Here is a 115343-nt window from a genome sequence, read left to right on the forward strand (position 1 = left end):
GAAACCTCTGGAAACCCAATGAGACCCGTGGTGTTTTCCGTTCCACTGATGGAGGAAAAAATTGGGAAAAGATTCTTTATATAAGTGATAAGGCAGGTGCAGGCGACTTGATTATGGACCCCAACAATAGCAGAATTCTTTATGCTGCTACGTGGCAGATGAAACGTAACGGGTACCGTATGGATAGCGGAGGACCTGACAGCAAAATGTTCAAAAGCACCGACGGAGGTGATACATGGACCGACATATCGGAACATTCTGGATTACCTGGCTTTCCATGGGGAATAGTCGGCATTACCGTATCTCCTTTGGACTCCGATAGGGTATTCGCTATTATCGAAGCTGAAAATGGTGGTGTTTTCCGTTCTGATGATGCAGGAGAAACCTGGAAAAAAGTGAATGAAAACCGAGGACTAAGACAAAGGGCTTGGTACTACAGCAGAATATATGCCGACACCCAAAATATAGACAAGGTCTGGGTTATGAACGTAAGCTATGGCGTTTCCACAGATGGTGGAAATACCTTTACATTAAAGAATGCCCCACATGGTGATCACCACGATCTTTGGATAGATCCGAACAACAATCAAAGAATGATCATTGCCGATGATGGTGGAGCACAAATCTCCAATGACGGAGGAAATAACTGGACCACCTATTATAACCAACCTACTGCACAGTTTTACCGAGTTGCAACAGATAGCATTTTCCCATATAGAATTTATGGAGCGCAGCAAGACAACACAGCACTTCGAATCTCTCACCGTTCTTCAGGTTCTGCCATCACTCAAGATGATTGGGAACCTACCGCAGGGGGAGAAAGTGCGCACTTGGCGCCAGACCCTAAAAACAACCAACTGGTATACGGAGGAACTTACAAAGGTTATATGAACCGTTTGGACCATACCACAGGGCAGACCATTTCAACCAACATCTGGCCCGACAATCCCGCAGGTTCTGGAGCAGAGGTAATGAAATACCGTTTTAATTGGAACTATCCATTGACGTTTAGCAGGCACGACTCCAACGTGCTTTTTGCAGGATCCAACTATTTGCATGCCACTACCGATGGAGGACAATCCTGGAAAACCATTTCCCCAGAATTGGCAAGAGGTATCCCTGAGACCATAGAATCATCGGGCGGGCCCATTACGCAGGACAACACCGGGGCAGAATTCTATTCCAATGTTTTTGTCATCACGGAATCCAGCTTGGAAAAAGGAGTGATTTGGACCGGTAGCGATGATGGATTGATCCATGTAACCCGCGACAATGGCACAACATGGGAAAATGTAACACCACCAGCTTCAATGTCACCAAAACTGAACATGATCAACTCAATTGATGCTAGTCCATTTGAACCAGGAACGGTATACGTTGCCGCCACTTCCTATAAGTTCGGTGATTACACTCCCTATTTGTACAAAACGGAGGATTACGGAAAAACATGGAAATTGATCACAGATGGCATCAAAGAAAATTATTACACACGTGTTATCCGTTCCGATAAGGTTCGTGAAGGCTTATTGTATGCAGGAACAGAATGGGGCATGTATATTTCTTTTGATGATGGGGAGCATTGGACTCCCTTCCAGTTGAACTTACCCATTACCGCAATCCGTGACCTTCATGTAAGGGACAATGATTTGATCGTAGCCACCCATGGAAGAAGTTTTTGGATGATAGACGATCTAACTCCGCTCCATCAACTATCCGAAGAAGTGGCCAACAGTGATTTTTATCTGTACAAACCGGATATGGCCTATAGAATGCACCAAGACCGATCTTGGCAAGAACCCAACACCAAATTGGTTGGTGAAAACCATCCTAATGGGGCCATCATCAACTATTACCTGAAAACTTTAAAGGAAACCGATACCGTCACCATGGAAATTTTGGAAACGGATGGCAGCGTGATCCAAACCTTTTCCAATCATGCAAAACCCGATAGATTGGACCCTACCTCAACACAAAAATTGGAAGTAACCGAAGGAGGAAACCGATTTATCTGGAACATGAGGTATCCTGGCTACCAAGAATTCGAAGGAATGGTGTTTTACTCATCACCGAACATTGGTCCTAAGGCCGTGCCTGGTAATTATAAAGCAAGACTTACGGTGAACGGAAACTCCATGGAGCAAATGTTCACCATTGTAAAAGACCCAAGGATTTCCCTAACCCAAAAAGATTTTCAGGATCAGTTTGACTTTGTCATGAAAGTACGCGACCAAGTATCCCGTGCCAACAATGCCATCATCAACATTAGGAACATTAAAAAGGATTTGGCCTATTTAAAGGAGAAAACAAAGGACAATCCTGAAATCCAAAAAATGGCCAAGGATTTTGAAGAACAACTTTCCGTTATCGAAAACAACATCCACATGACCAAAAACCAAAGCAGACAAGATCCTTTGAACTATGGTATTCGAATCAATAACAGAATGGCATTTTTGATGGTCGACTCGCAACGTGGTGACCAAAAACCTACCCAACAAGCCCAGGAGTTTTTTGTAGAGATCACCAAAGAATTGGACAAAGAAATCAATGATCTTAATACTTTAGTGGAAAAGCAAGCCACCTTGATCAACCAAAAGGTGGAACAAAACCAAATCAAATTGATTTCCACTCCATAATAAAATATCCATTTTTTAAAAAGCGCCCTCCAAAAAGGGCGCTTTTTGTTTTATCAAAATCATACATCCATGGAAATGCCCACGGCATCCTTGTAAATAAAATATATTGGGATTTTACTGAACATGGCCGTGAACAAAACTCCTATCAAACATAGGATGACACCCAGTTGTGATACCAATCCTGCAACCAATACCAACAAAAATATCATTAACCAGTTTTTATTGCCCAAAGCAAAACCCGCTTTAACAATTTCCAAGGCCGAGAGTTCCTTATCAAAGGCAAAAAATGCCGGAAACAGGGACATGGGAACCATCAAATAGATAATTCCAAGACCACATGCCAGTAGCCCCAACAATGATAGTCCTATCATTATCAACGAAAGAATCAATGCCTTGATCAAATATGCTTTGGTAAAAAAATAGAAGTAATCGTCTTTTCCGGATTCATTAAGATCATATTTTCTGCAAATCCTTAAAAAAGCTGCGTTCAAACAAATTCCAATGGTCATAACACCAATAGAAGATATGGGCGCAATCAAGCTCATTATACCTGCAAAAGCAGGCGGCAACTCGTGTTGGTCAAACGTATTGGGGTCGCTTATGCCCATGGCTATCATGGGCAAGTAAATCAACAGGTAAAAAGGCAAAATGCTTACAAAAGTCAATACAAGCGTAATAAATCCCTGTAACCATACTTTTTTAAAAAGCTCCACGGAATTATTGAACACAGTTCCGAACTCTACTGGTGGACTTTGGTTGATTCTATCCGAAATATTGGTGAAATTCATCTTTCAAATTGGTTATGTTTTAAGCTTGAAGGTAACACTAACAGGGGATATCGCAATATATTATTAAAAAATACTGCCATATTGTCACTAAAATGTAATAAGCACTATCTTTGCATCCCATTGAAACATTTATGATAGAGGAAAAGAGCGTGGAAAAAATAATAGACGAAAGCCAACAGGGAAGTACCTTGTCGCTAGAAAATAAGGAAAACAACGGCAGAAAACTGTACATAGAAAGTTATGGCTGCCAAATGAATTTTTCCGATAGCGAAATTGTAGCATCCATTTTGGCCAAGGAAGGTTTCAATACCACCCAAAACCTGGAAGATGCCGATTTGGTTTTGGTAAATACCTGTTCCATTCGGGAAAAGGCCGAACAAACCGTTCGCAAGCGTTTGGAAAAGTTCAATGCGGTAAAAAGAACCAAGCCCGATATGAAAGTTGGAGTTTTGGGCTGTATGGCCGAACGCCTGAAGAGCAAGTTCTTGGAAGAGGAAAAAATCGTGGACATGGTAGTAGGACCAGACGCCTACAAAGACCTGCCCAATCTTATCCAAGAAATCGATGAAGGTAGAAATGCCGTTAATGTTATCCTCTCCAAGGATGAGACCTATGGTGATGTTGCACCGGTCCGATTGAACACCAACGGAGTTTCCGCTTTTGTGTCCATTACACGTGGATGCGACAACATGTGCACTTTCTGCGTAGTCCCTTTTACCAGAGGAAGAGAACGAAGCCGTGACCCACGATCCATTTTGGAAGAAGTGAACGACCTTTGGGAAAAAGGATTCAAGGAAATCACCCTTTTGGGTCAAAATGTGGACAGCTACCTTTGGTATGGCGGTGGGTTGAAGAAGGATTTTGACAAGGCCACAGATATGCAAAAAGCCACTTCGGTGAACTTTGCCGGACTATTGGAGCTTGTGGCACAGGCACAACCAAAGATGCGTATCCGTTTTTCCACATCCAACCCTCAAGACATGACTTTGGATGTAATCGAGGCCATGGCCAAATACCAAAACATTTGCAAATATATCCACCTTCCCGTGCAAAGCGGGAGCAATCGGATTTTAAAAGCGATGAACCGCTTGCATACGCGCGAGGAATATTTTGAGTTAATCGATAACATCAAAAAAATAATTCCCGATTGTGCCATCAGTCAGGATATGATAACAGGATTCCCCACGGAAACGGAAGAAGACCATCAGGACACCTTAAGTTTGATGGAATACGTGAAATATGATTTCGGTTTTATGTTCGCCTATTCCGAAAGACCCGGAACATTGGCCGAGCGCAAAATGGAGGACGACATTCCTGAAGCCATCAAGAAAAGACGTCTTACTGAAATCATTGAGCTACAGCAAGAGCATAGCCATTATCGCACCCAACAGCATTTGGGGAAAATCGAAGAAGTCCTAATCGAGGGAACTTCCAAAAAATCAGATGCCCACTGGATGGGCCGAAATTCGCAGAATACTGTTGTGGTTTTTCCAAAGGAAAATTACAAAGTGGGCGATTTTGTGAACGTAAAAATCAACGAATGCACCTCGGCCACTCTTATTGGAGAAGCCATTGAATATTCAAAGAACAATTAATATATGGAGAGTGTTCAATCCATAAAACAACGGTTCGAGCTCATTGGAAACGATGTAAAGCTCAATCGCGCCATAGAAAAAGCCATACAAGTAGCACCCACCGATATTTCGGTATTGGTAACGGGTGAAAGTGGTGTGGGCAAGGAATCCATTCCTAAGATCATACACTCACTCTCCCACCGAAAGCATGCCAAATACATTGCGGTAAACTGCGGGGCCATCCCCGAGGGAACCATTGATAGTGAGCTGTTCGGACACGAAAAAGGAGCCTTTACAGGAGCCACCCAAACCCGCAGCGGCTATTTCGAAGTAGCGGATGGTGGTACCATTTTCTTGGATGAGGTAGGTGAACTTCCATTGACCACTCAAGTTCGATTGCTGCGTGTATTGGAAAATGGGGAGTTCCTTAAAGTAGGGTCTTCACAGGTACAAAAAACAGATGTGAGGATTGTGGCCGCAACCAACATCAACATGTTTGAGGCCATCAAAAAGGAAAAGTTCAGGGAAGATCTGTACTATCGGTTGAGTACGGTAGAGATCCATTTACCCCCTCTTAGAGATAGAAGGGAAGACATTCACCTATTGTTCAGAAAATTCGCTTCGGATTTTGGACAGAAATATAAGATGCCCACTATCCGTTTAGAGGATGATGCGGTCAATTTACTTTTAAAATACCGTTGGCCAGGGAATATTAGACAGCTCCGAAACATAGCGGAACAAATTTCGGTGTTGGAAGAAAATAGAAGTATTTCGGCTGCAACCCTGAGCAGTTATTTACCGGATGCAAGCAGCTCCAATCTACCTGCTGTGATTGAGCAATCTAGGAAAGAAGGCGACTTCAGCAACGAACGGGAAATTTTATACAAGGTTCTTTTTGATATGAAAGGCGACTTGAACGACCTTAAAAAATTGACCTTGGAACTTTTAAAGGACAACGACTCCAATAAAGTCCAACGCGAAAATGAAGGTTTGATCCGTAAAATCTACGGAAACCAACAACAAGAGGAAGATATAGAGCATGAGGAAACCCCTGCTGAGTTACTGCATCTCCCGGAACCTGTCGTAGAAGCATCAGCGCCTACACCATCACAACAACCTCCGGAAGACAGGTATCATTTCGCAGAGGAAATTGAAGAGGAAGAAACCCTATCTTTACAAGAAAAGGAAATCGAGTTGATCAAAAAATCGTTGGAGCGCAACAAGGGAAAACGAAAAGCGGCCGCCGCCGAACTCGGCATTTCGGAAAGAACGCTCTACAGAAAAATAAAGCAGTACGATCTTTGATCAAAATCAAAAGTTTGAATTGAAAACAATGATGAAAAAAAGCGGAATAAAGATTGGATTGCTCGGACTCGTGCTGTTCCTACAAAGTTGTGGGGCCTATAACTTTTCTGGTGCGGATATTGGGACCGCCGAGAGTTTCCAGGTCAACTTTTTCCAGAATTATGCGGACCAAACTCCAGGATCCACCATTGTTCCAGGATTGGGAAGGGATTTCACCTTGGCGTTGCAGGATATGATCAACAACCTTACCAGTTTATCCCTTACAGGAAGTAACGGTGATTTGATCTATGAAGGAGAAATAGTGGAATACAAAGTAGTACCCATGACGGCAACGGCCGATCAGCGTACTGCTCAAAACCGACTTACCATGAGCGTGAATGTTCGGTTTTACAATACCACAAAGGAAGATGCAGATTTTGAAAAACGGTTTTCTTTCTTTTATGATTTTGATGCGGCAGCGTCGTTGCCATCCATTCAGGCCGCCGCACACGAGGAAATATTTGAACGACTCACCCAGGACATTTTCAATGCTTCTCTGGGAAATTGGTAGTAGTATTATGAACGTTTCAGATTTCATACATATTCTTCAAAACTCAAATACCATCCTATCTCCCAATCAAACCAGGGAATTGGAAGGCATTATTGAGGAATACCCCTATTTTCAGGCCGCTCGTGCCCTGCATTTAAAAGGACTTAAAAATCTGGACAGCTATAAGTACAACAGTGCTTTAAAGATAACCGCTGCCCACACGGCGGATAGGGACGTTCTTTTTGATTACATTACCTCAAAAGAATTTATCCAGAACAATATTGCGGATACCATTGCAGGCAGGGGATCTAAACTGGAAGACCAAGAAGCCGTTTCCGAAGAAATTCAGCCGAACCCGAATGCAGCAAGTATGCTTTCGGAATCCAACGAACCTGCACTACCTCAGAATTTAAACGATGCCGAACAAATTCTCAATCCAGAACTTTTCGAATCGCGAACACCGGAAAAGGAAACAGAGAAAGAAACGGAAGACATAAAAGAATCGGAAACCGATCTAAACCTTGGCAAGCCGCTTCCGTTCACCAAAAAGGAAAAGCATTCCTTTACCGAATGGCTCCAATTGACCTCCCATAACGAAGAACCCGAGAACAACCAAGAATCGGAAGCCTTAGAGGAGCTGGAGCGGAAGAAAAAATTCGAACTTTTGGACAAGTTCATCGAGAACAACCCCAAGATAGTTCCAAAGGAAACCAACCCAAAAGTCAATATAAAAGAGTCTACCAAAATCGACAAAAACGAGTTGATGACCGAGACTTTGGCCAAGGTTTATTTGGAGCAGAAAAAGTATAAAAAAGCCATTCAAGCGTTTAAAATATTGAGTTTGAAATATCCAGAAAAAAGTGGTTTCTTTGCAGACCAAATTCAGGCGGTGAAGAAGCTGCAGAAAGAAAAAGATAAGAAATGAGCACGTTTACAATTTTTTTGGTACTGATAATTATCGTGTGCCTTTTGTTGGTCTTGGTCATTATGGTCCAAAATCCAAAAGGAGGTGGTTTATCCTCATCCTTCGGGGGAAGTGGAAACCAAGTTGTTGGTGGCGTAAAGAAGACGGGGGACTTTTTGGACAAGAGTACTTGGACCCTTGCAACCCTTTTGATTGTTTTGATATTGCTTTCCAATGTTTCCCTAAAAGGAAACTATAGCCAAGCAGATTCCAAACTACTTCAAGGTGACGATACAGAAGTACCTGAAACGGTTCCAGAGGAAGTACCGGAACAACTTCCACCAGCCGACACTACAAGTCCAGTAGATACTATTGGATAATAAAAAGTGACAAAGCATAGAAAAATGCCAGCTTGAAATGACAAGCTGGCATTTTTGTTTTCCAGAATGTCAGTTTTTGTCCATTGGCACAATTTCTGTCTCTTAGATTCAAGAATTTTTAAAACAAACACCTAAAAATTAAAAATATGGCTAAAGTAAATATCAAACCATTGGCAGACAGGGTTTTGATCGAGCCGCTACAGGCCGAGACCAAAACTGCCTCCGGTATCATCATTCCGGACAACGCAAAAGAAAAACCACAAAAGGGAACTGTTGTGGCCGTTGGACCTGGAACCAAGGACGAAAAAATCACCGTAAAAGTTGGTGATACCGTTCTTTATGGAAAATATGCCGGTACCGAACTTAAATTCGATGGTACCGACTATTTGATGATGCGCGAAAGCGATATTTTGGCAATAGTGTAACCAATATGTCATTCCCGCAAAAGCGGGAATCCATCAAAAACTTAAAAGTATAACCAAAAGATTCCTGCCTCCGCAGGAATGACAAAACGAGAAAACAAAATGGCAAAAGATATTAAGTTTGATATAGATGCACGTGACGGTCTGAAAAGAGGCGTTGATAAATTGGCCGAGGCCGTTAAGGTAACCTTGGGCCCAAAAGGTAGAAACGTAATCATCAGCAAGTCCTTTGGAGCACCACAAGTAACCAAAGATGGTGTATCTGTTGCAAAAGAAATTGAATTGGAAGACGCCCTTGAAGATATGGGTGCACAAATGGTGAAGGAAGTTGCTTCAAAAACCAACGACCAAGCAGGTGACGGTACCACTACCGCAACTGTTTTGGCCCAAGCCATCGTAAAAGAAGGTCTTAAAAACGTTGCCGCAGGGGCAAATCCCATGGATTTGAAACGCGGAATCGACAAAGCCGTAGAAGCTTTGGTGGCAGACTTGGAAAAACAGACCAAGGAAGTTGGTAACGACTCTGACAAAATCAAGCAAGTAGCTTCCATATCCGCGAACAACGATCAAACCATTGGCGATCTTATCGCAAAAGCATTTGATAAAGTTGGAAAAGAGGGGGTTATCACCGTAGAAGAAGCAAAAGGTACGGATACTTACGTTGACGTGGTTGAAGGTATGCAATTTGACAGAGGGTACCTTTCTCCTTACTTCGTGACCGACACCGATAAAATGATCGCTGATTTGGAGAACCCTTACATTCTTCTTTTTGACAAGAAAATCTCCAATCTACAGGAAATCCTTCCTATCCTTGAGCCAGTAGCACAATCAGGAAGACCTCTTTTGATCATTGCCGAAGACGTGGAAGGACAAGCCCTTGCCACATTGGTAGTGAACAAATTGAGAGGTGGCCTTAAGATTGCCGCTGTAAAAGCTCCAGGTTTTGGCGATAGAAGAAAAGCCATGTTGGAAGACATCGCAATCCTTACAGGTGGTACCGTAATCTCCGAAGAAAGAGGATTCTCATTGGAAAATGCTTCTTTGGATATGTTGGGTACTGCTGAGACCGTGACAATTGACAAGGATAATACTACCATTGTCAACGGTAACGGAAATGCAGATGACATTAAAGCTAGAGTAAGCCAGATCAAAGCTCAAATCGAGACCACAACATCTGATTACGATAAAGAAAAACTTCAGGAACGTTTGGCCAAATTGGCCGGTGGTGTTGCCGTACTCTACGTAGGTGCTGCTTCCGAAGTGGAAATGAAAGAGAAGAAAGACCGTGTGGATGATGCCTTGCACGCAACCCGTGCTGCTGTTGAAGAAGGTATTGTTGCAGGTGGAGGTGTTGCCTTGGTAAGAGCCAAAAAAGTTCTTGAGAAATTGGCAACCGACTCATTGGATGAAACTACAGGTGTACAAATCGTGGCCAAAGCCATTGAAGCTCCTTTGCGTACTATCGTAGAGAATGCAGGTGGCGAAGGTTCCGTAGTGATTGCCAAAGTACTTGAAGGTAAAAAAGACTTCGGTTACGATGCCAAGTCCGATCAATATGTGGACATGCTTAAAACTGGAATCATCGATCCTAAAAAAGTGACCCGTATTGCTTTGGAAAACGCTGCTTCTGTATCAGGAATGATCTTGACCACAGAGTGTGCATTGACCGATATCAAGGAAGATGCCCCAGCTATGCCTCCAATGGGAGGTGGCGGTGGAATGCCAGGCATGATGTAATAAAAAATCTTATTCGGATTTAAATAGGAACGCCCCGATGCAAATCGGGGCGTTTTCTTTTCTTATCAGTTGCATGGTTCCGCTCAGAGAACCGATGTCCAAGTTACTTCTTCTTTCCAGTAGCTTGGGCAGTCTTCTTGGCAACAGGCTTTACAGCTTTTGCAGGAGATGACTTTCCGTTTGACTTTGCTTGTTTCATCAGTCAACAATTTAAAAACTGAAGTAAATGTATTTCAGATTTGAATCCGTAGATTTTATTTGGCTAAATATTAACTAAAATAAAAATCAATCAATAGTACCGACCACACTTCCACAGGTGAGCATGGCATCTCCATAATACGGATTTCGTATTTCTTCTTCGAGGCTGAGCCAATTGGCCCCCTTATCATTATTTGCCATAGGGCAGTGCTGCACATAAAGTTTTGTATTCAAACTTTGCATTTGTTGCCCTATTTGAATCATATTCTGGGAAAGGAGAACAAATCCATCGCGTTGGCCATCCAGATCCTCTTTTGAAGCCATATCCGTGAGTTGTTCCGCTAATTTGGACATATGGGTCTTTCCCATATCATCCATTTGCATATCAATTATTTCTGAAGCCATTCCAGCTCCTTTTTTTGCCAATGTTTGCGTTTGCTCCCGATTTGATGTCACCAAAGCATCCTTCAAGTCCAAATATACTTCCAACAAATCAGCAAACTCGTCCTGTACTTCTTGAGAGAACTCCATTTTCATGGTACCGCCCATGCTTGAATGACCTTCATGACCCATTTGCATTTCTTCTCCCTCTTGGTTCATCATGGATTTCTTTCCTTGCAATTGGGCTGCCGCATCTACCGTAAAAGTACCTTTCGCAACTACTAAATCTCCAGATTTCAACCCGGAATTGACCACATAACTTCCATTTCTTAAGTTACCAAGCTGCACTTCACGCATTTCAAAAATGGAGTTGTTGGCATCTGGTTGCACATAGACCAAGGAGCGTTTTCCAGTCCATAAAACAGCACTTTCGGGAATGGTCAACGATTCATCCTGAGCATTTGAAACCTCAACTTCCGCTTGCACGAACATGCCAGGTTTAAGCAAACCTTTTTTATTGTCAAGCTCTGCACGCACCTCCAAAGTTCTTGTATCCTTATTCAGTGTAGGAGCAACAAAGGAAACCTGTGCTGAAAATGTTTCATTGGGATACGATGTTGTCGTTACGTTCAGCATCTGCCCTTCGTTAAACAAGCTTAATTGGTTTTCATAAGCATCAAAAATGGCCCAAACGGAATTTAAATTGGCAACTTTCACCAATGGTGAACCGGTTTTTATATAATCGCCTTCCTCCACCATAATCTCGGAAACCACCCCTCCGACATTAGCGTATATTGGAAAGTTTTCCTGTACCTTTCCCGAACTCTCGATTTGGTCGATCTGGGCATCGGTCAACTTCCACAATTTTAATTTGTTGCGGACTGCTTTGTACAATTGGGGCTGGGACTGCCTTAAATTGGCTGCCGTTAGCAATTCTTGTTGTGCAGAAACCAAGGATGGTGCATAAATAGTGGCCAACTTTTGACCTTTTTTGACCTCTTCTCCTTCAAAATTGACAAAAATGTTTTCTATTCTACCATCAAAATAGGCTGATTGTACCGCATCCGATTTCTGATTGACCGTAACTTTACCAGAAAGCTTGATACTTTCTTCACCGCCAGCAGCAGCACCTACCTGAACTGTCTCTACCCCTGCCAACACCATGGCATTCTCGGACATTTTAATTTGATTGGCCATGAGTCCTTCCTCTGCACTATCCGCTGGAATCAGGTCCATTCCACAAATTGGGCAAGAGCCTGGCTCTGGTTGCATGATCTGTGGGTGCATGGAACAGGTCCACATTTCGCCCGAAGCTATTTCTGCGCTGTGATCATGCTCTGTTTCATTGGTGGCATTGGAGCTGCCCCCAAATATGAGATAACCGATCAATAATCCGACCACTACGGCAATTCCAATGTATATGATGTTTTCCTTTTTCATAACGCTATTTTTTTCGTTTAACAACTTTCCTCACCGTTGGCGACGAGGTAAACCAAAGTAAAAATCCGCTCAACACGGTGATCAGCCCCAAAAGCGAAAAGGCCCGGAGCACGGTGGTATTAAAATCATCCCTACTTTCATAATCCATTGTATGGGTCATCCAAAGAAAATCGAACCACCGCCAGTCACGGTGCCTTACGGTTTGAAACGAACCATCGGCGACCGATACGTAGGCCTTGATATTTTCAGGAGAATCGTAGGTGATCACATAGGCGGGCAATTTCCTTTCCCGATACTCGTGATGCTTATCGGTCTCATCAATAACCTCTACTCCCTTTACCTTTAATTCAGGTGACATTTCTCGCTCTGCCACGGCCAATGCCTCTTCTTCGGAAATCCCCTCTTTATGGCCTCCTGTTTTGGCATCCACCAAATATTCGTTGTTGATCCAGTAATAAGGCTTCCCCGCAATTTCCTTTAAGCTCAACGAACTGATCTTAACGGGCAAATTAATTTGGGAAAACCCGATAAGCCCATCAAAAGCAGCGGGTTCATGATCCATGTTTCTAAAATGATCTCCATGGATCTCATCAATATCGGTCCAGCTAAAATATAATCCACTGGCTGTCCACATGATGAATTGTATGCCCAAAAATATTCCCAAATACCTATGGGCCTTTCTAATTTTAACCGCTGTTGTCCGTTTTACCATGTTTTTTTAGTCGATTGATTTAGTTCGTAATCTTAATGCATTGGCTATTACCGATACCGAGCTAAAGCTCATGGCCAAGGCAGCGATCATAGGTGAGAGCAAAATCCCAAAGAAGGGATAAAGCACTCCAGCTGCAACTGGAACACCGATGGTATTGTATATCAATGCAAAAAATAGGTTTTGTTTTATGTTTTTCATGACGGCCTCACTGAGGTTACGTGCTTTTACAATTCCATGAAGGTCTCCTTTTACCAAAGTGATCATGGCGCTTTCAATGGCCACATCGGTTCCAGTTCCCATGGCAATACCCAGGTCGCTTTTGGCCAATGCGGGAGCATCGTTTATTCCATCCCCTGCCATGGCAACTACTTTGCCTTCACCTTGCAAGCGCTCTACCTCTTTCATTTTGTCCTCAGGCAGGGTCTCCGCTTTAAAATCGTCCAGATGCAGTTCGCTGGCAACAGCTCGTGCCGTGGTCGAATTATCTCCCGTGAGCATGATTACCGCGATACCTTTATCCTGTATCGCTTTGATCGCCTTACCACTGGTCTCCTTGATTTTATCTCCAATGGCCACAAAACCATGACAGTTGCCATCAATGGCCAGGTAAGAAACCGTTTTTCCCTCTTTTTGCGCCTTGTTCACCTTTTCCTTCATCTGATCGGAAACCTCCACTTTGGCCCTTTCCATCAACTTGATGTTCCCCAAGAGAATTTTAGAATCCTTGACCTTGCCTTCAACACCCATACCTGTAACGGCATTGAAAGCCTCTGTTTTTAGGATTTGAATATTTTTTTCCTTACCATACTTTACAGTGGCCTGAGCCAAGGGATGTTCGCTATTGGCATTTACCGATACCAGGTATTGCAGTAAATCTTCTTTTGAATACTCATCAGAAAAGGTTTCCAAATGGTCAAAAGTGGGCTTACCTTCGGTAATAGTACCTGTTTTATCAATGATCAAGGTATCCACATCGGCCATTTTCTCCAGAGCTTCCGCGTTTTTGATCAGCACACCATTTTGGGCACCTTTTCCAACCCCTACCATCACGGACATGGGTGTCGCCAAACCAAGTGCACAGGGACAGGCTATGATCAGAACCGCGATGGCATTGATCAAGGCGTAAACATAGGTTGGCTGAGGACCCCAAATGGCCCAAACAGCAAAGGTCAAGATGGAAACGATGACCACCGTTGGCACAAAATAGGCCGATACCTTATCCGCCAAATTCTGAATAGGTGCTCGGCTTCGACTGGCTTCGTTTACCATAGTGATGATTTGCGAGAGCAGGGTATCGCTACCTACTTTTTCGGCCTTCATCAAAAATGTTTGATTCCCATTAATGGTACCGCTACTTACTGTATCTTCAACCCCTTTTTCAACAGGAATGGGCTCTCCCGTAATCATGGATTCATCCACGGAGGTTTCTCCCTCGGTAATGACTCCATCCACAGGGATTTTTTCCCCAGGTTTTACACGGAGGATATCATTCTTTTCAATATCATCAATACTTATCTCTACTTCTTCACCATCTACCACCTTAATAGCTTTATTGGGAGCCAATTTCAACAATTCCTTTACGGCATTATTGGTTTTGCTGTGCGCCCTTGCTTCCAGCAATTGTCCCAAAAGCACCAAGGTCAGGATTACGGTCGCCGCCTCAAAATAGACATGTACCGCCCCGGATTCACCTTTAAATTGATCAGGGAAGAATCCTGGAAACAATAATCCCAACACACTGAACACAAATGCAACCCCGGCTCCAATACCAATCAATGTAAACATGTTCAAATTCCATGTTTTGATGCTTCGGTAAGCTCTTTCAAAAAACATCCAAGTAGCATAAAAAACCACAGGGATCGATAACCCAAACTGCACCCAATTCCAATATTTTGGAGCCATTACATCATGCAATGGATTGTTGGTCAACATATCGCTCATGGCAATAAGAAAGATGGGCAACGTAAAAGCTACCGCCAACCAAAATTTCTTGAGCAGTTTTTTATATGTTTTTTCCTCCGCACTGGCTTCTGGTTCTTTGGGCACCAAATCCATTCCACAAATAGGGCATGAACCTGGGCCATCCTCCACAACTTCCGGGTGCATGGGGCATGTCCATTGCTGTTTGGAGCTTGCAGCGGTATTTTGTTCCTCTATCAAATCCATTCCACAAACCGGACAGTCGCCAGGCTTGTCATATGTTTTATCCCCCTCGCATTGCATAGGGCAATAAAAGGTGCCGTTCCCGTTGGAAACGGGCTTTTTCTCTTTCTTCTTCGGTTTATGATGGTGTCCTCCGTTCTCATGAATAGTGTATCCGCCCCCATCACTTTCCAGAGCTTCTTCAAACCTTTTGATAGGAATATGTTCCTCCATTTGGATCACGGCCTCGGCTTTTTCCAGGCTTACCTCGACAGCATTGACCCCTTCCACTTTGGAAAGCGTTTCCTCTACATGATTTCTACAGCCATTACAGCTCATTCCGTGTATGTGATAGGTATGTTTCATCTTGTTTATTTTTTACTCAAAACTAGCTGAAAACCAGTTGGAAGCTTTTTACAATTCTGGATGTCCTTTATACAATTTCATCCAAAGGCTTCCGATTCCAATCTTGTACTTTTCGATATTCGCTCATGGACATTCCCGTTATCGATTTAAATTGTTTGGCCAAATGGCTGCTGCTTTTATAATTCAAATCGTAAGCGATTTCCGAAAATGTTTTGTTATCCATCTGGATTTCTTCTTTTACCCTTTCAATTTTTAAAAGGATGAAATACTTTTCGATGGTAAGTCCTTCTTTAGCACTGAACATCTTACTGAGTGCCGAATAATCTTTGTTTATTTTTCCTGATAGGTATGTCGAGAGATTCTGGCGCAAATCATCGGTCAAAGCATTGATCAAGTGTTTTTTAATATCAGTTATATAACTATCATTTACATCCTCGATCAATTCAAAACCATTTTTGACCAAAATCTCCCGAATACGCTCGATTTGTTCTTGGGCCCCATCAGAAAATTGGACTTCTCCCAAGTCCATATGTACCACCTCAATGCCAGCATTCCGAAACTCTTGTTTCAAAACACCTTTACACCTGTCGCAAACCATATTTTTTACTTTGATGCGCATCGCCGGTACAATTCTTACTTTAATTAATTGTGGGTATGTCCGTCTGCCATATGTTCCTCGTTCAATACATAGGTCATCCCGCAAACTGGGCATTTACCCTCTTCATCGCTTCCACTACCCTCACAATGCATTGGGCAAACATATTTAGAGGCATACTCCTTACCTTCCATTTTGGCAGTTTCCATGCCCTCCATATCATGATCTTCATGATCCATGCTATCCATGTCGTGGTCCATGTTTTCCATGTCATGGCCTTCGTGTTCCATGGTCGCTTCGGTAGATGTTTCCTTTGCTTCCTCGGTTTTTCCCTTGCACGATACGGTAAGTACCAATACTGAAGCAACTGCGATTCCGATAATTGTTCTAATGTTTGTTCTCATTTTTGATAAATTAAATTTACTTGTTAATTAAATAATTGATGATGGCAGATTGCAAATAATACAACTGCACTGATTGTATTTGATTCGTCTGAAACTTTAACTGTAACTCCTGAATGTCCAGCACATCGTTAAAATCGATGGTTCCCGTTTCATAGTTTTTGATCAGGATTTCTTCGGCATCCTTGGCCTGTTTCAGGTTTTTAATTTGGGTTTGATGGGCAATACGTGCCTGGTTTCTTTTCGAAACCGCATCGGCATAGGCATTTTCCAACACATTCAACCGCTCCTCTTTCTGGAGCTCTATTTCCTTGTGGCGAAGCTCGTTCTGCTTGGTTATAGACTTGAATTTGTTATTGAAAATAGGGATGGAAAAAGTCACCATCGGCATTACGATATCCTTTCCATTATCGCTAAAAACCATATCGTCGCGTTCCGAAACAGGGATATAATCGAGCTCGATTCCAAAACTTGGGGCATTCTCCTTTTGGTTGAGCAATTCCGATTGTGTTACCGATTCGTACAATTGGTCGTACTTGAGCAGCTCTGGATTAAGACTCAAATCTTCCCTGTTAAGCATAGGGTCGCTCTCGGGAACCTCCATATCGTTGACTACCTCAACTCCAATACTTTCATCACGATTCAACAAATTGTTGAAAATAGCCTGCTCGGCCAAATAGGATTGTTCCAACACTTCTTTCTGTTGCTGCAGTTCGTTTTGGCGAATTTGGAGTCTCAAAACATCCACTGCCGATGCCTTTCCAACTTCCACAGAGGTCAGGGCCAAAGTCTCATAGGTTTTGAGCAGTGCGATATTTTCCCCTAGCACTTTTTGTTTGGCCCGAATCCCGTACAATTTATAGTAGGACTGTGCTACGGAAAGGGCCAACTTTCGTTTGGCTATCACAATTTCCGCGAATTCAGTGTCCGCCATGGAGCTGGCATAATTTTCACGGGTTGTAATGGTTCCGAACCAGGGCAACATCTGCGATACTGAAAACTTGGCTCGCTGCGCCCCTGTTCTGGTCTCAGGTTCACTGATAAAGTATCCAGCTCCAATAGTGGTATTGGGCAAGGTGTTTACCTCGTTCACCTTTTCTTTTGCAATATTGTAGCGCAATTCCAAGGCCTGGATCATGGGACTGTTCAATTCCGCTTCCTCAAGATAACTCTCCAAGGACTGGGCATTCCCTCCAATAGTCGCCAAAACGAATACTATATAAATGAAGCTTTTTCTCATCGGTTTTGCATTTTAAGTTGCAATTCACTTTTCCAACTGTACAGCACGGGTACCACAAACAATGTGACCAATGCAATCAACATACCCCCAAAGCTTGGAATGGCCATGGGTATCATAATGTCGCTTCCCCTGCCTGTACTGGTAAGCACGGGCAATAGCGCTAAAATTGTAGTTGCCGTGGTCATCAAACAAGGTCTGATTCGTTTTTGACCTGCCTCCAAAACCGAAGCACGAATACCTTTCAAGCTTTCGGGTCTGTTCTTATCAAAAGTTTGGGTAAGATATGTGGCCATCACTACCCCGTCATCCGTAGCAATACCGAAAAGAGCGATAAACCCTACCCATACCGCCACACTCAGGTTGATGGTGTGCATTTGAAAAAGGTCCCTCAGGTTTTCACCCATAAAACTAAAGTTGAGGAACCAATCCTGGCCATAAAACCATATCATTAAAAATCCGCCGGCAAATGCCACCATAATCCCAGAAAACACCATCAAGGATGTGGCAACCGACCTAAACTGGAAGTAGAGAATCAAGAATATGATCAACAATGCCAATGGAACCACCACGGACAAGGTTTTCTTGGCCCGCAACTGGTTTTCATACGAGCCGGTAAACTGATAACTGATGCCTTTGGGCACCGTCAATTGGCCGCTTTCAATCTTTTCCAGAATCTTGGCCTGTGCATTTTCGACCACATCAACTTCGGCATAGCCGTCTTGTTTATCGAACAGCACGTAGCCCACTAAAAAGGTATCCTCACTTTTAATGGCTTGCGGTCCTTGCTCGTATCGGATGGTTACCAATTCGCTCAACGGCACCGGACTGCCTTTTTGCACTGGAACATAAATGTTTCCGATATCGGTGGGATTCTCACGAAGCTCCCTTGGGTAGCGCACGCGAACACTGTAACGTTCCCTTCCTTCAACGGTTTGGGTCAGCGTCATCCCACCAAGGGCAACCTCCAGAATTTGCTGAACATCTTCTATCACTAGACCGTAGCGAACAAGTTTTTCGCGATCAATATCGATAAGGAGATAGGGCTTGCCAACGATTCGGTCGGCAAAAACCGCTTCATCTTTAACCCCGGCAGCTTCTTTTAAAATAGGTTCCAATTGAAGTCCAAAGTTTTCGATTTCCTTTAAATCCTGACCTTTCACTTTAATGCCCATGGGAGCTCGCATCCCGGTTTGAAGCATTACCAAACGTGTTTCAATAGGTTGTAATTTGGGAGCTGAAGTAACTCCGGGCAACTTAGTAACTTTCACGATTTCGTTCCAAATATCATCTGGACGCTCTATTTCTGGGCGCCAGTTTCTAAAGTATTCACCGTCATCATCCGGAATCAAAAGGTCTCTATCTATTCGTAATGGTTCGCTCACATGGTTTTCGGCATAGTTCTGCTCGTTGCTTACTTCTAAATTTGGATTGGCGAGCACTTTTCCGTTACTCAACTCAAAATAACCATCCGCATTCACTTTGAATCGCTGTGGACTTCCGGCTTCATTTTTTTGATACTCCGACCTGTATTGTATAATGTTCTCGTACATGGATAGGGGTGCTGGATCTAAAGCGGATTCCGTTCTACCCGCTTTCCCTACAACGGTCTGAATCTCGGGAATTGTGGCTACAGCCATATCCAGCTGCTGCAATACCCGTTTGTTTTCTTCTACCCCTGCATGTGGCAGTGAAGTGGGCATCAGTAAGAAGGAACCTTCATTTAAGGAAGGCATAAACTCTTGACCCGTGTTCCGCATGATCATAAATCCGAAGACCACGATTACAGTAGGGATGGAAAGGAACAGTAATTTGTTTTCAAGTGCCCAGGTCAAAATACGACTGTAATATTGTCTGAAGAGGTAAAATACTCCCAATAGACCGCCACATATCAACCCAACAAAAAGCAGATTGATACCAATACTCCGATCAAAGCCCAACGGTCTCCAATAAGCGGCCAACAAGAAAATAATCGTAGCAACACAAATACCCACATTGAGCATTCCTGCTTGTTTTTCATCAATAACATCCCTCCATTTGAGAATTCCTGAAACACCAAAGGCGATCAAGGCCAAGCCCAACCAATATCCGAAAGCGATGGCCGCCAATCCCAAGGTTATCAAAAGACCGTTCCAAATGTATTTGAAAATTTGATTTACATTTTTCTTTCTAAAAATTGCGGCTGCAAAAGGTGGGATCAAAAAGAGGGCAACGATTATGGATGCCGTCAATGCCATGGTTTTAGTAAAGGCCAGGGGTCGGAAGAGCTTTCCTTCGGCCCCCACCATGGTAAACACAGGAATAAAACTGATAATGGTCGTCAGCACCGCGGTCAAAATAGCACCTGACACCTCGGAAGTCGCATTATAGACCACTTCATTGGTCGACAAGCTTGCATCGTTCTCATCCATGTGACGAATAATGTTCTCCGAGAGAATCACCCCAACATCTACCATGGTTCCAATTGCAATGGCGATACCTGATAGCGCTACAATATTGGCGTCTACCCCGAACATTTTCATAGCGATGAACACCATGAGCACTGCAACGGGCAGCAGTCCAGAAATCAAAACGGAGGCCCTAAGATTGAACACCATGACCACAATCACCAAAATGGTGATCAGAATTTCAAGGGTCAAGGCTTCATTGAGTGTTCCCAGTGTTTCTTGGATAAGTTCGGTTCTGTCGTAAAAAGGAACAATGGTAAGCTGTGAAGTGGTTCCATCTTTCAATTCTTTGGAGGGAAGACCCGCACTCAACTCCTTTATTTGATCTTTTACGTTATTGATGACCTCCAACGGATTGGCGCCATAACGGGCTACAACCACACCGCCCACCACTTCGGCACCTTCCTTGTCCAGAATCCCACGGCGAACAGCTGGTCCCAAAGAAACCCGGGCCACATCCTGAATGCGAATGGAAGTATAGTCTGTTGCGGTAACTACTGCATTTTTTATATCGTCCAAAGATCTAATGTAGCCAAGCCCACGCACCAAATATTCGGCTTTATTGATTTCCAAGGTCTGTGCACCAATATCCCTATTGCTCTGTTTAACGGCTTTCACCACTTGATCCAAACCAACATTGTACTGTTTCATCAGTTCGGGGTCCACATCCACTTGGTATTCCTGAACAAAACCTCCGATGGATGCTACCTCGGATACGCCGGATGCGGAAGACAGAGCGTATTTTACATAGTAATCCTGTACGCTACGGAGTTCCTGCAAATCCCATCCTCCAGTCACATTGCCTTCTTCATCCCGACCTTCCAGGGTATACCAGAAAATTTGTCCCAAGGCCGTGGCATCGGGTCCCAAAGCAGGGTTTACACCATTTGGCAACAAGTTATTGGGAAGCGAATTGAGTTTTTCCAAAATACGGCTTCGGCTCCAGTAGAATTCAACATCCTCCTCAAAAATGATGTATATGCTGGAAAACCCGAACATAGAAGAACTTCGAATGGTCTTGACCCCTGGAATGCCCAATAACGAAGTGGTCAACGGATAGGTGATTTGATCTTCTATATCTTGTGGAGAACGACCTGGCCACTTGGTAAAAACAATTTGTTGGTTTTCGCCAATATCGGGAATTGCATCCACGGCAACGGGGTTACTCGGCAAAATGCCACCAGTATCCCAATTAAAAGGAGTGCTAACAATACCCCATGCCATAAAAAATAGCAGGAGCAGCACAGCTACCAATTTGTTCTCTATTAAAAATTTGATGCTTTTGTTCAGCATAAAGGTTTGATTTAAACATTAGATCAATACAAAACGCGCATAAATGCAGACGCCCGACCAAATAAGTCGGGTAATTCAATCCAAGTTTAAATCAAATAAGGAAAGTCTGGTCAAGAACCTGTACGTCCCGTATCAATGGGGGCGGGTTATATTCACCGAAAGTAACGGGTTCTTGAGAATCAATTTCGAAAAGCTGAAAATAAGTTTGGACAAAGCTTACCAAGAAGACTTGTTGATCCAAATCAAAGTTCTCAAAGGAAATTTTTAGGTCATGCTGACCTTGAAGGGTAAAAGATTCATCATCACAACAGGATTTTTCCATTTCCATGTCCATACCGCAGTCATCGGCATGGGCAAATAAGGAAATATCCATCACTTTACCCATACAAATATGCTTGTCGACCGTCCACGAAACCGTGGAAGCCAAGACCAAAAGGGCCATTAATGAGGATACTATTTGATGAAAAATCTGTTTCATTCGATTACAAAACTACAAAATATCAACAATTATTGTTTTGCTTAACAGAACTTTATCTGTTTTCAACATGTAAGCTCTCTTTAATTTGTCGTACAAATCCACTATTCAATACATTTGCAAAAAAAATCATCTCATGCTAAAATCATTGGAACCCAAGGTACTCGACATCGTTAAGGATGCGAACAAATCCGTGGATACCCGTTTGGGTGAAATCTGTGAACTTTTACAAAGCAACGTTGATCATTACGATTGGGTCGGGTTTTATTTTAAAAATGGGGACAAAGAGGAATTGAAACTGGGACCTTATGCAGGTGCGCCCACCGACCACACCATTATACCTTTTGGCAAAGGCATCTGCGGACAAGTAGCCGTGAGCAATGAGAACTTTGTGGTACCCGATGTGGCCGCTCAAGACAACTACATTGCCTGTAGCATAACCGTAAAAGCGGAGATTGTGGTTCCCTTGTTCGTAAACGGTAAAAATGTGGGGCAAATCGATATCGATTCCAATACTCCGGACCCATTTACAGAGGAAGATGAGCGCTTTTTGGAATTCATCAACCAGAAAGTGGCCGAGATTCTGTAAAACTTCTCCCAATTTGTTGATAAACCGTGCTGCTTTTTAGCTTCAAAAAAAGTACTTTTGTGCGCTTAATAAATTGATTCTAAGACACAGAAGATGACTGCAAAAAAAGCCGCTGCCGCATTAATTTCAGTATTTCATAAAGATGGGCTCGAACCCATCGTTAAAAAATTGGACGAACTTGGTGTAACCCTTTATTCTACCGGGGGAACCGAAAAATTTATCCGAGATCTTGGTATCGATGTGGTACCTGTTGAAGATGTAACCAGCTACCCATCCATTTTGGGTGGCCGTGTAAAAACATTGCACCCAAAGGTTTTTGGAGGGATTTTGAACAGGCAGGACAATGAGAGTGATGTGGCCCAAATGGAGGAATTCAATATTCCTCAGTTGGACATTGTGATCGTTGACCTTTATCCTTTTGAAAAAACCGTTGCCAGCGGCGCATCGGAACAAGATATTATCGAAAAAATCGATATCGGTGGCATTTCCCTGATCAGGGCTGCTGCCAAAAACTTCAAGGATGTACTCTGTGTATCTTCCATGGAGGATTACGAAGACTTTTTGAACGTGATTTCCGAAGGCAACGGAACCACCACTTTGGAAGACCGTAAACGTTTTGCCACCAAGGCCTTCAATATTTCGTCACATTACGATACCGCCATCTTCAACTATTTCAATCAGAACCATGAAGAAGCCGTACTGAAAATAAGCGAGACCAAGGGTCAGGTATTGCGCTACGGTGAAAACCCACACCAAAAAGGATTCTTCTTTGGTGATTTTGATGCCATGTTCTCCAAACTTCATGGCAAAGAGCTATCCTACAACAATCTATTGGATGTGGATGCTGCCGTAAATTTGATGGGCGAATTTAAAAATGACGACCCGACCTTTGCCATTCTAAAACACAACAATGCCTGTGGACTGGCCACCCGAAATAACATCCACCAAGCGTATGTGGATGCTTTGGCCGGCGACCCTGTTTCAGCATTTGGCGGTATTCTGATCTCGAATGTTGAAATTGACAAGCCAACGGCCGAGGAAATCCATAAATTGTTCTGCGAAGTGGTCATTGCCCCAAGTTATTCCGATGAAGCGTTGGAAATCCTAAAGGGCAAAAAGAACAGAATCATACTTATCCAAAATGAAATTGACTTACCCGATACATTGGTCCGAACTTGTTTGAACGGTGTTTTGGTTCAGGATAAGGATTCGAAAACCGATTCCGAAGAGGATCTTAATCCTGTAACGGACAAAAAACCGACTCCGGAAGAAATCGAGGATCTGATTTTTGCCTCCAAGTTGTGCAAGCACACCAAAAGCAACACCATTGTTTTGGCAAAGAACAAACAATTGTGTGCAAGCGGTACCGGGCAAACCTCACGTGTTGATGCCCTGAACCAAGCCATCCATAAAGCAAAGTCTTTTGAATTTGACTTGGAAGGTGCCGTAATGGCCAGTGATGCCTTCTTCCCATTCCCTGATTGTGTGGAGATTGCGGACAAAGCAGGCATTAAAAGTGTGATACAACCGGGAGGCTCCATCAAGGACCAATTGAGCATTGATTACTGCAATGAAAATGGATTGGCGATGGTGATGACAGGTACTAGGCATTTTAAACATTAATTTTAGTACTTTAGCCGATAAATTTTACCGTTAATCCGAAATAGACGCTTTTTTTATGGGATTTTTTGATTTCATGACCGAGGAAATAGCTATTGACCTTGGTACTGCAAATACCCTGATCATCCATTTGGACAAAGTGGTTGTTGACAGTCCTTCCATTGTGGCTAGGGACCGCGTATCAGGAAAAATTATCGCGGTGGGCCGCGAAGCTAATATGATGCAGGGTAAGACCCATGAAAACATCAAGACCATACGACCATTGAAAGATGGGGTTATCGCCGATTTTGATGCATCGGAAAAGATGATCAGCATGTTCATCAAAAATATTCCAGCGCTCAAGAAAAAGTGGTTCCCGCCTGCATTGCGGATGGTCATTTGTATTCCTTCGGGTATTACAGAAGTGGAAATGCGAGCGGTACGTGAGTCTGCGGAACGCGTCAACGGTAAAGAGGTATACCTGATTCATGAGCCCATGGCCGCTGCCATCGGTATTGGTCTTGATATTATGCAGCCGAAAGGAAACATGATCGTGGATATAGGTGGTGGTACAACTGAGATTGCCGTGATCGCACTAGGAGGTATCGTTTGTGACAAGTCCGTGAAAATTGCGGGGGATGTGTTTACCAACGACATCATTTATTACATGCGCACCCAACACAACCTGTATGTGGGCGAAAGCACGGCGGAAGCCATCAAAATTGAGATTGGTTCGGCCACGGAAGATCTAAAATCCCCACCGGAGGATAAATCCATTCAAGGACGTGATCTTTTGACAGGTAAACCAAAACAGGTGCAGGTTTCCTACAGGGAAATTGCCAAGGCTCTGGACAAGAGTATTTTAAGAGTGGAGGATGCGGTTATGGAAACGTTGTCCCAAACACCACCCGAACTTGCCGCCGATATCTACAATACAGGTATTTATCTGGCAGGTGGCGGATCTATGCTTCGAGGATTGGACAGAAGGCTTTCCCTTAAAACCGATTTGCCCGTTTACATTGCCGAAGATCCTTTGAGAGCGGTTGTTCGAGGTACAGGTATTGCGCTTAAAAACTTGGAACGCTACAAAAGTATTTTAATAAAATAGACCTGTAATCCTTACAGTTCTATTACCTTCAAGGAGTGGAAAAACCTTCTTAACGATACGATTGCATGCAACGCATCATCAATTTTATTTTACGCTATCGAAATGCATTTTTGTATGCGTTTTTTGCGTTTATAGCATTGGTGATGACCATTCGGTCACACTCTTACCATCAATCCAAATTTTTTAATTCATCACGATGGGTCACGGGCAGTATTTATGGCGCCGGTTCCGATGTGTCTTCTTATTTCAACTTACAAGAAGAGAACAAAAGATTGGTGGAGGAAAACAAACGGTTGCGGAAAATGCTCTTCAACACCCAATATGATAGTATTGAACCCTTGGATTCCACTTTGTCCATCTACCAAGTTCTAGACGCGAAGCTTATCAAAAATAGCTTTACATCCCCCCGAAACTATGTTCTAATAGACAAAGGAGAAGAAGACGGAGTGCAGCAGGATATGGGCGTGATTACTACGGAAGGGATTTTAGGAATCGTGGAAAATGTATCCAACAGTTTTGCCACAGTGCAAAGTGTGCTCAACACTAAATCCAACATCAATGCCAAAATAAAAGGCACCGAATACTTTGGCTCTTTGATTTGGGACACAAAAGACTATACTGTTGTCCAACTCGTTGATATTCCCCGATTGGTTCCCTTGGTAGTGGGCGATACCATCGTTACGGGGGGCATGTCCAGTATTTTTCCAGAAAACGTACCTATCGGAACGATAAAAAAGTATGACCTTAACGATGCCAAGAGTTTTTACAATATTGATGTGCAATTGTTTTCCGACATGGCCAACATCAAAAATGTATACTTGATACAGAACAAGGACAAAGAGGAAATCGAGGAACTAGAATCCAGAACCATAGAATGAACAACACCCTGATCATAAATATTTTGCGTTTTGTGTTGTTGGTCATCACACAGGTACTGATTTTCAACAACCTGAACTTTCTGGGCTTTATAAATCCTTTTGTGTACGTAGTTTTCTTTTATTGGTACCCCATCAAAGGGAACAGGGCCATTTTTATGCTCACCGCTTTTCTATTGGGACTGGTCATAGATATTTTCTCGGATACACTTGCCCTAAATGCTTTGGCTTCGGTAACCATTGCCTATGCCAGACCGGCGATTATGCGATTTTGCTTCGGGGTAAATTATGATTTCCAGAGTTTCAGTTTTAAGAATACGACCAAGGTGCAGCGTATCACGTTTTTGGCCTTACTTGTGCTTCTACATCATCTGATATTCTTTTCGTTTGAAATTTTAAGTATTGCCCATATCCTATTAATTTTGAAAAAAGTTTTTGCCACTGGTATTGTAACTTTAATACTTTGTGTATTATTCAGTTCACTTTTTAGTCCAAAAAGCGAATAAAAACTTAGTTTTTATCGTTGGGGTATATATGAGCCCTAAGAATTCAGGTTCGTCATGAAAAAATTATTGCTTTCATCGGTTGTTGTACTTATAGGTTTCACCTTTATAGGCAGGCTATCCTATTTACAATTGTTTCGATTTTCACCTGATCAAATATTGGATGACCCTGCCATAAAAAAAGTATACGACTATCCCGAAAGAGGTTACATCTACGATCGGGACGGCAAGCTCTTGGTGGGCAATCAACCAGCATATGACGTAATGGTAATCCCAAGAGAAGTAAAACCCTTGGATACCTTGGAATTCTGTAGCCTGTTAGGGATAGATAAACCTGAATTCCTGACCAAAATGGAAAAAGCAAGAAGGTATTCCCCAAGACTACCTTCGGTTTTAGTGCCTCAACTTTCCAAAGAAGATTATGCAAAGCTTCAGGAAAAAATGCGCCATTTTACGGGCTTTTATATTCAGAAACGATCACTGCGTTACTACAACACCCAAAGTGCGGCGAATGTACTTGGGTATATCAGTGAGGTAAACGAATGGGACCTAAAAAACAACCCCTACTACGTTGCTGGGGAATTAAAAGGACGAACAGGTATTGAACAGCAATATGAAGAAATCCTAAGAGGTCAAAAAGGAGTGAAACATATTCAAAAAGACCGTTTCAACAGGGATATTGGTCCTTACAAAGGCGGTAAACTAGATACACTGCCACAACAGGGCAAAGAAATACACATTACCATTGATAAAACCCTCCAAGAATACGGAGAAAAATTGATGCACGGCAAACGCGGGGGCATTGTGGCCATTGAACCCAAAACCGGTGAGATATTGACTATGATCTCGGGCCCAACCTACGACCCAGCTTTGTTGGTGGGTAGACAACGGTCAAAAAATTATAGTAAACTTCATTACGATACCATATCCAAACCTACTTGGGACCGTTCTATTTTGGCACAGCCATCTCCAGGTTCTCCTTTTAAAACTTTAAATGCCTTGGTAGGCCTGCAAGAAGGTGTTATAGATACAAATACCAAGTTTAGGTGCTATCATGGGTTTTATGTTGGGAATACGCTTCGAGGGTGCCATTGTGGTGGAGGTGTCAGAGATTTGAACTCCGGAATCTATCAATCCTGCAATGCCTATTTCGCAGGGGTTTTTCGTAGGATTTTTGACAAATATGAGACTACGGACGAGGGCATGGATATCTGGGAAAAACACATGAAAAGTTTTGGTCTCGGGGATTATTTGGGCACGGACCTTCCTACCGGTGCACCTGGAAGAATTCCGGATGTTGCTTACTACGATAAATGGTATGGAGATGGCAGATGGGCCGCATCCACCATCATATCCAACGCTATTGGTCAAGGAGAAATAGCGGCCACCCCTTTGCAGCTGGCCAATATGACTGCTGCAATTGCCAATCGTGGGTATTTTTATACACCCCATGTGATCAAGAGCATTGGTAGCAATGGTGAAATAGATCCTAAATACACGGAGGCTAGGTATACCACTATCGATAGAAAATATTTTGAGCCGGTAATTGAGGGCATGACCAATGTATACAACTATGGAACTGCAAGATGGGTTAAAATTCCAGGTATTGAAATCGCAGGAAAAACAGGTACGGTAGAAAACTATATTCGTGTTGATGGAGAACGTATGCAATTGACAGACCATTCCGTTTTTGTCGCCTTCGCCCCTGTTGAAAATCCTCAGATAGCCTTGGCCGTATATATTGAAAACGGGTACTACGGCTCACGTTATGCAGGCCATATTGCCTCACTTTTAATCGAAAAATACATTAAAGGAGAGATTACCAGGAAAGATCTGGAAAAGCGCATGTTGGAAAAAACATTGGAGCACGAGTATGCCAAACCTTATAGTGGCGAACCTTTCGAAATAAACGAGTATGTCTGGTAGAGGGCCTTTTGGAAGGTTGGATTGGATAACCGTAATCCTTTATGCCCTTTTGGTATTTATTGGCTGGATCAATATTTATTCCACTTCGGTGGGCGAGGTCAGTACTTCTATTTTTGACTTTTCCACGTTGTACGGCAAACAGCTGTTTTTTATAGGATTAGCCGCCTTGGGAATTATCTTTGTACTGTTTGTGGAATCTCAATTTTTTGAGCGCTTTTCCTCCATATTTTATATTGTTTCCATTGTGTTGTTATTGGGCCTGTTTGTTTTTGGAAAGACCATTGCAGGGGCAACTTCGTGGTACGATCTTGGTTTTTTCAACCTTCAACCTTCAGAGTTGGCCAAAGTGGCTACTTCCTTGGCGCTCGCTAAATTTTTAAGTGACATACAAACCGATATCCGTACGGGGAAACACCAATTGTATGCATTGGTAATAATTCTGCTTCCTGCTATATTGATCTTACCACAACCGGATCCTGGAAGCTCGCTTATCTATTTTTCCTTGTTCTTTGTATTGTTCAGAGAAGGATTCCCCATCTACTATTTGGGTATTCTCATATTTGCTGTGGTATTGTTCGCCACAACCTTAATGTTCGGTACAGTCTGGGTTGCCATTGGATTGGTCATACTCACCTTATTGATCTATACCTTTAAAAAAGCATCCGTAAAAATTCCAATACTTCCAGTTCTTGGGGTTATTGCAGTTTCGATACTCTTTTCCCTATCCGTAAACTTTGTGTTCGAAAATGTTTTTGAGCAACGCCACAGAGACCGGTTTGCCTTATGGCTGAGCTTGGAAAAGGATGAGGAAAAGCTTGATGAAATTCGAAAGACCATTGGTTACAACACCTATCAGTCCGAAAAAGCAATTGAATCGGGAGGATTTGCCGGAAAGGGATTTTTGGAGGGAACACGGACCAAAGGGGATTTTGTTCCAGAGCAACACACCGATTATATTTTTAGTTCGGTGGGTGAAGAATGGGGCTTTTTAGGCACTTCGGCCGTTATACTGTTATTCTCGTTGTTCTTTTTACGGTTGATATACATCGCCGAGCGGCAAAAAAGTGATTTTAGCCGAATGTACGGCTATGGCGTTATTTCGATATTGGTATTCCACTACTTTATCAATATTGGCATGGTGATCGGATTGTTGCCAACCATTGGCGTGCCCTTACCATTCTTTAGTTACGGTGGTTCAGGACTGATTTTCTTCACGATGTTGTTGTTTATCTTTCTAAAACTCGACTCCAACCGATTAAAGGACGGTATTTAGAATTTCCATCCCCGCGCATCCACTTTGGATTCCATTTTTGCTTGCCAAGTTCCAGGCTGTTTCACAAAAAAATCAATGCCCGTTTTTTTCTCGATCACATCAATGGAAACCAAAAAATTTTCAAGGGGTTTATCGGTTTCCGTAGCTGGAATCAAAAATGCTAGCACCTTGGCACCCTCGCCATTGCCTCTTAGCACGATTTTATAAAAAGTACGGGGTACATCCACACCCTCTTCCCCTATTTCAGAAAGCCCAAACTCTAATACACCACCGGTTACCACCATCAAATCACCATATTTTTTACACCAAGTGCGTATCTTTTGCTCCAAACGGTTCCAAATACCAGCATTAAAATAGTTGTCCTGCGGACTGATGTTGCTCGTATAAAATGTTTCATTATAGGCCTGTTCCGAAAAGCGTCTGTCACCAGCAGGCACTAAATGTCCTCTATCGTATCCTGAACCCCTATAATTTCTCCAATCTGCTGATTTGGTCCTTACCTTGGGATCCTCGATAAAATAGGGCCGCTCTCTATCGTCGTAGGTCAAATGCTCTTTTTTGAGGATATAGGCCACCCATTCCGCCTGTTCGTACGGTTCACTATATGAAAGGGTATAGTAGCTGTGCTCAACTACTTCACCGGTTGTGGAATTGGGCAAGTAGTCAGACTCCATCACATCAACTTTCGAACTATCGGTATCGGAATAGGTTGCGGGCGTATAAAAGTTTTCGAACAGCCAAAAACCAACAATACAAATAAACATCAGTATTGCGTAAATGTTCCTATTCCTCATCCTAGGTTTTTAATTGGTTTGATAGTTCAATTTTGCAAATAAATACATCCTAAAAAAATAAAACTCCTAGTGAATATTTTTATCTTGAAACGATCGAGCCAAAAAAGTAACCTTTAAAAAGACAATTTACATGATTATAAAACCTGTATTACCGATAAAATATGTTTTCAACGAGATTAAAGTTTCTTTATTGGTGGTACTGCTCATCGTACTGGTTACCGATATTCCCGTCATCTTTTTTTCGCATCATTACACGGAGATTCCACTGACCATCCCAACAACCTTGGGAATTGCGATATCCATTCTGATATCATTTAAAGTAAACCAGTCCTACGATAGGTGGTGGGAAGCCCGAAAAATTTGGGGCGCCATCGTAAACGATTCGCGTACTCTTGTGATGCAATTAAAAATGTACACCGAAACGGACTGCCCGATGATAAAAACCATGGCTCACCGACAAATTGCCTGGTGCTATTCGCTTGGACAATCTTTACGGGGCCAAGATCCATACGACAATTTAAAGGGGCTTATCTCTGAGGAAGAGCTTAAAAAATTACAATCACAAAACAATGTGCCTTTGGGAATATTGGATTTGCAGACCGATTCGTTGAAAGAGCTGTACGATGAAGGCAAATTAGATAAGTTTTCGAGGCTTCAATTGGAGGAAACCATGGAACGGTTAACGGCATCCATGGGCAAATGTGAGCGTATCAAAAATACGGTTTTCCCAACAACGTATAGAAAAGGGCTACACTTGGCGATATACCTTTTCGTCATCTTTCTCTCGCTCACAGAACCCTTGAACTTGAGCATTTTTATCGAGGTTCCCGTACTGGTGATTCTATCCATGGTCTTCTTTTTTCTTGAAAAAGCGGCTTTTAGATTACAGGACCCATTTGAAAACCGTCCTACGGACACGCCCGTAACCTCCATATCACGTACCATTGATATTAATATAAAGCAACTTATCGGCGAGACAAATCTTCCCAAACCCATTGAACCAGAAGATTTTTATATCATGTAGTATTCTGATCAAACAAAAAAGCCAGCTCCTTTTGAGCTGGCTTTTTGTTAAAGTTAATAAGGTAATTGACTATCCTTTTACGCTAGCCAATTCGTCGTTTTCCTTTTTCTTAATATTGTTCTTATGTAGATCTTTTAGCACGTTCACTGCTTCTTCCACATAAATATCACGTGCCAGATCTTTGTGCCATCTGTTCCTTTTTTCTCTGAGCACGGAATCTTGAGTAAACAACTCAGTCTCATATTGTAAAGAACCAAAAGATAATTTGGAATCATAATCCTTCAGGCTCTTGAACCTTTCAGATCTTTTTTTAGCTTCCTGCTCTTTGCTTACATAGGAATCATATTTAAGGGAAATCAAATTCTCGTCCTGTTGTTCCTTCAACCATTTCGCATTTTCCTCTATAAGTTTGATTTGCTCATTTTTAGACATACGTTCTTTACTGTTTTTAACAGCTTCGTCCAAATCAATATAACCATCCCATGCTTTGTAATCTGCTGGAGTAATTTTATCCCAACCCAAAGGATTTTGTTGATCACGCTCACCTAAATCAATGTAGCTGTACCTGTCCGGAACCACTATATCACTTTTAACCCCCTCCAACTGGGTCGATCCTCCATTGATTCGATAGAATTTTTGAGTTGTCAATTTAATGGCGCCCAGATCTCCATGCTGATTTCCACGTACAATACCATCCAAAGGAATTACATTTTGGACCGTTCCTTTTCCGAAAGTTTGCTTACTTCCAATAATAACGGCTCTTTTATAATCCTGCATGGCAGCGGCTAAAATTTCAGATGCAGATGCGGACAGCTCGTTCACTAAAATAACCAACGGACCATCCCATTGAATACGTTCGTCCTTATCCTCGTGCACCTCTTTTCTTTGACCAGAGGAACGTACTTGAACAATAGGGCCATCTTTAATAAACAACCCTGCCATTTCCACAACGGTTTTCAATGATCCTCCTCCATTATCTCTCAAATCCAAAATAATGCCTTCTGCTCCGGCCTCTTTAAGACGCTCCAACTCCTTGGCAACATCTGTAGCCGCATTTCTTTCTGAATAATCTTCAAAATCCACGTAGAATTTTGGCAGATCTATTAATCCATATTTTTGGTTGCCCGCTTCTATTGTAGCTGATTTTGCGTAGGATTCTTCCAATTCAACTACATCTCTGGTAATTGAGACAGTTTCTATGGTTCCATCTACTTTTCTAACGGTCAATTCAACCACGGTGCCCTTTGGGCCTTTGATCAATTTAATGGCATCGTCCAATCGCATACCAACGATATCGATAGGCTCTTCACCTTTCTGTCCTACTTTGAGAATTTCATCCCCAACTTCGAGAGACTGATCTCTCCAAACAGGTCCTCCTGAAATAATCTCTACGATTTTAGCCCCTTCGGGTTTTTTCTGCAATCTGGCACCGATACCTTCAAACTTACCGGACATACCTATATCAAACTTTTCTTTTTCCTCTGGGGCAAAGTAAAACGTATGTGGATCAAATTCTTCGACAATAGTGTTCAAGTACTGTACAAACCAATCTTTGCGTTCCAAATCGTCCACAAAATCAAAGAATTCATCCAAAGTGTTCCTTGTCACTTTCCTTGCCTCTTCTTCGGTGGCCGCTTTGTCCACAGTACTTGGAATTTGATCAAAGGCCAGAACTGTTTCTGTTTTTGCGCTCGAAGCTTGGTCTAGCTCTGAAATCCGGTTATCGATCTTGTTATCAAAAACATTCAGCGTATTGTATTTCAATTGTTTTCTCCAACGTTCTTTAAGTTCCTTTTTGTTGGAGGCAAAATCCTGTTCCGAATAATCGATTTCGATGGTTTCATCAACGGTGTAATCGAAAGGTTCGGAAAGCACTTCTTTGTAAATTTCCTTGGCCTCGTCCATTCGTAACATCAAGCGTTGGTATACTGTATTGAAAAATTCAATGTCGGTGTTTCTGATCTCATCATCGATCATGAACCTATATTTTTCAAATTCCCGTATATCGCTTTTTAAAAAATATCTTTTGGTAGGATCAACTATGTCAATGAAATCATCAAAAACATTGGAACTGAATTTATCGTTTACTTCCTTGGGCTCATAATGCCCTCTTTCCAAAACATAAGTGATTAAATCAAGTAGAAGCTTATCCTTGTCGTCATTTCCAAAAGACTTATTGGTAAAACTGCAGGAGGCAACTGCAACAAGAATAACCAAAAGTGCCAAAATAAAGTTCTTTTTCATAATGTGATTTTTCTGGAGCGAAATAATCTGACCTCATACTGTCAAATCTTCATTACGTCATCCGTCGTTTCTAATTGTATGAATTCCCTAATATACAGAAAAAACCGTGCCAGTCCTGAATGCTGGATTTAATTTTTTGTTAAACGCCAAAGGTTTCATATCCTTATGAAAAACGTATTTTTATGCCATTAATTATCCGACATGGAAAAACCGTTGATACTTGTTACCAATGATGACGGCATAACCGCTCCCGGACTTAGGGCACTTATACGCACCATGAAAGAGCTTGGAGATGTAATTGTAGTGGCTCCCGACAGTCCACAAAGCGGCATGGGACATGCCATTACGGTGGATAGCACTTTGTTTTCCAAAAAGGTGGTAGTAGACCATAAAGAAGGGGCTCCGAGCGAGTACAGTTGTAGTGGAACCCCTGCCGATTGTGTAAAATTGGCACTTCGGGTAATTTTGGACCGCAGACCTGATATTTGTGTAAGCGGCATCAACCATGGGTCAAATTCATCCATTAATGTGATTTATTCGGGTACGATGAGTGCTGCAATCGAAGCTGGCATTGAAGGTATTCCTGCCATTGGTTTCTCATTGTGCGACTATTCTTGGGATGCCAATTTTGAACCGGCATTGGGACCGATCAAAAATATTGTTTCCGAAGCATTGATCAACGGAATTCCAAAGGGTACGGTTTTGAATGTGAACATTCCCAAAACCAAAACCGCACCAAAAGGTGTTAAAATATGCAGGCAGGCCCGAGGCAACTGGAAAGAAGAGTTTGATAAACGAACAAGCCCTTCAGGAAAGGATTATTATTGGCTAACGGGGGAATTTGAACTTTTGGACAAAGGTGAAGACACCGACGAATGGGCACTGGCAGAAGGCTATATTTCCGTAGTACCTACTCAATTTGACCTTACGGCACACCATGCCATACCACAAATAAACAACTGGAACTTAAATGAACAATAAGAAAGAAATCATCATAGGATTTATCGTAGGAATCATTGCAAATACCTTTGGTACCTTGCTTTATATTCTGCTATTTTCCGATTTGGGCATTGTTGAAACGTTTAATGCCGCTATAGATCAAGGGCACATTGGCAGCTTGTTGGCATTGGGCGCCATATTAAACTTGGTCGCGTTTTTTGGATTTTTACGGATCAAGAGAGACCAACGGGCCAAAGGCGTTATGCTAGCGACTTTGGTAACAGCTCTGGTCATTCTATTGTATAAAGTGATGTCTTAAAAGCTCAAGAGCAAACCAAAAAACAAATGCAATATATGTCCCAAATTCAAGCAAAAAAGTTCGATTTAGAAGACAGAATAGTGGAATTTGCGGCTAAAACAGCTTTATTTTTTAAAGACTTACCGAAAGATCCTATTGGAAACTATCACGGAAACCAGTTGTTGCGCTCTGGCGGAAGTGCAGCATTGAATTTTGGTGAAGTACAGGGTGCTAATTCGGATAAAGACTACATAAACAAAGCTAGTTTAAGTTTGAAAGAACTAAAGGAATCTAGGGTTAACTTAAAAATTTTAAAAAAATTAAGTTATGGGGATAGGGGGAAAGAAATTCTCTTTTAGATGAAGTTGAACAATTGATTAAAATAATTGTAACAATAATCAAAAACAAAAAAGAATCCTCATCGATATCTTAATGAATGTTTTCTGCTATTGAAATTATTTTTGAACTTGACACTTTACAATGAAATATTACATCATAGCTGGTGAAGCATCGGGGGACCTACACGGATCCAATTTGATAAAGGCTCTCAAAAAAGAGGATGCCTCAGCAGAGATTCGTTGTTGGGGTGGTGATTTAATGCAGCAAGCTGGCGGTGAACTGGCCAAACACTACAAGGATATGGCCTTTATGGGTTTTTTGGAAGTACTGATGAACATTCCCACCATCTTCAAAAACATTTCGTATTGCAAAGAGGATATCCAAAAGTTCAATCCCGACCAGATTATTTTTATAGATTTCTCCGGTTTTAACCTAAGAATCGCAAAGTGGGCCAAAGCAAACGGTTTCAAAACCAATTATTACATTTCTCCACAGATTTGGGCATCAAGGGAAGGTAGAATCAAAAAAATAAAGCGGGACATAGATAACATGTACGTCATCCTTCCTTTCGAAAAGGATTTTTACGAAAACAAACATGGCTATCCAGTTGAGTTTGTTGGGCATCCACTAATCGATGCCATTGAGAACACTCCACTGCAGGATAATGAAATATTTCGAAAAGAAAACGGCCTAGATCCCGAAAAGCCCATTATCGCCTTATTGCCCGGTAGCAGGAAGCAGGAAGTACAAAAAATGTTGGATGTGATGCTTTCCGTGAAAAAGGATTTCCCCAATTACCAATTTGTAATTGCCGGAGCTCCCAGTCTACCTGATGAGTTTTACACACCATTCCTTAAAGGAGACAAAGTGGAGTATGTTTCCAACAAAACCTACACACTTTTAAAGCATTCCCATGCCGCTTTGGTCACGAGTGGAACGGCCACTTTGGAAACCGCTCTTTTTGGCATCCCTCAAGTGGTCTGCTATAAAGGAAATTGGATTTCCTATCAAATTGCGAAGCGAATCATCACGCTGGATTATATCTCCTTGGTAAATTTGATCATGAAGAGGGAAGTCGTCAAGGAATTGATTCAGAATGATTTGACTACAAAAAACCTTAAAGCTGAGCTTTCTAAAATAGTAGGCGGAACCGAAAGAGAACGCATTTTATCCGATTATAAATTGCTCAAAGAAAAATTGGGAGGAAAAGGTGCCAGTGAAAAGGCCGCCCAATTAATTGTGAAAAATGCGTAGTTTTATCTTCCAAGAAAGTAAATCTATTCTTGGATGTTACGAAAAACCATAATCTTACTGTTGCTTTTTACCCTTGCCGCTTGCGGCCCAGGTAAAAAACGACGCACCTACAGCAAGACCCGAACCGTTACGGTAGAGGGGTCCACCACCGATACTTCCCCTAAACGAAAATCCAAAAAGGAGGGGCGTAAAAATGCTAAGGCCAACGAAATTATTTCCACCGCGTTGACTTTTTCAGGAACCCGTTACAAATACGGGGGAACCACAAAAAGGGGCATGGACTGCTCCGGATTGGTCTATGTTTCCTTAAAGGAAAACGATATTATGTTCCCCAGAACATCCTACCAAATGGCCTTGGAAGGTGAAAAAATCAGGGTAACCCATATCGAAAAAGGAGACTTGCTGTTTTTTAAAACAAGTAAGACGGGGAGACGCATCAATCATGTGGGTTTGGTGGTCGATGTGGATGGAAACGATATTAAATTTATCCATGCCACAACCTCACGCGGTGTACTGGTATCCTCGTTACGGGAAGGGTATTGGAACAGCGCTTTTGTAAAGGCCATGCGAATCCTGTAAGGTGCGCCAACTTAACTTTGTGTCCATTAAACTCACCTTGTGGGTTGCTTTGGGCATTATCATCGGCTTTTATTTTGATGTAGCGCCACTTTTGCCTCTGCTATCCATGCTTTTTTTGATGCCAGCCCTTTTTTGGATCGGCAAAAAGCAGCACAGAACAGGGTTCCCGTATTTTGAAGTGGTTGCTTCGATTATCACCATATATTTGGGTGTTTTTGTTGTGGGTATTTCCATGGGTAGTGGTATGCCCGATCACTACTCAAAATCAGACCTTAAACAGGAAAAAGTTTGGCAATTAAAAGTAAGTGAAGTACTCAAACCCAACAAATTCTTCCATCGATATGTCACCCAGATCATTACTTCGGACAATGAACAAGCATCGGGAAAATTACTTTTTAGTCTTTCAGCGGATTCAACAGTAAAACAATTACAGGTAGATGATGAGTTCTTGATCTATACCAAACCTGAAGGTATTCGTCCACCATTAAACCCACACCAATTTGATTACAAGGATTACCTTTTAAAACAAGGGATTCAACACCAGATCAACACCAACTATGGCAATATTGTAAAAAAGGAACATGCCCCAAAAACCTTGTTCGGTATGGCAAGCGACTTCCGGGAGCATATCATTTCCAAATTAGAGAAAAAGAACTTTGGAACGGAAGAACTAAGTGTTGTCCAAGCTTTGCTTTTGGGAAAACGGGAGGATATTTCCGAAACCACCTATAACAATTATAAAAATGCGGGAGCTGTCCATATTTTGGCCGTGTCCGGGCTTCATGTTGGGATCATCCTTTTTTTGTTGGAGTTTCTTTTGTCCCCATTGGAGGGTTTACCTAAAGGTAAAACCACTAAGCTCATCCTGGTTGTTTTGTTACTTTGGGGCTACGCATTTTTGGCTGGACTCTCCCCTTCCATTGTTCGTGCAGTGACCATGTTCTCTTTTGTGGCCTACGCACTTTACCTCAACCGGCCGACGAACTCATTCAACATTTTGGCACTTTCCATGTTGTTCATTTTACTTATTAAGCCCTTGTTTTTGTTCCAAGTAGGCTTCCAGATGAGTTATTCGGCGGTACTTGCCATTGTTTGGATCTATCCCAAGTTGCAAAAGTTTTGGTTTCCTGAGCATATTATCGTTCGTAAAATTTGGCAATTGTTATCCATGAGTGTTGCCGCCCAATTAGGCGTTCTTCCCATTAGTCTGTTCTATTTTCATCAGTTTCCGGCATTGTTTTTTATTTCCAACCTGCTCATAGTTCCCTTTCTGGGATTTATTTTGGGCTTCGGAATCTTGATCATCCTGTTGACTTTGATTGATTACTTGCCCCAATTTATGGTTGATAGTTTCAATTGGATCATTAACCTAATGAATTCCATTGTCAGGTGGGTGGCCCAGCAAGAAGGTTTCATCATCAAAAACATTCCATTTGATTCGGCACAACTGCTATTGGGCTATCTTATTATCATTGCCATGGTCATATTTCTATCCCGACCCCGGTGGAAATCAGCTCTGGTATTTTTCGGAGGTATGATCCTTTATCAAAGTTGGGTTATCTGGGGGCAATTTCAGGTGCATCAAAAGGAAAGCATTGTACTGGCACACCGAACAAAAAATACAGTTCTTTTGCATCAAATGGGGAATTCACTTTCCATTCTTACTTCGGACAGCTCCAACATCAGAAACATTGCGGACAACTATGCCGTGGCCGAACGGATTCAAAACGTAGATACAACCACATTACAAAACAGTTATCGCATTGGGGATAAAAAACTGTTTATTGTGGATAGTTTGGGCATCCTTCCTTTGGAAGAACATATGGATTACCTGTTGCTCACACAATCTCCAAAAATAAATCTGGAACGGGTTCTGGATTCCATCAAACCCAAAAAAGTAATCGCCGATGGCAGCAATTACCCAACTATGGTCAACAAATGGAAAACAACCTGTGCCCAAAAAGAAATCCCTTTCCACTACACCGGTGAAAAGGGATATTATACTTTTAAATTTTGAATCTTTTCTTAGTGTACGTTGCCCATCAATCTTTTGATCAAAGGTGAAGCTATGATAACCAAAACCCCAGCTCCTAGCGCATATTGTGCAATGAGCATGAATCCATCGGTATAAATATTGAGGGTGCTAAAACCACTTATATCGGCATCTGTGCTTTCGATGGCCAATTGCTTACCAATAAAACCAACCACTTGGAATGCAAATGCCGATGATAGGAACCAAACCCCCATCATAAAGGCTACGATACGCTTTGGTGAAAGGTCTGTAATTTTTGACAGCCCTACGGGTGACATGAACAGTTCCCCTACCGATAACAAGAAATACATCAACAGCAAGTATGTGAACGGAACAAATCCATTTTCGTTGGCACTAGCTCCACTAATGGCCAGTGCGTAAAAACTGATACCTGCAAACAAAAGTCCCATCCCAAACTTGTACGGAGTTCGTGGATTCAGCTTCTTTTTGGACAACCATTGCCACATTAAGGAAATAGGAATAGCCAAAATAATGATCCACATGGAGTTCAAAGAATTCGTCTGGGAAGCTGACATAATTCCCTCCAAGTCCACGTTTCGAGCTGCAAAAAGCGTAATTACACTACCTGAAAGCTCATGGAACCCCCAGAAAATGGTCATAAAAAAGGTGATCAGTACCGCTACAAAGAGTTTTTTACGCTCTTCTACTGTAGCTTTAAACATGATGTAGCCCAGGTACAACAAAATGGAAATACCAATCAATTTAAAAATAACGTTTACAATGTTTTGATCTCCAAAAAAGGTTCCCTCTGCCCCAAGTGCCTTGTATGCAGAAAGCAAATAAGCTATAATCGGAACTGAAGCAAATGCCAAAACCGGCACCAATATGCCTTGTTTTAGTCCCAATACCTTCTTTTCAATATTTCCGTTTTCTGGAGGAAGCCCTTTGTCTCCGAAAACCCCTTTTTTGATACCGCTCCAAAAAACAATCAGTCCCGTAAGCATCCCAATGCCAGCAAGTCCGAATCCATAGTGCCATCCATATTTGGCCGCCAAAAAGCCACAAAGCAAAGGTGCCACCCATCCACCAATATTGATTCCCATGTAAAAAATGGTGAATCCCGAGTCCTTTTTTGGGTCCCCATCCTTATAAAGCGAACCAACAAATGTTGAAATGTTCGGTTTAAAGAACCCGTTGCCCGCTATTATAAGTGAAAGGGCAATAAAAAAAGTAACATGGTTTTCTATAGCCAGAACAAAATGTCCTAAAGACATCAATATCCCTCCAAGAAAAATAGATCGACGCATTCCCAAGATACTATCGGAAATACGACCTCCAATAACTGTTGAAGCGTAAACCAACGAACCATATGAAGAATAAACCGCTGCGGTTGCATAATCTCGTTCCATTAAAGCTGCGAATATTACATCCACCATATAAAGGGTGAGCAACGCTCGCATTCCATAAAAACTGAAACGCTCCCATAACTCTGCAAAAAAGAGGTAAAACAATCCCCTTGGGTGTCCAAATAACTGCTTTTCACTCTCTGGTTTGGATACTTCTGACATAACTGTATTGGTTTAAGTTCTAAAGATTTTCTTTAACGAAATTGGTCATTTTGGTATAAAGGTGCAATCTGGTATTGCCCCCATAGATCCCATGGTTTTTATCCGGGTAAATCGCCCAATCGAACTGTTTGTTGGCCTGCACCAAGGCCTCTATCATTCTCATGGTATTCTGTACGTGCACATTGTCATCTCCCGAACCATGAACCAACAGATACTTCCCTTTCAACAATTCTGGGTAGTTGAATGGAGAGTTATCATCGTACCCGGTCGGATTTTCCTGTGGTGTCTGCATATAACGTTCCGTGTAAATGGTATCGTAAAAACGCCAAGAGGTCACAGGCGCTACGGCGATGGCCATTTCAAAAGTGTCGTTGCCCTTAAGCAAACAGTTAGTGGACATAAAACCTCCATAGCTCCATCCCCAGATTCCGGTTCTGTTTTCATCGATATAAGAACGTTCGCTCAATTTTTGAGCTGCCGCAATCTGGTCCTCCACTTCGTATTTACCCAACTCTTTTTGAGTCAATTTTTTAAAGTCACGCCCTTTTAATCCCGTTCCCCTACCATCTACACAAGCTACAATGTAACCTTGCGATGCCAAGTGTTGGTGCCAGTAATCGTTACTTCCCATCCATCGGTTGGCTACTTGTTGCGAACCTGGACCACTGTATTGGAACATAAAGAGTGGATATTTTTTATTTGGATCAAAATCGGCCGGTTTGATCATATACATATTAAGGTCGTACCCATTTACATTGATGGTGGAGAACTCTTTGGGCGCAATCTCGTATCCATTCAATTTGTTCAGCAAGGCTGAATTATCCTTGATTTCCTTGACCAATTTACCATTGGAAGCATCGTGCAACGTAAACCTGTATGGGGTAGTCGCGCTTGAATATGTATTGATGTAATACGTAAAGTCCGTGCTAAAAGCTGCAGAGTTGGTTCCTTCTTGGGTCGATAATTCCTTTTTACGTTTTCCTTTGGTGGAAATACTGTAACCCCCCCTGTTGATGGAACCATTTTCTACCGACTGATAAAAAATACGGTCATGTTTCTCGTCATAGCCATAGTAGCGGGTCACTTCCCAAGGTCCTTCGGTAATCTGGTTTTTTAGTTTCCCATTGCTGTCATACAAATACAAGTGGTTGTAGCCATCGGCCTCGCTTGTCCATATAAAGCTATCATCATCCAAAAATGTAAGGTCGTCATCAATGTCCACATAAGCCGCATCGGTTTCTTCCAACAAAACGGTCGCTAAATTATCTTCTGCATTTACCGCATATAGTTTTAAATCGTTTTGATGTCTGTTCAAAGTCTGGACACTTAGCTTGTTTGCATCGTGCATCCATTTGATTCTTGGAATGTAGTATGGATCATTTAGGTCAACATCCGAGATAGCTCCGGAAGCGACATCATACATATGTAGGGTAACTATGGAATTCTTCTCCCCAGCTTTGGGGTACTTAAATTCGTATTGATATGGATATAATCCCGTGCCGTAAAAATCCATGGAAAAATGTGGCACTTCCGTCTCATCAAATCTGAGGAAAGCAATTTTTGTTCCGTCACTGTTCCATTCAAAAGCACGTACAAAGGCAAATTCCTCTTCGTACACCCAATCAGTAACCCCGTTAATAATGGTACCCTTGTTACCATCGGTTGTAACTTGTTTGGTGGTTCGTTCGGCCAAGTCCATCACATACAAATTATTGTCCAGAACATAGGCCACTTTGCTTCCATCAGGAGAAAGGGTCGGTTCTTGGATCTTTGTCTCGGAAATTTTCACCAATTCTTTGGAGGCGATATCATACACATAGTAAATGCCCAAGCGGGAACGTCTAAATATGGGCTCTACTTCAGTAGCCAAAAGTACCTGTGATTCATCATCACTAAAGGTATAGGACGAAAAATAGGGCACGGCATCGGACGATGCCACAATGGTTTCCGCCTTTTGCAAGGTTTCGTAATCATACTTGTCCAAACTACTGGAACGTGGGGAACGTGTGGTATTTAAAACAGTGTATTGTGTACCATTGTTCATGGATCTTAGGACATCCATGCTTTCTGTCCTAAACTCTCCTCCCCAAATCTCTTCAAGGGTTATTTTTTTCTTTTGCGCTGTGGAAAAAGTAACAACTCCCAAAAGGAACAGGAATAGAAAAGATTGTTTGTTCATGAAGTGAATAAATTGATTAAAAGTTCTCTTAAATATCAAAAACGTTTTTGTCATCTTGAGCGCAGTCGAAAGGTCAAACAAAAAATGTCTCGACTGCGCTCGACATGACATTTTGTTTCAAATTACACATAGCTACATACTACCTATGCGCTAGGTTTATTTGATTAAAAACTCCCAAGTTTACTAATATTTATCGGAAAAATAAATTTTGATGTTGCGTTTGCAACAAAATTTAACCTTTAAAACACCTCTTCGAATTCAAAATAAATACGAGGCTCGCCTAAATGGTCAATATCCGTATATTTGAATGCTTTAACCCAGCTTTATGAACACTCCCGTTGAAGGATTTTCCAAACTTACCAAAACCCAAAAAATTGATTGGATAGCCACCAATTGCACCAAGGACCCGAAGGCCACCAAACAACTGTTGGAACAGTATTGGAACACGGACCCCAGAGTGCAAAAGTTGCATGATGAGTTTATAGAGAATACCGTATCCAACTACTATTTGCCATTTGCCATAGCACCAAATTTCAGGATCAACGACGAACTCTATGCCATACCCATGGCCATAGAGGAAAGCTCGGTGGTAGCGGCAGCAAGCAAGGCAGCGAAGTTTTGGTTGGAACGTGGTGGTTTTAAAGCCGAGATCATCGGTACTGAAAAAGTTGGGCAGGTACATTTTATATATAAAGGAGATAAAGAAAAGTTTTCCAATTTCTTTGATTCGGCCAAACCAGAATTGTTTAAAAGCGTTGCTGCCATTACACAGAACATGGAAAAGCGGGGCGGAGGTATCAATGCCATTGAATTAAGGGATTTAACGGATAAGATCGAAGGCTACCACCAGCTCCATTGCACTTTTGAGACCTTGGATGCCATGGGAGCGAATTTCATCAATTCCTGCTTGGAACAATTTGCCAAAACATTAAAGGAGCTCGCACTTACTTTTGATGGTTTTACCGAGGAAGAAAAAAACATTGAGGTGGTGATGAGCATCTTGTCCAACTATGTGCCCGATTGTTTGGTAAAGGCCGAGGTAAGTTGCCCCATTTCGGAATTGGGCAATGCGGACATGCCTGCCGAGGAATTCGCCGAAAAGTTTGTGCAGGCAGTGAACATAGCCAATGTGGAGCCATATAGGGCCGTAACACACAACAAGGGCATTATGAACGGGATCGATGCGGTCGTACTTGCCACGGGAAATGATTTTAGGGCCGTGGAAGCAGGCGTGCACGCCTATGCCGCAAAAGCCGGTCAATATTCCAGCCTCACCCATGCAAAAATAGAAGACGGCATTTTCAAGTTTTGGATCGAGGTGCCCCTTGCTCTCGGAACCGTAGGCGGATTGACCACCTTGCACCCGTTGGTAAAACTGGCTTTGGAGATCCTTCAAAATCCATCTGCAAAACAACTGATGCAAATTGTGGCCGTAGCCGGATTGGCCCAGAATTTTGCGGCAGTCCGTAGTTTGGTCACAACGGGGATTCAAAAGGGGCACATGAAAATGCACTTATTGAACATGTTGAACCAGTTGGGGGCCACAGAAGCCGAAAAGCAACAATTGGTCACCTATTTTAAAGATCAGACCGTAACCAATGCCTCGGTAAAAGAGGCTTTTGAAAGAATTAAATCAAACTAATGGAGAAGGAGTTTTACAGCAACGGCAAGTTATTGTTAACGGGCGAGTATGCTATTTTAGACGGCGCATTGGGCTTGGCCATCCCCACCAGCTATGGGCAATCGCTCCATGTAACTCCGACAAAATCGGGCTTTTTGGAGTGGACCAGTTTTGATGAAAAAAATAAAATCTGGTTCTCTGCGAAGTTTGACCTTAAAAATCTACATGTGGTTTCCACCTCGGATGAAACCATGGCCAAGACATTGGTGTCCTTACTTTTGGAAGCCAACGCCCAAAACCCATTATTATTGACAGATAGTCATGGTTTCCAGATCGAGACCCATCTTACTTTTCCAAAATCCTGGGGCCTTGGAACATCTTCCACCCTAATAAACAATTTGGCTCAATGGGCGCGTGTTGATGCCTATGAACTTTTATGGAATGCTTTTGGCGGCAGTGGTTACGATATTGCCTGTGCTCAATATAACGCTCCAATTACCTATCAACTCATTGATGGAGAGCCAAAAATTGAACAGGTCGATTTCGATCCAAGCTTCAAGAACTCCCTATTTTTTGTCCACCTCAACAAAAAACAGAGCAGTAAAGAAGCCATAGCCAACTATAGAGACCAACAATTCGACAAGTCAAAGTTGGTGAAACAGGTTTCGGACATTACAAGAAAAATGATTTCAGCTTCCACATTATCCGGTTTTGAATCACTAATGGAAGAGCACGAAAGCTTACTTTCCCATATTCTAAAAATTGATCCCGTAAAGCAGCAACTTTTTCCGGATTATTTTGGGATGATAAAAAGTCTTGGAGCCTGGGGAGGGGATTTTGTTCTGGCCACGGGTGATGAACAATCCATTTCCTATTTTAAATCCAAAGGGTACAACACTGTGATTCCTTATTCAAAAATGGTTTTATAGTCACTTTTAAGGGTGTAAGTAGTCTATCATCCAATTCATAAATATATAGGGTATAAGAATTCAAAGCCTAGTTCTGTCCAACCAAACACCCCATCCATCAATTAGCACCCAAAAAATCAATGGTTTGCGCATAAGTTTGATAGATATTCATCAAACTATTGTGTAAAATGGATTGTATCTTTAAAAATACAATTGGCAATTCCCTAACATGGGCAATGCTTCTTTCCATTACTTGTGCATTTTGCCAAGACCATCCAGAGGCCACGTATCGCCTCGATAACTTTATCAACAAAAGCTGCGAGACCGATTACAACAAGATCACTTCCGAGGCGGTAAATAACATTTTAAAATACGATGTGTTCCACATAACCCAAAAGACCAAAAACATCTATGGGGAAAAGGATACGGAGATCCATCAATTCATTGTCGTGGACAATGGCCAAAACGTAAAGCGGTTTGAGCATATCGATACCAATACCAGCTTACCGGAACTGACCAGTTATATTCAGGAGGATTTCCGCCTAAACCAAGAAACCGCATTCGTTTTCCAATCCATGTTGGATGATATCTACCCTATTGCCAACTGGAAACCGGATAAAAGAGAATTCTTTTTTAAAAATGGCAAATGGTATTTTTTACGAGATGCTTATTTCCGATCGAAACAGGGTTTCGAAATCACGGTGGATTCCACAGGGAAAATAACCAACATTTGCTATAAGATGAAATGGGATGAACAGGAAAGCAAATAATTCAGACTTAATCCAATAAAAAAAGCCTCCGTAAAAAACGGAGGCTTTTTTGTTTCCTTTGCTAAATCCTGTTAATAAAACGTAGCCCTTTTATCTTCTATCTCAGCTTTGTCTTTTAAAGCATTGTAAACTGCTCCATTTACACGTGCAGCCGTACCACCCTGTAAGTTTTGGGCATAGGTACTGTAGTTTTCCACATCCGGTGCTTCGGTTTTGTTGGTCACTTGTATCATGAACACGCCACTATTACCTTCGATCAAATCTGAGGTTTGCCCTTGTTCCATGGAAAAGGCCTTTCCAACAACAAAAGGTTCCCTGCCAGCTCCGGGTATGGTTGGTGAGGACAAGGTAACCGCTGAAGCGGTATTTTGGGTAACATTGTTATCCGATGCGATGGCTTCCATGGTTTTCCCTTCGTTGGCCGCAATGATTTGCGCTGCCTTACGCTCTTTTCTAATGGCTGGCAATGCACTCGCAGAAGCATCCTCGGGAGCCATAAGTCCTTTTTTATACTTCTTGGTCAACTGTACTACGGCATAACCGTTGTTTACGTTGAAACGTTTGATGTCGCCAACACTGGTGTCATCGTTAAACGCCCACTGAACAATACTACGCTGAGAGCCAAGACCAGGAAGGTTCTCCTCCATCTCCTTTATTTTGTTTACAGGTCTAACAGTGTAGTTGCTTTCTTTTGCAATGTCACCAAAATTTTCTGGCTCCGCGTCCATCACGGCCATTTCGTATTTGGTAGCATCCGTAAACAAGGTGTTGATGGTTTCTTCGGATGGTTCTATTTCCCTTGCCAAAGTGGCAATTTGAACCACATCTTGCTTATCGTCTATTTTAATCACATGATACCCAAACTGGGTTTCTACCAAACCAACTGTTCCCGTTGGGTTACCGAAGCAAAAATCGTTGAACTCGTCCGCCATAACACCTTCTTGAAAATAACCAAGATCCCCTCCACGAGGAGCGGAAGGCCCATCGGAATTTTCTCTTGCCAAAGCTGTAAAGACGGCATCTTCTTTTCTGGCTTCGGCCAACAATCTTTCTGCCTCGGCCTCTGCCTCTTCTTTGGTTCTGGTTATAGATGGGTTGGCACGTTCTGCCCCTTCCCAAGTAATTAGGATATGACTTGCTTTTACCGTTCCATTGGCCTTCTTGTCCATAATCTTGGAAACTTTATAAAAATCCCCATCCTTGTATGGTCCAAATACTTCACCAACATTCATGGCCATTAATGTGTCCGCCACTACTGAAGGCAAGTCTCTTTTGGCTTTGTATATGGTATCAAATTTAGTATCTGAGTATCGATCAAGGAAAGCTGCCATATCGTTGGTATTTCTAAAACCAAGAATAGTATCGTTGGCATCCTTTGCTTCTGAATATTCAACAGAATCGTCCATCAATGCAGTAATCCCATCTTTTACATTGCTCTCATCCTCAGCAGATGGCTTTTCTTCAAAATACACAAAGCGAATGTCACGTGCTTTATCTTGCTGGAACATTGCCTTGTGGTCGTTTATGTAAGATTGAATCTCGCTTTTGGAAACTTCAATTTCACTATCTTCAATAGAGGTGTAAGGTATACGTACATACTGAAGGTCAATTTTGTCATTGGCCATATTGTAATCCAATTCGCCTTCTGTAAGGGTAGCAGTCACCCCTCCTTTTACCAAGTTGAAATACATACGTTCTTTGGCCGCTTGGATAATGGATGCCTCATCTTGCAACCAAGCATCGTAACGCAAAGGGTCGTTGGCTCTCCAGTCCGCAATGGTACTTTTAAATACTTCCGCGTTAAAAACTCCATTTTCATCTTGAAAGTCTGGAATTTGGGCATATCCGGATGTTCTTACGAAATCAACGATCTGATCGCTTTCCACATCAATTCCCAAATCTTCGAACTGTTGGTTCAAAATGGTTTTTCTTACCTCTTGCTCGTAAACCATGTTTACCAACTGTGTGGATGTAACTGTGGGTCCATATCTTCTGGAAGCTGTTTCTACTTGCGCTCGAAACTCGTCAATCGGAATATTTTCTCCATTTACCTCTGCAACCGAGGAGCCCACTTTTCCACCAGCAAAATTGTTACTGCTGAATACTCCTGATATTACGAATGCGAACAACGCCAAACCAATAATTAGAATCAGAACTGTTGTTCGTTTTCTAATATTCTCTAATATTGCCATTTTACTGCTTGTTTTCTTTAAATTCAGTGGGCGAAAATACCACTTTCTTTTCAAATAGGAAAGCTAAAAAAGGGTCGGAAATTATTAATCTTCAGCATGAACGCGCACACTTACCAAATCTATTTTGGTATTGGACACCTCCAAAATCTTGAAAGTAAAATTATCTACCGTGACTTCTGAATCCTGCTCCGGTATTTCCCCTGTTTGGTTGACGATCAATCCTCCCAACGTCTCGTATTCTTCCCCTTCCGGAAGTTCAAGTTTATAGTTTTCGTTAACGTAATCGACCTCCATTCGAGCTGAAAACTTATACTCGTTCTCACTTATTTGCTCTTCATATAAATCTGTGGAATCGTGTTCATCTTCAATTTCCCCAAAAAGCTCCTCTATAATGTCCTCGACCGTTAAAATTCCGGATGTGCCTCCATATTCATCGAGAACAACCGCCATACTTTTTCGTTTTTTGGTCAACACATTCAAAATATCCTGGATGAGCATGGTTTCTGGAACAAACTCAACGGGCAGCAGTATGCTTTTAATGGTCTTTGGTTTTTTGAAGAGCTCATAGGAATGTACATACCCGATAATCTCGTCGATGCTTTCCTTAAAAATCAAGATTTTGGAATAGCCCGTTTCCGTAAAGAGCTTGGTCAGGTTTTTGGGTGTCTCGTTCTGTTCCACGGCGGTGATTTCGGTACGGGGAACCATCACCTCCCGTGCTTTTACCGTTGAAAATTGCAATGCATTCTGAAAAATCTGGATCTCGGAATCCACATCATCCTCTTCTTCCACGGTTTCCATTTGTTCGGTGATATAATCTCCAAGTTCCAGTTTTGTAAAGGACAATTGTACTTCATCCCCTTTGTCCTTGAAAAATATTTTTAAAATAAAATCCGAAACTTTAATCACGAACCATGAAATGCCCGAAAACAAGAGATAAAAAAAATAGGCGGGTACCGCAAATACCTTTAGCAGTGCATTGGCATAAATTTGGAAGAACACTTTTGGCAGAAACTCCGCGGTCAACAAGATCAAGAGTGTAGATATAATGGTTTGTGACAGCAAGCTGAAATCGGTCAGCAATACATTAAGAAACGGATAATCGGTAGGAAGCATTCCCTGAAACCATTCCATTAACAGATCACCCATAAAAAGACCGTATATGACCAATGCTATATTGTTGCCAATGAGCATGGTGGCAATAAATTTTGATGGTTTATCCGTAAGCCACGTAAGCACCTTGGCCAGGAAACCCTCTTGTTTTTTCTCTATTTCAATATGGATCCTGTTGGCCGAAACGAAGGCGATCTCCATTCCGGAAAAAAATGCTGAAAACAGCAGGGAAAGAACGATGATGATAATGGAAGAATCCAATGCTATTGTTGATTATCCTTTTTTCGCTGTTCAAAACGTTTCCTATATCTTCTTCTAAAAACGAACATGGCGATAGATACAACTGCAAAGAAGATAAATATGTAGGTATCCTTTGGATTTATGCTCCAAAGTGTGGCAATCTTATATATGGAAATGGCGGCTACCGCCAAATAAAGGTATTCTGTGTATCTTAAAATCTTGATCATGCTATTCTTCTTCTTTAATCGTCATCAGGCCGTAAGTTTTATGGGCCTTGAAAAAGGTAAAGTCCTTATTAAAATCCATTCCTTCACCATCCATTACGGTACCATCTTCGGGGTTGGTATATGTAAAAGCGGCTTCGGTAAAAACCCAATTGTTCTTTCTATCAAAATATAATTGGTCGGTCTCCAGCTTTTTACCGTCATGCGTTTCCACAACAACATTCCCTTGCAAATCTATCAAATTGGTCTGTGAATATACAATACCGTAATCCGCAACAATCACACTTTTCTGATTTTTTTCATCATAAAAATCAACTTGAAGCCCTTTAGGAAAAGTACGGAATTTAAATCTTTGATTATCAAAATCCTCGGATATCGGACTGGTAAGAACCGCTATTACCCTGGTATTTGCAGAGTCCTGGGTTCCCATGGCCTCCATGGTCTCGGTATAAGTCAAGGTAAAGTTTTGGGCCATACCCTGCGGAAATAAGGGTTTTACCGCTTCTTCCCCAACCCTCTCGTAGTCATCACCACAGGATATAAAAAGGATTGCCACGGTAAAAACCGTGGCAAAGCTCTTTAAAATATGTTTTGATGTGTATTTCACTACAAGTTAGGTACTGTAACACTACCGCCTACCCAACAGCTGAAGGAAATGGATTGACCAGCTTTTCCTGAGCTGAAAATCATTTCTTTGGATGGAGCCTTGGCAGCATAACTTGCTGCAGTTTGACTTGCTCTACTACTCAAAGCAGGATCTACTCTACCGGCTTTTCTTGCCATGTCGGCAGCTCTCCAGTAAATCGCTCTCTTTTCGAACGGTGTACTACCACAGGCATTGGCGCTGGTCGCATACAGGTTGGCGATCAACAAATATGCCTTACCGTTTGCAGGGTTGGCATCAATAGCTTTAAGTGCGTAACTTCTTGCCTGTGACTTGCTGCTATTTCTAACAGTAGTGGCAATTTTATAAAGGATGTCGGATTTCTTATAGGAATCAGTTTCCAACTCTACCGCTTTGTTGAAGTCAGCAAGTGCACCGTTCATATCTCCAGACTTTTGTTTAAGCACACCTCCGTACATATATGCATCGGCAGATGGGTCTAGCGCCAACTGGGCCTCGAACAATTTTCTGAACATTGGATCATCGGTACATTCTTTGGAGAACATTCTTCCTACGGCACGCTTAACCCACTTTACATCACCTTTCTTTTCCTCGAAACTCTTTTCGTACAATGGAATAAGATTGTCGCAATCTGCAAGTGCACCCAATTTGGAATCTACACTGCTTGCCACTTTACCAAAAGACTCAGAGTTTACCGTAGCAACCCTAAGGGCTCTTTTCTCTTTTGAAGTCAAGGTGCCCAAAGAATCCTTTGGAAGAAGTTTAGTTACTATATCCGTAAGTTTTTTGTTTTCTTCTTCGATTCTTCCGGTAACATCATCGTATGTTGTAAATACGTCTTGAAGGTCTTTTTTACCGGCATCGTGCAAATCCACCAAGCTAGAGAAATAAAGATATAAGGCTCTTGGGTTCTTAAAGTTGGACTGATCTTCTTGAAAAGCTGTATCCAGCAAATTGAACAACTCCTCATCAGAAGCCATTTTGTTCTCGTACATCAACAAAGCTTTGTCGATGGCAACACCTGCCTTGGTGTAATTTGTTGGGAAATACTTAAGACTGTTATCGTACAAGTCCAACAAATCTTGGATGTATGCATCCTTTTCAGCTCCTGTTGAACTTTCAACCTTCGCTTTCAAGATTCGCTCCCCATAAGAGAAATTCGCCTTGTTAATGTCCGGGCAACTTTCGTAAACCATTTTCCATGGTTCATAAGCTGCATCATAATTTTTCACCTTTACGTGTTCTGCATAAATCGACAGATTGGTCATACACTCGGGGTTCTGCGCTTGGGCCATACTTAATCCCGCCAACATGGTGACCATTATCATTGTTAAGTAGTGTCTCTTTTTCATCTTACTAATTTTAAAGCTGTTAAAGTACAAATTTTCATTAAAAAATCCTCTTGCAGGACCTTCTATGGGTGGTTATTTATCAAATTTTTAAAAAATAGGGCTATCAATTTATTTTTCTTTGTCTAAACCATCTATCATTTAACGATAAGCCTATGTTGACTTTAAAATAACTTTCCTCTATTAGGTTTGCATCGGTTGTTCCACGTCTTCCCAGTTCAAAACCTAGGTTTAGATTGGAGAAGTTCCCGCCAATCGGTAAACCTAATCCAAAAGTTATGCCAAAGTTGTTAATTTCTTTATTGTTGACCGTTAAACCGCTTACATCGTACCTAAGCCCGGCACGGTATGTAACCCGTTTAAAGTAGCTTGAAAGGGGTCGATAGTCAGGAATCCAGTACCCTCCAAAAGCATACGTGCTCGCATCGTTATAGGTCACATTCTCCAAGCCGAGGAACGTATTTTCAAAATCGCTCATTTTTTGAAAACTGTACTCTCCCCCAAGAAACCATTTTTTGTTTTCTCCAAAACCAAGACCAACCGTTGTTCTGGTCGGTATTTTCAGCTCGGTGTTCCTTAAGTTGGATGCGTCCAGGTTTACATCGACCACTTCTACATTGGCACCTGTATCCAACGAAAACGATCCCAAGCGCTGGTTGTTCTTGGAGACCAAATTACCCTGGGTATTTACCAAAACAGAGGTATAGAGCGTGTATTTATCCTTAATAATAGGATTATAGTTTAAGGCATATTTAAAATCGTATCCGTTTACCTTGGACTCCCGATTGTCCAAAGTCCCAAACTGCACCCCTTCCACACTTTGCACCCTTTCATATTCCAGCGTACCAAAATTAAAATTGGCCGTTATCCCTAGACTCAGGTATTTGATAGGTTCGAACCCTACGGAGGCATACAATCTATTGAGGCCACCTGATCCCGTATACACGTTGGTGACTTCGGAACCCTGACCATTTATAGAAGTTGCATTCAAGTTATACCCTACAGAGGAATAGGGCATAATGCCAAAACCGAAGCCTGCATTCTTTGCGATCGGGAAACCAATGGAAAGGTAATCCAAGTTGGTTTTGGAAACATTTTGCTCCTCTGTCCAGTCCTTTAATCTGTACTCTTTATGGGAAAGCCCTGCCGTATATGCTGTTAATCTAAGCTTGGAGTATGCCGCTGGATTGGTCAAATTGATATGGATACTGTCTCCATACATACTTATACCGCCCATCATTTGATTGTCCACCGAACCGTTGTCCCTGTGGTCACCTATTCCGAAGTAAGAATAGGGCGAAATGGTTCCATTTTGTGCGAACAAACCATGGGCAGTAACGCAAAAAAAAGCGATCAGAATTTTTTTAATCATTCAGTTTGTGTTGTATTCCAGTAGGCAATTAAGTCCCTCCAAGAGAAATTTGGAGTTCGCAAATATGGTGTTTTTTAGCCTTTTGGCAAAAAAATGGGAGTCTCCGCCTGTTAAAATAACTGTTAAATCTTGAAAACGGGATTGATATTGATCGATCACCCCATCCACTTCTTGGGCCACCCCGTTGATCACACCACTGTGCATGCAGGATTCCGTTGAGTTCCCGATAAAATCGAGCAGCTCCTCGGGTTCCAACAAAGGAAGCCCCGCGGTTTGGTTGTGCATGGCGTTGTACCGCATCCGAATACCGGGCGAAATGGCCCCTCCGACATACTCGCCATAATTGTTCACCATATCGTAGGTAATGCAGGTTCCGGCATCAATGACCAAGGTATTGCCCCTGGTGTTTTGGTAATAGGCCGCAGTGGCCAGGGCAATCCTATCCACCCCCAAAGTTGTAGGAGTGGCATAACTGTTTTTAAAGGGAACTTTGGATTGGCTGGTGAGCACGTGCACTTTGCAGAAAAGAGCCACTACATCCCTTTCTTTACGGTCCAGTTTACCGACCGATGATATAATGGCATGGTTGATCCGTGGATATTTCTCGAACAGTTCCTTTATCTTGGAAAGGAACAGTCCCGACTCAAAGCTGTGGTCGTAGATGATCCTTCTGTTCTCAAAAACAGCGTATTTGATCAGCGTATTCCCTATATCGATAACCAGATTCATGGTACAAAGGTCGGGAATTGGAAAAAATCAGAACCTTTTTTTCGGGTTTTTGTTTGTATATCCTAATTTTGAAATTATATTTGCACCCGCTTAATAAAGCTTGGTACCTTAGCTCAGTTGGTAGAGCAACGGACTGAAAATCCGTGTGTCCCTGGTTCGATTCCTGGAGGTACCACAAAAAAACCCGCAAACTTGGTTTGTGGGTTTTTTGTTTTACGTAAAATCAAATTAGCAGCCGGCATATTTTTATTCCGTTGTTAGCTGTTGTCCTTTTAATCTTTTGAAGATTAGAATGCCATAGTAACAATTAAACGCATAAAGCAATAAAATTACAGGCATTGCAATGGACAAAAGCTGCGTTTGTTCGCTTAAACCAAAATAAACTGTTCCTATCAAAAGTGTGGCCAAGGCAGAGAGAACGACACCAACAATTTTTACGAATTTAGATTCTTGCCAGAAGACCCCAAGCATACCAACAACCCAAATAAGATTGGAGGCAATAAAAGCCCAATTGGCCATTTCATTCAAGACTTGAAACATTTCTTCGGAGGTTACGTGTTTGTACCCACCTAGCATAAAAATGTATTCTGTGAGCATTAAAATATGTCCCACTGCAACCAGATTCCACCACTTGGATAATGATGATAAATTGAAGGACGCCCAAGCAATCCCACAAACAACCAAAGCCTCAAGACGCCATATAGTGCTGAATGAGTTGAAGTCATTCCAACTTTGATTTAACAATTCAATATTTTCACTCCATTCAGTTCCAGGTTTACCAATACCAATAAACCATACGAGCAGTATAATGAAAGCAAAAGATAATGTTGAAAAAACTAGAGGTGATTTTGTCTTCATAATGGATGGTATTAGTTTCCCAAAAGGATCTCGGCTATAATTTCGTTATTGGTTTTCTTAAAAGTAGGGAATTTAGTTCAAGGCAGAAGGGAGCAATGGATTATGGCCGGTGTTGGTATCAGTTATTAATAAAAAAATCTACCTCTTTTAAATTTATTGTTTGATTCCAAATCGATATCGCTGACCTCTGGATTTGATTTAGAATAGATTACCTTAAATTTTTTTCCGACACATCCAGAATTATTTCCATCACACTCAAAGTAAGAACTGGCTTTATTTGTCCTATATTTTTTTCCTTTGACGTAATAGATATAATAGTAAGTATAGGCGGATTTTTGATTGTGTTTAAAATCAACAACTTGTCCTGTAGTAATTATACCATCCTTTTCCAGCATATTTTTACTCCAAAAATTGTTTCCAAGCCAATAGACAATGAAAAGCCCTAAACCAATTCCGATTAGTAAGTATAATTTATTTTTTGTGCTCAATTATCTGGTTTTAATTCCCACCAACGGGGCCGTATAACCGTCAGTTTAATTACGGTTATACATTTTTGACAAACGCTTTTTCATTTAGTTGTCCGTTTATAATTCTCTTTAAGTCATTTATAGACTTGTCTTTTTGGGCATTAAATCCGTAATGGACCAGCCCAATTCCAAATCCAATCATTATTAATGGGAAAATCAATAAAATAGGATTGGCACCTTGACTTATAACTCCTATAATTCCCATGATAAGGGCAAATCCAATGAAAGTCAGCCAGAACAGCATAAATGCTATTACAAAAGTGTGAACTTTTAAATCCGCAACTAATTTAGTTCCATTTATGTTGGGTTGAATTTGTCCTTTGATTTGAGGGAGAAAAGAATTCCTTCCAGTTATTATTCGCTGTATTTCAAACCTGTCTTGTTCAAAATTTCCTTCAAATAATTCCTTTCCTTGATATTTGTTAAATCCAATTTTCAACCCTTTTTTCGGTCGGATATTTTCCGCTAATATTTTTCTTACTTCTTGATTTGAAAGAGTACTTAATATTTCAATTTTATCAGACGGAATTATCTTCATTTAATTTTTTCAAATGCAATAGAACTGTCTCGGTTATGATCTCGTTATTAGCTTTCTTAAAAGTAGGGAATTTAGTTCAAGGCAGAAGGGAACAACGAATTACAACCCAGTATTGTCAGTAGTTTTTTATTTAAGTCGAATTGACTTTACTGTTTTCTTATACTTTTCTAATAAGTCTTGCTTTCCATCTCCAAATGCTCGGCCAGTAAAAGCCAGACTCCATTCTTCTCCGTCAAGTATTACGAAATACATAATTCCCTCAACATTGTCAAAGACATATGGTGTGTCCAAAATATTAGCATTATAATTTCCGATAACCGTATTTTGGATTTGTGTAGATTTTATTTCCTCATAAGTATCATCTCCTGTTGGGTATAGGCTTATTATGAATTCTGTTCTTTCCTGCTCCGTCATTTTAGGAAGTCTTCCAATTTCTATCGTATTTGAAAGATTGTTTACTGATTCAAAATCTCCATCTTCATTAAAAGTTATTGTCCCAAATTGTGTTTTAGCATGATTGAAATCAGTAAACGACAAATCGAACTCAAAAAAATCCGATTCAAATACTTTAGGCTCTTTTTTAGTAGTTGTTTTTTCCAGTTCCGCTCCTTTATCTTCTAGTTTAGAGCGATTTTTTGAATTACATCCGAGAATAAAGAGCGTGAGTAGAAGAATTTTGAAAATAAAGGTTTTTTTCATTTAGGGTCAAAATTACTGTAACGGTTCAGTATGTGAAATGTAGGCGATTTCGAAGCACTTCAATTTCGGTTAAGTCTAAAGTTTGATACGAGCCAAAAGCCTTGATTTTATTACTCCTCCGCCTATTTTTTATATACATTGTTACCTGCTGGCTTTATTCATTCATAAAATATTTATCCAATTTGTCCAAGAATCTTTCGTCTGACATTCCTGTTCGATTAAAGAATAGTACACTACCTTTTTTCAAGTCTGGATAAACTCTTATCTCGCAATAATATCCGCCACCACCACCTGCGTGTGCAACATACTTTTTGCCGTCAAGGTCTCCTGAAAACCACGACAAACACATTCCTGTATTTTTTCCTTTATGAGTCATGTTTTCTCGAAAGAGCATTTGTTTATACTCATCTGAAAGCAAGTCGCTATTGGTTTTCAGCATTTCCTGAAGGTAGGCGATAAAAGATGTGGGAGTTCCGATAAGTCCGCCATATGATGGTCCATTTATATAAAAGCTTTTAAATGAACGCCATTTACCCTCGCTTTCTCCCATATATTTCGACTTGTTCATCAAAAAGCCAAGTATGAGATTAGAAAAAGACAGTTTTTTGTGATAGCCCTTAGCATGTCTCTTTTTGTTGACAATCTCAAAAGTCAAATCATTTGAATCGATTGGCAGCTTATTAATTATATGCTTGGTGATATAGTCTTCATATGTTTCTCCTGATACATCTTCAATTAGTTCTCCCAAAACAACATAGCCCAAATTCGAATAAGAAAATTTTGCGTTGGGTTCAGACCTTGTCTTATTATTCTTTTCCAAAATAGATTTGAAGAAAGTGTGCCTGTCAAATGTTTTGTGCTCTGTGTCTAAATGGATCCAATTGAGTGGTATCGGATTTGGTAATCCACCTGTGTGATTTAGAAGTTGTTTTACGGTAATTTCTTCTCCATAAATAAAATCGGAAAGGTATTGGCTAACGGCCGAATTTATGTCAATTTCACCATTTTCAGCTAACTGCAAAACTGCCAAGGCTGTAAAAGTTTTAGTAACGGAAAAAGCGTTGTATGTTGTTGATGAATCGACTTTAATTTCTTTAGAAATGTCAGATAAACCAACTTGAAATGATTTTATGACACTGTCTTTGTCAAAAAAGTAGTATTGGGCAGAAGGCGTCTTGCCACTTTCTACTTGGTCGGTTAATATCTTATCAATTTCATTTAAATCCATCGGTATCTGGGAATGGCAAGAATTTAATACTGTTCTTATTGTTAATAATGTCGCTATCGTTTTGATAGCTTGCAGGTAACGGTCTCGGTTATGATCTCGTTTTTTGTTTTCTTAAAAGTCTTAAAAGTAGGGAATTTAGTTCAAGGCAGGAGGAACAATGAATTATAGCTCTTCCTGTGCAACGTTTTTAGTTTCTTTTTGTTTGCTAGTTAGCCTAAATTTATTTGACTCAATATTAAATGCTCCATGAAGGCTATCGTTCATTCTCTTATTGTAAAAAAAGTAAAATAGAATTTCCTTTCTCCCATCGTCCCATTTAAAGCTTTTCACTTCACGGTCTGTAATTTTTGTTAAGTTCTCCCCGTCTATGTCCGAAATATAAAAAAAGTGTTTTTCGAGATTATATATTTTCCCAAGTACATTCGGTTCATCCGGTGTTAAGCTATATATGATTTTTTTGGCTTTCGATTCTTCATTTCTGGGAATAACATTCATATACTTAATGGAGCCATTTTTGGATAGTAGCTTATTGATAATTTTACAGTCCTTGTCCAGAAATAAAATATTACTGGTATACTTAACAACCATGTTTGAGCTGGGTATTTGATAGGTTCGCTCTAAATCAACATAGTCCAAGTTTCCAACCATCGGAATATAAAAGAGGTCCGAATTTGGAATTCTAATAGGCTCATATAATTTTCCAGTCCATATTGTCGGTGGAGTTCTTTTGTACCTATAACTCGATTTACTCACTTTAGTTTTCCTTGGACTGTCTTTTTTAGAAATTATTGAGGAAATCAAAAAGGCGATTATTATTATTCCAAAAAATGTTGATAAAACCACCAATTCCATGCGTTTTTCAGACTTTGATTTCTTTTTGAATTTATCAATGGCATTTCTTACTTGAAACTCCGAAAACTCTTTGAATTTTGGTTTGTCCTTTGGGCTTAATTCTGTGTATAGCGTTTCTCTATTATTTCCCTTGAATTTTGGGCGTTTTGAAGGTCGCAAATTCCGATTTTGCTTCATGCGATTATTCATGTCCTGAATACTGCTCATTGGAATTTGTTTATGGTTTTAGAGAAGCTTTAATGAGTTTTAATTATTGCACAACTTGTTTATATAGATGTAAAATACATCTCTACACACCCAAAATAGGAATAAAACCGATAATTGGTGTTGTTTTTTACTTCACTAAATTAGATAAGATGATGGCATGCTATTCATCAAAACCTTCAGCAAAAAATTCTGTGATAGTTAAATTAAAATATGCGGAGATTCTTTTGATGGTACTGAATTTCGGGTCCCATTTACCAGTTTCTATTCGTCCAAAATGGATTCCCGTGTCATTGTATGCATCTTCTTGGGTAAGATTTCGGGTTTCTCTCAACCCCTTAATCCGGCGGGCTAAGTCCTTCAAAAAATCAACATTTTGGTCGTCTTTGTCCATCATACGATAGCAATGTCAAAATTTTGAATGTCGAAATTAATGACGTAAACGTCATTTTATGTAATTTTGAAGAATCCCGTTCATTAAAATCACGTACTATGCCACCCATTCCCGTATTATCCACTTTTACCGACTTTCTAAACCAAAGCTCCCCTGCACCCCTGCAGATCACCTTTGCAAACCTTAGCATCCGTAACCACCAAAACGGGCAGTTCCTTAACCAAGTGCAGCGGCAGCATGGCCGTATCGCCCTCCATAAAACCCTACACCAAGGCGTAGCGGAACTCACGGTGTTGGACCATCTGGTGTTCAGTTTTTCCTTTCAATTCCGAATGCCCCATGTTGGGGAGTGCCAACATATTAGCATGCGGTCCCTGCCCCGGCCCTTGAGCCATGGCAAACTGTACGTGGATGGGGAGCAATTGCAGCTATCCTTTACCATAGATGCCCCGGACCCCTTACATTGTGTAGCGGTAACCCATGTGTACCAGGAAATTTGTAAACTGGAACAGTGTTGAACGCCCTTTGGTGGGGAATTTGTTGGGCAGATAGGTAATTGTTACCCTACAACCTCAGCGCTTTTTTTGCTGTTCTTGAATTCACTCGGGCTCAAGCCGTATTTCTCCTTAAAGATCTTGGAAAAGTAGCTCCTACTGGTAAAACCAATGGAATAGACCACTTCGGAAATGTTCATTTCGGTAGTGGCAATGTAATCGCGGGCAAGTTCCAACCTTGCATGGCGTATGTACTCGGTAACCGTTTTGTTGTAAAGCAGTTTAAACCCTTCTTGCAGCTTTGCTTGGGTAAGGCCGGTTTCGGCAGAAATGTCTTCCAAAGAAAAGTCCTTTGCAATGTTCTTCTCTATTTTTTTGGCATAGCTACGGATCTTCTTCAATTCCCTTTTCAGCAAACTGGTCTGGGGCCTTTTGTTCTGCACCTCCTTGTTATGCTGGATCATGTGCATGGACAGGATCTGGTACACATACCCCTCGATCATCATAATACGGACCATTCCCTTTGCCTTGATCTTTTTTATTTCTCCCATTACCTCGGCAATCTTAAGGTTGTACGATCCATAATAGGCAAATACCTTTTCGTGATCGGTATCCAAAAACACCTTGTAGAGCTGTTTGTTGAGTTCCTCCCCTTGGTTCAACCTTTTGCGCAAAAAGGGTTTCCTGCGCACCTGTATCACCGTCTGACTTATTTTTATGTCCTTGGGAAAGTATCTGTCCGTTATCCCGCCATCGCGATTGGTCAGGATCACCGATTGGAACTGCTCCATGATCTTAATATCGTCTTCCGGCTGGTACCCGAACTTATGTCCGCAATACCCTTCCAAACAGTAATAAAAGCTAATGGGGTTAAAGTCCGAAGTATCCACCTCAATCAGTACCTCATCAAAAAAAGTGATGTCGAGTTCCAATAAACTCACACCCCAGTCAAAAGTGATAAAACGGATACTTCCGTTTGCCTTATCGTTGGAAACATTTAAGGAATGCTGTCCCCATCTTTCAGTTATTTCGCCTCCAATGGCATTCTTGATCTGCTCAACCGATTCTGCGGTATCGTGGGCGTCTACTTTAATTTTTATCATTAAAAAGTCTTCCTACTTTTTGTTCAATCATTGGTCTTAACCCATAAAGATAGGCTTTGTTGGCAAGTGCACAACCATAGGGACGCACCTTTATCATAGTTTTAATAAAAAAATGAATAGCAACACAATTAAATTGGTTTGAGTCAATGTTTTTTGATGGTTTACCCTTACTTGTCTCTTAGATGCAAGAAGATTATGATTTACAAACTTTCAAATGAGGCAGGGAAAGAAGCGATAGAAAAAGAGTTTGGAATTCCCTTCAGATATCCGAATTTATACCGGCCAAACCCTATCATCAATGGTTTCCACGAAATCAACCTAAGTGTGGTGCCCATGGAAAAACCCAATGAGATAACTTTTGCCATTTGGGGGCTCATGCCACAGGATTTTAAAGAGGATTGGCATAATTTCCAGGATAATGCAAACACCTTGAACGTGCAGTTGGAGGAACTGGAAAACGTAGCCTGGATGCAGGAATCCTTCAAAAAACGACGTTGTTTGATTATTGTGACCGGTTTTTACACGCATCTGCTGGAAAACGGCAATACCTACAGCTACCATATTTACCGACCCTCCGAAAAACCATTTTATTTGGCAGGCACCTACAATATGTTACATGATGGTTTTTTGTGCACCGCGGTAATGGTGACCAAAACCGACCCATTTGTTTCCAGTTACCACAACATTAGCAATTTGGCCCCGGTCATAGTTTCCAAAGAACAGGCTGCAACATGGTTGAACCAGAACGCCACTACGGATGAGCTGAAACAAATTGTCCGAGACCCGCATAAAATCGCTTTGGAAGCCGAGCGTTTGGACAACCGATTCTTTCTGAAAAATTTGGCCCCGAGCCAGCAAATTGAATCCTTGCTAATGGAGTCTCAACAGTAAAAAACAGGCAGCCAAACAGTCTAATCTGAGAACTTTACACCCTTTTAATCACACATATCCGCTATTGAGTCAACATAAAACGGAATAGCGGCAAGCTAACATAGACCTATAAAATATATTTGTAATGTACTGATTAAGAGATATTCAGGCATTAACACTAAACACTATCATTATGTTACGTTGGACAGTCATCTTTATTATTTTGGCCATTATCGCCGGTATTTTCGGCTTTGGTGGAATTGCTGCAGGAGCGGCAAGCATAGCCAAAATCCTATTCTTCATTTTTATTGTATTGTTTATCATTTCGTTGATAACAGGAAGAAAAAAATTATAGAACACACACACTAAAAAAAATCATTAACCTTAAATCAGAAACTACATGAAAAAGTCGATACGAATATTTACATTGCTCTTGGCAACGGTACTTACCTTAAGTATTGCCAGTTGCAGGGAAACCAAAGAAGATAAGGCCGAAGAGGCCATAGAAGACGTAAAAGATGGGGTCGAGGATGCCGCCGACGACCTTGAAGATGCCGCAGAAGATGTTGGGGACGAAATGGAAGATGCTGCTGAAGACGTGGAAGACGAAATCGAGGATGCTACCGATTCCTAACCAATTTCTCAACTGACAAATCATAACTCTGGCCAATTGTTGCCAGAGTTTTTTTGTTTGCGTTCATCGCTATTTTTACTAAAGGACGGATATACCGATATTCGTTCATACCTTAGAGAACAGAAACACAACCATTTTTTTGAAGACCTTTTTAACCATCCTGTACATTGCAACTTCCGTTTGGGCGATCGGAGCCATTATTTATCACGGAAGACGGCCCTCGCGTTCCATTAGTTGGGCTTTGGCCATCATTATCCTGCCGTTTTTAGGGGCCATACTCTACTATCTTTTTGGCATGAACCGCAGAAAGTTCAAGTTCTATAACACCAAGGAATTTGAAAAAAGGAACAAATTCGCCCAGCCTAACATTTCCGAGCAAGAAGGGTTTTTAGCGCATTTTGATGATGATATCCGAAAGGAGAGGCTCAACCGATTAATACAGGCCAGTTCCGATACCACTGCAAAATCCAGCAATAATGTATCGGTCTTACAAGATGGCGGGGAAACCTTCAACGTCTTGTTCAAGGCCATGGAGGAGGCCCAAAAATTTATCCATGTGCAATACTATATTTTGGAGAGGGGCACGCTCTTGGATAAAATGCTGGACCTTTTTGAAAGAAAAATCAAAGAGGGTGTGGAAATCAGAATTATTTACGACTCGCTCGGCAGCTATAAATTACGGGGCCGCCCCAGAAAACAATTTCAGGATATCGGGGTGAAAATATATCCCATTATGCCCATTCGGTTAAGGAACCTGTTGTTCTCCCTTAATTTTAGAAACCACCGAAAAATTGTGATCATTGACAATACCGTGGCTTTTACCGGAGGGGTCAATGTTTCCGACAAATACATAAAACGGGAAAACGGACTGGGCAAATGGAAAGACGTCCATTTAAAATTGGAAGGCCCCATTGTAAACGATCTGCACCTTGTTTTTTTAAAGGATTACTTTTTTGCGAGCAACAAAGCTGATTTTCATATCTCCAACTATGTTGCTGCACAACAAGCAGCTGGCCATGTCAATGCCCAAGTGGTCGCTGGCGGACCGGATTCCAAGTACCCAACCATTATGCAACAATACATAAGCATGATGAACCAAGCGAAACGTTCCATATGCATAGCCAACCCCTATTTTGTTCCCGGTGAAGCGTTTTTACAGAACTTAAAAATCATCGCGCTCGAAGGTGTGGAAATCACCCTTCTGGTTCCCAAAAAATCGGATTCCCAGGCAGCCAAATTTGCCATGTTTTCCCATTTTGAAGAATTGCTGAAGGTAGGGGTGAAAATTTATTTACGGAACGACTTCTCCCACAGCAAAATAATGATCGTGGATGATGACTTGGTCTCCATTGGCTCCGGCAACTTCGACATTCGCAGCTTTGAACTCAACTATGAGACCAATATTCTACTGTACAACAAAGAAATCAATCGGGAAATGACGGAAGAGTTCAAAAAAATCTGTGAAAAAGCCAGCCCAGTTACCTTGGAACGGTTCCTGAACAGAACCCTTTGGCAAAAATTCCTTGAAGGGCTCTTCAAATTTTTCAAGCCCCTGATATAGTTTCCCCAATAACGGTCTGCATCAATCATTAACTGATTTGAGGCAAGTCAATATCGGGTCCCGATTAACTTTGTACCAAAATAAAACAATCATGAAAAATCTATTTTTAATTCTATTTTTAATCGGAGCAACCACCATGAGTGCCCAGAGCATATCTAAAAATGCATTGGGTATCAGAGTGGGCGATAATGACGGATTTGGAGGTGAAATCTCTTATCAACGTTATCTGCACGAAAACAATAGACTGGAATTCGACCTTGGTTGGAGGGATTCCAACAATGTGGAAGCCTTTAAACTAGTGGGTCTGTACCAATGGGTAATGCCAATTGACGAAGGATTTAACTGGTATGTCGGTGCCGGTGGTGGATTGGGATCTTTTGACGCCGGAGAAGTTGATGGCACCTTTGCTCTAGTAGCAGGTGACATAGGTATTGAGTACGATTTTGATTTTCCATTATTGGTTTCGCTTGATATGAGGCCCGAGATCGGTTTTAACGACACTTACTCGGACGACCTGGATTTGGATATCGCTCTTGGACTACGGTACCAGTTCTAAACATAGTATAATCATATTAAAAAGGGCAAATTATGATTTGCCCTTTTCTAACCCTTAAATTTTGAGAAGAAAACTAAAACTACTTTTTCCGGCCATCATAGCTGTATTTTTAGTTGTCCATATTTTGAAAGAACCCAAAACTACAATACCAAAAAGCATAAAAGAAGAGGTGGAGATTGCCCTCGGGCATTTTTCCGAACTCGAGGGGATTCCCATAGCATTCAAGTTCAAAAAGAACATCAAAAAATCGGTGATGCAGGCACAGCCAACCTGGAGCGGACTTCTAAAGCCCAGGAGCAAAAGAAGCTACGTGATTTTGATCAGTGAAAAGTTCAAGATTTCCGGAGCGGAATTTAAAACAGTGGATGTGCCGCGGGATGTGCTGATCGGTTGGATAGGACATGAGCTTGGCCATGTGATGGATTATCAAGAACGTGGCAATCTCAACCTCATAGGTTTTGGCATCCGATATTTACTCTTAAAGGAATTCGTAAAAAAAGCCGAACGGGCGGCCGACTCTTTTGCGGTATCGCGTGGCATGTCCGAATATATCCTAAAAACAAAACGGTTTATCCTAAACCATTCCGAAATCGACGATGTTTACAAAGCCCGTATAAAACAGTATTACCTCTCCCCAGACGAAATTATGGAAATGGTGGAGCAACAGGATTCCATCAGGGACAATAATTTATTATGATTTTTGGGCAACAAATGCTTCCCATTCCTCGAAGCGTTCTTCACCCATAACCCGTTCCATTTTAACCTGCCCGCCTTTTTTCTTGTTGGCCCCGTTCCAATCGGCAAACACCTGTTGGGGCACAAAATTAACCTTTACCCCTTCCAAAGCTTTGCTTCGGGCCACTTTGTAGTTTTTATTGGCTTCTTTTAAATAATCGTCCAGAACATTTGCGGTTTTTTCTTCATCCAATGGGTTGTCGGAACCCAAATACCAAGTGTGGTAGAACCCATCGTCAAAGCGCTTGGCGCAAAGAGTGTATTCCGGTACTTTTATGTTCAATTCTTCCTCCAAATGCTTTACGGCATCGTTCAGCTTGTTTACCGAAAGCTGGGAACCAACGGTATTCAAGAAAAACTTGGTGCGTCCCGTAATTTTGATTTCAGCCCGTTCCACATCGGTAAAGGCAATGGTATCCCCGATAATGTATCTCCAAGCTCCGGACACTGTTGAAATGATCAGCACGTAATCCACGTCTTTTTCGACCTCATCCAAGGTTATGGAGGGTGCATCATCCGTCAACGAACCGTCTTGGTTGACGTATTGTGGTTCAAACGGCACAAACTCAAAGTAAATACCATTGTCCGTAATCAGTTTCATTGCGGTGGTCTCCGGCCTGTTTTGGCAGGCAAAGAACCCTTCTGATGCCAAATAGGTATCAATAATCTGAATGGGATGGTCCAACAGTGCATTGAAACTTTTCTCGTACGGGTCAAATGCAACCCCGCCGGAAGTATAGGCTTGCAAATTGGGCCATATCTCATGGATGTTGTCCACATCATGATAGTCTATCACCTTTTTAAGCATGAGTTCCATCCACGATGGAATGCCACTCAAAGCCCCAATATCCCAGTTTTTGGCATTTTTTGCGATGGACAGTACACGCTCGTCCCAATCATCGATTTTAGCTATTTGATCTCCGGGCTTATAATACTTTTTAAACCAAAATGGAATATTGCTGGCACTGATCCCACTAATCTCGCCTTCCTTTTTCCCATCACGTTCCTGAAGATTTGTGGAACTGCCCAGCATCATAATCTCTTTTTCAAAAAAATCGGCAGGCATATCAAAATTACCCATGGCAAATACCTGCTGTCTACCGGCCCTTGTGATGGAATCAAGCATATCCTTGGTCACGGGAATCCTTTTGGATTTTTTCCCCGTAGTTCCCGAAGAGAGTGCAAAAAAATCGGGGCTACCGGGCCAGGCAACGTCGGGTTCGCCCTCTATGGTCTTACTCCACCATTCTTCGGTGATTTTTTTATAATCGTGATAGGGTATACCCTCGGAAAATGCCTCTTGAAGATTGTCGGATTTTAGGATGGAAGCAAAATCGTAGTGTTCTCCAAACTTTGTATCCTTGGCCTTTTCCAACAGTTCCTTCAGGACTTTTTTTTGCTCTTCAACAGGGCTTGTATCTTTGCTCAAGGCCTCTCTGGCCTCAATCACCCCTTTTATGATATTTCCAATAATTGCCATACTGAGTAACTTATTTTTATAAAATTACTCATATCCTACCTGTAGAATTTACTCAATCCATTTTTAGATTGACTTATATGATCTTAAACGTTGACGGTGGTCAACAACCGCGAGGTCTGTTCGGGAACTTCCTTGCTTTTGGGCTGTTCCAAGTTGTTGGAGATCTTGGAAAACAGGGGCTCTGGTGTTTCTTCATTGACGGATACATGGCCGTTTAAGGAGTTTATCTCCATGACCACCAAAGAAAGATAATCCATGAGGTGTTCTGCCTCATCAATCAGGATTCTGACCACTTGAAGCCGTAGACCATACTCCAAATCAATGCTGTGCTCATGATTCAAGGGGCTTTTCCTCCCTAAATTTTTCCAGATTATTTCCAAGTCCGATTTTTAAGCAAAAATAGCTTAAATAATATTCAGCTTACAATTAGGTTACGTTATTTTAACATAGCTGGGAATCAAAAATAAGCTTTGTCCGAAAAACTTCGTAAGATCATCAATCGGAGAATGGCAAGATTTACTTTTTTTTGGGTTTTTTTAGATTTCTCTAGGACTTACCGGATTCGACTTCTTAATGTTTTCATAAATATGAAAATCAAATGGTTCCATAGGCAAATAATATCAAACTAACTCTTATATTTAGCCGATTTCGAATAATTTTAAAAACAAAAAATGACCCACGAATTACTAGAAAAGGCGGAAGAGTTTGAAAAAAGGCCAATGAGCCACATGTCCACCAGCGATAGGGTTAAGGCCTCAAGGGAAGCAAAAAGCTTGATTCTTTCCATTAACGAGATCTACAAAAAAACCAAGGATTCCAAATTAATGGAGACCATGAAGAACATTACGGCTAAAAAGCGTAAGATAGAAAAGCGCCTAAAGGGTTCTCCCTTGGTTTAATTTCTACCACACATACTTTTTAAGGGAGGGTGTTGTTGGTTCTTCCTAACAAACATCCTTCCAAAGGTTTTAGTTCCCCTCTCCCACTCCAGAAACAATTCAGTAAATTCAAGCGACTTATCTATTTTTCGCTTGGCATGTTATTATCAAAAAATAGGTTTTCCCATTTACATAACTTTTCTTACCAGTTATGTCCCATTTACTGCAACAAATAAAAATATAGCTTGTTTGGTCCATCTTTTGGATAATTTAGAGGAGCAGTTTAACTCAACTAAATAGCAAACACTCAAAAAATGAACACTATAGATACAAAACTGGGATATCTATTCTGGTATATTGTTATTGCACTATCCATTTACTTTCTATTTAGCAGTATCTACCTGTATATGAATTAAGCTATACTAAACACTAGGTCATCAACCAAATACGAAGATAGTTAGTAAAGTGTCTCAATTGGGCTCCTTTTTTAGGCGCCCTTTTTATTTCCATTCCATTTTAGGCAACATCACTTCTTTTTTATCGTGGGAACTTTCCACGTTGTACAAAACTTCATCCAAAAAAGAAATGGCCTCGTTAATATGAGGGCCTTTGTTCAACATAACACATTCGGCCTGTACAGATGATGTGATATCGGTTATTTCGGACCTGGATGGCATTCCTTTTTTTGCCAGACCTTCCAAGACTTGGGTTGCCCATACCACTGGAATATGGGCTGCACTGCAAAAGGACAAAATACCTTCCTGTACCATTGCCATATTTTTCCAACCCACTTCCAAGGCCAAATCTCCTCTTGCGATCATCACACCTAAGTGTTTTCGTTGCATCGCAGTAATTAGGATATTGATCAAATTTTTGTACGCCAAATTGGTCTCGATTTTTAGTATAACGCCCAAATCTTCATCTGCACCCAATCGTTTTAGCACCATAAGAAGGTCTTTTACATCCTTTTCATCGTTCACATAGGAATAGTTTACAATGTCGGCATGTTTTACCACAAATTTCAGGTCTTCCCTATCCTTTTCCGTCAAACCCGAAATACCCAAATCCAAGGTTGGCAGGTTAATTCCCTTTTTTCCTTTCAGTTTGGTGCCACCAAAATCGGCACGTGTAATTTTCACTTCGAAGTGATCTGTGGCCGTTTCCATAACCTCCCCTTCGATTCTGCCATCATCAAATAAAATTGGTGCCCCTTTCTCCACACGTTCAATTATTTGAGAAGGCACACAACCAATGGTTGCCGGTTTCAATAAATTTCCTTCATCATCATACTTGGCGGAGGTCGCTTCATCTTCCTTGCCCGACACAATTAGTTTATCTCCTTCATGCAAAAGAATAAAAGGTTTCCGCTTCTTTTTTGAACCGTTTTTGCTTTTACCCTCTTCACCGAAATCAATTGTTCCTGTTCTGACCTTAGATCCTGCAAGGTCCATGGCTACCTTAACTGTAGTGGAGCATTCGTTGGCCGCCCTTTTCACATTGGCTATAATGGCTTTCCAAACTTCCAGGTTGTCGTGAGCGCAATTGATCCTGGCACAATCCATTCCATTTTCAACCATTTCCAAAACCATATTATAATCTGTTGCTGCTTCGGATGGCATGGTTACCATAATACGAACCCGTCTCTTTTTATCACTTTTTCCAAAAAGTTGGCCGGTATGTTTTTTTAGAAGTTTATTCCCATCGCCGATGGATAAAAACTCGTTATCGGATAAGTTGGGGTTGCTGCCCAACAAACTATGGGTAATGATCTTTAAATTGATTAGGCTGCCTAGAATATTTCCTTCGGAATTGGCCAAACGCGTCAAACCCAACTCTTTTAGACCCCTTTGCATATTTCTGGCATCAAAACTCCTAAAGGTTGCATAATGCATGAGGTTTTTGGCACTCTTTTTATAAATGGGACATACCTGCTTTAAAACAGGGCTGCTGTCCGCATCTTGTCGTTGAACCAAATCAAGGACCTCGTCTATTTGCAATGCCATTTTGTGAAGCTGCTCCCGTGTAATGCCCATACCTCATTGTTTATGGCAAATTTCAAAAGGAAACCCTTCAAAAAAACTGATATTGGTCAGTGCATTTAAACTTTACCAGACGGATTTCATTGGGCTGACAGTACTTATTAGAATGGGGGCCTCGTCATCCTCGTTAACAATAATCAGTGTATCATAAGGAGAGGTAGGAAATACTTGCTCGGTCATGGAGACCAAACCTTGATCAATAAATAATTCCATGGACGACCAGTCCATAAAAATCCTCAATTCATGTGCTTTTTTTTGAGCACCGATTAGTGGAGCTATATGCTTTCTTGCGCCAAAATCTTCCTGAAAATCGATTTTCCCAGATAAGGTTCTATCGACCTCAAATTTCCTGTTCTCTACGTCCATGTGCAGCTCGAGCACCTCATTGGATGCATTTTTAAACAATAGTTTAAACTTTCTTGAAGCTGTTGTCAGCCATATTTCGGATTGATTCAGCCCATTGGTCTCCACACTGAAAGTCTCGCCAGATGGAACCTCAGTTTGTTCAAGTAAAGGAGGATTGGACAATTTATCCACTGTTTCAATCGGGTAATTGGCCAGAAAATAGTCGTCATCCCATTCATAAAGTGATAGCTTGCGTGGCAGCGTCATAGCACTTCGCCATTTTTTGGTAGGCGTGTCCCGGGCATAATCCCAATTGCTCATCCACCCTATAAAAATACGCTCGCCATTAGGTACGTTGTTATAGGTTACCCCCGCATAATTATCGGTTCCATAATCCAACCACTTGGGTTCCGTTTGATCGGTGGAAAAGGTTTTGCCGTCAAAATCACCTACAAAATATTGGGTTCCGCTACCACCATTGGGCGCCCCGGGATTAATACTGATGATCAACACCCATTTTTCTTCATCCGAACCCTTGATCTTTAATGGAAAAAGGTCGGGACACTCCCACACCCCTCCATGAGCGCCTTTTGTTCTTCCAAAATCACTCAGGTGTTCCCAATCCTTTAAGTTTTTGGAAGTATAAAATTTAGCATGGTCGCCTGCAACCAACGTCAATATCCAAGATTTTGACGGTTCGTGCCAAAACACCTTTGGATCCCTGAAGTCCTTGATTCCCTCATTACCGATTACAGGATTATCGGCATACTTTGTCCAGGTGTCACCATTATCCAAACTATAGGCGATACCTTGTGTTTGAAAATCTTTTCTTCCAGCCCTTTCTCCATCCATGGAATGGTATGTGAAAATGGCGACCAAAGGTATTTTCCCATTTTCCCCAAAACCAGAGGTGTTTTTTGTGTCCACCACAGCACTTCCAGAAAAAATAAGTCCGTTTTGATCAGGATACAGTGCTATGGGCTTGTGCTCCCAATGCACCAAATCCGTACTTACCGCATGTCCCCAGTGCATAGGCCCCCATACAATATCATCCGGGTAATATTGATAAAATAGATGATAAAAACCATCATTATAGACCAATCCATTGGGGTCGTTCATCCATTTTTCCTCGGGCGAGAAATGAAATTGTGGTCGATATTGCTCTTTATAGCTCGATTCTACTTGATTTTGCACCGATTCCTGCTTGTGCTCGTTTTTACAAGAAACCAACATAATTAACATTAAGCAACTGATGAAGAAGTATCTGTACATTACCTTTTTATAAAATGAGCTAATCAAGATAAACAAATTTTATCTCTTCCTGTAACGGAAATAAGCGTTGCTTTATCCTAGAAAAAACCCATAAATGGATAGATATAACTTTTGGAACGAACGAAAATATGAGGGAGCCGTGCATTTTTCTCTTAAAGAGGGCATTGCATACAATTTTTCTTCAAAAATGATGTTTACATGGATGATGAATGTTGTATTTTCTTACGGATCTCAAAACTATGGGAAGAAGTAACATATGCATTGATCTTGAACTGATGAGTTGAAAAAAGTATTAATAAACAGCCACGATTTAGGTACTTAATATGTTGTTGAAGCCCTCTAAGAGAGACCTTATATTTACGCTTGCGGTTTTTGCACTATTCATAGCCATAGTCTTTATCCTATGGAACAACTCCCTCAACACCCAAAAATCGAATTACGTTAGGGAAATTCAAAATACAGGAAGCCTTAGGGCAAAGGAGTTTTTCTCTTTGGTCAAATACGACATAAAATCCTTGGAGAACCTAAAAAAGCGTATTGAAATGACCAATGGGTCATATTTTAACTATTGGGAAAAAGATGCCGGCCTTATTCTGGAACAAAACCCATCCTTCAGTTTTGTGGAATGGCTGGACAGCTCCATGATCATCAAAAAAATAACACCTTTGGATGGAAACCGTGCAGCTGTTGGTTTAGACCTAACCAAACACCCGAGATATCCCGAATGGAGAAATCATGTATTGGACTCCTCCACCAACATTTCTTCATGGACAGAGCTGCACCAAGGGGGCACTGCTTTTTTGGTGGATGCGCCTGTTTATTTTGATGGTGCCTTTAGGGGTTCGGTCACCGCAGGTATGGATTTCACGGCACCTTTTGATGAGTTGGTTGCCGATTTGGACAAATTCGCAATTCAAGTACAGGACGAAAAAGGAACCGTATTTTACTCCAAAAACAATCCAAGAACAGATGAGATCGGCAAGGAATTTATTTTTACTGCAACTTTTGAGGTAGATGCACTTGATGGCCAAAAATGGACGTTCTCGTTAATGCCTTCCCATCTTAACTTCTTGGCCGAAAGAAAAGAGTCGACCTACATGTACTTGGCTTTTGGGCTACTGCTCTCTTTACTTACCAGCTCGCTGGTATATTTTTATAGGTCTTCTAGAAAAAAGAACAAGTATTTGCGCGATGCCAATGTAAAACTAAAAGACCTCAACACATCATTGAAAAAGGAGCAATTAAGAGCCGAAAAGGCATCCAGGTCAAAAACAGAGTTCATATCCAATATGAGCCACGAAATAAGAACTCCCTTAAATGCGATCATCGGGTTTATTGAGGTTTTAAAGCTGTCCGAAATTCAAAGTTCGCTGCAAGAATACCTGTCCTTGATGGATATTTCTTCCAAAAAATTGCTCCTTTTGGTGAACGATATTCTTGAAATAGACAAAATAGAATCAGGTAAAACTACTTTTAGGAAAGATATATTTTCTCCCATGGGAGAGTTAAGGAACATCATAAGGATATATCAGCGAACCGCAGAAGAAAAAGGACTTTACATAGATCTGAATGAAACAGTGCAAAGTCAGATTGAAGTCGTTGGCGATATTGGGAAATACGGTCAAATCATAACCAATATTTTAAGAAACTCCCTAAAATTTACCGAAAAAGGTGGTATAACCATCTCCTATGAAGAAAATATTTTGGACAATGATCTTTCCATTGCCATTACCATAAAAGACTCTGGAATAGGAATTCCAAACGATAAACTTAAAACCATCTTCGACCGATTTACCCAAGTAGAGGTAGGAAAAGCAAAACGCCATGAAGGCAGTGGCCTTGGACTGTACATCACCTACAAGCTGGTAGAGCTCCTTGGAGGAAAAATTGATGTCACAAGTAAAGAAAGTGTAGGTACTGAATTTCACTTATCGCTCAAGTTTCCGATTTCGGAGACCGGCAATACCCCCACAAGCACAGCCAAAGAATTGATTGACCTAAGTGGTTGCAGGGTTCTCATCGTAGACGACAATAGAGTGAATGTGATGGTACTAAAAAAGACCCTCGAAAATTTGGGGGTAGATTCCGATTCGGCTACTAACGGACTTGAGGCGATTGAAGCCGTTAAAAAAAATGACTACCATTTGGTCTTCATGGATATCCACATGCCAAAAATGGATGGTTTAAGGGCTACCCAAGAAATCAGAAAATTCAACGACACCATCGGAATCATAGGACTTTCCGCAGATGTAACAAAAGAGGCCATTGACGAGGCAAAGGGAGTTGGCATGAACGACTACTTTACAAAACCCATATCTTTTGAGAAACTTCAAAAACACTTGCCCAGTTACCTGATCAAAATTTCCTGAAATTAAAAAGTCGGGGTTTGCCCATGTAGAAAATCATTATGGTAGTATATTTGGGTAGATGAACAAAGGATGACCCAGTCTTAACAACAAACAAAAAAGTAAGTATTGGATTGTCTTGTTGACCAACACCGTAAAAGTGTACGTTACCAAAACAAAGCAATTGAGCAAAAACCTACTTTTAATCCTTACCCGTAACCCAGAACTAGGTAAATGTAAGACCCGATTGGCCGCTAAAGTGGGAGACCCAACGGCTTTGGAAATCTATAAATTTCTGTTGGACAAAACCGTGTCGTTTACCAAAGGTTTAAAGGTGGAAAAATGGGTTTACTATTCAGAAGAAATTTGGAGAAACGATATTTGGGACAATAAGGTGTACACAAAAAAACTTCAGGTAGGCAACGATCTGGGCGAACGAATGATGAACGCCTTCAAAGAGGGATTCCAGGCAGGTTTTGAGCATATCATCATTATTGGGAGCGATATGTACCACCTGAACCAATCCGATCTGGAAGAAGCTTTTTCAAAATTTAAAAACCACGACTTTGTTGTGGGGCCCGCAGAAGATGGCGGATACTATCTTTTAGGAATGAAATCTTTAAAGGTGGAATTGTTCCAAAACAAGGATTGGGGTACAAACACGGTGTTGTCGGACACACTTTCCGATTTAACAGACGAAAAAGCAGCCCTTTTGAAAGAAAAAAACGATGTCGATTATTACGAGGACATTATAGATATTGAGGCCTTTGCGCCATTTATAAAACATCTAAAAGAATGACACAGAAACAGATTGACGAATCCGTTCAATACTTAAAAAAACGGGGTTTTGAAACCCCGGAAATAGGTATTGTGCTCGGTACGGGACTAGGACAGCTTGTGGACGATATAGAAAATCCTATCGAAGCACATTACAATCATATTCCCTATTTCCCATTGGCCACAGTGGAGTTCCATACGGGCAAATTGATCTATGGTACCATTGAGGGCAAAAAAGCAGTTGTGATGCAGGGCCGCTTTCATTTGTACGAAGGATATGACTTTACCGACATTACCTATCCCATACGGGTGATGCATCAACTCGGCATCCGAAAATTGTTTGTGTCCAATGCCGCAGGAGCCATCAACCTTGACTTTAAAAAAGGGGATATTATGCTGATTGAAGATCATATCAATCTGCAAGGTGGGTCACCATTGGCCTTTAAAAATGTTGCAGAATTTGGGGATCGATTTGTGGATATGAGCGAACCTTACGACCCAGAAATGTGCAAAAAAGTAGAAGCTATAGCCGCTAGAGAGCATATTTCTTTGAAAAAAGGAGTATATGCTTCCGTGGTTGGCCCCCAACTCGAAACCAAGGCCGAATATCGAATGTTAAAGATAATGGGGGCCGATGCCGTTGGAATGAGCACTGTTCCCGAAGTAATTGTTGCCAATCATTTACGACTACCTATTGTAGCGGTATCCGTATTGACCGATGAATGCGACCCTGACAACCTAGAACCTGTTGAAGTTCAGGAAATTTTGAAGATTGCCGGGCAAACAGAACCTAAAATGATTAAATTATTCAAAGAACTGATCAAAGAACTATGAGCTATTTAGACGCCACCCAAGACCTATATAAAGATGCTGCCCTGACCCCCGATGTTGGGCTTTGCTGCACCACCAATCCCATTTGGCAATTCCCGGGCCTGTCCATTCCCAAGATCATGCAAGAAATGAACTATGGTTGCGGAAGCACGGTTTCCGCACAGGATCTGGTAAACAATCCCAAGATTCTGTACGTAGGAGTCGGCGGTGGAATGGAGCTACTTCAATTCTCCTATTTTTCCAGACAAAAAGGCGGAGTTGTCGGCGTGGATTCCGTGGATGAAATGTTGCAAGCTTCCCGAAAGAACTTCAAGATTGCCGAAGAGGAAAACGATTGGTTCAAAAGTGAGTATGTCAACTTAGTCAAAGGGGATGCCTTACATCTTCCTGTTGAAGACGAAAGTATTGATGTAGCTGCCCAAAACTGCCTCTTCAATATTTTTAAAATAGAAGATCTTAAGAAAGCTGTTTCCGAAATGTACCGCGTTTTGAAGCCTTACGGAAGATTGGTGATGAGCGACCCGATCTGTGAACAACCCATGAGCGATGAACTCCGTAACGATGATAGGTTAAGGGCACAATGCCTTAGCGGTAGCATTCCTTTAAAGGATTACATAAAGGTTTTGACCGATGCTGGCTTCGGAACCATTGAAATTAGAGGAAAACGATCGTACAGGGTGTTATCGCCGAACCATTACCCCACTGAAGAGCTCATTCATATTGAATCCATTGAAATAGCGGCCATAAAAGACCCCATGCCCGAAGATGGACCCTGTGTTTTTACGGGTAAAACGGCCATTTATTTTGGTAACGAGGACTATTTTGATGACAAAAAGGGGCACGTGCTACAACAAAACCAACCCTTAGCGGTGTGTGATAAAACAGCGGCCGCTTTGGCAAACGCTTCGGATGAAATCTATATAAGCGAAAGTACCTACCATTACAATGGTGGCGGGTGTTGCTAAATTATATTTCGTTGCTTGAAAGATCAGGGTGCTTTTGAGTATCTAAATTATTTTTTGTTTTTATTTTTTTACACACCCATTGCATTGGAAAAATAATCTAGTTTTGTTTTTAGATTATCAATAAATCATACCTCAAAAACTCTTTTAAAGAACCTTTTTTAAAAAAGATTGAGACGTATGGTACCTCCCGCTCACATAAGGGAATTAAACTTAGATGAACTACCCGTTCACTTTAAAGATTTACCCCTCAAACCATTACCACTGGATGTTGTTTTTGCAAAAAAATGTCTAAAGCTATCACCAAGAGGCGCCATAGCCCTAGCCGCAGCTATGTCTGAATGGGTAATCTGGCGTAATGACAAACATCATGATTTGGAAAGTGGGTTGTTGGTAGAAGCTATGTGGGCATCTGCTGTACATCCATCTTATTTGGCCCCATTTGAAATAAATAATTGGCCCGAACCATCCGACCCCTTATGGGATTCGCTACCAAGCAAAGCTTTTTTGAGCATCCAGTATCACTTTCGTAAGTTGATTGAGAACATGATGGGGTACCCGCATCTCAATGACTTGGCGAATTGGTGTTACAATGTCCTGGAAACAGGAATGTTCAAAAACAAGAAAAGTAAATTGGAATCAACAAAGGGAAAAGAACTAGCAACCACATTTCATAGTTGGTTGCATAAGACCACCGACAAAATATTGAATATCTCCCCTGTTGATGAAATCACCTTTAAATGCCTAATTGAAGAGGCACCATCTGCAGAGATGCAACATAAATTTACTTGGGGAAATCCAGTTAGTCGGTTTGATATTGATCAAGAGTTTTCAAACCATCAGGAAAGAATAAAGGCAATAGATTCTTTTCTACGAAAAATTAAAAACAACCCGTATCTGTGCGAAGCAGATAAAGTTTCCATAAATAAATGTTGGGCTTTCCATAAGCAGAACATACCAATGCTCAAAGGGAATACCTATACATTTAACGAAGAAAACCTTTAAATTAGGTACCACCCCACTATCTAGAATTCTTTCATGTATTCCATTAAAACAACGACTGCACTAATAGACTTACGTCAGTGAAAGTATCTATACAATAATAGTGGATGTTGTAAGCTCTTTATTTGGCAACGGCCTCTTTGGAGGATTCATAATCCAATAAAATTCCCTCCGAAATCCATTTGGCCAGTGCCTGCCGGTTATCGGGGTCCAAGATTCTACGTTGGTCCTTTTTGTTTCTGATATTGCCAATTTCAATATAGGCCATGGCAGGAAGCGTGTTTTTTACCACATACAAACTGCTACGTTCCATAAAGGTGCCGTTGTACAATCGGTTGGGCTGGAATTTTTTGTATTTCCTGAAAAAGGTTTGGTGAATACTTTCTGCCAACCTTTTTCCATTGGAGCTTTTTTCATGGTGATAGAAGAACACATCAATATTGGTGCCCTCGCCCCTACTATCAACATGTGTGACCAATAGTCGTTGATATTTCCCTGAATTCTTTTTGTACAGGTCATTCACCACTTTGGTGCGTTGCTTCAAACGTTCCAGTTGATCGAGCGGTATGCTTTCCGAGCCAACGGTTTCATCAGTATCCAACTCAAGGACCCTGTTATCTCGAATGCCATCGTTGGGATCTTGTACAATAATATGCACCTCTGCTCCGTGCGATATGAGCTCTCGAGCCAGTCTTAGGGTCACATCGTAAGCGTATTCATCCTCAGCGATCATTTTCCCATGGTACTTTTCCACGGCCCCTGGATCGGGCCCACCGTGACCAGAAATCAAATAATAGACCGTGTTCTTCAAACGATCACTGGCGGCATCCACTTTTTTAAAATCATCACCAAAAATGGAATAGGTAATGTCCTCTTCCATCACTTCAACATTTTTGGCCAACGTATCGGGCAACAAATAGTGTCTTCCTAAAATCAGGGATTCATCTTCTCCCAGTTCCTCACTGTTCATGTCCACAAAGTCGTTGTAGTATTTTGTTGGACTTACGCCATGTCTTCTCAACAAGGAATAAATGCCATCCCCTTCTTGGGCCAGTACTTTAGGATATGCTTCTTGGGCACACATCGTGACCTGAGTAAAAGACAAAGTGATTAAAAATGTAATGAACCGATAAGATTTCATTTAATTCTCAAATTCTATATCAACATAATCATTAATAATGCCATTACTGATCAGATTGGCAAATTCTTTTCTGTTTGATCTAAGTGAGATTTTGTTACTGGATCTAGAAGTGTTTTCCAAGGTTATCAAGCTTATGGCCGGAAGAATATTTCGAGCTAAATAAAGGCTGTTTTTGTCCTCAAAGATCAAGCTGGCTTCGTCAAAAGTTGTATTGGAAACACTGTTCTCCTTGAATACATTTTGAATATTCTCTGCAAAACGCTGGCCTTGTGTGCTCTTGTTATAATGGTAAACTGCTACATCCAAATTACCGGACCCGGTTATATTCTCAGCACGGATCAACAACACACGTTGGTATTTGCCCGTATTTTGTATGTAACGCTTATTGATTGCTTTGGTATAATCCCCCATAGGGTTCTCAACGGATAAGCTGTCTCTAACCATATTATTGGAAACTTCGTCTCCCATTACATATACCTTAGCTCCGTGTACCATGAGCTCCGCGGCCAAACGTTGTGTAATATCGGCAACGAAGTTTTTGTCCTGCTCTGTGGTATTATCGGTGATCAGGTAATACACCGCATCTTTAAGCTTGTCACTTTTCAGATACATTTGTGCAAGTTCCTTATCAAAAATTGGCTCCTCAACATCTGCTATGGCTTCTATCAATACACCTGTTTTTTTAAAGGAATCATCGGTGTAGGGCACTTTGTAGTTTTCCCCTAACTTTAAAAGAGTGCCTTCCTTTATCTTTTCGGCATTCAGCTCTAAAAATGTTCCGTAATGTTTGACGGGGTCCAATCCTTGTTTGCGAAGCAGGGAAAAAATACCATCTCCTTGCTCAGCAACCACATTGTAATAAGGGTTTTCCTGCCCAAAGAGGAATGTACAGGCCCATACCCAAAATAGAAGGGTCAATCTTGATTTCATTGCTGAAAGTTTTTGGGAGGGGTGTATTACAAATATCACAAAAAATAAAACACGAAGACATGTTTTAGCAGAAAAAATCCCACAATCTTTTAACAATTTCAAAGACGTGATTCCTTCACTTGGGCATATTGCTTTCTAATTATGGATTCTGCAGGTTTATTTTGGGGAGTAAAACGGTTATCCTCATGACCACCAACTTTGTCGTGTTGCATAAACCATTTCCAAACAAATCCTCCCGCAAACCAATCCTCATTCCAAAATTCATCAAAAAGTACCTGCGTGGCCCTAGCCTGCGCCTCGAGGTTTACTTCCTCCTGATTTCGGTCTACCAACCAAGGTTTTTTACCTGTAAAATCCATGCTTCGATACCCAAATTCAGTGAACAAAATGGGCTTATCAACTTCTTTTACAAGATTGTACATTTTGGTTTTCCAAGGCTGCCAGCCCTGGGTAAGGGTTTCAATAGTAGGATTTTGCTTTTCACACAATGGAAAATAGGCGTTTACACCAATATAATCCAGTTCCGACCAAAAAGGCGTTTTTGCATATTCATCCCAATTGGCTGCATAGGTGAGCTTTCCATGATACACTACTCGTACTTTTTGAATTAGCTCTTTCCAGAATTCAGGTCGCTCTTTCACAAAAGTCTTTAGTTCGGTTCCAATACAAAAAATATCACTTTGGGTCTCTTCGGCCAGTTCCGCGAATAGTAGAATAAATTTTTCGTAGGATTCCTCCAGTTTGTTCCATTCTGCTTCAGAAGGCATCTTCATATTGCCGGTAAACTCTCCTCTATGAATCCAGATTTGGGGTTTCACCATGACCATCACTCCATTTTGATGTAGTTTTTCAATATACTGTTTAGCCCCTTCTCTTCGTTCTCCAAACCATTGCCGATCCATATTGAAAAACAATTCAGATGAGTTTTTTTCATTAATGAAACCAAAGGGCATTATAGCCGCATAATTTGCCTGAACATCAAGAACAGGGTCGATATGCTGTTGCGATAATTCTTCCCCGGAAGCAACAAAACTGACACCATTGACTTTGTCAAACTTGCTGGTAGCGCAAGAGACAAAAGCAAGAACCCATAAAAAAATTAGCTTCTTCATAATAATTGTGGACCCTTCTAAAATAATAATTTTAAAACAGCTATTAGCTGCTAAATTCTTATTAATTTTCATTTTACTGTTAAGTTCTTCCCATAAAACTCGACACATAAAGCAATCAAACCCAATCCATGGAACACATTGTAATTATCGGAAATGGTATTGCAGGAGTTACTGCTGCAAGGCATATCCGTAAACTTTCGGACAAAAAAATTACCATTGTTTCGGCCGAATCCGACTATTTTTTTTCCAGAACAGCCTTGATGTATGTGTACATGGGCCATATGAAGTTTGAGCACACCCAACCCTATGAAAACCACTTCTGGAAAAAGAACCGAATAGATTTGATAAGGGGGTACGTTACCAAGGTAAACACAAAAGAAAAATCACTTCATATTGATGGATCCCCAGACCTCAACTACGATAAACTTATTATTGCAACAGGGTCAAAACCCAACAAATTTGGATGGCCTGGACAAGATCTAGATGGTGTTCAAGGACTGTACTCCAAGCAAGATCTGGAACTGCTGGAAGAAAACGCACCGAACAACAAATTATGTAAACGAGCAATAATCGTGGGTGGTGGGCTTATTGGTATTGAATTGGCCGAAATGCTTCGTACACGCGATATCCCAGTTACTTTTTTGGTGAGAGAAACCAGTTTTTGGAACAACATATTACCCGATGGAGATTCAGCAATGATCAATGAGCACATTCGGGAACATCATATTGATTTGCGTTTGGGTACTTCGTTAAAAGAAATCAATTCGGACGAAAATGGAAGAGTAAAATCCGTGACCCTTGCCGAAACAGGAGAAGAAATTGAATGTAATCTGGTCGGGTTAACTGCGGGAGTTACACCAAATATTGATTTCCTAGAGGATTCGGGCATTGAATTAGGTCGAGGTGTAAAGGTGAATCGGTTTTTGGAGACCAACCTTGAAGATGTGTACGCCATTGGCGATTGCGCAGAGCAACACGAGGCCATTGGGAATAGACGGCCGATCGAAGCTGTTTGGTACACAGGCCGGATGATGGGCGAAACCCTTGCCCAGACCATCTGTGGGAACCGAATGGAATACAAGCCAGGGCATTGGTTCAACTCTGCCAAGTTTCTGGATATTGAGTACCAAACCTATGGTTGGGTTTTTCCGGAACCAAGAAAAAAAGAAAACGAAGTCCATTTCCATTGGAGGCATCCCAAAGAAAAACGCTGTATCACTATCGCGTTTGATAAGGATTCCGAAACCGTTTTGGGCATCAACACTTTTGGGATTCGTTTGCGGCACGAAGTTTTTGACCGATGGCTCAGTGAAAAAAGAACTGTTGATTTTGTGATGGAGCATCTCAGAGATGCCAATTTTGACCCTGAATTTTATAAAAATCTTGAATTTGAGATTGTGTCAAAATACAATTCCGATTTCGGAAAATCCATCAACCTGAAAAAGAAAAACCTAAAACGCATCTTCAAGATTGCTTAAGCTATAATTATGAGCACCTATAATAAAAGTATGGCCTTAACGGGCGAACCACCAAAAAGTTTGAGCCTTGGTCAAAAACTTGCCGTCCTTTTGGGATTATCGGGACTCGGCATTTTGCTTTTGGCTGTTTTTAATACAAGTTTTCCGAACAAGACCTTATGGTTGACCTTGTCCTTATCCGCCATTGGCATTGGAACCATTTGGTTTTCTTGGGATGCCTATTCCCAAAAAATTCCAGGCATTAAAAACGACGGGGTTTGGTTCAAATCCATTTCCAATAGAGGGTTATGGGGATGGGTGGCAGGTTTGTCGCTCACAGGGTTTTACATTGTGCTCTATTTTTATCCAGAATACCTTGGCTTGGTCAGCGATGGGGAAAACAAAGGTGTTATTGCCCTTTTTGACCCCCTCAGCAAATTTTTGAACGGCAATCCCGCAAGCCAGTGGTTTGTCTATGGGACTCTTTACACCGTTGCCATTTTAGCCTTTGGTATCAAGTTCCTCTGGAAATACCGACATAACCGTTACGAAAGATTGCGGACTTGGAGCGTGATGTTCTTTCAAACCGCTTTTGCTTTCATTATCCCAGAGTTGATGGCACGCTTGAACGGCCACAAAATTTTAGACGGGGGAAGTTTACCTTACTACGATCTCAAAAATATTTGGCCGCTCAATTATTACAATTTTGAGGGCTATCGTATTAAAATGTTTTTAAGTTCGGGAGAAATTGGTTTTGCCTTGTTGATTTTTGGCATCCTTTCCATTTTTGTGATCACACCTATCCTAACCTATAAATATGGCAAAAGATGGTACTGTTCTTGGGTCTGCGGCTGTGGAGGATTGGCAGAAACTGCCGGTGATTCCTTTAGGCAATTAAGCGATAAATCCACATTTGCATGGAAGGTCGAGCGCTGGGTAGTGCACAGCGTAGTGGTTTTCGTGACTTTGATGACCACCGCCGTGATCTATTCCTATTTGGGAACGGACACCAGTAAATATTGGTTGACCAAAAGTTCCTTTTTAATCGGCGTGGCCGTTTTACTGACGCTAGTGTTCGGTTGGGCAATGATCTTTAAACGAGGTCAGCTACAAAAAGATGCGCAGTACGGAGCCATAGGTTACTTTGTGATCATCATGGCCCTTATCGGATTTCATTTTTTCAGTGGGGAAGGTGAAGTTTTCCTTTTCAAATCGGGAACACTGCGTAAATCCTATTCCTTTTTGATCGGCAGTATATTTTCAGGAGTTATCGGAACGGGCTTCTACCCTATCTTCGGAAGTAGGGTATGGTGCCGTTTTGGCTGTCCAATGGCTGCCATCCTGGGTTTCCAGCAAAAACTGTTCTCTCGATTCAGGATCACTACAAACGGGGGGCAGTGTATCTCTTGCGGCAATTGTTCTACCTATTGCGAAATGGGCATCGATGTGCGTGCCTATGCCCAAAAAGGGGAGAACATAGTTCGAGCAAGTTGTGTAGGATGCGGTATTTGTTCCGCTGTTTGTCCTCGTGGCGTGCTTAAATTGGAGAATGGTCCTTTGGAAGGTAGGATAGATAGCAACCAAGTATTATTGGGGAACGATGTAGACCTCATGAACCTTGTCAACAAAAAATAAACAGACTTCCTTTTTTGAACAATCACGGTCAGATATCAATGGAAAATTTTAGTTTTGGCAACCACTAACACGAACTAAAATTGATTCCCAGCCAATGGCGGACATCAAAGTCATTATCCCAGCAATCAACGAAGGAGATTCCATTGGTTTGGTAGTCTCGGAAATTCCTGGTCATGTATCCGAAATAATTGTTGTGGACAACGGTTCTGAAGACGATACCTTGGTAAATGCAAAAAAAGCAGGAGCAACGGTAGTAACCGAAAACCGCAAGGGATATGGGTTTGCTTGCCTAAAGGGATTAAATTACATCTCCGAAAGATCCAAAACACCCGACATTATCGTATTTATCGACGGAGATTATTCAGATTATCCAGAGGAATTGGATAAGATTATCGCCCCAATTTTGGAAAATGACGTCGATTTTGTGGTTGGAGCGCGAAAAAAATCACTTCGTGAACCAGGATCAATGACCCCACAACAGGTTTTTGGCAACCAATTGGCCACATTTTTAATGCGATTGTTTTTTAGGTCAAAATTTACGGATTTAGGACCTTTTAGGGCGATAAAATATGAAAAGCTCAAAGAATTGAAAATGCAGGACACAACTTATGGATGGACTGTGGAAATGCAATTGAAAATTTTGAGAAAAAAAATGTCATATATCGAAGTACCAGTACGTTACAAACGAAGAATTGGCGTATCAAAAGTATCAGGTACGGTAAAAGGTACTATATTTGCGGGCATAAAAATATTGGGTTGGATCTTTAAATACAGTTTAAAATAATGGGACTTGCTATTACTTACATCATCATTGCTATTTATAGTATCGCCTTAGTTTTGATTTTCTTCTACAGCCTTGCGCAGTTGAATCTATTGATCAATTACCTTGGGTATAAAAGAAGAAACGAAGAAGCCCCAAAATTCAACCTTCTAGACCCCAAAGAAATTCCATTCGTGACCATTCAGCTTCCCATCTATAATGAGGAATACGTAATGGAGCGTTTGTTGGACAACATCGCCAAAATAGAATACCCAAAAAGCAAGTTGGAAATTCAGGTGTTGGATGACTCTACCGATGATTCCGTTGCCGAAACCGCCAGAAGGGTACAAGAGCTTCAGGAAACTGGATTGGACATACAACACATTCGCCGCGAAAATCGAAAAGGCTTTAAAGCCGGTGCCCTAAAAGAAGGGCTCGAAATCGCCAAAGGAGATTTTATAGCCATTTTTGATGCCGATTTTTTGCCAGAAACCGATTGGCTCAAGAAAACTGTTCCCTACTTTAAAGATGAAGAAATCGGTGTGGTCCAGACCCGCTGGGGACACATCAATAGGGATTATTCTACCCTAACACGTATCCAAGCCTTTGCTTTGGATGCCCACTTTACCTTGGAGCAAGTAGGAAGAAACTCAAAAGGACACTTTATCAACTTTAACGGTACAGCAGGTATCTGGAGAAAACAATGCATTTTTGATGCAGGGAACTGGGAAGGTGATACCCTTACCGAAGATTTGGATTTGAGCTACCGTGCCCAATTGAAAAACTGGAAGTTCAAGTATTTGGAAGATGTTGAAACACCTGCAGAGCTTCCCGTTGTAATCAGTGCAGCGCGCTCACAGCAATTCCGTTGGAATAAAGGTGGGGCCGAAAACTTTAGAAAAACAGTTTGGAGTGTCATCACGGCCAAAAACATACCTTTTAAAACCAAGTTTCACGGGGTTATGCACTTATTGAACAGCTCTATGTTCCTTTGTGTTTTTACCGTGGCCTTGTTGAGCATTCCAATGCTCTACATCAAAAATACGTATGGGCATTTGAGCTGGGTATTTGAGGTGACCAGCTTCTTCATCCTAAGTACAATAATCCTGTTCGTTTGTTATTGGTTCACCTACAAGAGTATACAGGGCAGTAGTTTCGATAATTTTGTGGATTACATCAAATTGTTCTTCACCTTTTTCTCTGTGGCATTGGGCTTTTCATTGCACAATACCGTAGCTGTTTTGGAAGGACATTTAGGCAAACGAAGTGAGTTTGTAAGAACCCCAAAGTTCAACATCAATAACCTTACGGATTCCTGGAAGGGCAACAAGTACCTCACCAAGAAACTTTCGCCCAACATGATATTGGAGTTTGCACTTATGCTTTATTTCCTTTTCGGAATGTACAGCGCCATACCATTGAACGACTACGGATTGTTCCCTTTCCACTTGATGTTGTTCCTAGGTTTTGGATTTGTATTCTTTAAATCCTTAACTTCCAAGGCATAACACACCATTATGCAATCTTACTGGCGACTGCACAGATACCCGATATTGTTTGCTGTCGCTTGTATTTTGTTCTACTGGAGCTTCGCTTACAATTTGGTGCGAACCGATTTTGTAAAGCTTTTTATGCTCTTTGGGGCGCTATTTTACCTCACTTTCAAAATTATCCAGTTCGAAAAGTGGAATTTTAAGTTCCTCTTGGTCATCGGGATACTTTTTCGATTGGTTTTCCTGATTGCAGAGCCTAACCTCTCACAAGATTTTTACCGTTTTATATGGGATGGCAAACTCATCAAAAATGGCCTCAATCCCTATTTGTACACCCCAGACCAAATTATGGAACAAGCTACGGTATCGTTTGACGGCATGAAGGAGCTGCACGAAGGGATGAGCACCCTTAACGCCAGACATTACAGTAATTACCCCCCAGTTAACCAAATACTTTTTGCACTTGCAACCCTTTTAGGCGGAGGAAGCATACTGGGCTCTACAATTGCGATGCGATTGATCGTGATCCTTGCAGACTTGGGCGTACTTTATTTTGGCAGGAAACTGTTGCAACACCTGAACAAAGCCAATCACTTGGCATTTTGGTACTTTTTAAATCCTTTGGTCGTCATCGAACTAACAGGCAACCTTCATTTTGAAGGGGTAATGCTCCTCTTCTTTGTTTGGGCCCTGCATCTTATCTCAAAAAACAAAGAATTCTGGGCAACACCCATATATGCCACTTCCATTATGGTGAAGCTAATGCCCCTGATGTTTTTGCCTCTGTTCATTAAATACCTGGGACTAAAAAAGAGTGCCATTTTTTACCTACTTATAGGTTTAGGTTGCGCCGCATTGCTCTTTCCTTTTTACGCCCCTGTGTTTATTGACAATTACTCGGAGAGCGTTGGACTATGGTTTTCAAATTTTGAATTCAATGCCAGCATATACAATGTGGTCAAGAAGATTGCGGTCACCTATTTTGAAGCCAAGCCTTGGGAATTAATTGATTCGTACGGCTCTTTAATTCAAAAAGTGGTCATTGTTATCGTATTACTGCTTGCTTTCCTTCGGAAAAACCAAAAACTGGAAAGCATGATCACATCAATGGTATTTGCCTTGGCTTGTTATTACTTTCTCTCCAGTACCGTACATCCGTGGTATGTGGTATTCCTCTTGGGATTTGCCATCTTTACCGACTACCGGTTTCCCTTGGTCTGGTCTTGCACCATTATACTCAGTTACTACGCCTACTCCAATCCTGATTACAAAGAGAATCTATGGTTGTTGGCCATTGAATACATTTTGGTTATTGGCTTCTTTATTTATGAAATGATAGGAAGCAGGCCAAAAAAGTTATATTTCTTCAAAAAGTAATCCCAACTTTAGTACAATTCGAATTAATTTGTACATTAGCCCCAGAATGAAAGGACAACAATACATATTATCCACTTTGAGCATCACTGCTCCTATCAGTCCGTTTACTCCCCGCCGTCGTCGCCCGTAAGGGTGCATCATATCTATTGGAAATAGGTGAGTCCATTTCCGCAAAACTTCCAAATACATTTTTTTCAATTTTTACAGAATAATCGCTTGCAATGGAAATTATTGTTGCTAACGAATCACATTTTAAATACGCACAGATCATTAGTGATACCATTACCGAATCGGCCAAAGTTCGAGGTACGGGTATCGCCAGACGTACGCCCGAATATATCATAAAGCGCCTACAAAACGGAAACGCCATCATTGCTTTGGATGGAGATAAGTTTGCTGGCTTCTGCTATATCGAGGTATGGGGAAACAAGGACTTTGTGGCCAACTCTGGTTTGATCGTTCATCCCGATTACAGAAATCAAGGTCTCGCCAAGAAAATCAAAAAAGCGGTTTTTGATCTATCCAGGAAAAAATTCCCCGATGCCAAGATTTTTGGGATCACTACAGGCCTGGCCGTAATGAAAATGAACTACGAGCTGGGGTACAAACCCGTTACCTTTTCCGAACTTACCGATGACCCAGAGTTCTGGAAAGGTTGTCAGACCTGTAAGAACTTTGATATTCTAACACGTACCGACAGAAAAATGTGTCTCTGCACAGGAATGCTGCACGACCCAAAGGCACAAAAACAAGAACCCGAAAAAATCAACAAAAAGGCATTTCAACGATTGAAAAGCATTAAGGAAAGCCTTTTTTTAAAAAAGAAAGACAAATAAACTGTCAGTTCGAGCGCAGTCGAGAACGCTTAGTACGACAACAACAATATTTAAAGAATCAAAAAATGGAAAAATTAGTTATAGCCTACAGTGGCGGATTGGATACTTCATACTGTGCCAAATACCTATCGCAGGAAGAAGGTTTTGAAGTGCACGCTGTAAGTGTGAACACAGGAGGATTCAGCAAAGCTGAAATTGAAGAGATCAAAGAAAAAGCCCTAGCCTTGGGTGCGACCACTTACACCTCCATCGATGCTGTAGCCACATTTTATGACAAGGTGGTAAAATACCTCATTTTTGGAAATGTGCTCCGAAACAATACCTATCCCCTTTCCGTAAGTGCGGAACGAATTGTTCAGGCAATCGAGATAGTGAACCACGCCAAAAAAATAGGTGCGAAATACATAGCACACGGTAGTACCGGAGCAGGAAATGATCAGGTTAGATTTGATATGATCTTTCAAATCCTGGCCCCTGAAATCAAGATCATCACTCCGATCAGGGACAAAAAATTGGCCAGGGAAGAAGAAATCAATTACCTACAACAAAACGGTATCGCTTACTCTTGGGAAAAAGCAAAATATTCAGTCAACCGAGGCTTGTGGGGAACATCCGTAGGGGGTGACGAAACCCTCACCTCCCACCTGTCACTGCCCGAGAGTGCCTACCCGAGCCAATTGGAAAAAGAGTTGCCAAAGGAATTGAAATTGACCTTTAAAAATGGTGAATTGGTCGCGTTGGACGGCGAGCAGGATACACCGGCGGCCAATATCGAGAAATTATCCACGATTGCATCCAAATATGCCATTGGCAGGGATATCCACGTGGGCGACACCATAATCGGAATCAAGGGAAGGGTCGGTTTTGAAGCCGCGGCCCCATTGATCATTATAAAAGCACACCATTTGCTGGAAAAACACACCTTGAGCAAATGGCAGCAATACCAAAAAGAGCAAATGGGCAATTTTTATGGTATGCTCTTGCACGAAGGAAACTATCTGGACGAGGTAATGCGAAATATTGAAGCCTTTTTGACCGACACCCAGAAACACGTTTCGGGTGATGTTTTTGTCACCTTGCATCCCTATCGATTTGAACTGAACGGAATTTCTTCCAAGCACGATTTAATGAACGCTTCCTTTGGAAGTTATGGAGAAATGAACAAAGGCTGGACTGCTGACGATGCTAAGGGCTTTATCAAAATTTTGTCCAATTCAGGGAAAATTGCAAACCACGTAAATCAAGATTTATGATTAAGGTAGGAATCATAGGAGGCTCGGGATACACGGGCGGAGAGCTGATCAGGCTTCTGCTCAATCATCCCAAAACCGAGATCGACTTTGTGTACAGCACTACTCGAGCGGGGAAAGCCATCACTTCTTCCCATCAAGATTTGCTGGGACAGACGAAATTGAAGTTTTCTGGTGAGGTAAATCCAGATGTGGATGTGGTCTTTCTTTGTTTGGGCCATGGTAATTCGACATCATTTTTGAACGAGAACCAGTTTTCGGCATCAACAAAAATCATAGACCTCAGTAACGATTTCAGATTACAAGCAGACTCTATTTTTAACGGCCAACGATTTATTTATGGGCTTCCCGAATTGAACAAGTCTGGCATACAAGCTGCAGAGGCCATTGCCAATCCCGGTTGTTTTGCAACTACCATTCAATTGGCATTGTTGCCTTTGGCAAAAGCGGGTCTGCTGGGCAATGATGTCCATATCAATGCTGTTACTGGAAGTACCGGGGCAGGCGTTGGATTATCCGCAACATCCCATTTTAGCTGGAGGAACAACAACGTATCTTGGTACAAGCCTTTTACACATCAACATTTGGGTGAAATCGGGGAAAGTTTAAATTCCTTCGGGAAATCCGTAGGCAAATTGATGTTCTTGCCCAACCGTGGGAACTTTACGAGAGGAATTTTGGCCACTGCCTACACCAAATACAACGGCAGCTTGGAAGAAGCAAAAGAGCTGTACAACGATTTTTATAAAGATGCTGCCTTTACTCATATGTCTGAGGAAGAATTACACCTAAAGCAAGTAGTGAACACGAATCAATGCCATATCCATTTACACAAACATGACGACCTCCTTTTGGTGACTTCGGCCATTGATAATTTATTGAAAGGTGCATCGGGGCAGGCAGTACAAAATATGAATTTGATGTTCGGTTTCCCTGAGACCGAAGGTCTTTTGTTAAAAGCAGGAGTATTTTAAAATATCGACCATGAAAATAGCGATCATAGGAGCAGGGAATTTAGGATTGGCGATTGCCAAGGGCATTTTGCACAGCAATGGTGCCACTACCATGTATCTCACTAAACGAAACACCAAATCCATTCAAGAGTTTGAAAAATACGGGAATGTAACCGTTACTTCGGACAACCAAGAGGCCGTCAAAAATTCGGATATCCTCATTTTTGCGGTACAGCCAGGTCATTTCACCTCCATATTGGAGGAGACCAAGGACCTTTTGACCGAAAAACATGTAGTCATCAGTACCATCACGGGTTTCCGCATTTCTAAAATCGAGGAAATCATCGGGTCGGATAAATTTATCATCCGAAGTATGCCAAACACGGCCATTTCAGTTGGCAAATCCATGACCTGTATTTGTAGCAACGAACTCGGCAAAAAACGTGTGGATCTGGCCAAAGCGATTTTCAATCGAATGGGCCATACCATGGAAATTCCGGAAGACCAGATGCAAGCTGCCACGGTAATTTGTGCCAGTGGAATTGCATTTTGGATGCGATTGATACGCGCTACTACACAAGGGGCCATTCAACTAGGGTTTGATGCAAAAGAAGCACAGGAATTGGCCATGCATACCTGTAACGGTGCCGCCAGTCTTTTAATTGAGTCAGGGAGCCACCCAGAAGAAGAAATTGACCGCGTGACCACGCCAAAAGGATGCACCATTGAAGGTTTGAATGAAATGGAACACCAAGGCTTGAGCTCATCATTGATCAGGGGAATTGTATCCTCATTTGAAAAAATCAGTCAAATCAGAAAGGGATAAATATGAAATTATTCGACGTATACCCGCTATATGATGTTACTCCCGTAAAGGCAAAGGGCATTGAAGTCTGGGACGATAAAGGGGAAAAATATTTGGATTTTTATGGCGGCCACGCCGTAATTTCCATTGGCCATACGCATCCGCATTATGTAAAGCGAATCAAGGAGCAACTGGACAACATGGCGTTTTACAGTAACTCTGTCCAAAATCCACTACAACAAGAACTCGCGCAAAAACTGGGCGAGCTTTCCGGTTGTGAAGATTATGACCTTTTTATGTGCAATTCAGGGGCGGAAGCCAATGAAAATGCACTAAAAATGGCCTCTTTTCACACTGGCAAGTCAAAAGTGATCGCCTTTACCAATAGTTTTCACGGAAGAACATCGGCTGCAGTGGCCGCTACGGACAATCCGAGCATCAATGCTCCCATCAACAAACAACAAGAAGTCACTTTCTTGGCGCTGAACGATTTTGATACATTTGAAAAAGCCATAGAAAATGATGCCTATTGTGCCGTGATCATAGAAGCCATTCAAGGTGTAGGAGGTTTGGATGAGCCCACCACGGAATTCTTCCAGTTTATTGCAAAAAAATGTAAAGAACACAACATAGTCCTTATTGCCGATGAAGTGCAATCCGGTTATGGTCGAAGCGGTAAATTCTTTGCCTTTCAGCACCATGGCATTGATCCCGACATTATTTCCATAGCCAAGGGCATGGGCAACGGCTTCCCTGTGGGAGGCATTTTGATTCACGAGTCGTTTAAACCATCGTACGGACTTTTGGGAACCACCTTTGGTGGCAACCATTTGGCTTGTGCTGCGAGTTTGGCCGTTTTGGAGGTTTTGGAAGAAGAAAACCTGATAGAAAACGCTGCCGAACTTGGAGCCTATTTTAGGAAAAAAGCTGCAGAGATACCTGAAATCAAAAAAGTAAAGGGTAAAGGACTTATGATTGGTCTGGAGTTCGATTTTGAAATCGCCTCACTACGCAAAAAAATGATTGTGGAACAGCATATGTTCACGGGCAGTGCCAAAAACAAAAACCTATTGCGCTTTTTGCCCGCATTGAACATTACCAAAAACGATATTGACCTATTTTTTGAAGCGCTGAAAAAAGCATTACAATGAAGCACTATTTATCTGTCAACGATATAGAATCCTTGCCCGATTGGGTGAACGAAGCATTAACCCTAAAAAAAGACCCTTATCAGTTTGAAGATTTGGGCAAGCGGAAAACAATTTGTCTATTGTTTTTCAATAATAGCCTCAGAACCCGTTTAAGTACGCAAAAGGCGGCCATGAATCTTGGAATGGAAGTAATGATCATGAACTTTGGGAACGAAGGCTGGGCGTTGGAATATGGTGATGGAACCATTATGGACCAAGGCACCTCGGAACACATAAAAGAAGCTGCCCAAGTGGTTTCCCAATACTCCGATATTGTTGCCATAAGGGCCTTTGCAGGTTTGGTGGACAGGGAAAAGGACGAAGCGGAAGAAGTCATCAATGGATTTGCCAAGTATGCCACGATCCCAGTGGTAAACATGGAAAGTTCAGTGGGGCACCCCCTTCAGGCATTGGCAGACGCCATTACTTTGAAGGAGAATGAAACGAAAAAGAAACCTAAAGTGGTTTTATCCTGGGCTCCTCACCCCAAAGCATTGCCGCATGCTGTAGCCAATTCATTTATACAGATGATGAAATTACAGGATGTCGATTTTGTGATTACGCACCCCGAGGGTTATGAACTCAACGCGGAATTGACCGAAGGATGTCAAATAGAGTATGACCAAGATAAAGCATTGGAAGGTGCCGATTTCGTCTACGTGAAAAACTGGAGCAGCTATTCGGACTACGGAAAGGTACTGAGCAAAGACACCAATTGGACGATTACAAAAGAAAAAATGGGACAGGCCAGGTTCATGCATTGCCTCCCCGTTAGAAGAAACATGATAGTGGAGGATGCCGTATTGGACAGTGAACAATCATTGGTGGTGGAACAAGCCAAAAACAGGGTCTTTTCGGCTCAGATTGTATTGAAAAAAATATTGGAGAACAAATGAAACTAAAGGATAAGGTATGTATCGTGACCGGGGCAACGAGCGGAATGGGGAAAGCCATTGCCGAAGGGCTTTCTTCCGAAGGGGCCAAAGTAGTACTTTCGGGCAGGAACCAAGAAAGCGGCAAAGCGTTAGAAACGAGTCTTGACCATGCCGTTTTTGTGCCAGGGGATGTCACGGACCCATCTTACAACAAAAAATTGGTCGATACAGCTCTGGAAACTTATGGTAAGCTGGACATCTTGTCTTTGAATGCTGGCGTTCTTGGATTGGGCAATGTTCAAGAGCTACCTGTTGATTCCTGGCAAAACACCATAGATACCAATTTGAGTGCCATCTTTTACCTTTGCAAATATGCGCTCCCCCATTTACAGGAACAGCCACAATGCAATATCTTGATCAATGCATCGATTGCAGCCTTTAAGAGCTTCCCAAATCACCCAGCTTATTGTGCTTCCAAGGCTGCATCCGTAGCCTTAATGAAGCAAATGGCAGTAGATTATGGTCCAAAAATCAGAGTGAACGCTATTTGTCCTGGCCCTGTGGACACTCCTTTATTATGGGAATCCGCAAAGGCTTTCGAGAATCCTGATACGGCTGTTGAAAATGCGAAAAGGACTACATTGTTAAAAAGGTTGGGCACGCCTGAAGATATTGCTAAACTTGTGCTTTTTTTGGTTTCTGATGATAGCTCTTGGATTACAGGAACCGCAGTTACCATAGATGGAGGGATTATAAATACATAAAATGAAACAAAAATTATCCGTAGTAAAAATAGGCGGCAACCTCATTGAAGATGCCGAAGGATGCAAGAAGGTATTGGACCTGTTCGCTAAAATGGACGGCAACAAAATTTTGGTTCACGGTGGTGGAAAAAAAGCCACCGAATTGGCCAACCAAATGGGAGTGGAATCCAAAATGGTCAATGGTAGACGAATTACCAATGCCGATACCTTGGATATTGCCCTTATGGTCTACGGAGGATTGTACAGTAAAAAAATAGTGGCACAGCTACAAGCGCTAGGTACCGATGCCATTGGAATGAGCGGTGCCGATGCGAATGCCATTAGAGCGCACAAAAGACCAAAAAAAAATATTGATTTTGGCTTTGTCGGCGATGTGGATATAGTAAATACCTACGGTGTTTTCAAACTACTCCAGGCTGGGTTCACCCCAATTTTTTGCGCCCTTACCCACGATGGGAAAGGACAAATGTTGAACACCAATGCCGATACTATTGCTGCGGAACTGGCCATAGCCATGTCAGACCAATTTGAGACCACATTATATTATTGCTTCGAGAAAAAAGGAGTTCTTGAAGATGTGGAGGACGAAAATTCCGTAATTCAGCATATCGATTCCAAAGGATATGACGAACTTTTGGCCTATGGTATTATAGCCGATGGCATGTTGCCAAAAATGCACAATTGTTTTTACGCACTCCGTAACAAAGTATCCAAGGTTTGCGTAGGAAACACCAATATGCTCGAAGCAGATAATTCGGATTATACGACATTGACTTTATGAAAATAACACAGGACATATTAACGGAAAGAGCCCTTGAACTGCTAAAAGAACTCATTAGCATACCTTCCTTCTCTGGTGAGGAGGACAAAACAGGTGATGCCATAGAGCAATTTCTTCAGGGTTTTGGTGTAGCGACCAAAAGGCAGCACAACAACATTTACGCCTTCAACAAACATTTTGATGAAAGCAAACCAACATTACTGCTCAATTCCCACCACGATACCGTAAAACCGAACAGTGCCTATACCAAAGATCCGTTTGATGCCCATATCGAGGATGGAAAGCTTTACGGACTCGGAAGTAATGATGCGGGCGGTTGTTTGGTTTCACTATTGGCCACTTTTGTTCATTTTTATGAGAAAAAAGACCTTAGCCATAACATCATTATGGCTGCCACGGGCGAGGAAGAAGATGCCGGAGAAAAAAGCATTAGAGCTTTGCTTCCCATTCTTCCAAATATTGATGTGGCCATCGTGGGAGAACCCACTTTAATGGACTTGGCCATTGCCGAAAAAGGATTGGTTGTGTTTGATGCAGTGGTCGATGGAACGCCCTCGCACGCGGCACATCCCAACGGCAACAATGCCATCTACAACACCATTGAGGTTTTACAATGGCTAAAAGATTATTCCTTCGATAAAGTTTCGGATGCCCTCGGTGAAGTAAAACTGACCACGACCCAAATCAATGCAGGTAACCAGCATAATGTGGTGCCCGGCCACGTGGGTCTGGTCATTGATGTTCGAGTGAACGATTGTTACAGCAATCAGGAAATTGCAGATATTCTACAAAAGGAAGCACCATGCAAAATGACGCCTCGCTCCTTGCGTTTGAACTCATCATGCATTGATCCTGATCATGATTTGGTCAAAAGCGGATTGGCCCTTGGCCGAAAAACATATGGCTCACCAACTTTGTCCGATCAGGCCGCTCTAAGCTGTCAATCAGTAAAATTGGGACCAGGTGACAGTACAAGATCGCACTCGGCCAACGAATTTATCTTTGTAAACGAAATTGAAGAGGGAATAGATATTTACATCAAAACCCTAACGGGATTTTTACAATAAACCGTCAGTTCGAGCGCAGTCGAGAACGAATTAATACGATTCCCCTTTGTATGGGAATGACAAAACAAAAACTATGAAACTCTGGGACAAAGGATTCAGTACCGATAAAAAAATAGACCACTTTACCGTAGGCAACGACCGCGAATTGGATTTGGTGTTGGCAAAATATGACGTTATCGCCTCCAAGGCACACGCCAAAATGCTGGGCAAAGTCGGACTGATTTCCGAAGATGAGGCCAAAGACCTTGTAAAAGCTTTGGATGCCATCGCCAAGGACCTTGAAAAAGGGAAATTTACGATTGAGGACGATTTTGAGGACATGCACTCCAAGATCGAGTTTATGCTGACCGAAAAATTGGGCGATACAGGCAAGAAAATCCATTCTGCCCGTTCCAGAAACGATCAGGTTTTGGTGGCGATGCAATTGTACCTTAAAGATGAGTTGACAGAGATCAAAAGTCAGGTCAAGGTACTTTTTGATTTGCTGATCAAACTTGCGGACAAACACAAGAGCGTTTTGTTGCCTGGCTACACCCACCTTCAAATTGCAATGCCCTCCTCGTTCGGACTTTGGTTTTCTGCTTATGCCGAGAGTTTGGTGGACGATCTGTACTTTGTACAAGCTGCCCATAAAGTTGCAGACCAAAACCCATTGGGTAGTGCAGCGGGTTACGGAAGTTCTTTCCCCATCGATAGAAGTTTTACCACTGCTGAAATGGAATTCGCCACGCAAAAATATAATGTGGTGGCCGCCCAAATGGGCCGTGGAAAAGTGGAAAAAGCAACCGCTTTCGGTATTTCGAGTGTTGCCGCTACCCTATCCAAAATGGCCATGGACATTTGTCTGTACATGAGCCAGAATTTTGATTTTATTTCCTTCCCGAACGAATTGACCACGGGGAGCAGCATTATGCCACATAAGAAAAATCCCGATGTATTTGAATTGATCAGGGCAAAGTGCAATAAGATTCAAGCAGTACCCAACCAATTGATCATGATCATGAACAACTTGCCCAGTGGTTATCACAGGGATCTTCAACTGGTTAAGGAAGTAATCGTTCCCGCATTGCAGGACATGCATGCCTGTTTGGAAATGATGACCTTCAGCCTAAAGGAAATCAAAGTGAACAAATCCATTTTGGAAGACCCTAAATATGATTATCTCTTTAGTGTGGATACCTTGAACGAATTGGTGAAAAGTGGTATGCCCTTCCGTGATGCCTATAAGACCATGGGCAAAGCGATAGAAAATGGCAACTTTAAACCAAAACGGGACATTGACCACACCCACGAAGGCAGTTTAGGTAATCTGTGTTTGGAGCAGATAAAAGAAAAAATGGAAAAGGTTTTGGCCTAAAATGGATAAATTGGGTTGAAATTTAAGCCCCCGGCTTTCAACTTGATTTTATGTCCAAAAAAATTATACTCAACTTAGCTCTTTTTTTAGGGTTATTCCATTTTTCCGTAGCACAGGATGTTTATGCCAAAAATGAATCGGTAGATGTCCAAAACTATGTTTTTGGCCTTCATTTAAATGACGCATCGAACCAAATAAAAGGGGAAACCCAGGTAACGGTTAAGTTTAAGGATGGAGCGATCCCTTTTTCTTTGGACCTTATCCAAAAATCCGGTGAGTTTGGTATGGAAATCACAAAGGTGATGGAAAACGATTCCCCGGCCAACTATACTTACGCCGACGACAAGGTTAACATTGTTCCGAAGAATTCCAACGATTCGATACAAACCTTTACCATTACATACCAAGGGGTTCCCGAAAGAGGCTTGGTTATAGCATCCACCAAATTTGGCAAGCGCTCCTTTTTTGGCGACAATTGGCCCAACTTGGCCAGGCATTGGCTTCCCTCAGTAGACCATCCGTACGATAAGGCTAGTGTGGAATTCCAGATTACCGCTCCAGACCATTACGATGTAGTGGCAACGGGTAAAAAAGTGGAGGAAAGCAATTTGGAAAACGGCTATAAGCTCACCATTTATAACGAACCTGCCCCTGTAGCCACCAAAGTGATGACCATTGGCGTTACAGAATTTGCTTCGCGATTGGTCGACAATGTGGACGGTATCGAAGTATCGGCATGGGTGTATCCACAAAACCGTTTGGAAGGTTTTGGTGATTACGAGGTTGCCGGAAACGTGCTTGAATATTTTATTGATCATATCGGGCCGTATTCTTACGCCAAATTGGCCAATATGCAGGCCAAAACACAATGGGGAGGACTGGAAAATGCGGGAACCATTGCCTATTTTGAAAATTCGGTCACAGGCAACAAAACAGTGGAACCATTGATCGCCCACGAAATTGCCCACCAATGGTTCGGTAATTCAGCCACAGAGAAAAGCTGGAACCATGTTTGGCTCAGTGAAGGTTTTGCCACTTATTTTTCCATTCTTTATCTCGAGAGCGTATATGGCGACGACCGTAGAAAAAAAGAACTGACGATAGACAAAAAAGAGATTTTTGATTATTACCGAAAAAATCCTGCTCCCATCGTTGACCTCAGCATAAAAGATCCCATGAAGGTTTTGAGTACCAACACTTACCAAAAAGGTGGTTGGGTATTGAACATGCTACGACATAAACTGGGCGATGGTGTATTCTGGGAAGGTATTCGAGCATACTACAACAAATACCAAAACAGCAATGTACTCAGTGAGGATTTCCAAAAATCCATGGAAGAAGTTTCGGGCCAGGATTTAAAACCCTTTTTTGAGCAATGGTTGTTTGTAAAGGGACATCCGCAGATCAAATGGAATTGGGATTACAGTAACGGAAAAGTACATCTAAATATAGAACAAATACAAGACCATCACGTATTTGGATTTCCTTTGGAAGTAGGAATGGTAAAAGATGGCAAACTCACCATCAAAACCATAGAAATAAACCAACGCAGCCAAAATATCCAATTGGAAAGCACGGACCAACCTGATTCCATACTATTGGACCCCAATGAATGGACCTTGTTCGAGGATATGGGAAAATTGTAAAATCCGTCAATTCGTATGCGGTATTGGTCAATTTCCAATGGTACTTTGAATAATAAAATACTAAGTTAAATTGTCGGTGGATATAATAAATCGTTAATGGGAATCATATCCTTTACGATAAGTTCAGCCAACCAGAACTTTACACATAGACAAGGTTATTTCATTTACACTGTAACAATACGCGCGCTCCATCATCCTTAAAAGAAAACCATAACCATGCGCCTGTTTTCTGTTCTTTTCGTTTTAGTATCCACCTTTTCCTTTGGTCAAGACCAACTAAAGGCCCCTTCCGAATTTTATCCCACTCAAAAAACCAAAGTACTGCTTGTGGGTACTTTTCATTTTGATTTTCCTGGATTGGACGAGGTTAAAACAGCGGATGAGAACAAAATCGATGTATTGAAAGAGCCCAAAAAGTCAGAATTGGAAGAACTGGTGGGCTACATTAAAAAATTCAAACCCACCAAAATAGTTATTGAGGCCAGGCCCTCTTGGAATACCATGGAAAAATTCGAAGCTTACAAGAATGGTGAACACAGAAACAGTAGGGACGAACGTTACCAACTGGGTATGCGCATCGCTTCTGATCTGGGATTGGATTCCGTTTATGGAATAGATGCCACTTCGTTGAGCAATGACCTTTACAAACAGGATTCCATGTATTTGAAGCAATTAACGAGCAAGATAAATTGGAAAACCGAAGACCCCTTTTGGGATTATGCTGAGGAGTACTTTGACTATCGGGATAAAAGAATGAAGGATGTACATCTATTGGATTTTATTAAGGCCATGAATACTCGCGAAGGACACAATTTTAATTTTGGACTATACCTAACAGGTTCTATAGCTACAGGTGATGGCCAGGGGGCAGACCATCTTTCCATTTGGTGGTACAACCGTAATGTCCGAATCTTTTCCAAGCTCATCAATATTACCAAAAGTCCCGAAGAACGTATTTTGGTAATATTCGGCAATGGGCACGCTGCTATTTTACGCCAATTATTGGAGGCTTCACCGCAATACGAGTTTGTGGAGTTCAGCAGTCTGGAGAATTAAATCAAACCAATACAAACTCAAAAAATATAAGTCCGGTAGTTTAGGAGCTCTCGTGTTTTATTGTTAAAAATGAAAGTAAATTATTACTTTTGCAGCACTAAACAAACAATGAACAACCGAGCCTTTTTTCCCCCCGTTTTCATGGCACTTGCCATGTTCTTTTGCGTGTTCTCATACGCCCAAAAGAAAAATGCCGATTATAAAATACATTTGTTCAAAACCAACGAAACCTTCACCATCGATGGTGTCGGTGACGAGGATACTTGGCAAAAAGCAGAAGCCGCCGACGACTTTTTTATGGTGTTGCCCATGGACGACCGTAAGGCCACACAACCCTCTGAAGTAAAGATGGCCTATGATGACAAGCAACTATATCTTTTGGCCACTTTTTACAAAACTCCGGGCAATACCTATGTGGTGGAATCACTGCGCAGGGACTTCTCCTTTGGAGGAAACGATAATTTTTTATTGTTCATGGACCCCTTCAACAATCAGACCACAGGATTTAGTTTTGGCGCAAACGCTTATGGCGCACAATGGGACGGCACCATGTTCAATGGAGGCCGTGTAGATCTTAATTGGGACAGTAAATGGGTCTCGGAAGTACAGAATTACGAGGATAAATGGGTAGTGGAAATGGCCATTCCCTTTAAATCCATCCGATACGAAAAAGATGTGACCGAATGGGGCGTCAATTTTTCAAGATTGGATTTGAGCACCAACGAAAAATCGAGCTGGACGCCAATTCCAAGGCAGTTTCCTACAGCCTCTTTGGCCTACACAGGTACAATGGTCTGGGACAATCCTCCCCCAAAACAGGGACTCAATTATTCCATTATTCCCTATGTATTGGGAACCGTGGGCAATTCGAGCATTGAAGATATTACGTATGATGATGAATTTAAGGTAGGGGGTGATATAAAACTCGGTCTAACCTCCTCATTAAACTTGGACCTCACCATCAACCCTGATTTTTCGCAAGTTGAAGCGGACCGCCAAGTTGCAAATTTGACCCGTTTTGAACTCTTTTTTCCAGAAAGACGGCAATTTTTCCTTGAAAATGCCGATTTATTCGCCAGTTTTGGGTACGATGCCATTCGTCCGTTTTTTTCACGTAGAATTGGTTTGGGCGTACCTATTATTGCCGGGGCAAGGGTAAGTGGCAACCTGAACAGGAACCTTCGTTTGGGGTTGATGGATATGCAGACCGACAAAGTGGACGAAACAGGGCTGCCCAGTCAGAACTTCGCAGTGCTTTCGTTACAGCAAAAGGTTTTCTCCCGATCTAACATTGGATTAATGTTCGTGAACAAGGAGTCCTTGGACTACAATGCCCTGGCCGATAGCCTGAAAACGGAATACACCCAGTTCAACAGAAACCTTGGTCTGGAATATAACTTGGCCTCTGCCGACAACAAATACAACGGGAAGGTTTTTATGCTGAAATCGTTCGGACCGGATTCCTCGTACAACGGGTTTGCGCAAGGTGCACATTTAGCCTATAGTAGCCGAAAGTGGAACTGGCGGGTCCAGCAGGAATACATTTCGGAAAACTTTACTTCCGAAGTGGGGTTTGTGCCACGAAACAACTACATCAAAATGGAAGGTTCTGTAGGGTATCTGTTTTTGCCCGCCAGTGAAAAAGTAGTGAGCCATGGCCCTCAATACACCGGTTTTTATTATTTCGACCCGAACATGAATTCCACGGATTATGTTTCCATTGTGGGCTATGCCGTAAACTTTATGGACCGCAGCTCATTGGGTGTCGATGTTTTTAACGAATATGTGCAGCTTTTGGCTCCTTTTGACCCCACCAATACGGGAAAAGAAGAATTGGCGGCAGGTACACAACATCATTGGAATGGGGTGTATTTGCAATACAATTCGCGCCCAAAAAGTTTGTTCACCTATAATATGACCACCCGATTGGGCCGATATTTTTCAGGTGGGTACCGTACCAATATCAATGCGCAATTGGGCTACCGATTTCAACCCTACGTAAGTTTGGGTGCCACACTCAGTTATAACAACTTGGATTTGCCAGACCCTTGGTATACAACCGATTTTTGGCTCGTGGGTACCGAAGCGGATATCACCTTTACCAATAAACTATTTTGGAACACGCTATTCCAATACAACGAACAGAGCAATAATTTCGGAATCAATTCAAGATTACAGTGGCGCTATGCCCCTGCCTCCGATTTATTTTTGGTCTTTAACAATAATGAACAGTTAGCTCCGCTCGAAGGCAATTTATGGTCGTTGACGCTTAAGTTTACGTATTGGTTCAATCGGTAACTGATCAAATCCACCTCCAAGCTTAAATCCATCAATCCAAAAGATGTATTCATCAATTATCAACAGAACCAACCAAATAAATTATCGAACTTAACTGGACGAATCTCTGGAAACAGAACCAAGTAACCACGATAATGAACAATATCAAAACTGTATTCAAAACAATACTTATAATTCTTCTGGTATGTACCATTGCCCCACTTTTGCTAGGTGGGTTTATGCCAATTTTCAGTATTCCGTTTGGTTTCCTGTTTCTTTATTATGTTCTTATTTACTTCCTCATTAACTTTTTAAAAAGGACTAGGCTAGGTAACATTATGATTTACTTACTATTTGTTTTTCCCATTCTCTGGGCAATCATAGACTGGAAAAGCTTGCTTGATTTCCTCCTACAAGGAATTCATCTGGATCTGAGATAGTGTTTGTTAGATAAAATCTCCTAAAAGCATCATTTAATCATCTTCAAATTGATGACTTCCTGCTCCGTCAAGTGCCTCCAATGCCCACGTGGCAGATCTTTTTTGGTCAATCCGGCAAAGATTACGCGATCCAATTTAGTGACATTGTAGTCCAAGTGTTCAAAAATGCGGCGTACAATACGGTTTCTTCCACTATGGATTTCAACGCCTACCTCTCGTTTGGGTGCACCAGGAATATAACTAATGCTGTCCACGGAAATAGGGCCATCTTCCAATTCGAGACCCTCTTCAATTTTATGCAGATCACGTAGGCTTAAATTATTGTCCAAATGAACATGGTAGATCTTGCGCACATTGTGCTTGGGATGTGTAAGTTTCTTGGTAAGGTCACCATCGTTGGTAAAAAGTAGCAATCCGGTAGTATTTCTATCCAAACGGCCAACGGGCAACAAACGGTTGTTGGAGGCACTGGAAATCAGTTCCATTACAGTACGACGACCCTTTTCGTCACTTGTAGTGGTGATAAAGTTCTTGGGTTTGTTGAGCAAAATATACTCTTTCTTTTCCAAGTTGAGCCGTTTTCCATCAAAACGGACATCATCGGAACGTTTAACCTTATACCCCATTTCGGTAATTGTTTTACCGTTTACGGTAACATTGCCCGCAGCGATATAAGTGTCGGCTTCCCTTCGGGAACATATGCCCGCATTGGCAATGTAACGGTTCAATCGAATTTCATCGGGATTTGATGTTTTCCGCGGCGGATTCTGCTTAGGTTTTGAAGAAAAATTTTTGTTGAACGGCTTTTTTCTATCACCGCCCTTGAAGTTTTTAGAAGGCCTTTTGCCCCTACTATTGTCTGATTTCGCCATCAGTCGATTTTTTTGCAAATGTAGTCTTTTTAAGTTCCAAAAAACCTAAAGAACAAAGAATTACAAAATTCGGTTCAACACCACATCCACATCAATCAACAGAATACTAAAAACCCCGGCCACGATAATAAATTTAATGATGTTGTGCAGCCAAACGTAGTGCTTTTTGGTATTTGCTTTCCACAATAAAACCAAGAAGAAAATCAAAAGCGCAATACATGCTATAAAATATAAGTGCATATAACCCACATCGAAAGTCCTGATAAGCAAAAGAGCGGGAATCAATGTCAATGCTATCAATAAGGTAATCATGGATTTTGATACGTTGGGACCGTAAATAATAGGGATGGTTTTATAGTCCTGAGCCATATCCCCGGGCATACTCTCCAAATCTTTGATCATTTCGCGGGCCAAAATCAATAAGAACAAGAAAATCGCGTGCACAAAAATTACGGTCTGGAAATTTTTATAGTAGACAAAGACCACGAAAAAAGGGCTGATGGCCAAAGTGGAAGACACCAAGTTACCCAAAAATGGGATTCGCTTAAGCTTATGGGAGTATATCCATATTCCAAATATATAGGCAGAAAAAAACAGAACCGCCCTAAAAGAAATATAGCTGGCGGCAAACACAGCTAAAAAGTTGAGTATAAAATAGGTGGTAAGCTTAAATCGTTGGCTCACCAAACGATCCAACATACTCTTGGTGGGTTTGTTGATCAGGTCTTTTTCAGCGTCATAAAAATTATTGATGATATAACCACTTGCAATAGTCAGTGCCGAAGCTGTAACAATAAGAAAAAGATTTAGGTCCAAAACCACATCCCTTAAAGGAGTATTGGGTGCCAAAATGTAAATGGAGGCCAGATATTGCGCCAAGGTGATTACAAGAATATTGTAGCCCCGAACCACGGAAAACAGACTCAACAGCTTAAAAAGCAAGAGTTTGTTTTTTCTACTAAGCATGGGATTGCTTTTAGAAGTTGTACACTACTTCCAAAGTATGGCCTTCAAGTGCTTTTTTGGCCTTTTCCAAATCTTGGGTAAAGCCTAAAATATATCCTCCTCCACCTGAACCACAAAGTTTAAGGTAATAATCGTTGGTCTCGATTCCTTTTTGCCAAAGTTGATGGAATTTTGATGGAATCATAGGTTTGAAGTGATCGAAAACCACATGGGAAAGTTGCTTCAAATTTCCAAACAACGACTTTACATTGCCGTTAAGAAAATCCTCAACGCATGCATCTGTATGTTTTATAAATTGGTCCTTGATCATATTTCGGAAACCTTCCTGCTTCATGTTCTCCATAAAGAGTTGTACCATTGGTGCAGTTTCGCCTGTCATTCCACTGTCCAATAAGAAAACGGCTCCTTTTCCCTCGGTGTTTTGAGATGGAATACTAGTGGACTCTATATTATCTTTTGAGTTGATAAGGATCGGCAAGCTCAGATAACTGTTCAACGGATCCAATCCAGATGATTTTCCGTGAAAAAAAGATTCCATTTTCCCAAAAATCTGCTTCAACTGAAGCAATTTTTCTCGGGTCAAGTTTTCCAGAACAGTGATTTTGTCCGTAGCATAACGGTCATAAATGGCAGCGACCAATGCACCACTACTCCCAATTCCGTAACCTTGGGGAATGGAACTGTCAAAGTACATTCCATTAGCTACATCTTTTTCCAAAGCTTCTATATCAAAAGAAACCAAACCTTCTTCCTTAATTTCCAGCACTTTAAGGTACTCAGCATAGGCCTTGAGGCTTTTGTTGGAATCTTGCGCCATTTTGGAATCGTTCTTGTCCCGCTTAAGCGCTCCTTTAAAAAAATTATAGGGAATTGATAGTCCTTTGGAGTCTTTGATTATGCCGTACTCCCCGAACAATAAAATCTTGGAATAAAATAATGGACCTTTCATATAACACTACTAAGATACAAACAAATTTTGTTTAATCTTTTATAAAATTAGATAAACAAATAAATTTTATCCTTAAAAACCTGTTTTCTTTGGTCTAAAATCATGGCAAATAACGTAAAAAAACAGCTTAGCTGTTCATTTTTAGTTATTTATTTTAGTTGCTCCTTGTCCTACCCTGTCATTAATGTAATGCCCATTTTCGCAATGTATGGCCAATTTATCTTTGATAAAATCCTGCACTTTTTCCTTTTCAGATGCTGGATAAAGCAAATGCACATTGGCACCTGCGTCCAGCGTAAAGCATACTGGAGTTTTAGTTTCTTCACGGTATTGCCAAATTTTATTTATGATTTCCAAGGTGTCGGGTTTCATCAACATAAAATAGGGCATGCTGGTCATCATCATGGCGTGCAAAGTAAGCGCCTCACTTTCAACCAACTTAATGAACTCTTCCAAATCACCACTTTCCAATATAGGCCTTAGCTTTTCCAAATTGGAAAATGCCTGTTTAAATCGGTTTTCGGCATAAGGGTGGCCGTGCATCAATTGGTGGCCTACCGTGCTGCTCACTTGTTTTTGTCCTTTATGCACTAAAAGAATGGTGTCGCAATAACTCTTAAAAACGGGGTTCACCCCGAACGGATATACAATGCCGTACAAATCGGAACTCTCGGGTATGTTGGCGTGTTCTCCCCATTGGACTAAATTGCCCTTTATGCTACGACAAGCACTTCCAGAACCCAAGCGGGCCAAAAATGATGCCTTTGCATTGAAAACTTTTTCTTCCATTGTGGGGTTCAATTGTCTTTCAATACCCATTAAACACAACGATAGCGCAGCCATTCCACTTGCCGATGAAGCAATACCGCTGCTGTGCGGAAAGGAATTTGAGGTTTCAATGGTAAAATGATACTCCTTCAAAAAGGGAAGATACATCTCAATCCGCTCCAAAAATGTCCGGATTTTAGGTTTAAAGCCTTCCTTTGGTTTTCCCTCAAAAAACAAATCAAAAGAAAAATCATCCTTACTGTCCTTTTTCTCAAAAGTAACGGAAGTGGTTGTCGCGCAAGCATCCAGCGTAAAACTAATGGATGGGTTGGTTGGAATCTGAACGGGGCGTTTTCCCCAATATTTCACAAGTGCAATATTGCTGGGTGCCTTCCAAGTGACTTTACCTTTTTCGGGCAAATTCTGGTAGTCACCAGTCAAAAAATCATTTTCCGTCATTGAGCGTGGAAGTTTGAACAAATATAAGCAGCAGCAAACTTACTGGAAATCGGATTCAAATAAATTCTTATTTTAGTCAAAGTTGCACCAACCATGAAAAAAAGAATCGTTTACATAACCATAAGTGTTTTGGTCTGCCTTGCTATTGGCTTTCTTGCTAGTATTGCGACCCAGAGCTCCGTTAATGATTGGTACGTTACCTTGAACAAGCCGTCGTTTACCCCTCCGAATTATCTTTTTGCCCCCGTTTGGACGGCATTGTACATTATGATGGGAATTGCAGCGGGCATTGTTTGGTCCAAGGGTTATCACCATATTTGGGTAAAAACGGCATTGTACCATTTTGTGTTCCAGTTGTTGCTCAATGCCTTATGGAGCATAGTTTTCTTTGGGCTTAAAAATCCACTGGGCGGAATGATCGTAATACTCGCCTTGTTGACCATGATCATACTCACCATAAAATGGTTCAAAGTCATAAGCAAACCCGCTGCACTTTTAATGATCCCTTATGTGCTATGGGTGGCCTTTGCCTCTGCCCTGAATTACAAAATTTGGGAACTCAATAGTTAAGAGGATGCCATTTCCAATAGTTTGAGCATTGTTTTATGATTTCGGGTCGTAGCTTCTACTTTTAGCTTTTTTTCAACAAAATTGTTGTTGAGCTTTGCCCTACCATAGCCGTTTTTACAGAAGAGATATACGCAAGTATCGGTAATCCAAAACCTTTCAGTCTCAACCTGAAGCTGATTGAACTGTTCTACCAACTCCTCCTTGGGGACATTTTTCAGCAAAACATAATACAATTTATCTTCTTCAGCCTCACTTAAAAAAGCGTTGGCTTTTAGGATTTGTTCCACATCACCTTTCTGAAGGATCAGGGCAGGAACATGAAATCCAAAATGCTCAAGGATGGAGGATGACATAATTTCCTCAAGTTTATTCCTATCCACCAGATCGCTGTCAAAAATAATATTACCACTTTGGATATAGGTTTTCACGTTTTTTAGACCGTTTTCTTTCAAAACCAGCCTCAAATCGGCCATTTTTATCTTTTTTTGACCGCTTACGTTGATTCCACGTAGCAAAGCTATATATGTATTCTCCATAAAGATGGATTCCAAACCCGAATTAATTTTAGTAAATTCAAACGCACTTAAATTAACAAAATGAATCAATATATCCTTGCCTTGGACCAAGGTACGACCAGTTCCCGTGCCGTGGTCTTTGATCAAAAGGGAACAATTATCTCCGTAGCACAAAAAGAATTCACGCAAATATTCCCCAAACCGGGCTGGGTGGAACATGACCCTGATGAAATCTGGTCGACCCAGGCAGGAATGGCCGCAGAAGCCGTTAGCAAAAAAGGCCTAAAGGCATCTCAAATGGCTGCCATTGGCATTACCAATCAGAGGGAAACGGTCGTAGTTTGGGACAGAAACACAAGCGAACCCATTTACAACGCCATTGTTTGGCAAGATAAACGCACCTCGTATTATTGCGATGAATTAAAAAAAGAAGGCAGATCCACTATGATCAGGGAAAAAACAGGATTGGTCATAGATTCTTATTTCTCGGGCACCAAGGTAAAATGGATTTTGGACAATGTGGAGGGTGCAAGAGAGAAAGCGGAAGCTGGTGATTTGGTTATGGGAACCATCGATTCGTGGCTTATTTGGAAAATGACGGATGGAGGGCTTCACATAACAGATGTGACCAATGCATGCCGCTCCATGCTGTTCAACATCAATACCATGGATTGGGATAATGAGCTTTTGGAATTGTTGACGATTCCCAAAAGCATGCTTCCCGAAGTAAAGCAGTCCAGTGAAGTTTATGGCCATACCACGCCCAATTTATTCGCCACTCCCATACCGATTGCAGGAATCGCGGGGGATCAACAAGCTGCCTTGTTCGGGCAAATGTGCACAAAAAAAGGAATGGTTAAAAATACATACGGTACAGGTTGTTTTATGTTGATGAACATAGGAGAAAAACCGATTGTTTCCGACAACAACCTGCTTACCACTGTGGCTTGGAAAATCAATGGAAAAACGCAATATGCCCTTGAGGGAAGCATTTTTATAGCAGGTGCCGTGGTGCAATGGCTTCGGGATAGCTTAAACATCATAAAAACCTCGGCTGAGGTAGAAAAACTTGCGAGTACGGTGGACAGTACAGAAGGTGTTGTTTTTGTTCCGGCATTTGCAGGGTTGGGTGCTCCCCATTGGAACCAAAAGGCACAAGGAACCATATTTGGGCTTACTCGAGGCAGCACCGATGCCCATATTGCCCGTGCCGCTCTGGAGTCCATTGCCTACCAGACCATGGATATCCTTAAAGCCATGGAAGCAGATTCCGGTATTTCCATAAAAGAACTACGTGTTGATGGCGGTGCCACCGTAAACGATATGCTAATGCAATTCCAAGCCGATGTATTGAACACCGTTACCGTACGACCAAAGATTGTGGAAACCACCGTAATGGGAGCCGCATATTTGGCTGGCTTGGCCGTTGGCTATTGGAAAAGTCAAGAAGAAATACAGGATATTTGGCAAACGGATGTACATTTTAAGCCGACAGAAGAGCGTAAGGCCATTGATCAAGGCATCAAGAGTTGGTACAAAGCCATAAAAGCGTTGGAATTCTGGACAGAGAACCCTTAATTTTCAAATAACATAAACACTAACATTTCCTTTATATGACTCCTTTTGTATCTGAAATTGTAGGTACTTTTTTGCTGATGGTACTCGGATGTGGCGTAAATGCCAACGTATCCCTACAAAAAACCTACGGTAACAGCTCCGGCTGGATAGTAATCACTACGGGTTGGGCTTTTGCTGTTTATACCGGTGTTGTGGTTGCCGGACCTCATAGTGGTGCACATATCAATCCCGCGGTTAGTATTGGATTGGCAGTAGCGGGTGAATTTCCTTGGAGCGAGGTTCCAAGTTATATTTTAGCGCAATTTATCGGAGCTATGTTCGCGGCATTTTGTGTGTGGCTGGTCAACAAAGATCATTTTAACGCGACCGAAGACGGGGGCACTAAACGAGGTGTTTTTTGTACGGCCCCTGCAATCCCGAACACCTTTACCAATCTCTTCTCCGAGGTTTTGGGAACGTTTGTTCTGGTATTTTCCGTGCTTTACTTTACGGATGCGGTCCTATCCACCGAGGATGCAATTATTGGATTGGGCTCGTTGGGTGCTTTGCCGGTTTCCCTTATAGTTTGGGGCATAGGTTTGTCCTTGGGCGGAACCACGGGCTACGCTATTAACCCTGCCAGGGATTTGGGACCACGAATCGTTCATGCGTTATTACCTTTAAAAAACAAAGGCTCCAATGGATGGGGGTATGCATGGATACCTGTAGTTGGGCCTATATTAGGGGCCTCGATAGCGGCATGGATCGCTTTAGCACTACAATAATTTTTTAAGAGGCAATGGCCTGTGCGGCAATATATGCCCCTGTCCATGCATTTTGAAAGTTGAATCCTCCCGTGATGGCATCCACATTGATGATTTCACCAGCAAAATAAAGGTTGGGGTGCAATTTGCTCTCGAAGGTCTTAAAGTTGATTTCTTTTAAGTCCACGCCCCCGGCAGTAACGAACTCTTCTTTAAAGGTGCTCTTACCTTCCACCTTGAACGATGAAGCCGTCAATTGTTCGGCCAATGCTTGTAGTTGTCCTTTGTTAATATCCCCCCAGCGTTCATCGGGCGTTATATTTACAGCTTCCACCAAACGCTTCCACAAGCGTTTGGGAAGTTCTGTCACATTGGTGCGTACAACGGTTTTCTTGGCTTCCAATTCTTTAACCTTCTTGAGGTAGGCCTCCATGGATTCAGTGCTATAATCTGGTAACCAGTTCACTTTTATTCTAAACGAATAATTGAAATCGTGCAGCATATTTGCTCCCCAAGCGGACAACTTTAAAATAGCTGGGCCGCTCAGGCCCCAATGGGTTATCAAAAGCGGACCATCTGAATAAAGGATCGCCTCATCTTTTAATTTACTCTTAAGGTTCAGGCTTTTTTTATCGGTATGGAAAGTTTTTTTTGGCAAGACCTCAACAGCTGCATAGGTACTTATCCCTTGGATGCCTTGAATTCTTTTGTCATTGATATTGAAAGTAAACAGGGAGGGTACTGGCGGTACAATTCGATGGCCCAGATTTTCCAATTGTTTCCAGATTTTGGGATTGCTGCCCGTGGCCACCAATAGCTTTTTGCACTGGTAATGTTTGTTCATAGTAGTGACCTGCCAGCCATCATTTAATTTCTCGATGGCCTTTACGGAACTATTTTTAAGCACTTGAACCCCTAATCGGTCTGCTTCCCCAACCAAACAATCTATTATGCTCTGTGAAGAATCACTTTGAGGAAACACACGGCCATCCTCTTCAATTTTAAGAGGGACGCCCCGTTCTTCAAAAAAGGCCATGACATCTGTGGGAGCATATTTGTGGAATGGACCCAGCAACTCCTTTTCACCTCTTGGATAGTTTGTTGCCAATTCCCTGGGTAAGAACTCACCATGTGTAACATTGCATCGTCCTCCTCCAGACACCTTTACTTTGGAAAGGACGGTTTTTCCCCGTTCAAAAACAGCCACCTTCATATCGGGTGAAAGCTCTGCTATTTGAATGGCTGCATAAAATCCTGCTGCACCACCTCCAACTATGATGACGTCGAACATTATTTCACACGTTCCGGATAATTGGTGATAATACCATCGACCCCAAACTCAATCATTTTTTGAATGTCTTCGGGTTCGTTTACCGTCCATGTGTATACTTTTAATCCTTCTTTTTGGATTATTGCAGTGTTTTCTTTGGTAAGTGTTTTATAATTGGGATTTATGGCAACAGCATTTAGTTCCTTGGCTATAGGTAATGCTTCCAGTGGATCATCGGAGGTCAGCACTGCTATCTTTATATTCTGGTTATATTCCCTCATTTTTTTTAGCTCGTCCCATTTAAAACTGGAGATTACAAAATTTTCTGGGCTCCAACCTCGGTTTTCGATGTAATAATTTATGATGTGATTGACCTTGTCCGCAGTTCCAGCTCCTTTTAGCTCAATATTTAAAGCGACTTGATTATTTATGTGTTTGAGTACACTCTGCAGTACAGGTATTTTATGCCCTCCATCCAACGTAAGCTGTCCAATTTGTGCAATATTGTATTCTTCTATATTGCCACCAGAATTGGAGAGTCTATCTACCGTTTCATCGTGAAAAACAACGATTTCCCCGCTATCTATTTTGAACACGTCGATTTCAATCATATCCACCCCAAGCTCCATGGCTTTCTCTATGGAAGCCAAAGTATTCTCAGTCTCGTGACCCATGGCACCGCGGTGCCCTATTACCAATGGTTTTGATTTGGTCATTTCGCAACTAGTTAAAAGTAGAACGGCTCCAAGAGCTATGAGTAAGTTTTTATTCATTTTGGATTGGTTTTGAACGTTAAAAATACAATTTGACATAGAAACAATTAAAATTAATTTACTCCTTAATGTTAAAAATATAGGATTGCAAAGGCTCTAACTCCACCTGTATCTGCCCTTGGCCATTGATAATGTTAAGTGTTTTTTTTACCTCCCCGTACAATGCTTCATCCAAATTGTATTCTCCATCAGACAATTGCCATTTGGAAACAACATCTTCAGGCACTTTTAGATTGAAGTTGTATTGGTTATGGACATCAAAATTTGAAACAACAATGAGCTTCTCATGGTCAGACCATCTCACATATGATAACACTCTGTGATCGTAACCTTCGGTATTATCCTTATTATAAAAGTGAATCTCTTGGTATTCGCCCATGAGAGCTTCACTATTAATTGTGAAATTCAACAATCGTTTATAGAAGTCCCTCAAGTTTATTTCTTCTTCGGACAATTGACCGCCGTCGAACTTTTTATTGTTCACCCACCTTTGGTGGTGTGGCACTCCGATATAATCAAAAATAGAAGTGCGTGTTGGTTTTCCAAACCCGGCATTTTCCGCTCCGGGCTCACCAACTTCTTGTCCAAAGTAAATCATGGTGGGCGAGGTACTAATTGTAGCGAAAACGACCATGGCAGGTTTCCCTAATTGGGCATTCCCCACAAAATCAGGGCTGGCAATACGCTGCTCGTCGTGGTTTTCCAAAAAGTGCAGCATATGGTGTTCTATATCGGCCATTCCTTTTTGCACTACGGGAATGTGATCCGTCCAACCATACCCTTTCATAATATGTTTGATGCTATCGTAAAGTTCTACCTTATCATATAGGTAGTCCATTTTTCCTTTATGGATATAGTCCCTGTACAAACTTGGATTATATACTTCGGCCAACAAGAAAGCATCGGGATTTATCATTTTGATATTGGAGTTGAGATAGCTCCAAAACTCTACCGGCACCATTTCGGCCATGTCAAAACGGAATCCATCCACTCCAAAACCCAGCCAGTATGCGGTGATATCCTTAAACTTGTGCCAAGAGTCAGGAAGCGTTTTATGTTTCCAAAACTCGTAGTGGTCCTTATAATCTTTTAGCCGATATGCTTCGGGCAATTCGTCAAAGTCATTTGTACCATCTGGGCGAACCCCATAATTGATTTTCACGGTTTCGTACCAATCGTTAAAATGAGGTTGGGCCAATCTGGAGCCATTACCTGTCCATTTGGCGGGAATCTCTTCAAATTTCGAATCGGCCAACCTATTTTCATCTCCTCCCAGGGGTAGGTATCCATCTTCCCATTTTGGCACTTGGAATGCCTCTCCGGGGATGTAATAAAAATTATTGTTGACATCATATTCCTTGGAAGTATCGTCGGAAGCTCCGAAATCCTCTACACCTTCAGGATTTGTCTTTCCTTCATAATTTCTTGCCACATGGTTGGGAACGATATCTATAATTACTTTTAGACCCGCATCGTGGGTCCGTTGAATCAATTGTTTAAACTCTTCCAGCCGTTTTGAAGGGTCTATTGCCAAATCGGGATTGACATTATAGTAATCCTTGACCGCATAGGGCGACCCAGCTCTTCCCTTAACCACATCAGGGTCGTCATTGGAGATACCGTAAGCGGTATAATCATTTATAACAGCGTGGTGCGGTACTCCTGTATACCAAATATGGGTAACGCCCAAACCTTTTATTTCGGACAGTGCTTTATCTGAAAAGTCGGCAAATTTGCCCACTCCATTTTCCTGAATGGTGCCCCATGGTTTGTTAGTAGTATTGGTGTTTCCAAATAGACGTGTAAATACCTGATAGACTACTTCTTTCTTTTTCATAGATGGGGAATCAGACTTTTTATCGGGTTTATCTTTACAAGAAATTAGTGCAAAAATAGATAGGAATGAAATAAGACCATAAATTGTTCTCATGTCAAAATTGGTTAGTCAACTCAATCAATGGGCAATAGAGTCTCTGATGACCAAGGTGGGTTCTAATATTTTTGTTTGATAGGTTTCTTCCTCTGCTTCACTTTCCACCTTATCAATAAGCATTTTAGCAGAAACTTCGCCCATTTTTTCTCCATGTTGGGCCACTACAGTTAAACTGGGGTTGGCATATTTGGACAAAACACCATCCGTAAATCCAATAAATGAAATGTCTTCAGGAATCTTCAATCCTTTTTCTTGCACCAAACGCATGCTGTACACTGCAAATATCTCATTGACGCACAATACGGCATCTGGTTCGTTGGCATTTAAAAACGTTTTTATGGATCCTTCATCCATTTCCATAGAGGGCATCTTCAATATCATGGATTCATCAATACCCAGACTGCTTTCTTCCAATGCCCTACGGTACCCTTTTGTTCGGGCCTTGCTAACACTTAAGTAATCATCGGTTGTGATCAAGGCTATCCTTTTCTTTCCTTGGTCAATGAATTTCTTTGTTGCCTCGTATGCACCAAGTTCATCATCTATAATCACTTTGTCACATTCCACCTCATGTGTAATCCTATCGAACAGCACCACTGGAATGCCTTGGTCGGTAACTTCTTTTAAATGGTTGTAATCAGCTTTCTGTTGTGTTTCTGAAGATAGGGACATTATAAACCCATCGATACTTCCATTGGCCAACATTTCCATATTAATGACCTCTTTATCGAAAGATTCTTCGGATAAACAAACGATAACGTTATATCCACGGGCGTTTGCATATTTTTCAATACCCCGAATTACTGTTGTGAAAAAATGATGGACTATATCTGGAATTACGACACCAATATTTTTAGTCCTCTTATTTTTTAGACTAATTGCAATATTGTTGGGTTTATAATTGTAAAGTTTGGCAAAAGCCTGCACCTTTTCTTTGGTATCCCGGCTAATTTCCTCACTGTTCTTTAGGGCTTTGGAAACTGTTGAAATGGACACCTCCAGTTCTCTAGCTATATCTTTTAATGTAATTTTTGCTTTCAATGATGGTATTTTAGGGCACACTAATTCCGCTGTGGAAATTACTCAATAAAGATCCAAGGGTGCGCACAAATTACATTTTTTAACAAAACGGGTATGAAAATTTGAAAAACCTTCTTCCGGTAAAGAATGCATTCCAAAAAATAAAATCCTTATATTAGTCCTTATTATTGTTAAATTCTTAAATCTCATTCCTTTTATTGAGATAACAGCAAACTAACTATTTAAGTTTTGTCATACCCACACACCTCAAAGTTATTAACACGAAACCGTTTTCGTGATATTTTGCAATATACTTAAATTTCGATTAACCTTTTTTTTATATATGTTTAACACT

103 protein-coding genes and 1 tRNA gene (1 of these 104 cut by a window edge) are annotated in these 115343 nt (G+C 41.5%); 60 read left to right on the plus strand and 44 right to left on the minus strand.

The features are described from left to right. A protein-coding gene (locus tag J0X13_RS07855) for a WD40/YVTN/BNR-like repeat-containing protein (RefSeq protein WP_207070914.1) crosses the window boundary here: on the plus strand, nt 1-2633 show its 3' portion. It extends 505 nt beyond the left edge of the window; only the last 2633 of its 3138 coding nucleotides appear in the window; the start codon falls outside the window, past its left edge; its stop codon occupies nt 2631-2633. Between the two features lie 59 nt (nt 2634-2692). On the opposite strand, the gene J0X13_RS07860 is transcribed toward J0X13_RS07855, so the two are convergent. Continuing rightward, on the minus strand, nt 2693-3421 hold the full coding sequence (locus tag J0X13_RS07860) for a hypothetical protein (RefSeq protein WP_207070915.1): 729 nt from the start codon (nt 3419-3421) through the stop codon (nt 2693-2695). Between the two features lie 149 nt (nt 3422-3570). Between J0X13_RS07860 and miaB the strand changes: the two genes are divergently transcribed. The 7 genes from miaB (at nt 3571) to groL (ending at nt 10272) form a co-directional block, all read left to right on the plus strand. Beyond that, complete coding sequence (gene miaB, locus J0X13_RS07865; RefSeq protein WP_207071438.1) at nt 3571-5016, plus strand: tRNA (N6-isopentenyl adenosine(37)-C2)-methylthiotransferase MiaB; 1446 nt, start codon at nt 3571-3573, stop codon at nt 5014-5016. 3 nt (nt 5017-5019) lie between these two features. Next, a complete protein-coding gene (locus tag J0X13_RS07870; protein ID WP_207070916.1) occupies nt 5020-6300 on the plus strand; it encodes a sigma-54 interaction domain-containing protein in 1281 nt (426 codons plus the stop codon). A 31-nt stretch (nt 6301-6331) separates the two neighbouring features. Beyond that, on the plus strand, nt 6332-6850 hold the full coding sequence (locus J0X13_RS07875; protein ID WP_207071439.1) for an LptE family protein: 519 nt from the start codon (nt 6332-6334) through the stop codon (nt 6848-6850). A gap of 7 nt (nt 6851-6857) precedes the next feature. Next, entirely contained in the window at nt 6858-7754 is an 897-nt protein-coding gene (locus J0X13_RS07880; RefSeq protein ID WP_207070917.1) for a DUF8458 domain-containing protein, read from the plus strand. Then, entirely contained in the window at nt 7751-8113 is a 363-nt protein-coding gene (gene secG, locus J0X13_RS07885; RefSeq protein WP_207030090.1) for a preprotein translocase subunit SecG, read from the plus strand. The genes J0X13_RS07880 and secG overlap by 4 nt, the downstream gene beginning before the upstream one ends. A gap of 146 nt (nt 8114-8259) precedes the next feature. Next, nucleotides 8260-8538 carry a co-chaperone GroES gene (locus J0X13_RS07890; RefSeq protein ID WP_207030091.1) on the plus strand — a complete coding sequence of 93 codons (279 nt, stop codon included), beginning with the start codon at nt 8260-8262 and terminating at the stop codon, nt 8536-8538. A 99-nt stretch (nt 8539-8637) separates the two neighbouring features. Next, a complete protein-coding gene (gene groL / locus J0X13_RS07895; protein ID WP_207070918.1) occupies nt 8638-10272 on the plus strand; it encodes a chaperonin GroEL in 1635 nt (544 codons plus the stop codon). 285 nt (nt 10273-10557) lie between these two features. Here groL and J0X13_RS07900 read toward each other — a convergent pair whose 3' ends face one another. From J0X13_RS07900 to J0X13_RS07935, 8 genes are all read right to left on the minus strand, one after another. After that, nucleotides 10558-12291 carry an efflux RND transporter periplasmic adaptor subunit gene (locus tag J0X13_RS07900; protein ID WP_207070919.1) on the minus strand — a complete coding sequence of 578 codons (1734 nt, stop codon included), beginning with the start codon at nt 12289-12291 and terminating at the stop codon, nt 10558-10560. Nucleotides 12292-12295: 4 nt separating this feature from the next. Further along, nucleotides 12296-13003, minus strand: a complete 708-nt coding sequence (locus J0X13_RS07905) for a hypothetical protein (RefSeq protein WP_207070920.1) — start codon at nt 13001-13003, stop codon at nt 12296-12298. Nucleotides 13004-13009: 6 nt separating this feature from the next. Next, nucleotides 13010-15511, minus strand: a complete 2502-nt coding sequence (locus J0X13_RS07910; RefSeq protein ID WP_207070921.1) for a heavy metal translocating P-type ATPase — start codon at nt 15509-15511, stop codon at nt 13010-13012. 67 nt (nt 15512-15578) lie between these two features. After that, complete coding sequence (locus J0X13_RS07915; RefSeq protein ID WP_207070922.1) at nt 15579-16130, minus strand: helix-turn-helix transcriptional regulator; 552 nt, start codon at nt 16128-16130, stop codon at nt 15579-15581. A 23-nt stretch (nt 16131-16153) separates the two neighbouring features. Beyond that, nucleotides 16154-16510, minus strand: coding sequence for a heavy metal-binding domain-containing protein (locus tag J0X13_RS07920; RefSeq protein ID WP_207070923.1), 357 nt, complete (start codon nt 16508-16510; stop codon nt 16154-16156). A 16-nt stretch (nt 16511-16526) separates the two neighbouring features. Further along, on the minus strand, nt 16527-17747 hold the full coding sequence (locus J0X13_RS07925; RefSeq protein ID WP_207070924.1) for a TolC family protein: 1221 nt from the start codon (nt 17745-17747) through the stop codon (nt 16527-16529). After that, nucleotides 17744-21484: an efflux RND transporter permease subunit gene (locus tag J0X13_RS07930; RefSeq protein ID WP_207070925.1), complete on the minus strand. Its 3741-nt coding sequence runs from the start codon at nt 21482-21484 to the stop codon at nt 17744-17746. The genes J0X13_RS07925 and J0X13_RS07930 overlap by 4 nt, the downstream gene beginning before the upstream one ends. 91 nt (nt 21485-21575) lie before the next feature. Beyond that, nucleotides 21576-21962 (minus strand): HYC_CC_PP family protein, encoded by a 387-nt coding sequence (locus tag J0X13_RS07935; RefSeq protein ID WP_242535675.1) that lies wholly within the window; start codon nt 21960-21962, stop codon nt 21576-21578. Nucleotides 21963-22095: 133 nt separating this feature from the next. Here J0X13_RS07935 and J0X13_RS07940 point away from each other — a divergent pair, with 133 nt between their 5' ends. From J0X13_RS07940 to rodA, 7 genes are all read left to right on the plus strand, one after another. Continuing rightward, on the plus strand, nt 22096-22548 hold the full coding sequence (locus tag J0X13_RS07940; protein ID WP_207070926.1) for a GAF domain-containing protein: 453 nt from the start codon (nt 22096-22098) through the stop codon (nt 22546-22548). Nucleotides 22549-22641: 93 nt separating this feature from the next. Further along, nucleotides 22642-24171, plus strand: a complete 1530-nt coding sequence (gene purH, locus J0X13_RS07945; RefSeq protein ID WP_207070927.1) for a bifunctional phosphoribosylaminoimidazolecarboxamide formyltransferase/IMP cyclohydrolase — start codon at nt 22642-22644, stop codon at nt 24169-24171. A gap of 55 nt (nt 24172-24226) precedes the next feature. After that, nucleotides 24227-25255 carry a rod shape-determining protein gene (locus J0X13_RS07950; RefSeq protein ID WP_207030102.1) on the plus strand — a complete coding sequence of 343 codons (1029 nt, stop codon included), beginning with the start codon at nt 24227-24229 and terminating at the stop codon, nt 25253-25255. 65 nt (nt 25256-25320) lie between these two features. Then, nucleotides 25321-26133: a rod shape-determining protein MreC gene (mreC, locus tag J0X13_RS07955; RefSeq protein ID WP_207070928.1), complete on the plus strand. Its 813-nt coding sequence runs from the start codon at nt 25321-25323 to the stop codon at nt 26131-26133. Then, complete coding sequence (locus J0X13_RS07960) at nt 26130-26636, plus strand: rod shape-determining protein MreD (RefSeq protein WP_207070929.1); 507 nt, start codon at nt 26130-26132, stop codon at nt 26634-26636. Before mreC ends, J0X13_RS07960 begins: the two co-directional genes overlap by 4 nt. 54 nt (nt 26637-26690) lie before the next feature. Then, a complete protein-coding gene (locus tag J0X13_RS07965) occupies nt 26691-28559 on the plus strand; it encodes a peptidoglycan D,D-transpeptidase FtsI family protein (protein WP_207070930.1) in 1869 nt (622 codons plus the stop codon). After that, on the plus strand, nt 28549-29832 hold the full coding sequence (gene rodA / locus J0X13_RS07970; RefSeq protein ID WP_207070931.1) for a rod shape-determining protein RodA: 1284 nt from the start codon (nt 28549-28551) through the stop codon (nt 29830-29832). The genes J0X13_RS07965 and rodA overlap by 11 nt, the downstream gene beginning before the upstream one ends. On the opposite strand, the gene J0X13_RS07975 is transcribed toward rodA, so the two are convergent. After that, complete coding sequence (locus tag J0X13_RS07975) at nt 29829-30626, minus strand: DNA/RNA non-specific endonuclease (protein ID WP_207070932.1); 798 nt, start codon at nt 30624-30626, stop codon at nt 29829-29831. The two genes, rodA and J0X13_RS07975, sit on opposite strands and share 4 nt — an antisense overlap. A 130-nt stretch (nt 30627-30756) precedes the next feature. Here J0X13_RS07975 and J0X13_RS07980 point away from each other — a divergent pair, with 130 nt between their 5' ends. After that, nucleotides 30757-31650: a bestrophin family protein gene (locus J0X13_RS07980; protein ID WP_207070933.1), complete on the plus strand. Its 894-nt coding sequence runs from the start codon at nt 30757-30759 to the stop codon at nt 31648-31650. 69 nt (nt 31651-31719) lie between these two features. On the opposite strand, the gene J0X13_RS07985 is transcribed toward J0X13_RS07980, so the two are convergent. Further along, nucleotides 31720-33894: a carboxy terminal-processing peptidase gene (locus J0X13_RS07985; protein ID WP_207070934.1), complete on the minus strand. Its 2175-nt coding sequence runs from the start codon at nt 33892-33894 to the stop codon at nt 31720-31722. Between the two features lie 201 nt (nt 33895-34095). On the opposite strand from J0X13_RS07985, the gene surE reads away from it, so the two are divergent. The 6 genes from surE to J0X13_RS08015 all read left to right on the plus strand — a co-directional run bounded on the left by surE (nt 34096) and on the right by J0X13_RS08015 (nt 39320). Beyond that, nucleotides 34096-34875 carry a 5'/3'-nucleotidase SurE gene (surE, locus tag J0X13_RS07990; RefSeq protein ID WP_207070935.1) on the plus strand — a complete coding sequence of 260 codons (780 nt, stop codon included), beginning with the start codon at nt 34096-34098 and terminating at the stop codon, nt 34873-34875. After that, nucleotides 34865-35152: a hypothetical protein gene (locus J0X13_RS07995; RefSeq protein WP_207070936.1), complete on the plus strand. Its 288-nt coding sequence runs from the start codon at nt 34865-34867 to the stop codon at nt 35150-35152. Before surE ends, J0X13_RS07995 begins: the two co-directional genes overlap by 11 nt. A gap of 35 nt (nt 35153-35187) precedes the next feature. Beyond that, nucleotides 35188-35490 carry a four helix bundle protein gene (locus tag J0X13_RS08000; RefSeq protein WP_242535676.1) on the plus strand — a complete coding sequence of 101 codons (303 nt, stop codon included), beginning with the start codon at nt 35188-35190 and terminating at the stop codon, nt 35488-35490. A gap of 121 nt (nt 35491-35611) precedes the next feature. After that, on the plus strand, nt 35612-36724 hold the full coding sequence (gene lpxB, locus J0X13_RS08005) for a lipid-A-disaccharide synthase (RefSeq protein ID WP_207070937.1): 1113 nt from the start codon (nt 35612-35614) through the stop codon (nt 36722-36724). A 33-nt stretch (nt 36725-36757) separates the two neighbouring features. Continuing rightward, the gene (locus tag J0X13_RS08010; protein WP_207070938.1) at nt 36758-37303 is read left to right on the plus strand and encodes a C40 family peptidase; all 546 of its coding nucleotides are present in this window, start codon (nt 36758-36760) and stop codon (nt 37301-37303) included. Between the two features lie 19 nt (nt 37304-37322). After that, the gene (locus J0X13_RS08015) at nt 37323-39320 is read left to right on the plus strand and encodes a ComEC/Rec2 family competence protein (protein ID WP_207070939.1); all 1998 of its coding nucleotides are present in this window, start codon (nt 37323-37325) and stop codon (nt 39318-39320) included. A gap of 8 nt (nt 39321-39328) precedes the next feature. Here J0X13_RS08015 and J0X13_RS08020 read toward each other — a convergent pair whose 3' ends face one another. Next, the gene (locus J0X13_RS08020; RefSeq protein ID WP_207070940.1) at nt 39329-40864 is read right to left on the minus strand and encodes a peptide MFS transporter; all 1536 of its coding nucleotides are present in this window, start codon (nt 40862-40864) and stop codon (nt 39329-39331) included. Between the two features lie 19 nt (nt 40865-40883). Beyond that, nucleotides 40884-43043, minus strand: a complete 2160-nt coding sequence (locus J0X13_RS08025; protein WP_207070941.1) for a S9 family peptidase — start codon at nt 43041-43043, stop codon at nt 40884-40886. Nucleotides 43044-43368: 325 nt separating this feature from the next. Between J0X13_RS08025 and J0X13_RS08030 the strand changes: the two genes are divergently transcribed. From J0X13_RS08030 to J0X13_RS08040, 3 genes are all read left to right on the plus strand, one after another. Continuing rightward, a complete protein-coding gene (locus J0X13_RS08030) occupies nt 43369-44685 on the plus strand; it encodes a hydroxymethylglutaryl-CoA reductase, degradative (RefSeq protein ID WP_207070942.1) in 1317 nt (438 codons plus the stop codon). Beyond that, on the plus strand, nt 44685-45593 hold the full coding sequence (locus J0X13_RS08035; RefSeq protein ID WP_207070943.1) for a GYDIA family GHMP kinase: 909 nt from the start codon (nt 44685-44687) through the stop codon (nt 45591-45593). Before J0X13_RS08030 ends, J0X13_RS08035 begins: the two co-directional genes overlap by 1 nt. Nucleotides 45594-45760: 167 nt before the next feature. After that, nucleotides 45761-46342, plus strand: a complete 582-nt coding sequence (locus J0X13_RS08040; RefSeq protein ID WP_207070944.1) for a hypothetical protein — start codon at nt 45761-45763, stop codon at nt 46340-46342. A gap of 71 nt (nt 46343-46413) precedes the next feature. Here J0X13_RS08040 and J0X13_RS08045 read toward each other — a convergent pair whose 3' ends face one another. The 7 genes from J0X13_RS08045 to J0X13_RS08075 all read right to left on the minus strand — a co-directional run bounded on the left by J0X13_RS08045 (nt 46414) and on the right by J0X13_RS08075 (nt 54186). Next, complete coding sequence (locus J0X13_RS08045) at nt 46414-48534, minus strand: peptidylprolyl isomerase (protein ID WP_207070945.1); 2121 nt, start codon at nt 48532-48534, stop codon at nt 46414-46416. A gap of 84 nt (nt 48535-48618) precedes the next feature. Beyond that, nucleotides 48619-49908 (minus strand): hemolysin family protein, encoded by a 1290-nt coding sequence (locus J0X13_RS08050; protein ID WP_207070946.1) that lies wholly within the window; start codon nt 49906-49908, stop codon nt 48619-48621. 2 nt (nt 49909-49910) lie between these two features. Further along, nucleotides 49911-50114: a hypothetical protein gene (locus J0X13_RS08055; protein ID WP_119606555.1), complete on the minus strand. Its 204-nt coding sequence runs from the start codon at nt 50112-50114 to the stop codon at nt 49911-49913. Nucleotide 50115: 1 nt separating this feature from the next. Next, nucleotides 50116-50718: an LPS export ABC transporter periplasmic protein LptC gene (lptC, locus tag J0X13_RS08060; protein ID WP_207070947.1), complete on the minus strand. Its 603-nt coding sequence runs from the start codon at nt 50716-50718 to the stop codon at nt 50116-50118. Further along, nucleotides 50718-52088: a tetratricopeptide repeat protein gene (locus tag J0X13_RS08065; protein WP_207070948.1), complete on the minus strand. Its 1371-nt coding sequence runs from the start codon at nt 52086-52088 to the stop codon at nt 50718-50720. Before J0X13_RS08065 ends, lptC begins: the two co-directional genes overlap by 1 nt. A 103-nt stretch (nt 52089-52191) precedes the next feature. After that, a complete protein-coding gene (gene bamG, locus J0X13_RS08070; RefSeq protein WP_207070949.1) occupies nt 52192-53457 on the minus strand; it encodes a BamG family beta-barrel-assembly machinery protein in 1266 nt (421 codons plus the stop codon). Continuing rightward, nucleotides 53458-54186 carry a type III pantothenate kinase gene (locus J0X13_RS08075; RefSeq protein ID WP_207070950.1) on the minus strand — a complete coding sequence of 243 codons (729 nt, stop codon included), beginning with the start codon at nt 54184-54186 and terminating at the stop codon, nt 53458-53460. A gap of 102 nt (nt 54187-54288) precedes the next feature. On the opposite strand from J0X13_RS08075, the gene J0X13_RS08080 reads away from it, so the two are divergent. Next, nucleotides 54289-54361: transfer RNA gene (locus J0X13_RS08080), tRNA-Phe, on the plus strand. 71 nt (nt 54362-54432) lie between these two features. Here J0X13_RS08080 and J0X13_RS08085 read toward each other — a convergent pair. The 7 genes from J0X13_RS08085 to J0X13_RS08115 form a co-directional block, all read right to left on the minus strand. After that, complete coding sequence (locus tag J0X13_RS08085; protein WP_207070951.1) at nt 54433-55044, minus strand: hypothetical protein; 612 nt, start codon at nt 55042-55044, stop codon at nt 54433-54435. Between the two features lie 125 nt (nt 55045-55169). Next, nucleotides 55170-55532 carry a DUF3592 domain-containing protein gene (locus J0X13_RS08090; protein ID WP_207070952.1) on the minus strand — a complete coding sequence of 121 codons (363 nt, stop codon included), beginning with the start codon at nt 55530-55532 and terminating at the stop codon, nt 55170-55172. A gap of 55 nt (nt 55533-55587) precedes the next feature. Next, entirely contained in the window at nt 55588-56109 is a 522-nt protein-coding gene (locus J0X13_RS08095) for a hypothetical protein (RefSeq protein WP_207070953.1), read from the minus strand. 126 nt (nt 56110-56235) lie between these two features. Beyond that, nucleotides 56236-56808, minus strand: coding sequence for a hypothetical protein (locus tag J0X13_RS08100; RefSeq protein ID WP_207070954.1), 573 nt, complete (start codon nt 56806-56808; stop codon nt 56236-56238). Between the two features lie 154 nt (nt 56809-56962). Continuing rightward, nucleotides 56963-58036, minus strand: a complete 1074-nt coding sequence (locus tag J0X13_RS08105; protein WP_207070955.1) for a serine hydrolase domain-containing protein — start codon at nt 58034-58036, stop codon at nt 56963-56965. Nucleotides 58037-58198: 162 nt separating this feature from the next. Continuing rightward, a complete protein-coding gene (locus J0X13_RS08110) occupies nt 58199-59095 on the minus strand; it encodes a hypothetical protein (RefSeq protein ID WP_207070956.1) in 897 nt (298 codons plus the stop codon). A gap of 160 nt (nt 59096-59255) precedes the next feature. Further along, entirely contained in the window at nt 59256-59489 is a 234-nt protein-coding gene (locus tag J0X13_RS08115) for a helix-turn-helix domain-containing protein (RefSeq protein WP_207070957.1), read from the minus strand. Between the two features lie 95 nt (nt 59490-59584). On the opposite strand from J0X13_RS08115, the gene J0X13_RS08120 reads away from it, so the two are divergent. Beyond that, nucleotides 59585-60004, plus strand: coding sequence for a hypothetical protein (locus J0X13_RS08120; RefSeq protein ID WP_207070958.1), 420 nt, complete (start codon nt 59585-59587; stop codon nt 60002-60004). Between the two features lie 41 nt (nt 60005-60045). Here the strand turns inward: J0X13_RS08120 and J0X13_RS08125 are convergent, their stop codons facing one another. Next, nucleotides 60046-61083, minus strand: a complete 1038-nt coding sequence (locus J0X13_RS08125; protein WP_207070959.1) for a helix-turn-helix domain-containing protein — start codon at nt 61081-61083, stop codon at nt 60046-60048. A gap of 195 nt (nt 61084-61278) precedes the next feature. Here J0X13_RS08125 and J0X13_RS08130 point away from each other — a divergent pair, with 195 nt between their 5' ends. From J0X13_RS08130 to J0X13_RS08155, 6 genes are all read left to right on the plus strand, one after another. Continuing rightward, nucleotides 61279-61974, plus strand: a complete 696-nt coding sequence (locus tag J0X13_RS08130; protein ID WP_207070960.1) for an SOS response-associated peptidase — start codon at nt 61279-61281, stop codon at nt 61972-61974. Nucleotides 61975-62146: 172 nt separating this feature from the next. Then, complete coding sequence (locus J0X13_RS08135; RefSeq protein ID WP_207070961.1) at nt 62147-62308, plus strand: DUF1328 family protein; 162 nt, start codon at nt 62147-62149, stop codon at nt 62306-62308. A 45-nt stretch (nt 62309-62353) separates the two neighbouring features. Continuing rightward, entirely contained in the window at nt 62354-62587 is a 234-nt protein-coding gene (locus tag J0X13_RS08140; RefSeq protein ID WP_207070962.1) for a hypothetical protein, read from the plus strand. A gap of 139 nt (nt 62588-62726) precedes the next feature. Beyond that, nucleotides 62727-64148 (plus strand): cardiolipin synthase, encoded by a 1422-nt coding sequence (gene cls, locus J0X13_RS08145; RefSeq protein ID WP_207070963.1) that lies wholly within the window; start codon nt 62727-62729, stop codon nt 64146-64148. Between the two features lie 91 nt (nt 64149-64239). After that, nucleotides 64240-64704 (plus strand): hypothetical protein, encoded by a 465-nt coding sequence (locus J0X13_RS08150; RefSeq protein WP_207070964.1) that lies wholly within the window; start codon nt 64240-64242, stop codon nt 64702-64704. A 61-nt stretch (nt 64705-64765) separates the two neighbouring features. After that, nucleotides 64766-65401 (plus strand): hypothetical protein, encoded by a 636-nt coding sequence (locus J0X13_RS08155; RefSeq protein WP_242535677.1) that lies wholly within the window; start codon nt 64766-64768, stop codon nt 65399-65401. Here the strand turns inward: J0X13_RS08155 and J0X13_RS08160 are convergent. Both J0X13_RS08160 and J0X13_RS08165 read right to left on the minus strand, forming a co-directional pair. After that, the gene (locus tag J0X13_RS08160; protein WP_207070965.1) at nt 65396-66919 is read right to left on the minus strand and encodes a GH3 family acyl-acid amido synthetase; all 1524 of its coding nucleotides are present in this window, start codon (nt 66917-66919) and stop codon (nt 65396-65398) included. The genes J0X13_RS08155 and J0X13_RS08160 overlap by 6 nt on opposite strands. Nucleotides 66920-67002: 83 nt before the next feature. Beyond that, complete coding sequence (locus J0X13_RS08165) at nt 67003-67299, minus strand: hypothetical protein (RefSeq protein ID WP_207070966.1); 297 nt, start codon at nt 67297-67299, stop codon at nt 67003-67005. Nucleotides 67300-67590: 291 nt separating this feature from the next. Between J0X13_RS08165 and J0X13_RS08170 the strand changes: the two genes are divergently transcribed. Continuing rightward, nucleotides 67591-67818: a hypothetical protein gene (locus J0X13_RS08170; protein ID WP_014032240.1), complete on the plus strand. Its 228-nt coding sequence runs from the start codon at nt 67591-67593 to the stop codon at nt 67816-67818. A 479-nt stretch (nt 67819-68297) separates the two neighbouring features. On the opposite strand, the gene J0X13_RS08175 is transcribed toward J0X13_RS08170, so the two are convergent. Beyond that, on the minus strand, nt 68298-69830 hold the full coding sequence (locus J0X13_RS08175; RefSeq protein WP_207070967.1) for a pyruvate kinase: 1533 nt from the start codon (nt 69828-69830) through the stop codon (nt 68298-68300). A gap of 72 nt (nt 69831-69902) precedes the next feature. Continuing rightward, a complete protein-coding gene (locus tag J0X13_RS08180; RefSeq protein WP_242535678.1) occupies nt 69903-71414 on the minus strand; it encodes a glycoside hydrolase family 32 protein in 1512 nt (503 codons plus the stop codon). Nucleotides 71415-71782: 368 nt separating this feature from the next. Between J0X13_RS08180 and J0X13_RS08185 the strand changes: the two genes are divergently transcribed. The 5 genes from J0X13_RS08185 to J0X13_RS08205 all read left to right on the plus strand — a co-directional run bounded on the left by J0X13_RS08185 (nt 71783) and on the right by J0X13_RS08205 (nt 77373). Then, nucleotides 71783-73822 (plus strand): response regulator, encoded by a 2040-nt coding sequence (locus J0X13_RS08185; protein ID WP_207070968.1) that lies wholly within the window; start codon nt 71783-71785, stop codon nt 73820-73822. A gap of 160 nt (nt 73823-73982) precedes the next feature. Continuing rightward, complete coding sequence (locus J0X13_RS08190; protein ID WP_207070969.1) at nt 73983-74597, plus strand: TIGR04282 family arsenosugar biosynthesis glycosyltransferase; 615 nt, start codon at nt 73983-73985, stop codon at nt 74595-74597. Continuing rightward, a complete protein-coding gene (locus J0X13_RS08195) occupies nt 74594-75409 on the plus strand; it encodes a purine-nucleoside phosphorylase (RefSeq protein ID WP_207070970.1) in 816 nt (271 codons plus the stop codon). The genes J0X13_RS08190 and J0X13_RS08195 overlap by 4 nt, the downstream gene beginning before the upstream one ends. Beyond that, nucleotides 75406-76371 (plus strand): arsenosugar biosynthesis arsenite methyltransferase ArsM, encoded by a 966-nt coding sequence (gene arsM, locus J0X13_RS08200; RefSeq protein ID WP_207070971.1) that lies wholly within the window; start codon nt 75406-75408, stop codon nt 76369-76371. Before J0X13_RS08195 ends, arsM begins: the two co-directional genes overlap by 4 nt. Nucleotides 76372-76548: 177 nt before the next feature. Continuing rightward, the gene (locus J0X13_RS08205) at nt 76549-77373 is read left to right on the plus strand and encodes a hypothetical protein (protein ID WP_207070972.1); all 825 of its coding nucleotides are present in this window, start codon (nt 76549-76551) and stop codon (nt 77371-77373) included. Between the two features lie 118 nt (nt 77374-77491). Here the strand turns inward: J0X13_RS08205 and J0X13_RS08210 are convergent, their stop codons facing one another. The 3 genes from J0X13_RS08210 to J0X13_RS08220 all read right to left on the minus strand — a co-directional run bounded on the left by J0X13_RS08210 (nt 77492) and on the right by J0X13_RS08220 (nt 80553). Then, nucleotides 77492-78454 carry an N-acetylmuramoyl-L-alanine amidase family protein gene (locus J0X13_RS08210; protein WP_242535679.1) on the minus strand — a complete coding sequence of 321 codons (963 nt, stop codon included), beginning with the start codon at nt 78452-78454 and terminating at the stop codon, nt 77492-77494. A gap of 57 nt (nt 78455-78511) precedes the next feature. After that, a complete protein-coding gene (locus J0X13_RS08215; RefSeq protein ID WP_207070974.1) occupies nt 78512-79441 on the minus strand; it encodes an N-acetylmuramoyl-L-alanine amidase in 930 nt (309 codons plus the stop codon). A gap of 98 nt (nt 79442-79539) precedes the next feature. Further along, a complete protein-coding gene (locus J0X13_RS08220; RefSeq protein WP_207070975.1) occupies nt 79540-80553 on the minus strand; it encodes a glycoside hydrolase family 113 in 1014 nt (337 codons plus the stop codon). 128 nt (nt 80554-80681) lie between these two features. Between J0X13_RS08220 and J0X13_RS08225 the strand changes: the two genes are divergently transcribed. The 18 genes from J0X13_RS08225 to J0X13_RS08310 all read left to right on the plus strand — a co-directional run bounded on the left by J0X13_RS08225 (nt 80682) and on the right by J0X13_RS08310 (nt 102153). Next, nucleotides 80682-82031 (plus strand): NAD(P)/FAD-dependent oxidoreductase, encoded by a 1350-nt coding sequence (locus tag J0X13_RS08225; RefSeq protein ID WP_207070976.1) that lies wholly within the window; start codon nt 80682-80684, stop codon nt 82029-82031. 9 nt (nt 82032-82040) lie between these two features. Beyond that, on the plus strand, nt 82041-83645 hold the full coding sequence (locus J0X13_RS08230; RefSeq protein ID WP_207070977.1) for a 4Fe-4S binding protein: 1605 nt from the start codon (nt 82041-82043) through the stop codon (nt 83643-83645). Between the two features lie 94 nt (nt 83646-83739). Further along, on the plus strand, nt 83740-84429 hold the full coding sequence (locus J0X13_RS08235; protein ID WP_207070978.1) for a glycosyltransferase family 2 protein: 690 nt from the start codon (nt 83740-83742) through the stop codon (nt 84427-84429). Continuing rightward, complete coding sequence (locus J0X13_RS08240) at nt 84429-85913, plus strand: cellulose synthase family protein (RefSeq protein ID WP_207070979.1); 1485 nt, start codon at nt 84429-84431, stop codon at nt 85911-85913. Before J0X13_RS08235 ends, J0X13_RS08240 begins: the two co-directional genes overlap by 1 nt. Nucleotides 85914-85922: 9 nt before the next feature. Beyond that, complete coding sequence (mptB, locus tag J0X13_RS08245; RefSeq protein WP_207070980.1) at nt 85923-87275, plus strand: polyprenol phosphomannose-dependent alpha 1,6 mannosyltransferase MptB; 1353 nt, start codon at nt 85923-85925, stop codon at nt 87273-87275. 221 nt (nt 87276-87496) lie between these two features. Then, nucleotides 87497-88111, plus strand: coding sequence for a GNAT family N-acetyltransferase (locus tag J0X13_RS08250; RefSeq protein ID WP_207030159.1), 615 nt, complete (start codon nt 87497-87499; stop codon nt 88109-88111). Between the two features lie 65 nt (nt 88112-88176). Further along, a complete protein-coding gene (locus J0X13_RS08255; protein WP_207070981.1) occupies nt 88177-89364 on the plus strand; it encodes an argininosuccinate synthase in 1188 nt (395 codons plus the stop codon). After that, on the plus strand, nt 89361-90335 hold the full coding sequence (gene argC, locus J0X13_RS08260) for an N-acetyl-gamma-glutamyl-phosphate reductase (RefSeq protein ID WP_207070982.1): 975 nt from the start codon (nt 89361-89363) through the stop codon (nt 90333-90335). Before J0X13_RS08255 ends, argC begins: the two co-directional genes overlap by 4 nt. Before the next feature lie 10 nt (nt 90336-90345). Beyond that, nucleotides 90346-91140, plus strand: a complete 795-nt coding sequence (proC, locus tag J0X13_RS08265) for a pyrroline-5-carboxylate reductase (protein WP_207070983.1) — start codon at nt 90346-90348, stop codon at nt 91138-91140. Nucleotides 91141-91142: 2 nt separating this feature from the next. Then, nucleotides 91143-92270 carry an aspartate aminotransferase family protein gene (locus J0X13_RS08270; RefSeq protein WP_207070984.1) on the plus strand — a complete coding sequence of 376 codons (1128 nt, stop codon included), beginning with the start codon at nt 91143-91145 and terminating at the stop codon, nt 92268-92270. After that, nucleotides 92267-93205: a Rossmann-fold NAD(P)-binding domain-containing protein gene (locus tag J0X13_RS08275; RefSeq protein WP_207070985.1), complete on the plus strand. Its 939-nt coding sequence runs from the start codon at nt 92267-92269 to the stop codon at nt 93203-93205. Before J0X13_RS08270 ends, J0X13_RS08275 begins: the two co-directional genes overlap by 4 nt. Beyond that, nucleotides 93202-93948: an SDR family NAD(P)-dependent oxidoreductase gene (locus J0X13_RS08280; RefSeq protein ID WP_207070986.1), complete on the plus strand. Its 747-nt coding sequence runs from the start codon at nt 93202-93204 to the stop codon at nt 93946-93948. The genes J0X13_RS08275 and J0X13_RS08280 overlap by 4 nt, the downstream gene beginning before the upstream one ends. A gap of 1 nt (nt 93949) precedes the next feature. Continuing rightward, nucleotides 93950-94729 carry an acetylglutamate kinase gene (gene argB / locus J0X13_RS08285; protein ID WP_207070987.1) on the plus strand — a complete coding sequence of 260 codons (780 nt, stop codon included), beginning with the start codon at nt 93950-93952 and terminating at the stop codon, nt 94727-94729. Beyond that, nucleotides 94726-95796, plus strand: coding sequence for a M20 family metallo-hydrolase (locus tag J0X13_RS08290; protein WP_207070988.1), 1071 nt, complete (start codon nt 94726-94728; stop codon nt 95794-95796). Before argB ends, J0X13_RS08290 begins: the two co-directional genes overlap by 4 nt. Nucleotides 95797-95869: 73 nt before the next feature. Beyond that, nucleotides 95870-97153 (plus strand): argininosuccinate lyase, encoded by a 1284-nt coding sequence (argH, locus tag J0X13_RS08295; protein ID WP_207070989.1) that lies wholly within the window; start codon nt 95870-95872, stop codon nt 97151-97153. A 50-nt stretch (nt 97154-97203) separates the two neighbouring features. Then, nucleotides 97204-98799 (plus strand): M1 family metallopeptidase, encoded by a 1596-nt coding sequence (locus tag J0X13_RS08300; protein WP_207070990.1) that lies wholly within the window; start codon nt 97204-97206, stop codon nt 98797-98799. A gap of 216 nt (nt 98800-99015) precedes the next feature. After that, entirely contained in the window at nt 99016-99855 is an 840-nt protein-coding gene (locus J0X13_RS08305) for a DUF5694 domain-containing protein (protein WP_207070991.1), read from the plus strand. Between the two features lie 108 nt (nt 99856-99963). After that, nucleotides 99964-102153, plus strand: a complete 2190-nt coding sequence (locus J0X13_RS08310) for a DUF5916 domain-containing protein (protein WP_207070992.1) — start codon at nt 99964-99966, stop codon at nt 102151-102153. 448 nt (nt 102154-102601) lie between these two features. Here the strand turns inward: J0X13_RS08310 and J0X13_RS08315 are convergent, their stop codons facing one another. The 4 genes from J0X13_RS08315 to mvaD form a co-directional block, all read right to left on the minus strand. Then, on the minus strand, nt 102602-103444 hold the full coding sequence (locus J0X13_RS08315) for a pseudouridine synthase (RefSeq protein WP_207070993.1): 843 nt from the start codon (nt 103442-103444) through the stop codon (nt 102602-102604). Between the two features lie 60 nt (nt 103445-103504). Next, a complete protein-coding gene (locus J0X13_RS08320; protein WP_207070994.1) occupies nt 103505-104410 on the minus strand; it encodes a geranylgeranylglycerol-phosphate geranylgeranyltransferase in 906 nt (301 codons plus the stop codon). A gap of 10 nt (nt 104411-104420) precedes the next feature. Then, nucleotides 104421-105359 carry a mevalonate kinase family protein gene (locus J0X13_RS08325; RefSeq protein WP_207070995.1) on the minus strand — a complete coding sequence of 313 codons (939 nt, stop codon included), beginning with the start codon at nt 105357-105359 and terminating at the stop codon, nt 104421-104423. Between the two features lie 141 nt (nt 105360-105500). Continuing rightward, nucleotides 105501-106586, minus strand: a complete 1086-nt coding sequence (gene mvaD, locus J0X13_RS08330; protein WP_207070996.1) for a diphosphomevalonate decarboxylase — start codon at nt 106584-106586, stop codon at nt 105501-105503. 93 nt (nt 106587-106679) lie between these two features. On the opposite strand from mvaD, the gene J0X13_RS08335 reads away from it, so the two are divergent. Continuing rightward, on the plus strand, nt 106680-107156 hold the full coding sequence (locus tag J0X13_RS08335; protein WP_207070997.1) for a TspO/MBR family protein: 477 nt from the start codon (nt 106680-106682) through the stop codon (nt 107154-107156). Here the strand turns inward: J0X13_RS08335 and J0X13_RS08340 are convergent. Next, a complete protein-coding gene (locus J0X13_RS08340; protein WP_242535680.1) occupies nt 107153-107707 on the minus strand; it encodes a DUF1697 domain-containing protein in 555 nt (184 codons plus the stop codon). The genes J0X13_RS08335 and J0X13_RS08340 overlap by 4 nt on opposite strands. 45 nt (nt 107708-107752) lie before the next feature. Here J0X13_RS08340 and glpK point away from each other — a divergent pair, with 45 nt between their 5' ends. Together glpK and J0X13_RS08350 are read left to right on the plus strand one after the other, a co-directional pair. Beyond that, nucleotides 107753-109249: a glycerol kinase GlpK gene (gene glpK / locus J0X13_RS08345; protein ID WP_207070998.1), complete on the plus strand. Its 1497-nt coding sequence runs from the start codon at nt 107753-107755 to the stop codon at nt 109247-109249. 35 nt (nt 109250-109284) lie between these two features. Further along, nucleotides 109285-110013: an MIP/aquaporin family protein gene (locus J0X13_RS08350; protein ID WP_207070999.1), complete on the plus strand. Its 729-nt coding sequence runs from the start codon at nt 109285-109287 to the stop codon at nt 110011-110013. Between the two features lie 4 nt (nt 110014-110017). Here J0X13_RS08350 and J0X13_RS08355 read toward each other — a convergent pair whose 3' ends face one another. The 4 genes from J0X13_RS08355 to J0X13_RS08370 are packed head-to-tail and all read right to left on the minus strand — an operon-like array spanning nt 110018 to nt 115009. After that, nucleotides 110018-111283 (minus strand): BaiN/RdsA family NAD(P)/FAD-dependent oxidoreductase, encoded by a 1266-nt coding sequence (locus tag J0X13_RS08355; protein ID WP_207071000.1) that lies wholly within the window; start codon nt 111281-111283, stop codon nt 110018-110020. Next, entirely contained in the window at nt 111283-112035 is a 753-nt protein-coding gene (locus tag J0X13_RS08360; protein WP_390822019.1) for a glycerophosphodiester phosphodiesterase, read from the minus strand. The genes J0X13_RS08355 and J0X13_RS08360 overlap by 1 nt, the downstream gene beginning before the upstream one ends. 58 nt (nt 112036-112093) lie before the next feature. Then, on the minus strand, nt 112094-113965 hold the full coding sequence (locus J0X13_RS08365) for an alpha-amylase family glycosyl hydrolase (protein ID WP_207071001.1): 1872 nt from the start codon (nt 113963-113965) through the stop codon (nt 112094-112096). A gap of 24 nt (nt 113966-113989) precedes the next feature. Next, complete coding sequence (locus tag J0X13_RS08370; protein WP_207071002.1) at nt 113990-115009, minus strand: LacI family DNA-binding transcriptional regulator; 1020 nt, start codon at nt 115007-115009, stop codon at nt 113990-113992. Nucleotides 115010-115343 lie beyond the last annotated feature (334 nt).

The organism is [Muricauda] lutisoli (nom. illeg.) (genome assembly GCF_017313105.1).
Lineage (GTDB): Bacteria > Bacteroidota > Bacteroidia > Flavobacteriales > Flavobacteriaceae > Flagellimonas > Flagellimonas lutisoli.

What these genes read in the sequence shown, in the direction of transcription:
- J0X13_RS07860 (WP_207070915.1), bottom strand. Translation starts at nt 3,421, where the DNA reads ATGAATTTCACCAATATTTCGGATAGAATCAACCAAAGTCCACCAGTA.
- J0X13_RS07870 (WP_207070916.1), top strand. Translation starts at nt 5,020, where the DNA reads ATGGAGAGTGTTCAATCCATAAAACAACGGTTCGAGCTCATTGGAAAC.
- J0X13_RS07875 (WP_207071439.1), top strand. Translation starts at nt 6,332, where the DNA reads ATGAAAAAAAGCGGAATAAAGATTGGATTGCTCGGACTCGTGCTGTTC.
- J0X13_RS07880 (WP_207070917.1), top strand. Translation starts at nt 6,858, where the DNA reads ATGAACGTTTCAGATTTCATACATATTCTTCAAAACTCAAATACCATC.
- secG (WP_207030090.1), top strand. Translation starts at nt 7,751, where the DNA reads ATGAGCACGTTTACAATTTTTTTGGTACTGATAATTATCGTGTGCCTT.
- J0X13_RS07890 (WP_207030091.1), top strand. Translation starts at nt 8,260, where the DNA reads ATGGCTAAAGTAAATATCAAACCATTGGCAGACAGGGTTTTGATCGAG.
- groL (WP_207070918.1), top strand. Translation starts at nt 8,638, where the DNA reads ATGGCAAAAGATATTAAGTTTGATATAGATGCACGTGACGGTCTGAAA.
- J0X13_RS07900 (WP_207070919.1), bottom strand. Translation starts at nt 12,291, where the DNA reads ATGAAAAAGGAAAACATCATATACATTGGAATTGCCGTAGTGGTCGGA.
- J0X13_RS07905 (WP_207070920.1), bottom strand. Translation starts at nt 13,003, where the DNA reads ATGGTAAAACGGACAACAGCGGTTAAAATTAGAAAGGCCCATAGGTAT.
- J0X13_RS07910 (WP_207070921.1), bottom strand. Translation starts at nt 15,511, where the DNA reads ATGAAACATACCTATCACATACACGGAATGAGCTGTAATGGCTGTAGA.
- J0X13_RS07915 (WP_207070922.1), bottom strand. Translation starts at nt 16,130, where the DNA reads ATGCGCATCAAAGTAAAAAATATGGTTTGCGACAGGTGTAAAGGTGTT.
- J0X13_RS07920 (WP_207070923.1), bottom strand. Translation starts at nt 16,510, where the DNA reads ATGAGAACAAACATTAGAACAATTATCGGAATCGCAGTTGCTTCAGTA.
- J0X13_RS07925 (WP_207070924.1), bottom strand. Translation starts at nt 17,747, where the DNA reads ATGAGAAAAAGCTTCATTTATATAGTATTCGTTTTGGCGACTATTGGA.
- J0X13_RS07930 (WP_207070925.1), bottom strand. Translation starts at nt 21,484, where the DNA reads ATGCTGAACAAAAGCATCAAATTTTTAATAGAGAACAAATTGGTAGCT.
- J0X13_RS07935 (WP_242535675.1), bottom strand. Translation starts at nt 21,962, where the DNA reads ATGAAACAGATTTTTCATCAAATAGTATCCTCATTAATGGCCCTTTTG.
- J0X13_RS07940 (WP_207070926.1), top strand. Translation starts at nt 22,096, where the DNA reads ATGCTAAAATCATTGGAACCCAAGGTACTCGACATCGTTAAGGATGCG.
- purH (WP_207070927.1), top strand. Translation starts at nt 22,642, where the DNA reads ATGACTGCAAAAAAAGCCGCTGCCGCATTAATTTCAGTATTTCATAAA.
- J0X13_RS07950 (WP_207030102.1), top strand. Translation starts at nt 24,227, where the DNA reads ATGGGATTTTTTGATTTCATGACCGAGGAAATAGCTATTGACCTTGGT.
- mreC (WP_207070928.1), top strand. Translation starts at nt 25,321, where the DNA reads ATGCAACGCATCATCAATTTTATTTTACGCTATCGAAATGCATTTTTG.
- J0X13_RS07960 (WP_207070929.1), top strand. Translation starts at nt 26,130, where the DNA reads ATGAACAACACCCTGATCATAAATATTTTGCGTTTTGTGTTGTTGGTC.
- J0X13_RS07965 (WP_207070930.1), top strand. Translation starts at nt 26,691, where the DNA reads ATGAAAAAATTATTGCTTTCATCGGTTGTTGTACTTATAGGTTTCACC.
- rodA (WP_207070931.1), top strand. Translation starts at nt 28,549, where the DNA reads ATGTCTGGTAGAGGGCCTTTTGGAAGGTTGGATTGGATAACCGTAATC.
- J0X13_RS07975 (WP_207070932.1), bottom strand. Translation starts at nt 30,626, where the DNA reads ATGAGGAATAGGAACATTTACGCAATACTGATGTTTATTTGTATTGTT.
- J0X13_RS07980 (WP_207070933.1), top strand. Translation starts at nt 30,757, where the DNA reads ATGATTATAAAACCTGTATTACCGATAAAATATGTTTTCAACGAGATT.
- J0X13_RS07985 (WP_207070934.1), bottom strand. Translation starts at nt 33,894, where the DNA reads ATGAAAAAGAACTTTATTTTGGCACTTTTGGTTATTCTTGTTGCAGTT.
- surE (WP_207070935.1), top strand. Translation starts at nt 34,096, where the DNA reads ATGGAAAAACCGTTGATACTTGTTACCAATGATGACGGCATAACCGCT.
- J0X13_RS07995 (WP_207070936.1), top strand. Translation starts at nt 34,865, where the DNA reads ATGAACAATAAGAAAGAAATCATCATAGGATTTATCGTAGGAATCATT.
- J0X13_RS08000 (WP_242535676.1), top strand. Translation starts at nt 35,188, where the DNA reads ATGTCCCAAATTCAAGCAAAAAAGTTCGATTTAGAAGACAGAATAGTG.
- lpxB (WP_207070937.1), top strand. Translation starts at nt 35,612, where the DNA reads ATGAAATATTACATCATAGCTGGTGAAGCATCGGGGGACCTACACGGA.
- J0X13_RS08010 (WP_207070938.1), top strand. Translation starts at nt 36,758, where the DNA reads ATGTTACGAAAAACCATAATCTTACTGTTGCTTTTTACCCTTGCCGCT.
- J0X13_RS08020 (WP_207070940.1), bottom strand. Translation starts at nt 40,864, where the DNA reads ATGTCAGAAGTATCCAAACCAGAGAGTGAAAAGCAGTTATTTGGACAC.
- J0X13_RS08025 (WP_207070941.1), bottom strand. Translation starts at nt 43,043, where the DNA reads ATGAACAAACAATCTTTTCTATTCCTGTTCCTTTTGGGAGTTGTTACT.
- J0X13_RS08030 (WP_207070942.1), top strand. Translation starts at nt 43,369, where the DNA reads ATGAACACTCCCGTTGAAGGATTTTCCAAACTTACCAAAACCCAAAAA.
- J0X13_RS08035 (WP_207070943.1), top strand. Translation starts at nt 44,685, where the DNA reads ATGGAGAAGGAGTTTTACAGCAACGGCAAGTTATTGTTAACGGGCGAG.
- J0X13_RS08040 (WP_207070944.1), top strand. Translation starts at nt 45,761, where the DNA reads ATGGATTGTATCTTTAAAAATACAATTGGCAATTCCCTAACATGGGCA.
- J0X13_RS08045 (WP_207070945.1), bottom strand. Translation starts at nt 48,534, where the DNA reads ATGGCAATATTAGAGAATATTAGAAAACGAACAACAGTTCTGATTCTA.
- J0X13_RS08055 (WP_119606555.1), bottom strand. Translation starts at nt 50,114, where the DNA reads ATGATCAAGATTTTAAGATACACAGAATACCTTTATTTGGCGGTAGCC.
- J0X13_RS08065 (WP_207070948.1), bottom strand. Translation starts at nt 52,088, where the DNA reads ATGAAAAAGAGACACTACTTAACAATGATAATGGTCACCATGTTGGCG.
- bamG (WP_207070949.1), bottom strand. Translation starts at nt 53,457, where the DNA reads ATGATTAAAAAAATTCTGATCGCTTTTTTTTGCGTTACTGCCCATGGT.
- J0X13_RS08075 (WP_207070950.1), bottom strand. Translation starts at nt 54,186, where the DNA reads ATGAATCTGGTTATCGATATAGGGAATACGCTGATCAAATACGCTGTT.
- J0X13_RS08085 (WP_207070951.1), bottom strand. Translation starts at nt 55,044, where the DNA reads ATGAAGACAAAATCACCTCTAGTTTTTTCAACATTATCTTTTGCTTTC.
- J0X13_RS08095 (WP_207070953.1), bottom strand. Translation starts at nt 56,109, where the DNA reads ATGAAGATAATTCCGTCTGATAAAATTGAAATATTAAGTACTCTTTCA.
- J0X13_RS08100 (WP_207070954.1), bottom strand. Translation starts at nt 56,808, where the DNA reads ATGAAAAAAACCTTTATTTTCAAAATTCTTCTACTCACGCTCTTTATT.
- J0X13_RS08105 (WP_207070955.1), bottom strand. Translation starts at nt 58,036, where the DNA reads ATGGATTTAAATGAAATTGATAAGATATTAACCGACCAAGTAGAAAGT.
- J0X13_RS08110 (WP_207070956.1), bottom strand. Translation starts at nt 59,095, where the DNA reads ATGAGCAGTATTCAGGACATGAATAATCGCATGAAGCAAAATCGGAAT.
- J0X13_RS08115 (WP_207070957.1), bottom strand. Translation starts at nt 59,489, where the DNA reads ATGATGGACAAAGACGACCAAAATGTTGATTTTTTGAAGGACTTAGCC.
- J0X13_RS08120 (WP_207070958.1), top strand. Translation starts at nt 59,585, where the DNA reads ATGCCACCCATTCCCGTATTATCCACTTTTACCGACTTTCTAAACCAA.
- J0X13_RS08125 (WP_207070959.1), bottom strand. Translation starts at nt 61,083, where the DNA reads ATGATAAAAATTAAAGTAGACGCCCACGATACCGCAGAATCGGTTGAG.
- J0X13_RS08130 (WP_207070960.1), top strand. Translation starts at nt 61,279, where the DNA reads ATGATTTACAAACTTTCAAATGAGGCAGGGAAAGAAGCGATAGAAAAA.
- J0X13_RS08135 (WP_207070961.1), top strand. Translation starts at nt 62,147, where the DNA reads ATGTTACGTTGGACAGTCATCTTTATTATTTTGGCCATTATCGCCGGT.
- J0X13_RS08140 (WP_207070962.1), top strand. Translation starts at nt 62,354, where the DNA reads ATGAAAAAGTCGATACGAATATTTACATTGCTCTTGGCAACGGTACTT.
- J0X13_RS08150 (WP_207070964.1), top strand. Translation starts at nt 64,240, where the DNA reads ATGAAAAATCTATTTTTAATTCTATTTTTAATCGGAGCAACCACCATG.
- J0X13_RS08160 (WP_207070965.1), bottom strand. Translation starts at nt 66,919, where the DNA reads ATGGCAATTATTGGAAATATCATAAAAGGGGTGATTGAGGCCAGAGAG.
- J0X13_RS08170 (WP_014032240.1), top strand. Translation starts at nt 67,591, where the DNA reads ATGACCCACGAATTACTAGAAAAGGCGGAAGAGTTTGAAAAAAGGCCA.
- J0X13_RS08175 (WP_207070967.1), bottom strand. Translation starts at nt 69,830, where the DNA reads ATGGGCATTACACGGGAGCAGCTTCACAAAATGGCATTGCAAATAGAC.
- J0X13_RS08180 (WP_242535678.1), bottom strand. Translation starts at nt 71,414, where the DNA reads ATGTTGGTTTCTTGTAAAAACGAGCACAAGCAGGAATCGGTGCAAAAT.
- J0X13_RS08195 (WP_207070970.1), top strand. Translation starts at nt 74,594, where the DNA reads ATGACACAGAAACAGATTGACGAATCCGTTCAATACTTAAAAAAACGG.
- arsM (WP_207070971.1), top strand. Translation starts at nt 75,406, where the DNA reads ATGAGCTATTTAGACGCCACCCAAGACCTATATAAAGATGCTGCCCTG.
- J0X13_RS08205 (WP_207070972.1), top strand. Translation starts at nt 76,549, where the DNA reads ATGGTACCTCCCGCTCACATAAGGGAATTAAACTTAGATGAACTACCC.
- J0X13_RS08210 (WP_242535679.1), bottom strand. Translation starts at nt 78,454, where the DNA reads ATGTGTGCCCAAGAAGCATATCCTAAAGTACTGGCCCAAGAAGGGGAT.
- J0X13_RS08215 (WP_207070974.1), bottom strand. Translation starts at nt 79,441, where the DNA reads ATGAAATCAAGATTGACCCTTCTATTTTGGGTATGGGCCTGTACATTC.
- J0X13_RS08220 (WP_207070975.1), bottom strand. Translation starts at nt 80,553, where the DNA reads ATGAAGAAGCTAATTTTTTTATGGGTTCTTGCTTTTGTCTCTTGCGCT.
- J0X13_RS08225 (WP_207070976.1), top strand. Translation starts at nt 80,682, where the DNA reads ATGGAACACATTGTAATTATCGGAAATGGTATTGCAGGAGTTACTGCT.
- J0X13_RS08230 (WP_207070977.1), top strand. Translation starts at nt 82,041, where the DNA reads ATGAGCACCTATAATAAAAGTATGGCCTTAACGGGCGAACCACCAAAA.
- J0X13_RS08235 (WP_207070978.1), top strand. Translation starts at nt 83,740, where the DNA reads ATGGCGGACATCAAAGTCATTATCCCAGCAATCAACGAAGGAGATTCC.
- J0X13_RS08240 (WP_207070979.1), top strand. Translation starts at nt 84,429, where the DNA reads ATGGGACTTGCTATTACTTACATCATCATTGCTATTTATAGTATCGCC.
- mptB (WP_207070980.1), top strand. Translation starts at nt 85,923, where the DNA reads ATGCAATCTTACTGGCGACTGCACAGATACCCGATATTGTTTGCTGTC.
- J0X13_RS08250 (WP_207030159.1), top strand. Translation starts at nt 87,497, where the DNA reads ATGGAAATTATTGTTGCTAACGAATCACATTTTAAATACGCACAGATC.
- J0X13_RS08255 (WP_207070981.1), top strand. Translation starts at nt 88,177, where the DNA reads ATGGAAAAATTAGTTATAGCCTACAGTGGCGGATTGGATACTTCATAC.
- argC (WP_207070982.1), top strand. Translation starts at nt 89,361, where the DNA reads ATGATTAAGGTAGGAATCATAGGAGGCTCGGGATACACGGGCGGAGAG.
- proC (WP_207070983.1), top strand. Translation starts at nt 90,346, where the DNA reads ATGAAAATAGCGATCATAGGAGCAGGGAATTTAGGATTGGCGATTGCC.
- J0X13_RS08270 (WP_207070984.1), top strand. Translation starts at nt 91,143, where the DNA reads ATGAAATTATTCGACGTATACCCGCTATATGATGTTACTCCCGTAAAG.
- J0X13_RS08275 (WP_207070985.1), top strand. Translation starts at nt 92,267, where the DNA reads ATGAAGCACTATTTATCTGTCAACGATATAGAATCCTTGCCCGATTGG.
- J0X13_RS08280 (WP_207070986.1), top strand. Translation starts at nt 93,202, where the DNA reads ATGAAACTAAAGGATAAGGTATGTATCGTGACCGGGGCAACGAGCGGA.
- argB (WP_207070987.1), top strand. Translation starts at nt 93,950, where the DNA reads ATGAAACAAAAATTATCCGTAGTAAAAATAGGCGGCAACCTCATTGAA.
- J0X13_RS08290 (WP_207070988.1), top strand. Translation starts at nt 94,726, where the DNA reads ATGAAAATAACACAGGACATATTAACGGAAAGAGCCCTTGAACTGCTA.
- argH (WP_207070989.1), top strand. Translation starts at nt 95,870, where the DNA reads ATGAAACTCTGGGACAAAGGATTCAGTACCGATAAAAAAATAGACCAC.
- J0X13_RS08300 (WP_207070990.1), top strand. Translation starts at nt 97,204, where the DNA reads ATGTCCAAAAAAATTATACTCAACTTAGCTCTTTTTTTAGGGTTATTC.
- J0X13_RS08305 (WP_207070991.1), top strand. Translation starts at nt 99,016, where the DNA reads ATGCGCCTGTTTTCTGTTCTTTTCGTTTTAGTATCCACCTTTTCCTTT.
- J0X13_RS08310 (WP_207070992.1), top strand. Translation starts at nt 99,964, where the DNA reads ATGAACAACCGAGCCTTTTTTCCCCCCGTTTTCATGGCACTTGCCATG.
- J0X13_RS08315 (WP_207070993.1), bottom strand. Translation starts at nt 103,444, where the DNA reads ATGGCGAAATCAGACAATAGTAGGGGCAAAAGGCCTTCTAAAAACTTC.
- J0X13_RS08320 (WP_207070994.1), bottom strand. Translation starts at nt 104,410, where the DNA reads ATGCTTAGTAGAAAAAACAAACTCTTGCTTTTTAAGCTGTTGAGTCTG.
- J0X13_RS08325 (WP_207070995.1), bottom strand. Translation starts at nt 105,359, where the DNA reads ATGAAAGGTCCATTATTTTATTCCAAGATTTTATTGTTCGGGGAGTAC.
- mvaD (WP_207070996.1), bottom strand. Translation starts at nt 106,586, where the DNA reads ATGACGGAAAATGATTTTTTGACTGGTGACTACCAGAATTTGCCCGAA.
- J0X13_RS08335 (WP_207070997.1), top strand. Translation starts at nt 106,680, where the DNA reads ATGAAAAAAAGAATCGTTTACATAACCATAAGTGTTTTGGTCTGCCTT.
- glpK (WP_207070998.1), top strand. Translation starts at nt 107,753, where the DNA reads ATGAATCAATATATCCTTGCCTTGGACCAAGGTACGACCAGTTCCCGT.
- J0X13_RS08350 (WP_207070999.1), top strand. Translation starts at nt 109,285, where the DNA reads ATGACTCCTTTTGTATCTGAAATTGTAGGTACTTTTTTGCTGATGGTA.
- J0X13_RS08355 (WP_207071000.1), bottom strand. Translation starts at nt 111,283, where the DNA reads ATGTTCGACGTCATCATAGTTGGAGGTGGTGCAGCAGGATTTTATGCA.
- J0X13_RS08360 (WP_390822019.1), bottom strand. Translation starts at nt 112,035, where the DNA reads ATGAATAAAAACTTACTCATAGCTCTTGGAGCCGTTCTACTTTTAACT.
- J0X13_RS08365 (WP_207071001.1), bottom strand. Translation starts at nt 113,965, where the DNA reads ATGAGAACAATTTATGGTCTTATTTCATTCCTATCTATTTTTGCACTA.